Raw genomic sequence first — 114,225 nt, forward strand, 5'->3', positions numbered from 1 at the left:
CCACTGGAATGCCGAAACTACATCGAAAACGCCGGATACAAGTCAACCTAAATGCGAAAGGCTCTAGCCAATCAGGCGCTCACTAGAGGCGCCGCGTGACCTGCATCGGCAGGCCGCCCTGCGGTTGCGTCGTCAGTTTCTGCACCGGCCACGGCTTAGTCTCGGCGGTGGTGTCGAAGCGGAAACGCGACAGCATGATCGCCAGAGCGATGATCGCCTCCTGCATGGCAAAGCTGGCGCCGATGCAGACGCGAGGGCCGGCGCCGAACGGTAAATACTGGAAGCGGTCGATCTTCTCGCGATTTCCCGGATGGAAGCGTTCGGGCATGAACGCGTCGGGCCGCTCCCACAGCTTGCGATGGCGATGAACAACCCACGGCATGACCAGCACCGCGGCGCGCCTCGGTATATAGAGGCCGTTCCAGGTTTCGGGTTCGATCGGCTCGCGGTTGATCGACGGCGCCGGCGGATAGAGCCTGAGCGCCTCGTCGAAGGCGGCGCGGGTGAACGGCATGGCGTCGAGCCACTTTGTCGGATCGGACTCGCGCGCCAGCACCGCGTCGATCTCGCGCTCGATCTTTTCGCGCTCCCAAGGCGCTTCGGCCAAGCAATAGAGCGTCCATCCAAGTGCACGCGCCGTGGTCTCATGGCCGGCACCGATGAAGGTGATGATGTTGTCCTCGACCTCGGCGCGCGTCAGCCCGTCCGGTCCCTCCGCCTTGAGCAAAAGCGTGAGAAAATCCTGCGGCCCCTTGTCCGGATCGCGCTTGACCCGCTCTTCGCGCATCTTGACGGTGTCGGTGACGATCTTGCGGAAATAGGCCATGGTCTTGCGGCCGCGGATGCGGGTCAGGCGCGGCAGCCAATCGGGCGCCCGCAACAGATCGAGCGGATCAACGCGGCCCATGGTCTCGAACAGCCGGTCGATCTCCTTGGCGAAGCTGCCCGGCTCACCTGATATCTCACCGGAAAACAGCGTCTCGGCCAGGATGTCAAAGGTAAGCAGCGTCATGTCATGGGCGATGTCCGACGTGCCGCCGCCCTCGTAGCGCGTGACGAACTCCCGTGTGCGCCTCAGCATCGGCTCGGCAAAACCGAAGATGTGCCGCGGCGTGAACACCGGCGCCATCGCCTTGCGCGAGCGCCTCCATACCTCGCCCTCAGCGGTCAGCAGGCCGTCGCGCAGGATCGGCCGCAGGATCATCTGACGCACCGTCGCCATCTTGTAGTTTTTCGCATTGTCGACCAGCACGTGGCGAATGAGGCCGGGGTCATTGGCGATGACCAGCGGCCCGCCGATGCCGGTCACCGAAATCCAGGGTTCGTTGTAGGTCGGCTCGCCCCACAGTTCGAGCGGATTGCGATAGACGATGCGGATCATCTCCAGCGTCGAAGGCGGCGAGGTACGCGGCTTCGGTGCCGGCGGGACGAAGGGGGCGGGCTGACTGTCCATGGCGTGCTCCGCTGGTCACCTCAATGTAATGGCTGGCAAGGCAAGCGTCCATGTCGCCGGCCTCTCCGGAATGTCACCGGGGCACTGGAAAGCACCTGATTGCCGGAACAGGGCGGCCTACTCTTGTTGCCGCCGCTCTGTTCCAAAATCGATCCACTTTTTGGGTCCGATGCCATGGCCGGCCGAGCGTGCTCTTCTTCCATTCGGAAATGCTTGCAAACCTTGGAAAAACCGCCTTTTGCACTTATATCTAGGACATCAAAGACGCGCGATTCGGAGCCGATTTCTGCGCTGGATGTGCGGCATCAATCAGACAGGTTTTCATGAGCGATCAGATCGACAACGCCAACGGCGCTGAGGCCGAGTACGGCGCCGATTCCATCAAGGTTTTGAAGGGGTTGGATGCCGTCCGCAAGCGGCCTGGCATGTATATCGGCGATACCGACGACGGGTCGGGCCTGCATCACATGGTCTACGAGGTCGTCGACAACGCCATCGATGAAGCGCTGGCCGGCCATGCCGACCTTGTCACGGTAACGCTCAACCCCGATGGTTCGGTGACGGTGATCGACAATGGCCGCGGCATTCCGACCGATATCCACACCGGCGAAGGCATTTCGGCGGCCGAAGTGATCATGACGCAGCTGCATGCCGGCGGCAAGTTCGACCAGAACTCCTATAAGGTGTCCGGCGGTCTGCACGGCGTCGGCGTCTCGGTAGTCAACGCGCTGTCGGGCTGGCTGAAGCTGAAGATCCGCCGCAACGGCCAGATCTACGAGATGAGCTTCACGCACGGCAATGCCGACGCGCCGCTGAGGGTCACCGGCACCTACGAACAGCGCAAGGTTGCCGGCACTTATGAGGGGCGCAGCGGCAGCGAGATCACCTTTTTCCCGTCAGCCGAGACGTTCACCATGGTCGAGTTCGACTTCGGCACGCTGGAGCACCGGCTGCGCGAACTCGCCTTCCTGAATTCTGGCGTTCGCATCGTTCTGACCGATGCCCGCCATGCCGACGTCGTGCGCCATGAGCTGCACTATGATGGCGGGCTGGAGGAGTTCGTCAAATATCTCGACCGCGTCAAGAAACCGCTGATCGACAAGCCGATTGCGATCAAAGCCGAGCGTGACGGCATCACCGTCGAGGTCGCCATGTGGTGGAACGACAGCTACCACGAGAACGTGCTGGCCTTCACCAACAACATTCCGCAACGCGACGGCGGCACGCATCTTGCCGGCTTTCGGGGCGCGCTGACGCGCCAGATAACCGGCTACGGCGAATCCTCGGGCCTCACCAAGAAGGAGAAGGTGGCGCTGATCGGCGACGATTGCCGCGAAGGGCTGACGGCCGTGCTGTCGGTCAAGGTTCCCGACCCGAAATTCTCCTCGCAGACCAAGGACAAGCTGGTCTCGTCCGAAGTCCGTCCGGTGGTGGAAGGGCTCGTCAACGAAGCTCTCGGCACCTGGCTCGAAGAGCACCCGACCGAGGGCAAGGTGGTCATCGAGAAGGTCATCCAGGCGGCAGCGGCGCGCGAAGCCGCGCGCAAGGCGCGCGACATCACCCGCAAGAGCTCGCTCGGCGTCACCTCGCTGCCCGGCAAGCTGGCCGACTGCCAGGAACGCGATCCGGCGAAGTCCGAAATCTTCATCGTCGAGGGCGACAGCGCCGGCGGCTCGGCCAAGGGCGGCCGTTCGCGTCAGAACCAGGCCATTCTTCCCCTGCGCGGCAAGATCCTCAATGTCGAGCGGGCCCGGTTCGACCGTATGCTCGGCTCCGACATGATCGGCACGCTGATCACCGCGCTCGGCACTTCGATCGGCAAGGACGAGTTCAACGCCGATAAGCTGCGCTACCACAAGATCATCCTGATGACCGACGCCGACGTCGACGGCGCCCACATCCGCACCTTGCTGCTGACCTTCTTCTTCCGGCAGATGCCCGAGCTGATCGAGCGCGGCCATCTCTATATCGCCCAGCCGCCGCTCTATAAGGTGACGCGCGGCAAGAGCTCGCAATACCTCAAGGACGAAAGCGCCTTCGAGGAATTCCTGATCGGCTCGGGGCTGGAGGAGGCGTCGCTTGCGCTCAGCACCGGCGAGGTGCGGGCCGGACAGGACCTGCGCAGCGCCATCGACGATGCGCTGGCGGTGCGCCAACTCATCAACGGGCTGCACACGCGCTACAACAGAGGCGTGGTCGAGCAGGCCGCGATTGCCGGCGCGCTCAACCCGGACGTTTTCGCCGATCTCGGCCGGGCCAACGCCATGGCCGATCGCGTCGCCCGGCGTCTCGACATCATCGCCGAGGACACTGAACGCGGCTGGACGGGCCGCATGTCGACCTCAAACGAAGGGGTCGGCGGCTATGTGTTCGAGCGCACGGTGCGCAGCGTCAAGGAATTCGCGCATCTCGATCTCGCGTTGATCAACTCGGCCGACGCTCGCCAGATCGACCGCTACGCACCGCGCCTCGCAGAAGTCTATGGCGAGCCGCCGGTGCTGCGCCGCAAGGATGTGTCGGAAACCATCTCGGGACCGCTGGCGCTGCTCAACGCCGTGTTTGCCACCGGCCGCAAGGGCTTGACCATGCAGCGCTACAAGGGCCTCGGCGAAATGAACGCCGAGCAGCTCTGGGAAACCACGCTCGACCCGAATGTGCGCTCGCTTTTGCAGGTCAAGGTCAATGACGCGACAGACGCCGACTCGCTGTTTTCGCGGCTGATGGGCGACGAGGTCGAGCCCAGGCGTGAGTTCATCCAGGAAAACGCGCTGTCCGTCGCCAATCTGGATATTTAAAGCCCAGGCCGGACGCTCAATTTCGAGCGCTCGAGACATCGTTAGTGGACCTAGGCCTGCCAATGATGTCTGCTGCATCGCAACAAAGGTTCACTGAGGGCCCGGTCGGAACGGAAAGGCTTCCAAGGCATTGTGATTGATCACAATCGCCGCAGGAGGCATTCATGGGACGTGGCATTTTGCTCTGGCTTCTCGGAGTCCCGATTCCGATCATTATTCTCATCATGCTTTTCGCACGGTAGGGGGCTGACATGCAGTCAACCCTATCGGCTGTCGACGTTTCCGCACCGACGGAATCCTCTTCCACCGCTGTCAGCTGGGGGCCGATCGTGGCCGGCGCCTTTGCTGCCTCGGGGCTAACACTGATCCTGATGTTGCTCGGCTCCGGGCTCGGGCTAACCATGGTTTCGCCGTGGTCCGGCTTGAGCACATCGGTCACAACTTTCGCGGCCTCCACCGCCGCGTGGCTGATCATCGTGCAGTGGCTGTCGTCGGCTGCCGGCGGTTATCTTGCCGGGCGCCTGCGCACCAAATGGGTCGGCGTCCACACCGATGAAGTCTTTTTCCGCGATACCGCCCACGGCTTCCTCGCCTGGGCGCTTGCAACGTTGCTCGTCGCCGGCGTGCTCGGCTCGGCGCTTTCCGCAGCTGTCGGAACCGGCGTCCAGGCCGCTTCGACAGTCGCGTCGGGCGCGGCAATGGGCGCTTCGGCAGGTGCCACTGCAAACGCCGGAGGCGCCGCGACCGACAACGCAACGTCGTACTTCGTCGATGCATTGTTCCGCCCGGCCGATGCGGCCAGGCTTGCTGCCGCCAACCCAGAGAGCGATGCGGCGGCGACGGCGCAGGCTTCGCGCATTTTGATCGCGAGCGCAGCAGCAGGAGAAGTGTCTGCCGACGACAAGACCTATCTGTCGCAGCTGGTGGCTGCCCGAGCCGGGCTGTCGGAACCGGATGCTAGGGCTCGTGTCGATGCCGTGCTTGCCAGGGTCGAAGAGGCGAAGGTTCAGGCTCAGCAGGCTGCCGATACCGCCAGGAAAGCCGGTGCCACCTTCGCGCTGCTTGGCGCACTGTCGCTGGTTGTCGGCGCTTTCATCGCAAGCGCCGCGGCAGCCCTTGGCGGCAGGCAGCGCGACGACGAGGAGGCGGTCTTCCTGACCAACCGCTGATCGGTGCTTGACGGTTTCTTCTATGCAGTGACACTGCCCCTGCATAGACATGCTGTTTCGATGGGGTGATTGCCAGCGCCGGTTCACCGAAACGAGCGCCGGCTCTTACTTTCCGGCAAAAACCGTGGACACCGCCTGGCTTGGCTCCAGTTTGCGGCCGAGATCGACGGCGTCGCGCAGCACCTCGATATGCGAGCGCGGCGGCGTTCCGGCCGCTGCGGCGACCTCGACGCCGGTCGCCTTCAGCGACCAATAGAGCCTGTGGGTGAAGATGCGGCCAAGCGAACTGCGCAGCTCGACCTGAATGTTCTCCACGCCGGGGCCGAAATTTTCCGCCGTCGGTCCGGAGATCGGGTCGCCCGTCAGCCAGCCATTGCCCCTGTCGAAGATGTTGGTCCAGCGCGTCGCGGCAAATACAGCGCCATGATGCACCGCCCGCTGCGGCCTGCCCGAACGGCTGCGCCCTTCCTGATAGAGGACGGTTCCACCGGCCGCCGTATCGGCGATTGGCGGACACGCCGAGAACAGCCGCTCAGCGATGCCGCGCCTGAATTCGGCGAGATTGTAGGTCACCAGAAATTCGCTGTGGGTCAGCGGGCTGCCGAGCGTGACGAAATCGCTGATCTTCCACGGCAATGGATGAACGTCGTCCCTGGCGCGGAGCTGGCGATAGAGTTCCCATTGATCTCGCCGGAATCCGGAGAGGTCATCCAAGCTGTCGGGCCACGCAGAACCATCGGCGTTGAGCGTAGCGCTGTCGACGGCGCGGATCGCTTTCAGTCTCGCCTTGTCGCGGACCGCTTCCAGCTTTCGCGGCCTGAAATCAGCCCACAATATCTGCAGCAGATCATAGGCGATGATTGATCCCAGGCTGTGTGAGACCAGCACGATGCGGTCGTAGGTATCGTCCATCATGAGACGCCTCAGCAGCGTCAGGCCACGGTCGCGGACAAGCGCGCGCTTCTCGACCGTTGCCGCTTCAGCACGGACATAGGCGGCCACATCACCGAAATAAGGAAGACCGAACCGGTCCACCGACCAGACGACGAACGAGGCCAGGATCGTGACGAGCATGCCCGTGGTCCAGGAAATATACCCTTGCAAGGCCGAGGTCGCGAGCACGAGCGCCGCGCCCAAGACTGTTATGACGGCCAGAAGCGTAACGACATAGAGCCCGCGGGCGTCGCGCGGAATGTCGGCGGGCTTGCGCCAGAGCAGATTTGTCACCCAGGCCGCAAGCCGGCCCCGCGTCGTGCCTTGCGTGATGTCGGCCCAGTAAAGCTCGTAGAAATCAGTGCGGCGGCCATCGACATCGTGAGGGGTGGTGATCCGGCGAAGCTCGTGCGAGTTCGTGCGGCTGTCAGGCGTGATCCAGCTCTGATTGATCTTCGAGCCGGCGGGACCGCCCGAATCGGCGACACGGGCGTAAAACGGCACGCGAGCAGGGTCGTGACTCCAAACAGCCTGAACAAATTCCCTCAGCGTGCCCATGGGTCGCTGTTCGCCCATCCCATGCACGATCACCACAGCCTGGCTGAGCTTGCGCGGCGCCTTTCCGGAGGCCGGCGGGCTGGTCTTGGTCGGCGGCGCAACAGGATGAGGGTCGGACACCAGTGCCTCCGTTTGGTGACAAAGCCCGGGACAGAATTTGTTCATCGTAGCGCTGAAACCGGCATGGGAGCAAAGGCGCTGCAGGCCGGATGTGCAAGTCAAGAAAAACCCGGCGCGGAGCCGGGCTTTTTTCCGAGCAATTAGCGGTGCACTGGACCGCGAATCCGGATCAATGATCCATGGCCTTGACGATCTCCTCGGTCATCTTCTTGGCATCGCCGAGCAGCATCATGGTGCCGTCCTTGTAGAACAGCGTGTTGTCGATGCCGGCATAGCCGGAGCCGAGCGAGCGCTTGACGAACAGGCAGGTGCGGGCCTTGTCGACGTCGAGGATCGGCATGCCGAATATAGGGGAGCTCTTGTCATCCCGCGCGGACGGGTTGGTGACGTCGTTGGCGCCGATGACATAGGCGACATCGGCCTGCGCGAATTCAGAGTTGATATCCTCGAGTTCGAACACTTCGTCGTACGGCACATTGGCTTCGGCAAGGAGGACGTTCATGTGGCCGGGCATGCGGCCGGCGACCGGATGAATGGCGTACTTCACGTCGACACCATTGGCCTTGAGCTTGTCGGCCATCTCGCGCAGCGCATGCTGCGCCTGGGCGACCGCCATGCCGTAGCCCGGCACGATAATCACCTTCTGCGCGTTCATCATCAGATAGGCGGCATCATCGGCCGAGCCCTGCTTGACCGTGCGCTCGATGCCGTCGTCGGCAGCGGTGGAAGTCTCGCCGCCGAAGCCGCCGAGGATGACCGAGATGAATGACCGGTTCATGCCCTTGCACATGATGTAGGAGAGGATCGCGCCGGACGAGCCGACCAGCGCGCCGGTGATGATCAGCGCCAGATTGCCGAGCGTGAAGCCGAGGGCTGCAGCCGCCCAGCCCGAATAGGAATTCAGCATCGAGACGACAACCGGCATATCGGCACCGCCGATCGGGATGATGAGCAGGACACCAAGGACAAGCGATGCCGCCACGATCAGCCAGAACACCAGCTTGGACTCGCTGGTGACCAGCAGCACGATCAGCACGATCAGCGCGATGCCGAGGGCGGCGTTGATGAAATGGCGGCCGCCGATCATGATCGGCTTGCCCGACATGCGACCGTCGAGTTTGAGGAAGGCAATGACCGAGCCGGTGAAGGTGATGGCGCCGATAGCGACGCCGAGGCTCATCTCGATCAGCGCCTGGGCGTGGATGTCGGCAACCGTGCCGATGCCGAAGCTTTCCGGCGCATAGATGGCGGCGGCCGCCACCATGACGGCGGCAAGACCGACGAGCGAATGGAAGGCGGCGACCAGCTGCGGCATCGAGGTCATGGCGATGCGCCGCGCGGTGATCGCGCCGACCGAGCCGCCGATCAAAAGGCCGAGCACGATGAGGCCGAAGCCCCCCGCCGAAGGGGTCGCCAGCGCCAGCGTGGTCGCAATGGCGATGCCCATGCCGATCATGCCGTACATGTTGCCCTGACGGCTCGTGGTCGGGTGCGACAGGCCGCGCAATGCCAGGATGAACAGGATGCCGGAAACCAGATAGAGGAAGGAGGCGAAGTTGGCGTTCATGTCGCTCTACTTGTCCTTCTTCTTGTACATCGCCAGCATGCGCTGGGTGACGAGAAAGCCGCCGAAGATGTTGACCGAGACCAGCATCAGCGCGACGAAACCGAAGCCGGTGGCGATGCCGGACGCCGAGATGCCGACGGCAAGCAGCGCGCCGACGACGATGACCGAGGAAATGGCGTTGGTGACGGCCATCAGCGGCGTGTGCAGCGCCGGTGTGACCGACCAGACCACGTAATAGCCGACGAAGATTGCCAGGACAAAAATGGCAAAGCGGAAGACGAACGGATCGATCGCCCCGCCGGACAGCGCGTGCGCGGCGTCGCCCGCCGCATCGGTGCCGCCTGGAGCTGTGGCCAGATCCTGCACAGCGAGACGGACGGCGGCGGTCGCCTGATCGAGCTGGTCAAGGGCTTTCTGCAAGGTCTGGTCCATCACGCGATCCCTTTCGGCTTGTTAGCGAGCGACTTGGGTGCGGCAAGTTTCCTGGATGTGGCAGCTTTCTTTGGCGCGGTCGGTTTTTCTCCAGCAGCGGGCTTCGCAGGCTCGGCCGAGGCGATCATCACCGCCGGCTTGCCGATGAAAGCCGGATGCACGACCTTACCGCCATCGGTCAGCATCGTCGCCTTGACCAAGTCGTCGTCGCGGTTGATGGCAAGCGTCTTCGTGGTCTTGTCGACCAGTGTCTCGAGGAACGCAAAAAGGTTCCTGGCGTAGAGCAGCGAGGCGGAGGCCGCGACGCGGCCCGGTACGTTGAGATGGCCGATGATTTTCACCCCGTTGGCCGTGGTCACCACCTGCCCGGGCACGGCGCCTTCGACATTGCCGCCACGTTCGACCGCGAGATCGACGATCACCGAGCCCGGCTTCATCGAGGCGACCATCGCGGCTGAAACCAGCTTCGGCGCCGGACGGCCGGGGATCAGCGCGGTGGTGATGACGATGTCCTGCTTGGCGATGTGCTCGGCGGTCAGCGCCGCTTGCTTGGCCTGGTATTCCTTAGACATTTCCTTGGCGTAGCCGCCAGCCGTCTCGGCCGCCTTGAACTCCTCATCCTCGACCGCCAGAAACTTTGCGCCAAGCGAGGCGACCTGTTCCTTGGCTGCGGGGCGCACGTCAGTGGCGGTGACGACGGCGCCAAGCCGCCTTGCAGTTGCAATGGCCTGCAGGCCGGCGACGCCGACGCCCATGATGAAGGCTTTCGCCGCCGGCACCGTGCCGGCCGCCGTCATCATCATCGGCAGCGCCCGGTCATATTCGGCAGCCGCGTCGATCACCGCCTGGTAGCCGGCGAGGTTCGCTTGGCTGGACAGGACGTCCATCGATTGGGCGCGCGTGATGCGCGGCATGAACTCCATCGAGAAGGCGGTGGCGCCGGCCCTTGCCAGAGCATCGACGGCAGCATCGTTGCCATAGGGATCCATGATGGCGATGACGGCAGTGCCCGGGCGATAGGCCTTCAGCTCCGCCTCATCAGGCCGGCGCACCTTCAGCACCACATCGGCCTTGGCGACATCGGCGGCCTTACCGATCACAGCGCCGGCCTTACCGAACTCCTCGTCAGGAATGCGCGATGCCGTGCCGGCGCCGCTTTCGACGATCACGTTGAATCCCAGCCCCGCCAGCCGCTTCACCGTGTCGGGCGAGGCAGCAACGCGCGGCTCGTTCGCATCGAGCTCACGAGGGATGAAAATCGTCTGTCCCACCGCATGATCCTTTCGGCTGGAACCTGTCTGCGCAGGACGCCGGCCGGACTTCCGGCGATGTCACGGGCAAGGGGTTTTGAAGAATTTACCGGAGAATGAAAGCGCCGAGGGCGAGGATCAGAACGAACAGGACAAATGCCGAGAAGAAGCCGCCCGCAAAGAAGCCGAAAGCCATTGCCAGAAGCACGGCGGCGCAAAACAGCGACCCGTATTTGGCGAGCATGACAAAGCCGGCATAGGTGCGGTCGTGCTCGGCATAGTCCATCTTCGCGCCTAGTTCGACAGGACCGGTCGGCGAGTGATCAGCCATAGGAATACCCCTTCGAAGACATCTTTCAGGCACATAGCGAAAAGCCAGGCCGAGGGCAATGGCGCTATTGCCGCATCGCTGGAGACAACAGCCTCAAAGGAAAGTTGAAGCTGCCCGCTGCAGAGAGATTGTTCCTGAGGTGACCGTGGCTGCCGCCTTGCACTTCCTTGCGGTTGAAGCTTGTCACATCAGCCGGCAAGATGCGGAAACAGCCCGAGCAGGCCGACGACGATCAGATAGAGCGCGACGATGTAGTTGAGGAGTCGCGGCATCACCAGGATCAGCACGCCGGCAATCAGCGAGATAAGCGGAGCGAGTGCGAGCGTGGAAATGGTCATGTCGTTTCCTTTCGATAGGATTGCCGCCAACGCTATGCGGGTCGACGTCGTTCATGCGCCACCGGCGCGCTTGCCAGAACGCCGAAGCGGCCGGAAAGCTCCATGGCTAGGCTGCAAAGTTGCCGAATGACTTGCCTTGTTTAGGTGCATGTTGTTGTCCCAAAACCACTGCGCGCTTTTGGGCGACGTGCATCAGGCGGCTTTGCGAAAATACTTGGCTGTGGGCAGGATGGTCAGCGGCGCGAGTTCACCGACGTGGGGCATGTCGAACAGCATACGCTGCTCCATCGGAGTCGAACGGAAGAACGGGAACCGGGAGAGGGACCGCTCGCGGATCGCATTGACGTCGGCACGGTAGAGCACGACCTTGTTGTAGACGCCGGGATAGGCGCGGGCCTCGCTGATCTTCTCGGAATAGTAGATCCGCTTGTAGAAGCCGGCGTGGTCCTCGCGAATGGTCGACAGGCAGTAAGGCGCGTTGAAATGGAAACACGCCATGCCGGCGAGCCGCAATGTTAGGTAGGGAATTTGCGGATAGACGCGTGACCAGTCGGGGTCGGAGGCGAACCGGCTGGGACAGATGAAGCTCAGTCCCTCGGCCAGCATCGGCATGACGATATCGCCGAAAGCCTTGGTGGAAGGCGACATCGGCGTCGCCAGCGTGACGTGATGGATGCGCAGCGTGCTGACGAGTTCCTGGTCGATGTAGACGCCGAAACGAAAGACATTCGGCGCGTCGTCGAGCTCGTCGTGAATGGTATGGTTCTCGTTGTCGGGCACCATATCGTTGGAGCGATACGACTTGTAGCGCAGCCGGTAAATGTCCTCGAGGTCTTCGCCCTTGTCGCAGCGACGGTATTCCGTCCGCTCGAGCATCGCCGAAACATTCCTGGCAAAGCTGGACATAGTGTCGGACGCATCACTCCCGTCCGCACCCGCCGCCTGGCGAGGCGAAATCAACTCAACAACCATAAACTCAATCCCCGGAACTGCCGCCGCATCAACACTACGACAGGGTCGTAAGATGTAAAGATGAAAACAAGATAGAGATCGTTTACCAGCTATTAAGGTTAATGATTGTAAAAATTATACCAAAGTACGAGATTTCTTCCATGAAAATCAGCGGTGCGTGGCCTTCCTGGCCGTCTTGATGTCCTTGGCGAAGGGCCAGACCGTGCTCGACATGGTCTCGATACCGGACGCGCTCAGCGCCGAGCCGAACAGGAACCCCTGAACCAGGTCCGGCTTGACCTGCAAGGCCAGGATCTTGAGCTGCTCGAAAGTCTCGACGCCCTCGACAGTCACCGAAAGCCCCAGTGGCCGTGACAGATTGACGATGCCCTTGAGCAGTTCGAGCGAACGGCTGTTCTGGGTAACGTCCATCAGGAACGAACGGTCGATCTTGATCTTGTCGAGCGGAAGTTTGTGGAGATAGCTCAGGCTCGAATAGCCGGTGCCGAAATCATCGAGCGCGATGCGCACGCCAAGCCGCTTCAATTCCTCGATATACTGACGCGTCAGCGACTTGTCGTCGAGCAGTGCCGTCTCGGTGACCTCGATCTCCAGTCGGCCGGCGGCGAGACCGGAACTGGCGAGCGCATGGCGAACCTTCTCGATAACGTCGCGGTTGCGGAAGTCCTTGGCCGAGAGATTGACCGAGACACTGGTCTGTGCGGGCCATTTGGCGCATTCGGTGCACGCTGCATGCAGGACGAAGGTGCTGATCTCGGAAATGATGCCCATTTCTTCCGCCAGCGGAATGAAGATGCTGGGCGAAATTGGTCCGAGATCGGGGTGGTCCCAACGGCACAGCGCCTCGCAGCTGGCTATGCGCATCGTGCTCATCGCCACGATTGGCTGGTAGACCACCCGCAACCCCTTGCTTTCTACCGCGGTGCGCAGATCCGCCTTCATCAGCTGACGGTTGCGGAAAGCGACCTCCATCGACGCCTCGAACAACCGCCAAGTATTCTTGCCGAGTTCCTTGGCCTTGTAGAGCGCGAGGTCCGCCTTGACGATCATGGCGTCGACATCGGTATCCCTGACCCTCGACAGCACCGCGCCACCGCTGGCCTGGATGCGCAACCCATGGCCGGCGACGTCGACCTCGCCCTGCAGCTCAATGAAAATCTCGTCGATTTGGCTGGACAGATGGCTCTCGTCCTCGACGCGGTCGAAGAAGATCATGAACTCGTCGCCCCCGAAACGGCTGACGGTGACGCCTGGTCCGGCGACCGCCGCCAGCCGTTCAGCGACGGCGTAGATCAATCCGTCGCCGACCGGGTGGCCAAGCGTGTCGTTGACGCTCTTGAAGTCGTCGAGGTCGAGCACAGCGAGCCCGCAGAGACGCTCGAGGTCACCGGATGCCATGGCCTCTCCGATCAGCTCGTGGAAATAGGCGCGGTTGGGCAGGCCGGTGAGGTTGTCATAGCGCGCCATGAAGCGGATCTTGTCTTCCGCCTCAACGCGGGCCGTCACATCCTCGAAGGTGATGACCCCCAGTTCCTGGCTGCCTTCACGCGCCGAGAACTCATAGTGCTGACCGTTCGCGAGCGAGACGAGAACCTTGCGGTCGCGGCCCTCGCGCAGGGCGCGCGTAAGCTGGGCTTCGATGTAGCGGCAGTCCTTCGGCGCCAGCATGCCGCCGGCAACGCCGCGCATCAGCAGACCGCGAATCGATCGCCCGAGCAGCGCGTCGGGCGATTTGAGCGACATCAGATGCGCGGCTTCGGCATTGGCCACCGCCACCCGGCCGTCGGGGCCGAGCATGACAAGGCCGTGCGACATGGTGTTCAGCGCCCGATTGAAGCGCTGGGCAAGGCGGTTCGCCTTCTTCTCCTCCGACACCGCCGCAAAAAGCACATCGCGCACCGTATTGGCGAATTTGCGGATCGCGAACAGGAACGGCGCTGACAGCAGGCCAAGGAGGACATGATAGATATCGCCGCGCAGCAGGAAGCCCAGCGAGATGGGCCAGGTCAGTGCAAGGGTCAGGATGGTCACCATGCGCGGCGAGCCGTAGTTGCGGCCGGCAATGGAGGTCGCGGTCGCCAGCGTCAGGCAGACGGAGGCGATCTCGGCGAAATCGTCGCGCGCAAAGTAGATGCCGAGCAGGCAAAAAGCCCCGAGCGTAAGCCCATGCATGGAGCCGTAGAGTATATAGTCGTTTTCGCGCTTGTGCGCTTCCTCCCAGGTCGTCGGTGATGGCAAGTTGTTGTATTTTTGGAAGTTTCTCATGCGGAATATGCCGACGAGAACCATCGCAATCGCAACAACCAGGTAACGCGGATCGCCGTTCTTCCACCAGACAAGGCCGATCAGGAAGGTTTGCGCGAGAATGCCGATCGAAAGCGTCACCCCGTCGCGAAACAGAGTTTCCACGAACGGGATATAGACGTCGACAGGAATCTCGTTTTTTCTTTTCAGATTCACGCCTGAATCCCAACCCTGGGGAGCCAAGCTGTGTCACATTCGCCTTAAGAAAGATTTAGAGAGGCTGTTCCGGGCTTTGCCGTCAGTCGGTTGGCGCCGGGAAGCTACCCTTCAAACAAACAAGGCATATCGATTACTCGGCGGCCTGGAGTTCCGACCGAACCGGCATTTTTGCCAGGCGATCGAGCAGCCTTAGGCGTTCGCCAGCGGCCTTTTCGGCACTGGCCTGCCTGACGTGACCATAGCCGCGAATGAGCGCCGGCACCGAGGCAAGCGCGGCCGCGGCCTCGACCTTGCCCGGCGCCAGCGCGCCAGCGACAAGCTCCAGATCGGCCTCGTACTGCGCAAGAAGCTGCCGTTCCATACGCCTTTCGGAGCTGTAGCCGAACACATCGAAGACCGTGCCGCGCAAGCCTTTCATCGCTGCCAGCAGGCGGAACCCCTCCATCATCCAGGGACCGAAACTCGACTTCCTTGGCTTGCCGTCCTTGCCGCGCCTGCCCATGATCGGCGGCGCGAGATGGAATTCGAGCTTGTCGTAGCTCTGGAACTGCTTGCCCAGCTCGGCGGCGAAGGAGCCGTCGGTGTAGAGCCTCGCCACCTCGTATTCGTCCTTGATCGCCATCAGCTTGAACAGGTTCCTCGCAGCGGCCTCGGTCACAGCAGTCGAACCGGGCATCGCCCTGGCTTCGGCCTTGCGCAGCGCGGCCAGTCTGTCGGCGTAGCGCGTGGCATAGGCAGCGTTCTGATAAGCGGTGAGGAAGGCGACCCGGCGGGCGATGATGTCGTCCAGCGTTTCGACGACAGCGGCGTTCTGTGCAGCCGTGCCCGGCCGGGCAACGAGGCCGCGCACGAAATCCGGCTGGTGGGCGGCGCGGCGGCCCCAGCGGAAGGCTGAGACGTTCATCGCCACGGCCTGGGCATTGAGTTCGATCGCCTTTTCGACTGCCTCGGCCGACAGGGGCAAGCCGCCATGCTGGAAGGCGAAGCCGAGCATGAACATGTTGGCGCCGAGCGAACTGCCGAACAGCGCGGTGGCGGTGCGGGTGGCGTCGAAGAAATGCGCCTTGTCGTCGCCGGCGGCGGTGCGGATCGCCTTTTTCAGCCGCTCGACAGGCAGCGAGAAATCCGCCGACCGGGTAAACTCACCGGGCATGATCTCGGCGGTGTTGGCGAGGAAGATCGTGTGGCCCTCACGCACCGCGGCGAGCACCTTTTGAGCGCCCGACACGACGAGGTCGCAGCCGAGCACAAGGTCTGCCTTGCCGGCCGAAACGCGGATGGCATGGATATCGCCCGGGCTGCGCGCGATGCGGACATGGGTGAACACCGAGCCGCCCTTCTGGGCAAGGCCGGCCATGTCGATCATGCCGCAGCCCTTGTCTTCGAGATGCGCCGCCATGCCGAGCACCGCGCCGATGGTGACGACGCCGGTGCCGCCGACGCCGTCGATGATCGCTGCCCAGCCCTGTTCGCCGAGCGGAAATTCAGCGGGCGCGGGCACGCCGTCGAGCGGATCGGTCGTGCCGGCCATACCCTCGGCCTTCCTGATCTTGGCGCCATGCACGGTGACGAAGGACGGGCAGAAGCCGTTGACGCAGGAGAAATCCTTGTTGCAGCTCGACTGGTCGATCCTGCGCTTGCGGCCGAATTCGGTCTCGACCGGCTGGATCGACACGCAATTCGACTGCACCCCGCAATCGCCGCAGCCTTCGCAGACCAGTTCGTTGATGAAGACGCGCTTGTCGGGATCGGGGAATGTGCCGCGCTTGCGGCGGCGGCGCTTTTCGGCGGCGCAGGTCTGGTCGTAGATCAGCACGGATGTGCCCTTGACCGCGCGCAATTCGCGCTGGACGAGGTCGAGATCGTCGCGGTGATGGATGGTGGCGCCGGCGGGGAATTCGACCTTGCCGGTATATTTGTCCGGCTCGTCGGTGACGATAGCGATACGCTCGACGCCCTCGGCCCGCACCTGCCTGGCGATCATGTCCACGGTCAGGCCACCCTCGTGTGGCTGGCCTCCGGTCATGGCGACGGCGTCGTTGTAGAGGATCTTGTAGGTGATGTTGGCGTCGGTCGACAATGCAAAGCGGATCGCCAGCGCACCAGAGTGGTTGTAGGTGCCGTCGCCGAGATTCTGGAAGATGTGGTCGCGCTTCGAGAACGGCGCCTGGCCGACCCATTGCGCGCCCTCGCCGCCCATGGCGGTGAAACCAACGGTGTTGCGGTCCATCCAAAGCGCCATGAAATGGCAGCCGATGCCGGCGGCGGCGAGCGAGCCGTCGGGCACCTTGGTCGAGGAATTGTGCGGGCAGCCGGAGCAGAAGAAGGGCGTGCGCGAGGCGATGTCTGACGTGTCGGCGAGCATCGCCTGGAACTGGCGAAGTTTCGCCACCCGCGCGGCGATTTCGTCCGACGGGCCGATTGTCCGCAAGATTCTCTCGCCAAGCGCTATGGCGATGTCGTTGGGATCGAGCGCGCCCTTGGCCGGGAACAGCCCGTCGCCGCGCTCGTCCTTCTTGCCGACGACGACCGGCTGCATGGCGGTGCCGTAAAGGTTCTCGCGCAGTTGCACCTCGATCAGCGAGCGTTTCTCCTCGACGACGACGATGGCGTCGAGGCCGCGAGCGAAATCGGCGATGTGCTGCAGGTCGAGCGGCCACGGGCAACCGACCTTGAACAGCCTGATACCAATGCGGTTGGCGGCAGCCTCGTCGACGCCGATGTCTTCCAGCGCCTGGCGGACGTCGAGATAGCTCTTGCCGATGGTGACGATGCCAAGCTTCGGGGCACGTCCACCGGAATAAACGATCCGGTTCAGCCCGTTGGCGTGGATAAAAGCCGAAGCGGCGGCGCGCTTGTATTCATGCAGCCGCTCCTCCTGGCCGAGCATGTCGATCTCGTTGCGAATGTTGAGGCCGCCGGGCGGCATCTCGAATTCCGGGGTGACGATATCAAGCCGTTCGAGCGCGGCATCGACCGAAGCCGTCGATTCGATGTTGTCCTTGACGCATTTGATCGCCGCCCAGGTGCCGGCGAAACGCGACATGGCAAAGCCGTAGAGCCCGTAGTCGATGATCTCCTGGACCCCGGCCGGATTTAGGATCGGCACCATAGTGTCGACGAACAGGAATTCGGTGGCGTGCGCGTTGGTTGAGGATTCGGCCATGTGGTCGTCGCCCATCAGGGCAAGCACGCCGCCATATCTAGACGAGCCGGCCAGGTTGGCATGGCGGAACACGTCGCCGGATCGGTCGACGCCCGGTCCCTTGCCGTACCAGACCGAAAAGACGCCGTCATGCGTGCCCTCGCCCAGCAACTCGGCCTGCTGCGATCCCCAGCAGGCCGTGGCCGCGAGTTCCTCGTTGAGGCCGGGCTGAAAGACGATGTCCGACTGGGCGAGCTGCTTCCTGGCCTTCCAAAGCTGCATGTCGAGGCCGCCGAGCGGCGAGCCGCGATAGCCGGAGACGAAGCCGGCGGTGTTCAGGCCAGCCCGGCGGTCGCGCGCGCGCTGCATCAGCAGCATGCGGATGACAGCCTGCGCGCCGGAAAGGAAGATGCGCTCCTTCCTCAGGTCGAACTTGTCGTCGAGCGCGACATCATACAGCGTCATCAGGCATTTCCCTCTGCGGAGGCCACACTTCGAGCACAGCCAACGTCGGAGTCGGATGCTGCAGTGTTTCTTCCCTTGCCGGGCAGGTCAAACAAAATCGAAGATGCCAGACGAGGCGCAACAAATGATCCGTGCGCGGCCGTGTGGCGCCACGAAACGCCTGTCGGGGAGGATGGCCGAGCACGAAAATTCCGGCGGCGGTCAGTGCCGCTGGTGACGCATCATGCAGCCTTTGGGCAACTGGGCTTCGGTTCGCCGGGCAGCTTGCCGTCGACATGGCCGGCCAGGTCCTTGTTGAGCTCGTAGACTGGCCCGACCACGAGAGGCCGGTCGGGCAGGACCGACTGGTCGAGCGAGGACGTCAGTGTCGTCTCGAAACTCTGCAGCAATTTGCCGCTGCGATCCTCGATGCGGATCGACACGGTATAGGGCTTGTCCTTTACGACGCAGGTGAGCGGCGGGCTGGTCAGCGTCACATGCGGCAGCTTCGGCCATATTTTCTGGGTGACGATGATCGGATCACCACCGGCCGGGTTCTGGAAGGAGACCACGGCGACCTGTCCCTCACCCACCGGCCGCAACGGATTGAGGGTGATGACATAGGTGGCGATGCCCAGCCGGTAGTTGAACTCGAACAGCTTCCCGGAAATGGCGAACAGCTGGTCCTTGCCGGAGTCACGGCAGGCGCCGAGCGCGGCCACCGCGAACAACGCCGCGACGACAATCATCGCGCGCGAGTATCTTTTAGACATTGGTGATCTCCCTCGCCGCGGTCCGGCGGCGATAGTATCGGTTTGCCTTCTGTCGGTTGCCGCACACCGCCATGTCGCACCAGAGGCGGCTGGAATTGCGGCTTTTGTCGACAAACAGCCAGCTGCAGTTCGGACATATCCTCAGCCTGGCGATTGTGTCGCCGCGCAGCAGCGACAGCGCCGAGACCGCAAGCGCCGCCTCGAAGGCAATCGGCGTCCCCGGATTGCCGAACGGTTTTCCGGGCCTCCCGATTTCGGTGCGGCTTTGGGCGAGTCCGTCGGCGCAGGCTTCAAGGAATTCAGGCATGTCTCCGGTAGTGATCGCACCTTTCGAAACCGCGCGGCGAAACAGCCGATCGGTCGTCTCCCTGATCGACAGCACCACCGGCGCGATCTTTTCAGGCGCCGGCGCTACGAGCGGCCTGCCGCCGAGCTCGGCGGCGCGAAACCCGCTCGCCGCTTCGGCAAAGCGGGCGATCTCCGCCGGATCTTTGAGCCGGTCGAAGGTTTTCTCCGGATCGTTCCGCAAGACGACGGTGTTCGCCGTGTCGAGCGCAAGCATGCCACCGGTGAAGCGGTGCGGAGTCCAGAATACTACCATATGGCGAATCTAACCGATAAATCGCGTTTGACAAGTTAGATTCCGGGTGCAACGCTCGTCACGGAGGCGATCGCCATCGCCTTGTCTTGAGAACGTCGTTCGTCCCAAACCGCTGCGCCCCGATTGCGGGGCATGCATCGAGGACATTGCATGCTCTATTTCTTCCAGCAGGTTCTGAACGGGCTGCATTCGGGCGCGCTCTACGCATTGCTTGCCTTCGGCTACGTGCTGACCAACGGCATCCTGCACCGCACCAATCTTGCCTATGGGGCGCTGTTCGCCTTTTGCGGGCATACGATGATCCTCACCGCGGCGTTCGGCTATCAGGTGCTGTGGCTGACGCTGTTTGCATCCGTCGCGCTCGGCGTAGCTGCGGCGTTCCTTTATGCGGCGCTGCTCAGCCGTGTCTTGTCGCGAAGCATCTTCGAACCGTTGGCCGACCGCTCGCCCAACGCCATCGTGGTGACGACGCTCGGCATATTGCTGGCCCTGTCGGAAGCCAGCCGTATCGCCGCCGACACCCATGATCTGTGGCTGCCGCCAATGCTGGCCCAGCCCATCATTTTTGCGCGAGGGGCCAATTTCAATGCCACGCTGACGCTCATCCAGTTGCTCGACTGCGCTGTCGTCGCGGCAACTATCGGGCTCGCCGCCTGGGCGTTTGCCCAATCAAGCTTCGGCCGGCGCTGGCGCGCCGTGTCCGACGATCCCAGGGCGGCAGCGATGTGCGGCGTCGATGTTCGCGCGGTGCTTCGGCGTGCGGTGCTTTTCGGCGGCCTTTGCGCGGCACTGGCCGGCGTGCTCGCCGCCTTCTACTACGGCAACATCAGCTTCGGCACAGGGTTGGTCTACGGGCTGAAAATCCTGTTTGTGACGGCGGTGGGCGGCTATCTCTCGCCGTTGCGGGCAGCACTTGGCGCTGCCGCTTTCGGCATGGCCGAATCGCTGTGGGCCGGCTATTTTCCGCTCGAATGGCGCGATGGCTGGATGTATCTGTTCCTCGTCGCCATGCTGGTGCTGATCGGCACCGGCCGCGATCAGGGCAAGATCGCCTGACTGTACCAAGCCTGGGTAGACTTTGGTTGCATGACGTCTACAGCGCGCGCGTCCTCTCGGACGCGCAAAGGACGCTGTAGCATTTTGATTTTGCGCATGATCCCAGCGAAAATCGATTCCCATTTTCGGGGTCATGCGCCGGGTCAGGCGGCTGCTTCGCCCCCCTTCCTCATCTCAAAAGCCCCTTCCTCACTTCACAAGATTGTTTTAGTCGGTCTGTCCCTGTGTTGACCCGCCGGGCCACGCACGGCATACCGTTGGGCCACATCGAGGCGGCGGAAAAACAAGCGGGATGGCGCGCCGCTGATACTTTGAAGCACGCAACGTGCTTTCCGAAAATCGACACCGATTTCGGGCCGGTGCGTAAAGGGAGGAATGCATGGCAGGGCTTCTCGCTCTATCCAGAACCATTGATCGTGTGAACGAATTCATCGGCAAATGGGTGTCGTGGCTGATCCTGCTGGCAATCCTGGTCAGCGCCGCCAATGCGGTCATCCGCAAGACGTTCGACATGTCATCGAACGCCTGGCTGGAACTGCAGTGGTATTTGTTCGGCGCGGCCTTCATGCTGGCCGCTGCCTACACGCTGAAGCAGAACGACCATATCCGCATCGACATCGTCTACGGCATGTTCTCGCGCCGCGTGCAGCACTGGATCGACCTTCTCGGTCACCTCTTTTTCCTGATGCCATTCGTGACGCTGATGGTGATCTATTTCGTTCCCTATGTGTCGCTGTCGTTTCGCAGCGGCGAAATGTCGAACAATTCCGGCGGGCTGATCATCTGGCCGGCAAAGGCGATCCTGCTGGTCGGCTTTTTCCTGCTGGCGCTCCAGGGCATCTCGGAGATCATCAAGAAGATAGCCATCATGCGCGGTGAGATGGACGATCCCACTCCATTCATATCGGTCCATGAGCAGGCCGAACTCGAAGCGAAGGCGCTCGCCGAAGAGGTGCGCTCGTGATCGAGTTCATCGCCCAGAACATGGCGCCGATCATGTTCGCCTCGCTGGTCATCTTCCTGCTGATCGGCTACCCGGTCGCGTTTTCGCTCGCCGCCAACGGCCTGCTGTTCTTCCTTATCGGTGTCCTTCTGTCGCCCTATTCGGGCGGCTCGATCAATCTGGCTTGGCCGCTGCTGCACGCACTGCCGGACAATTTCTACGGCAGCCGGGTGATGTCGAACGACACGCTGCTGGCCATCCCGTTCTTCACGTTCATGGGCATCGTGCTCGAACGATCGGGCATGGCCGAGGACCTTCTCGATACGATCGGCCAATTGTTTGGACCGATCCGCGGCGGGCTCGCCTATGCCGTGATTTTCGTCGGCGCGCTGCTTGCCGCAACCACGGGTGTGGTGGCTGCCTCCGTCATCGCGATGGGCCTGATCTCACTGCCGATCATGCTGCGCTACGGCTATGACCGCCGTGTGGCGTCCGGCGTCATTGCCGCATCGGGCACGCTCGCCCAGATCATTCCGCCCTCGCTGGTGCTGATCGTTCTGGCCGACCAGCTCGGCCGCTCGGTTGGCGACATGTATGCGGGCGCGCTGATCCCGGGGCTGATTCTGACCAGCCTTTACACGATGTACATCGTGATCATGTCGATCGTCCGGCCGAAGTCGATGCCGGCCCTGCCGCTGGAGGCCCGCACACTCGGCCACGGTGTCCTGTCGCTGCTGGTCGCGGTGTTGGCGGCAGTCGTGGTTTCCTACGCGGCCTATCGCTATCTTGCGCCCTCGCAGGGCCAAAACGCCGACATCCTCGGCGCCACCATCGGCGTGATCTTCATCTATGTTGCGGCGATCGCCGACCAGCGCCTGAAAATCAACATGATGTCGCGGCTGGCGCAGCAGGTGATCATCGTGCTGATCCCGCCGCTGGCGCTGATCTTCCTGGTGTTAGGCACCATCTTCCTTGGCATCGCCACACCGACCGAGGGCGGCGCCATGGGGGCTGTCGGCGCGCTGATCATGGCGGCGATGAAGGGGCGGCTATCGCTGGATGTGATCAAGCAGGCGCTGGCCTCAACGACGCGACTGTCGTCCTTCGTGCTGTTCATCCTGATCGGGGCGCGTGTATTCTCGCTCACCTTCTACGGCGTCAACGGCCATATCTGGGTCGAACACCTTCTGACATCGCTGCCGGGTGGTGAAGTCGGCTTCCTGATCGGGGTGAACATCCTCGTCTTCCTGCTCGCCTTCTTCCTCGACTTCTTCGAACTCGCCTTCATTATCGTGCCGCTTTTGGCGCCGGCTGCCGACAAACTCGGCATCGACCTGATCTGGTTCGGCGTGCTGCTCGGCGTCAACATGCAGACCAGCTTCATGCATCCACCCTTCGGCTTCGCGCTGTTCTACCTGCGTTCGGTCGCCGCCAGGGTGCCCTATCTGGATCGCCTCACCGGCAAGCAGATCGCACCGGTGACCACCGGCCAGATCTATTGGGGTGCGGTCCCCTTCGTTTGCATCCAGGTCATCATGATCGGCCTGACCATCGCTTTCCCGCAGATGGTGATGCACTACAAGGGCACGCCAGTGGACCCGGGCACGATCGATTACCAGGTACCGGAAACGCCGGGCCTGTCGCCGCTTGGCACACCGCCGGCGGATGGCGCGGCGCCGACTGTGCCTGCACCGGACCTGTCGCAGCCGCCGAATTTCGGTGAAACGCCGCCTGCCAAGCCAGCAGCGCCAGCACCCGATCTGTCCCAACCACCGAGTTTCAATTGATGCCGGAGGTTCAACAGACATGAAAGCGGTGCGGCTGGAGGGCGTAGGCAATATCGCCCTGCGGGAGGTCGGCAAACCGGCCGCCGGGCCGGACGATCTCCTGGTGCGGATCGAGGCATGCGGCGTCTGCGGAACCGACCGGCATCTTTTCCATGGCGAATTTCCCTGTACGCCGCCGGTGACGCTCGGACATGAACTCTCCGGGATCGTCGAGGCGATTGGAACCGGAGTGTCCGGCTTTTCGGTCGGCGACCGCGTCACCGGCGATCCCAACATCGCCTGCGGGAGCTGTCCGCACTGCCATGCCGGTCGCATCAATCTCTGCCATAATCTGATTGCCATCGGCATCCGCCGCGACGGCGGCTTCGCCGAATATGTACTGCTGCCTCAGAAGCAGGCCTTCCTCCTTCCGAAAGACCTTAAGCCGACACATGGAGCATTCTGCGAGCCACTTGGCTGCTGCCTGCATGGCATGGACCTGGCGCAGATCAGACCCGGCTCCTCGGTCGCCGTGCTTGGCGGCGGTGTGATCGGCCTGCTCACCGTGCAACTGGCGAGGCTTGCCGGCGCGACGACAATCATCCTGTCGACGCGGCAGGCCTCGCGGCGTGCCCTCGCCGAAGAATTGGGCGCAACGGCGACGGTCGACCCAAGCGCTTGCGATATCATCGACACGGTCGTCGGTGCGTCGGGCCTGATGCCAGGCGGTGTCGATGTGGTGTTCGAATGTGCTGGCGTAAGAGAGACAGTCGAGCAATCGATGCGGCTGGCCAAAGCCGGCGGTACGGTTGTCGTCGTCGGCGTGATGCCTCAAGGCATGAAGGCCGAGTTCGAACCTTTCGACCTGTTGTTCCGGGAATTGAGGGTCCTGGGCTCGTTTCTCAATCCGTTTACGCATCGCCGGGGCGCCGATCTCATCGCCTCGGGTGCGATCGAGATCGACAAACTCATCTCACGGCATGTGACGCTTGAGGAGGCGGCTGCGGTGATCGCCAATCCGCCTGCGCCAGGCGAAGTCAAGGTGCTGGTTGTGCCGCGCTGATCCGGCAAATCGAAGTGTGACGGCGCCACGCGTCCGAAGAGCGCGTGGCGCCGTAACTGTTGTCAGAGCTTGCCGGTGCGCTGCTGGACCATCATGAAGGTGTCGTAATTGTACTCGGCCACCTGCGCCCAGAGATAGTGCTCCTTGCGGAACGCCTTGATCGAGTCCCAGATCTTCTTGAACGGCGCGTTCGAGGCTTCCATCTCGGCATAGACCTCGTTTGCCTTTTCGAAGCAGGCTGCCAAAATTTCCGGGCTGAACGGGCGCAATTTGGCGCCCCCGGACACCAGCCGCCTCACGGCCGCCGGATTCAGAAAGTCGTATTTCTGCAGCATGTTGGCGTCGGCGGCCTGCGCGGCGGTGTGCACCAGCGCCTTATAGGCCGGTGAAAGCTCTTCGTATTTCGCCTTGTTGAACATCAGATGGACGGTCGGCCCGCCTTCCCACCAGCCGGGATAATAATAATTCGGCGCGACCTTGTAGAATCCGAGCTTCTCATCGTCATAAGGGCCGACCCACTCGGCGGCGTCTATGGTGCCTTTTTCCAGCGCCGGATAGATGTCGCCGCCGGCGATCTGCTGCGGCACCACGCCGAGCCTTTCCACCACTTTGCCGGCAAAGCCACCGATGCGCATCTTGAGGCCCGAAAGGTCGGCAACGGTGTTGATCTCCTTGCGGAACCAGCCGCCCATCTGCACGCCGGTATTGCCGCCCGGCAAGCCAAAAAGGCCCTGCGTGGCGAGAAACTCGTTGAACAGGTCGATGCCGCCGCCGTGGTAATGCCAGGCATTGATGCCGCGCGCGTTGAGCGAGAACGGAACCGCAGCGCCCAGCGCCCATGTCGGGTCCTTGCCCCAATAATAATATGCCACCGTATGGCAGGCCTCGACGGTGCCGGCGGTGGTGGCGTCCGCGGCCTGCAGGCCGGGCACGAGTTCACCTGCGGCGAAGACCTGGACCTGGAAGTTGCCGTCGGTTGCCTCCGAAAGCATCTTGGAAAAGACCTCGGCGCCGCCGTAGATCGTGTCGAGAGATTTCGGGAAGGACGACGCCAGGCGCCATGTCACTTTCGGATTGGATTGGGCGATAGCCGGCGCGGCAAGCGCTGCTGTAGCCGCCGCGGCGCCCACACCGGTCGCGCCGGCCTTGCGGATGAATGATCGACGATCCATGAAGTCCTCCCTATTGGATCAATAGACCGACGTTCGGGAAATGCTCTGTGCCCCGGATCGGCTTCGCGGCAGACAATACACGGGCAAGAAGTCGAGTCCAGCCATGGCAGCCGGTTTTGCCGGCGGCGTCTCCGCGAAATTCGCGGCGCGAACGCACCTCTTGCAACTTAAGTCTAACGCCGTTTCCGTGGACCATGCGACATGCCGAACTTGTCATGGCAAAGCGCCTTCGGATCGCCTATTTTAAAGGCAGAATATGTCCCTGCACTGAATGGAACCCGGATCAAAAATGCAGCAGCCGCTCGTCGCCATATCGACCGACGTCCGCCAGTTCGACAACTACACCTGGCATGGCGTTCCGCAGCAATATCTGGAGGCGGCGCTTTCGGGCGCCGCCGTATTCCCGGTGCTGGTGCCGTCCTTCGGCGACCGGCTCGATTTCGACGAACTCCTGTCATTGGTCGACGGCGTCATGGTCACCGGTTCGAAGTCCAATGTGCATCCCTCGCTCTATGGCGGCGATGCCAGCGAGGCCAATGGTCCCTACGATCCTGCCCGCGACGCGACGACGCTGCCGTTGATCCGCAAGGCAGTGGAGCGCGGCGTGCCGCTGCTCGCCATCTGCCGCGGCATCCAGGAAATGAATGTGGCGCTGGGCGGCACGCTGGCCACAGAAATACAGGAGCGCGAGGGATCGCTGGACCATCGCGCACCGGCGAGCGACAATCAGGACGAACGCTTCGCCATCCGCCAGGCCATTTCGATCAAGCCTGGAACCTGCCTCGCCGGCGTCTTCGGCGCGGGCGACATCATGGTCAATTCGGTGCACCGCCAGGCCATCGACCGGCTCGGCCCGAAGCTGCAGATAGAGGCGGTCGCCAGTGACGGCACGGTCGAGGCGGTTTCGGTGCGGGACGCCCGTGCTTTCGCCGTCGGCGTCCAGTGGCATCCCGAATACTGGGTCAAGTCGGACAGCATCTCAGCAAGGATATTCCGCGCCTTCGGCGACGCGGTGCGCCTGCACGCCGCAGCGAAATCCGGCACGCGGGCTGCCGCGGAATAGTTCAGCGGTCAGACGTCAACATCAATCGCTGCCGGCCGCCAGCGACAGCAGCGGCAGGGCTGGCGCGTAGGATTCATAACCGTCGCCGTCGGCGACGCCGAAAGTGACGATCGGGTCGATGCCATTCGCGCTGAAGGTGACCGTGCCGTCATCCTGCTCACGCCAGAATTTCGCGCGCTCGATGCCGGGCAAGACCCGGCGGCAATTCGCAGTGACCGTCAACAGCGACAGGCCATGCGAAATCTCAGTGCCGCGCTTGACCGCGCAGGAGGCTTCGTCGCCATTGGCCACCAGCCTGTAGTCGTCGGGCGACAGCGTTGGCTCATCGGCGGCTGTGCGGCCTTCGCCGCTGCCGCCGTGAAACAGCTGAACGCTGCCGAACAGCGCGGCCACCGCCATCAATGCAGCAAGTGCTTTCATCTGCGTTCTCCGGGTGTTTGGCGAAAGATATAAAATGATTTCAAAGCGTTAAGCCGCAGTTAACAAATAAGAAAGCATGCCACTCAGCTGCGCGCCTTGACCTTTTCCGTTTCCGGCACCGGCGTCAGCGCCCTCCCTTCCGAAAACCAGGAAATCAGATTGTCGACGCACAGATCGGCCATGGCGCGGCGGGTATGTTCCGAAGCCGAGCCGACATGCGGCAAAAGCGAGGTGTTGGGAGCAGCGAGCAGCGCCGGCGGCACGTTCGGCTCATCGGCGAAGACGTCGAGCCCGGCAGCTGCGATGGTGCCATTGGCCAGGGCTGCGGCAAGAGCTGCCTCGTCCACCGTGCTGCCGCGACCGATGTTGACGAAGACGCCGTTCGGGCCAAGCACCGACAGGATCTCGGCGTTGACCGCCTTTTCCGTCGAGGCGCCGCCGGGCGCCACCGAGATCAGCGTATCGACCGCCTCGGCAAGGCCTTTCAGCGTGCCGTGGTATTCGTAGGCCAAGCCTTCGACGCGGCGCCGATTGTGATAGGCGATCGGCAGCCCAAAGGCCTCTAGCCGGCGCGCAATGGCGAGACCAATGCGGCCCATGCCGAAAATGCCAGCGCTGCGACCGCGCAAAGTCAGCCGGCTTAGCGGATAGTTGCCGTTGCGTGCCCAACTGCCGTCGCGCAGCCAGGTCTCGGCGCGCGGCAGATCGCGGATGGTGTTGATCAAAAGCCCGATCGCCGTGTCGGCGACCTCCTCGGTCAGCACGTCAGGCGTGTTGGTGACCATGACACCGCGCTGTGCTGCGTGATGGGCATCGACCGAATCATAGCCGACGCCGAAATTGGCGATGATCTCGAGGTTCGGCAGCGCGTCGATGAGGGTTGCGTTGATCCCGCCAAAGGCGGCAATGCCGCGCACCGTCCGGCGCAGCTCGTCGGTGACCAGCGACGCATCGGCCCGTTCGATCCAGACGCGGCTGAACGTCCGGTCGATGCGACCGACCGCATGATCATTGAATTGGCCCGGCACCAGAATGGCGACTGCTTGGTGCTGTTCGGCTTTTGTCATTCACGCTCCACCGGTTTGCCGGTCGACTGGCGCACATGCAGTTCCGGCTTGATCAGTTCCTGCGACGGCCGCACCATCTGCCCATTGAGCTTGTCGAGCAGCGCGCTGGCTGCGCGGCGACCGACTTCACGCTGGCCGTTCCACACGGTGGTCAGCGCCGGCGTCGCGATCGCCGCCTCCTCGAGATCGTCATAGCCGGTGACGGAGATGTCAATGCCCGGCACCAGCCCGGCGCGTGCAATACCGTTCATCAGGCCGATGGCGACGAGGTCGTTCCAGCAGCAGGCCGCGGTCGGCTTGTCCTTCAGCGCAAGGAACTGCCCGGCGGCCTCGAAGCCGGCCTGCTTGGTGCGCGGACCGGCGATGCGCCAGGACGGCCTGACCTCCAGCCCGGCCGCCTCCATAGCGTTGACATAGCCCTGGTAGCGATCGCGGCCGGTCGAGGTCTGGTCGGTGCCGCCGACCATGGCGATGCGCTTGTGGCCGAGCGAGATCAGATGGTTGGTGGCAAGCCCAGTGCCGTAGGCATCGTCGCCGCGAAACACCGGCACGTCGGCGCCTTCGACGGTGCGCGCGATCAGCACAGCGGGCAGGCCGTTTTCCTCGGCCATGAATATGTCTTCGGGCGGCGTGCCGATGGCCGGCGACATGATGACGCCGTCGGCGCCGAGCTGCAAAAGCGTGTCGATGAAGGTGCGCTGCTTTTCGAGCTGGTCGTAATGGTTCGACAGGATGAAGGTCTGCCGGCTGCGATCGAGCTCGCTTTCGATCGAGCGCAGTATCTCGGCGAAGAACGGGTTCATGATGTCGTGAACGACGACGCCGACGATGCCCGAACGCGAGGTGCGCAGGCTGGCGGCACGGCGATTGTAGATATAGCCGATGGCGCGGGCATGTTCCTTGATGCGGTCGCGGGTGTTTCCGGCAACCAGCGGACTGTCGCGCAGAGCCAGCGAGACCGTGGCCGTGGACACACCGAGCGCATCCGCGATCGTCGAAAGCTTGATCTTCTGTGCCAGCGCCTTGCGCTCCCCCGACGATCTAGAGCTGATCCATGATCTCCAGCGAAAACCGGATGCCACTTTCGGGATCATGATCTAAACAGTTTAAACGCGGCCTTATGCCACCCTTCCGGAACAAATCAAAGTTTTTTTGCCAGCGCTTCCACCTCGACGTCGAGGGCGGCGCGGTTGCGCACGCGAAGCCGGTGCTCGCAATGGACGATATAAAGGCCGCTGGCGACGATGACGATCGCCCCGACGAGCGTCCAGCGGTCGGGAAACTGGTTGAAGACAATCCAGCCGACAATGATCATCCAGATCATCTGTGAATAGGGATAGGGAGCCAATGCCGTGGTGGTGGCAAGACGATAGGCCTGAACCAGGAGCCAGTGGCCGATTGCGCCAAAGACGCCAAGCATCAGCAGGATGAACCAGTGCCAGCTATCCTGCGGCAGCGAAAGCGAAAACGGCAGCATCGGCAGGAGAAGTACGGCCGGCGCCAGCGCCGAAAAGAGAATGAGGCTCTCCGAGGTTTCCGTGGCCGACATGCGCCGCGTCATGATGACGTAAAAACAGTTCGACAGCATCGAGCGCGAAGAGATGGCCGACGCCAAAGACGCCAACGCCTGGCCGGGTGATGATGAGGACGCCGACGAAGCCGCTCAGGATTGCCAGCCAGCGCCGCCAGCCAGCCCATTCACCGAGCAAAGGACCGGCGATTGCTGTGATCACCATCGGCGCGAAGAAATAGATCGATGTGGTTTCGGCCAGCTGCAAGGTTCGCAGCGCCATGACGTTGCAAATGGTCGATCCAAACAGGAAGGCGCCGCGCAGGATATGCGCCGGCAGATTGTTGGCGCGAAAGCGCGCCGGCTCGCGCCATCCGCGCAGAAAGACACCGACAAGCACGACATGGACGGCGAAGCGAGCCCAGGCGACGATCAGCGCCGAGACGCCGGCCATGACAAGATATTTGCTGCTGGTGTCGAGGACGGTGAAAAATACATAGACGGAAAGCATGCAGAGGATCGCCGCCGGAGGCGTCGCGCTTTCGTCTTGTCTTGGGAGAGCACTCAATTTCAGGCCGGATGGAAGCAGGGCAGAGCCCTACCTTTGAGGCAATTGTCACCTGCCGGCAAGCCAGAGGAGGCTGACAACAGCTGACTACGTGCACTAGGGATGCATACGGGCGCCCCTGGTGATCTTGTCGACAAGCTTCTTTTCGGTACGCACCGCGATGCCGACGACCTTGGCGTCGTCGGGTGCGAATTCGGCAAAGACGGCGCGGTTCGCCGCGTCGTGGCCGGTCGAAAACATTTCGTCGACGTAGAGCGAGGTCGTCACACCGCGGTCCAGCGCCCGCCGGTGGATCGCACTGAGCGTCGGGCGATCGGCCGAAAGCACGATGACCGGCTGGATCGAGAGCGGATTGTAGATATTGCCGGCGCGGTCGCGATAGGGTTCGCCGATGATCTCGCTATACTGCGCAACGATACCGCTGGTCAGGAAGGCGGTGACATTGAGCTTTTGCCAGACGGGAAGGTCGTCCTGCAGCACGATTGCAAATTTCGTGTCGAACATGAGACATTTGCCATTCGAGGTTTGTGAGTGAAGCGATGTCACACAGTCTAGATGGCGAGGCCTTCCAAGGTCTTGGACGTTTGTGCGTTGACGCGGCTGAGAACTGCGTCATCTCGGCACCCGATTCCGCCGGCATGGAGCGTATCGAGGCCCGGTTCCACGGCAGCGCGTTCGATCTCCATCGTCACGATACCTACGCCATCGGCGTGACGCTGCATGGCGTCCAGAGTTTCCGTTATCGCGGCGCGTCGCATCATAGCCTGCCCGGCCAGATTATCGTGCTCCATCCCGACGAATTGCACGACGGCGGTGCCGGCACCGAAGAGGGCCTGCGTTACAGGATGCTTTATCTGGAGCCGTCCGTCGTGCTGGACTGCCTTGATACGATCGACGCATCGCTGCCTTTCGTCAGGGATGCCGTGGTGACGGATCCTGTCTTCCGCACGAGGCTGCTTTCGGCGCTGGGGCCGTTGGACCAGAAGCTGGACGATCTCTTTGTCGCCGACTTCATTGCGCAGCTGATGCGAAGCCTGGCACGGCATGCAGGCCTGCCGGCGAAACCGATCCCAAGGACAGCATGGCGCGCGGCCAGCCTGGCGCGCGACTATCTGGAAGAGAATGTTTTCCGTATCGTCCGCTCCGACGAGTTGGAGGCGATCACCGGGCTGGATCGCTACGCCCTATCGCGGCATTTCCGTGCTGCCTTCTCCACCAGCCCGCATCGCTTTCTCTTGATGCGCCGGCTTCAACGAGCACGCCGCATGATCGAGGCGAGCGAGCCACTGGCGCAGATCGCGATAGCGGCCGGGTTCAGCGACCAAAGTCATTTCAACAGACACTTCAAGAAAGCGTTCGGTGTCACGCCGGGCCGCTGGTCGGCATTGGTCCATGGATCGTCAGCAGCCGCTGCCTGATGGCGTCAGCCGCTGATCATTCGTCGGCGTCGATCTCATCGTCGACGAGAACCATCTCGCCGTTCGAGAGGTTCGCCTCAACGCGGGCGAGCAGCTTGAACAGCGCCTTCTGGTCCTTTTTATCGAGACCCTTCAGCGCCTGCTTCTCGGTCTTCTTCACCGATTTCTCGATGGCATGAATGATTTCGCGGCCCGTGTCGGTCAGAAAGATATGGGCCTGGCGGGCATCGGCGGAAGAGGCGCGCTTTTCCAGGAAGCCCTGCGCCTGCAGCCGGTTGATGGTCTTGGTGATGGTCGGCGGGCGCACACCGAGGCGACCGGCAAGATTGCCGGGCGTCTGCCCGTCCTCACGGTCGAGCGCGAGCATGATCTGGTCCTGACCGGCATAGAAGCCGTGCCCTAGAAGCCGCGCCGCCAGCGCAGTACGTGCCAGCCGCGCCGCCGAATGCAGCCGGCTCATTGTCGCAGTCTTGTCCGCCTTGGCCATGGTCATCCCTCTTCGGCCGAACCGGTGCGGACAGCATAGAGGCAGCCGCCCGGTTGGCAATCGACGATCAAAGATCCGGCTTTGCAAAACAGCTTTGCCGGCAAGCAATGCGGTGTCCGCCGTGGCTAATGCCAGATGTTTATTTCAGTTAGATGACAAACGACTTTTCGGTAGAGGTGGACGCTTGCAGCAGGAGCACTCCACACACGACGAGACTCAACCAGCCTTCATCGCGACGATCATCAGCGCTTGGTAGGCCTCCGCCACCTCGCGCAGCGCCGCCTGCGACAGCGGCCCAGCGCGCCGCGCGATACCGTCCCTGGCATTCGACGTATCGCGCTTGCCGGACCGGTCGGTGTAAGGCGCGACAGTGGTGAATATCTGCTCGCTCAGACTATCGGGGAAAAACAGCTGGCCGGTCATCACCGAATTATCGTTGGGGAAGACCTTGAAGTGGATGTGGGTGGTGCGGCCGCGATACCAGCCGGGATAGATGGTGGCGAACGAGACGATACCGCTCTCGTCGGTCTTTTGCCAACCGCGCAGAAAACTCTGGCCTGACGTATCGACGTCCTGGCCGTCGCCTTGTCCCGGATAGCCTGAATAATGCCCTTGCGCGTCGCAATGCCAGATGTCGACACGCGCGTCGGCAAGCGGTCGGCAGGCCGCGTCGACCACCTGCAGCCGCACATTGAGAGCAATGCCCGCTTTGCCTTCGGTGATATCGGCGCGCTGGAGCCTCGGGTCGAAATAGAACGGCCCCTCAGTCGCTTCCGGCGTGATCGCGCAAACGCCGGCACCGCTATCGAACAGGGCAAGCCCGGCATAGGGCGAGGCCTGCTGAGCCAGCGCGATGCCCGGAAGGAAGACGCCGCCGCCGGCGCTGACGGCAATGAAGCCGAGCGCCTGACGCCGGCTCAACGGGGACGGTTTGTCGGACATTCGGCGCCTCTTTTGGTTTCTTTCGAGCAAGCTGCCTTGTTCTTATCTAGGCAGTGAAATCCGCCAGCGCCAATGAAAGTTCAGCGATGTTGGGAAAGCCCGGCAATGTTGGCGACGTGTTTGGCCCATTGGTTTGCCGCGTGCAAAAGCACGGCGCACATCCTATATGGAGCCAACAATCCTTTTCGAGGCCCAACATGAGCGATGCACAGACGACGCAGATCCCCGTAACCGTTCTCACCGGCTATCTCGGCGCCGGCAAGACGACGCTGCTCAACCGCATCCTTTCGGAAAACCACGGCAAGCGCTACGCCGTCATCGTAAATGAGTTCGGCGAGATCGGCATCGACAACGAGCTGATCGTGGAATCCGACGAGGAAATCTACGAGATGAACAATGGCTGCGTCTGCTGCACGGTGCGCGGCGACCTGATCCGCGTTGTCGAGGGCCTGATGCGCCGGCCGGGCCGTTTCGACGCCATCGTGGTGGAGACGACCGGCCTCGCCGATCCGGTGCCTGTGGCGCAGACCTTCTTCATGGACGACGATGTGCGCTCCAAGACCAGGCTCGACGCCGTGGTGGCGCTGGTCGACGCCAAGCACCTGCCGTTGCGGCTGAAGGATTCCCGCGAAGCCGAGGACCAGATCGCCTTTGCCGATGTCGTCGTGCTCAACAAGACCGATCTCGTCACGCCGGAGGAACTGAGCAAGGTCGAGGCGACGATCCGCGCGATAAACCCGGCGGCCAGGATTCATCGCACCACCCGCGCCGGCCTGGCGCTGTCCGAGGTGCTCGACCGTGGCGCCTTCGATCTTTCCCGAGCGCTGGAGAACGATCCGCACTTCCTCGAGGCGCATGACGACCATGATCACCATGACCATGACCATGACCATCACGATCATGATGGGCATCATCACCATGACGGGCATGACCACCATCATCACACGCACCCTTCCGATATCCATGACGTGACGGTGCAATCGGTGTCGCTGCGCGGCGGCGAGATGGACCCGAAGAAGTTCTTCCCGTGGATCGAGAAGATCACCCAGATGGAAGGCCCGAACATCCTGCGGCTGAAGGGCATCATCGCGCTCAAGGGCGATGACGAGCGCTACGTTATCCAGGGCGTCCACATGATCGTCGAGGGCGACCACCAGCGCGCCTGGAAGGACGGCGAGAAGCACGAGAGCCGGCTGGTGTTCATCGGCCGCGAGCTCGACGCCGAGCGGCTGAAGAAGAGTTTTGACGCCTGCCAGGCCGCTTGATTTCCAGGCCTTATAACGCTAGCGCTGCCGCTTCTTTCCTTCTCCCCTTGCGGGAGAAGGTGGCCGAGCGAAGCTCGGTCGGATGAGGGGTGTTCCAGCTTGGCAACGACGGCACTCCGTCCAGCACCCCTCAACCGTCTTGGCGCTGCGCGCCAATCCACCTTCTCCCACAAGCGGAGAAGGAGAGCTGCACCTACCCGCGCTGGCGGCTCCCGCGCGGGGGTAGACGACCCGCCGAAATCTCGAATGGAATAGTCTCACATGCCCACAGTCGCCCCACTTGATCTCCAGGGTCATTGCATCGCCGCCGTCTTCCTTGGCGACGTACCGCATTTCGCACTGGCCGACGGCACAATCCATCGGCTGGACCATGGCCACAAGACGGCGCAGGCCAATGACGGGCTGCTCGCCGCGTTCCACGATGCGGCCAACGACCGGCTGATCACCGGCGGCGAAGACGGCAAGATTTTTTCGGTTACCGCCGGCGGCAATGCGGCAGAATTGGCAAGCGCCGGGAAAAAATGGATCACCAGCGTCGCCGCCGGACCACAAGGCGCCGTCGCCTATGCCTCGGGCAAAATCGCCTTTGTGCGCTTTGCCGACGGCAAGACTAAAGAATTCATGCATCCGCGTTCGGTCGAAGGGCTGGCGTTCTCGCCCAAGGGCATGCGCTTCGGCGTCGCCCGCTACAATGGCGCGACGCTGCATTTTCCGGCGGCGGACGGCAAGCCAGTCGAGCTGGAATGGGCCGGCGCCCATACCGGCATCACCTTCTCGCCGGATGGCGCCTTCCTCGTCACCACCATGCAGGAGAACGCCCTACATGGCTGGAAGCTGGCCGACGGCAAGCACATGCGCATGAGCGGCTATCCCGGCAAAGTCAAAAGCCTGTCGTGGAGCGCCAAGGGAAAATGGCTGGCCAGTTCCGGCGCACCGGCGGCGATCGTCTGGCCGTTTTCGGGCAAGGACGGGCCGATGGGCAAGGCGCCGCTGGAACTCGGCACGCGCGGCAACGCCATGGTGACCTCGGTCGCCTGCCATCCAAGCCAGGATGTCGTCGCCGTCGGCTATGACGACGGCATGGTGATGGCGGTGCGTTTCGCTGACGCCAAAGAGGTGCTTCTGCGCCGACCGGGCAAGGGCGCCATCACCTCGATGATGTGGGATAGGGAGGAACGCCGCGTCGCCTTCGGCAGTGCCGCCGGCGATTGCGGCGTCATCGATATTTCCGCATAACCGGGAGTTCTCTACTCGGCCCCGCAGGAGACTTTGCCGGTCAACGCGGCAGGCATGTCATCGCCACCCGTGTCAGCCGTGCCCTCATAGATGGCGAGCGAATAGCGCCCCGTCATAGGTGCCTTCTTCACTGGACTTGGTCACGATCGTCAGTTCGACAGAGCTGTAGGTGTTTGCGACCTCGTGCTCGCGATAGACGAGCAGCCGCAATTCCTTGCCGTCGAGCCAGTATTGCGTGAGGTTGGAATCCTCGAACACTGTCTTGCGCAAATCGTCCCCGACGGGTCTGCCGAGAATTTCGAGATCGCCGCGAAAATTGAACGTTGGACCGCCCATGCCTCTGGTGACGCCGGCTTCGACCTGGAATTTCACCGCTGCATCCTCGGCCGAGCACCAGATGCCGCCGGTGGCGAAGGCCGAGCCGGCCGATAACAGCATCGTTGTTGCACAGAAGATCGCCCGCATCTTTCTTTCCCCAGCCACAAACCCTATCCGCATTGATGCTGGAGGATGCCCTCAGGTCAAGCGCCCGTCCTCTTCACCGTGGCCGCTGAACCAATGCAGGACAGCTGTGCGGCCAGTTGCGGTTCCGGACGCCGATTGGCAGAGTGACGTATGAGAGGGACCTTCATGCATACAATCGACCATTTAAAGACTTCCATCGGCGGCATCAGCACTGCCCGCATAGCCGATTTGCGCGAGACCGAGGCCGAAGCCTTCCGCAAGGCAAGGCCGAAATCGGCAGCCAAGGTCGGCAACGGCCTGCCGGGCTTCTTCGGCGGCGTGCCGATGCACTGGATGAACGACTGGCCGACGCCGTTTCCGATCCTGGTCGACAGCGCCAGAGGCGCCACCATCACCGATATCGACGGCAACCGGCTCGACGATTTCTGCCTCGGCGACACCGGCTCGATGTTCGGCCATTCGCCGCCGCCGGTCGCGCGCGGCATCCGCCGGCAGGCCGGACACGGCCTCACCTACATGCTGCCTTCAGAAGATGCGGTGGCGATCGGCCCGTTGCTGCAACAGCGCTTCGGCCTGCCGTTCTGGCAGATCGCGACGACGGCGACCGATGCTAATCGCTTTGCGCTGCGCGTCGCCCGCACCATCACCGGCCGGGAAAAGATCCTGGTCTTCAACGGCTGCTATCACGGCTCGGTTGACGAGACGATGGTGCGGCTGGTCGGCGGCAGACCGGCCAACCGGCCGGGACTGGCCGGCGAATTCCGCGACCTGACCCGGACGACCGATGTCATCGAGTTCAACGATGTGCCGGCACTCGAGGCCGTGCTCCGGAATAAGGGTATCGCCTGCGTCATCACCGAGCCGGTGCTGACCAATTCCTGCATGGTGCTGCCCGAACCCGGCTTCCACGACGCGCTACGCCGTCTCACCCGCGCAACCGGCACCCTGCTGCTGATCGACGAGACGCACACGATCTCGACCGGTCCGGGCGGCTACACCAGGAAACACGGCTTGGAGCCGGACCTGTTCGTGCTCGGCAAGCCAATCGCCGGTGGCGTGCCGGCCAGCGTGTGGGGGATGAGCGAAGACGTCGCCAGCCGCTATACCGACTATATCAGCGCCAAGGAACCAGGCTATTCCGGCATGGGTACGACGCTGTCGGCCAATCCGCTGCAGTTCGCGGCAATGCGCGCCACGCTCGAAGAGGTGATGACCGAGGAGAACTACGACCATATGGACCATCTGGCGCGGCGGCTCGACGCAGGGCTGACCGCCGTCATCGACCGTTGCCGCCTGCCCTGGCATGTTGCCCGAGTCGGCGCGCGCGTCGAGTTCATCTGCGCACCTGGCCCGCTGAGGAATGGCGGCGAGGCGGAAACAGCGCACGCGCCGGAGCTCGAAGCGGCTATCCACGTCGCACTGGTCAATCGCGGCGTGCTGATTGCGCCGTTCCACAACATGATGCTGATCTCGCCGGCGACCAGCGCCACCCAGGTCAACCGCCTGATCACCGCCTTCGGCGCGGTTGCGGCAAGGCTCGCGGCATGAGACAAGCTTGCACATGAGAGAAGCGCACAAGCAAATTTTGAACGCCATTATGACATCACCTTCGGGCTCGACGCCTGCCGAGGCGCAGACCTTTCTCGACTCCCATCCCGAAATCGAAGCGTTCGACATCGTGCTGACCGACGCCAATGGCGTCGGGCGTGGCAAGATCGTGCGCCGGCACGAATTGAAGAGCATCTTCGAGGGCGGCCGGCACATGCCGATCTCGATCCTCGGTCTCGACATCACCGGCGAGGACGTTCACGAGACTGGGCTGATCTGGACGACCGGCGACGGCGACCTGCGGGCATGGCCGATCCCCGGCACGCTGGTGCCGCTGTTCGGCACACAGCCGCCGCGCGGCCAGGTGCTGATGGCGATGTACCATCTCGACGGTCAGCCCATGTCCTCCGACCCGCGGCTGGCGCTGGCCCGTCAGGTGGAGATACTGGCGGCCAAGGGCCTGCATCCGGCCGGCGCCTTCGAACTCGAATTCTTCCTGCTCGCCAACGAGCGCGACGCCGACGGCAAGGTGCAGCCGGCGCACGCGGTGCTCGACGGCCGACGCTCGGCCAAGACCGAGGTCTATTCCGTCGACCATCTGCACGGTATGGAGCCGCTGTTTTCCGACATCTATGCCGCGGCCAAGGTGCAAGGCATCCCGGCCGAGACGGTCATTTCCGAATATGCGCCCGGCCAGTACGAATTGACACTGAACTACCGCAACGATGTGATCCGGGCGGCCGACGACCTCGTCATGCTGAAGCGGCTGGTGCGGGCACAGGCGCGCCGCCACGGCGTCACCGCTTGCTTCATGGCCAAGCCGATCGAGAAATATGCCGGCTCTGGCATGCATTTCCATGTCTCGCTGCGGGACAACGCCGGCAAGAACGTCTTCACTGAGGCTATCGGCGAGACTTGGTCCTTGCCGCTGCTGCGCGGCCTTGGCGGCCTCATCCAGACCATGGCCGAATCGATGCTGGTGTTTGCGCCGCACGCCAATTCATGGCGGCGTTTCGTTTCGCAATCCTATGCGCCGGTGGCGCCGACCTGGGGCGTCAACAACCGCTCGGTGGCGCTGCGCGTGCCGGCGGGTGATGCGAAAAACCGGCGTATCGAGCACCGGCCGTCGGGCGTCGACGCCAACCCCTATCTGGTAGCGGCAACTGTTCTGGCCGGCATCACTAAGGGTCTCGACGAAGGCCTCGATCCCGGCCCCGAAACCACCGGCAATGGCTACGAATCGGCAATCACGCGCACTACCATGCCGGTGGACTGGCGCGCCGCGATCGAGGCCGCGCGCGCGTCGACGTTCCTCAAAGGCGCACTGGGCGAAGACCTGCACCGTACATTTGTGGCGATCAAGCAATCCGAATATCTGCGCGTGGCGCGCACGGTCAGCGAACTGGATTATCATCTCTATCTGCACGAGGTGTAGGCATCGCGTTGTCGGCCATCCGCCGGTGAAGGCGCAGGCGTGTGTAATTTCAACGGAACCTTCCGCGGGCTTTGCTCATTGCGTGTCTGATCGCAGCAGCGGACAAGGCCGCATCAGCCATGATTGCCAGGATGCAGACAAATCCCACGCCACACCGCGCTAAGGTGCAGGCAAGACGCTGGCCGAAGCCTGAATTGCCTGAGACGACGGAAGGCGACGACGCAAGATCTATTCCCGAACTCAGCGAAGTGGCGAAAGCCTGCCGCCGCTGCCCGCTTTGGCGCAATGCAACACAGACCGTGTTCGGCGAAGGGCCTGACAAGGCCAAGGTGATCTTCGTCGGTGAACAGCCTGGCGACCAGGAGGATTTGGCCGGCAAACCCTTCGTCGGGCCGGCGGGCAAGGTCTTCGACGCCATCCTTGAGGATGCCGGCGTCGACCGGTTGAAAGTCTATGTCACCAACGCGGTCAAGCATTTCAAATTTGAGCCGCGCGGCAAGCGGCGCATCCACTCCAAGCCAAATGCCGGCGAGGTGCAGGCCTGCCGCTGGTGGCTCGACAAGGAGCTCGAAATGATCAAGCCCAATCTGGCGGTGGCGCTCGGCGCAACAGCGGCGCAGTCGCTGCTCGGCAAGGTCGTGCCGATCATGAAGATGCGCGGCGAGGTCGTGGAGCGCGACGATGGCTTGCGTGTGTTCGTCACCATCCACCCGTCCTTCATCCTCCGTATTCGCGAGCCGGCGGACAAACAGGCCGAGCGCGAGCGGTTCCTGCAGGACATGAAGGCGGTAAAAAAGCTGATGGCGGCCTGAACCTATCTGATCAGGATCGCCCTTAGGTCATTGACATTCGTCCCGGTCGGGCCGGGCATAAAAAGATCGCCGACGACGTTGAATGCCGTCCAGGCATTGTTGCCAGCGAGCATAGCCTTAGCATCGACGCCCGTCGCCCGCATCCGCGACACCGTCGAGCCATCGGCGAAGGCGCCGGCATTGTCCTCAGAGCCGTCGATGCCGTCGGTGTCAGCGGCCAGCGCGTGGATGCCATCCATGCCGCTGATGCCGATAGCGAAGGCGAGCAGGAACTCGCTGTTACGGCCGCCCTTGCCTTTTGCCCGCAAAGTCACCGTCGTCTCTCCACCAGACAAGACCAACACGGGCTTTCGGAAGGGCCGGTTGCGCGTCGCGACTTCGCGGGCGATCGCAGCGTGGACACCGCCGACCTCGCGTGCCTCGCCCTCGATGGAATCGGAGAGGATGACCGCCTCGATGCCATGGCGCCTGGCTTCGGCTGCAGCCGCTTCCAGCGATACGCCGGCCGAGGCGATCAGATGCACTTCGTTGCGCGAAAAACGCGAATCGTCGGCGCGCGGCGCATCTGCGGCCGGCGAATTGATATGCGCCATCACCGCAGCCGGCAGTTTCATGCCATAGGCGGCAATCGATGCCAGCGCCTCTTGGCGGCTGCCCGAATCGGGAACGGTCGGACCGGAGGCGACCAGCGCCGGATTGTCGCCCGGAATGTCGGAGACGACCAGCGACATGACCTTGGCCGGATAGGCGGCCGCGGCCAATCTACCGCCCTTGATAATGGAAACATGCTTGCGGATAGTGTTCATGGCGGCGATCGGCGCGCCGGAGGCGAGCAGCGCCTCGTTGACGGCGATCTCGTCGGCCAGCGTCAGACCTTCCGCGGGCGCCGGCAGCAGCGCCGAGCCCCCGCCGGAAATGAGCGCCACGACCAGATCATCCGCGGTCAGCCCCTGAACTTTTTCGAGCAGCCGGCGCGACGCTTCGAGCCCTGCGACGTCCGGCACCGGATGCGCCGCCTCGATGATCTCGATGCGCTGGCATGCCGCAGCGTAGCCGTAGCGGGTGACGACCAGCCCTTCGATCGGCCCGTCCCAGACCTTCTCGAAAGCCGCCGCCATCTGCGCCGAACCCTTGCCGGCACCGACGACGATGGTGCGCCCTTTCGGCCTTGCCGGCAGGTGATCCCTGATGGTCCTCTGCGGATCGGCAGCGGCGACGGCGGCATTGAAGATGGCGGTGAGGAAGGTCTTGGGATCGATCTCGGTCATTTTGCTTCCGGCGGCAGTGCCAGCTCGCACCCGTCGACGCCGAGATGGCTGCACAGCGCATCGACGACGACGCCGTGATCCTCGCGCTCCGGCAGGCCCGAGACCGCGATCACACCGATCACACCGGCGCCCTTGACCGTGACTGGAAAACCGCCGCCGGCCAGCACGTAGTCTGATATGTCGAGCCCCTCGCCCGGCTTGAAGCTGCGGTCGGGACGCTGCTGCTCCAGCACCATGCGGTAGGTGCTTTTCAGGAACCGCCGCACTACGTTGATCTTGCGCCGCGCCCAATCCGGATTGGAGGCGTTCGAGCCCGGCATTGCCGCGTAGAACAGCGGCCGGTCGAAGGTTCTGATATCGACGATGATCGGCAGATTCTCGGCTAGTGCCCGGTCGCGGATCGCCGAGCCGATCTTGAAGGCGACAGCCTCATCAAAGGCCGGGAAGACAAGCTCGGCTTCCTGTTTCTGGATCAGAGCGATATCGTCCGCAACGGCCATGTCGTTCCCCTGTCAACCCCACGCTTTGACCGATGGTTGCCGCCGGGTCAAGCCTCGGATGCTTCACGCGGATCCGTCTCCAGGGCCAGATCGACCGCGGCCTCGGCATGAAGAACCGTTACGTCGAAGGCTGGCACAGGATAGTCGTCCGTGTCGAGCAGAAGCGGCAGTTCGGTGCAGCCGACGATGATCGCTTCCGCGCCCCGGGCCTGGAGATCACGCGCCATTTGCATGAGCGCCGCCTTGGAGGCGTTCTTGACGGCGCCCAAGGTCAGCTCGTCAACGATGATCCGGTGCAGAGCGGTGCGCTGCTCCTGTGGCGGCGTGATCACGTCGAGGCCATGACGGTCCCTGAGCCGTTGCCTGAAGAAATCCATTTCCATCGTGTATCGGGTTCCCAAAAGTCCGACGCGCGAGAAACCCCCGTTGCGGATCGCAACTGCAGTCGGATCGGCCAGATGGAGCAACGGGATACCAATCGCCGCCTCAACCTGATCTGCAACCGAGTGCGGGGTTACCGCCGTGATGATCACGAAGTCTGCCCCGGCCCTTTCCAGGCACCGCGCGACCTCGGCAACTCTTTCACTGACGCTATCCCATCGACCCATGGAAGCCATGGTGTTAAGTTCGTCGAAATCGAGCGTGAACAGCACGGAGCGCGCATTGTGATGGCCGCCAAGCCGGCGATGTGCGGCCGCGTTCAGCAGCCGGTAGTAGAGGGCGCTCGACTCCCAGCTCATTCCTCCGACCATTCCGATCAGCTTGGACTGGCGCACTGTCATGCTTGAACCCACCGATTACTTCATAGCCCGACGTTAAGTCCCAGATCGCTTTTCATCGCACGTCCGGCGACATAGACCTCGCGCACGGCGCGGTCGTCGCCCTGCGTCTGCAGCAGAAACAGTTCCTCCGCCAGCGTGTCCGCCGTCTCCATCCGCAGCCGCATGGCCGGCGTGGCGCGGGCATCGAGGACGATGATGTCGGCATCGCTGCCTTGGTCCAGCGTGCCGATCCTTTCCACGACCGACAGCGCCTCGGCATTGCCGCGGGTGAGCTGCCAGAACGACTGGAACGGGTTGAGCTTCTCGCCGTTCAGCGCGATCACCTTGTAGCCCTCATCCATGGTGCGCAGCATCGAGTAATTGGTGCCGCCGCCGACATCGGTGGCGGCCGCGATTCGGAGGGCTTTGTCACGCGTGCGAAAGCGCTGGTAATCGAACAGGCCCGAACCGAGGAACAGGTTCGAGGTCGGGCAGAACACGGCCACCGAGCCCGTGTCCGAAAGCGCATCCGCCTCGCGTTCCGACAGATGGATGCAGTGGCCGAACAGGCTTTTGCGCCCGAGCAGCCCATAATGCTCGTACACATCGGTATAGTCGTGTGCCTGCGGATAGAGTTGCAGCGTAAAGGCGATCTCGGCGTGGTTTTCCGACAGATGCGTCTGCATGTGCAGATCGGGATATTCGCGGCAGAGGGCGCCCGCCATCTCCAGTTGCTCGGGTGAGGAGGTGATGGCGAAGCGCGGTGTGATGGCATAGTGCTGGCGCCCCTTGCCGTGCCACTCGGCGATCAGCGCCTTGCTGTGGTCATAGGCCGATTGCGGCGTGTCGAGCACGCCCTCCGGCGCGTTGCGATCCATCATCACTTTGCCGGCGATGTTCAGCATGTTGCGGTCATGCGACTCGGCGAAGAACGCTTCGGCCGATTCCCTGTGGACCGAACAATAGGCGGCGACTGTCGTCGTGCCGTGGCGCACCATCTCGTCGAGGAACAGCCTGGCGATGCGGCGGCCATGCTGGGCGTTCTGGAATTTTGTCTCCTCGGGAAAAGTGTAAGTGTTCAGCCAGTCGAGCAGCTCGGCGCCGTAGGAAGCGATAACCTGCATCTGCGGAAAATGCGCATGCGCGTCAATGAAGCCAGGCAGCAGCAGGTGCGGGCGGTGGTCGATCTTTTTTACGCCTTCATCAGCTTTTTTCTCGACGTCGGCGTAGGCGCCCGCGGCAACGATCCTGCCGTCGCGGAGCAGCAGGCCGCCGTCGTCCTCGTAGCGCCAGGCGGAATGGTCGTCGACGGTCTCAGGCCAGCGCAGGAAAGACAGCGTGCGGCCGCGCAGGAGTGTGCTGGTCATGCTTATTCCCCTGCCTGCTCGAACCATGCCACCAGCAGCGCCCGCTCCTTGTCGGTGATATGGGTGACGTTGGCGGGCGGCATCGCGTGGCTGCGGCCGGCCTGCAGGTAGATCTCGCGGGCTTGCTCGGCGATACCGGCGTCGGTGTCGAGCATCACACCTTTCGGCGCGTGATAGATGCCCTCGTAGGATGGCTCCCGCGCATGACACATCGAGCAGCGGCCAAGCACCGTGTCGCGCACTGCGGGAAAGTGCGCCGAGGCGACATAGACCTGTGCCGCAGAGGTCGCCTTGACTTCGCCGGTCAGCACTTTCGGCACCGTTGACAGCCAGATAATGATTACGAACAGGACGGCGGCAGCCAGCCAGGTCCAGGTCAGGTTACCCTTGCGCGCATGCATCGTGTTGAAATAGTGCCGGATCAGCACGCCGATGGTGAAAACCAGCGAGGCGATCACCCAGTTGAACTCGGTGCCGAACGCCAGCGGGTAGTGGTTCGACAGCATCAGGAACAAAACGGGCAGCGTCAGGTAATTGTTGTGCAGCGAGCGCTGCTTGGCAATCTTGCCGTATTTCGGGGCGGGCTTGCGGCCGGCGATCAGGTCGGCGACGACGATCTTCTGGTTCGGGATGATGACCATGAAGACATTGGCCGACATGATCGTTGCGGTGATAGCGCCAAGATGCAGGAAGGCGGCGCGGCCGGTGAACAGGTGGGTAAGACCCCAGGCGATGAACACCAGCACGCCATAGAGCACCAGCATCAGGCCGGTGTCGCTGTTGCCAAGCGGCGAACGGCATAAGAGATCGTAGACCACCCAGCCGACACCGATCGTCGCCAGTGACAGCAAGATGCCTGTAGGCACCGACATGGCAAGCACATTGGGATCGATCAGGAAGAGGTCCGCCCCGGCATAGTAGACGACGCACAGCATGGCAAAGCCCGACAGCCAGGTGGCGTAGGATTCCCATTTGAACCAGGTCAGGTGCTCGGGCATTTCGGCCGGCGCCACCAGATATTTCTGGATGTGATAGAAGCCGCCGCCATGCACCTGCCATTCCTCGCCGAAGGCGCCGACAGGCATGCCCGGTCGCTGGCGCAAGCCAAGATCGAGCGCGACGAAATAAAAGGACGAACCGATCCACGCTATGCTGGTAACGACATGCAGCCAGCGCACGGCGAAACTCAGCCAGTCCCAGAAAATCGCGAAATCCAACATTGAAAAGTCGTCCCTGCCGATCGGCTGACTTTACGGACTGGAGCGCAAACGGAAAGGGCCGAGCTGCACGATGACTTTCAAAAAAAAATGGAAAATATTAGGGTTATCCCTACGCAGCCGTATGAGAGCCCTAAGCCGCATGGCCTACCTCGACAACATCGCCGTTTTCGTCCGCGTCGTCGAGCTTGGCAATCTATCGGCGGCGGGCCGCGACATGCGCATTTCGCCGGCGGTCGCCTCCAACCGCATCAAGGAGCTCGAAAAGCACCTTGGTGTCAGGCTGTTCAACCGCACGACGCGGCAATTAATGCCGACTGAGCACGGCACGGTATTCTACTCCGGCGCCAAGCAGGTGCTTGAGGCGGTCACCGAGGCGGAGGCCGCGGTCAGCGCGTTGTCCGGCCAGCCGCGCGGCACCATCAAGGTGACAGCGCCGCTCGGCCTCGGCCGGCGGCTGGTGGCCTCGGGCATCCCAGATTTCCACGACAAATACCCTGATATCGAGGTGCGGCTGAGGCTTTCAGACCACAATGTCGACATCATGAAGGAAGGCATCGACGTTGCCTTCCGGCTCGGTATCATCGAGGATTCCAGCCTCAGGATGCGCGGCATCATGGAGTGCGAGCGGGTGCTGGTGGCGGCGCCGAAATATCTTGAGGCGCGCGGCGAGCCGACCGAACCGCAGGAATTGATCGGCAAGAAGCACGACTGCCTGATGCTTCGCTATTCCGGCGCGCGCGAATACGTCTGGACGCTGCAGACGGCTGACGGACCGCGGAAATTCGAAGTGCATGGGCCTTATGACACCGACGATGGCGACGTGCTGACCGGCTGGGCGCTGTCCGGCCGCGGCATCATCAACAAGCCGCGCTTCGAGGTTGAGCCGTTCATCCGCGACCGGCGGCTGAAGATGATCCTGCCCGACACGCCGCCGACACCGGTGCAGTTCGCCGCCGTCTACCCGCACAAGAAGCTGCAGGACCCGAAGGTGCGGCTGCTGCTCGATTTCATGGCCGAGCGCTGCCAACGGCTGATCAAGGATATTCTGGCAGGCAAATGATCGCCGGCTGGCCGGTTGCGTCCCGTCAAGCCGGCGAAGATAGTCCCTGCGGAATTCACTCACCAGGGAAGACCGATGGCCAGCGGTGCCAAAATGCATCTCGCCGTTTCACTGTTTCCGGAAAGCGCTCTTTCCCCTCCAACCGACGCCGGTCCGGATTTCACTCTTCTGGCCCGATTTGTGCAAAGGGCCGAGACGGCCGGGCTGGATATGGTGCTGCTTGCCGATTCCGCGCCGGCTGCAGGCGGCGACGCAACGAACCGGCAAGTGCCCTTCGAAGCGACGACCCTGCTGGCAGCGCTTGCGACGGTTACCGGCAGGATCGGCCTCGTCGCCGCGGTGTCGACGGTCGCCCACCAGCCCTACAACCTCGCGCGCCGTTTCGCATCGCTCGACGTCATCAGCCATGGGCGTGCCGGGTGGCACGCGAGCATGGTCCCCGATCCGCGCGAGGCGACCAATTTCAGCCGTCCGGAAGGGTTTTCCCGCGACGATTTCCGCCGACGCGCGGAAGAATTCATCGGGATCGTGCGGGGCTTGTGGAGAGGTTGGGATGCGGATGCCCTGCTGTTCGACCAGCGCGGCGGGCGCTTCTTCGATCCCGAAAAGATGCACCTGCTCGACCACAAGGGCGAGTTTTTCTCTGTGCGCGGGCCACTGAACGTTGCACGCTCGCCGCAGGATATGCCGGTGCTCGTCATGTCAGGCCTGTCAGAGCCCGACATGGAGATCGCCGCCCGCTTCGCCGATGTCATCCTGCTGGACGAGCCATCGATCGCGGCCGCGAAGCCCGACGATCTGAAGCGCCACGCGCTTGCGTTCGGGCGCAGTCCTGGCGCGACAAAGGTGCTGATGACCGTCGCGCCGGGTGCTGACATGGCCGCCAGGCCGGACCTGATCGCGGACAGGCTCGAAGAGCCCTTCCGATCGAAAAGCTGCGATGGTTTCAACATACTCATGCCACCGGCGCTATCTGTGCTCGACGATTTCGTCGACCTCGTGCTGCCGGAGCTTCGCCGTCGCGGCCTTCTCCGGTCGGATTATCCCGGCGCGACGCTGCGCTCCCATCTCGGACTTGCCGGGAGAGATGAACGATGACCGCCCATCGACGTCAGATGAAGCTCGGGGCGTTCCTGTGGGCAACAGGCCACCACATTGCCGCCTGGCGCCACCCAAAAGCGCATGTGACGGCAGGCGTCGACATCGAGCACTACATCGAGCTGGCGCGAACGGCGGAGGCGGCGAAATTCGACATGATCTTCTGCGAGGACGCCGCCGGCGTGCGCGAGGCCGATATCAACATTGCCAGCCAGACGTCACGCTCGATCGGCTTCGAACCGATCAGCCTGCTTTCGGCTCTTGCGGTCCAGACCAGCCGCATCGGCCTCGTCTCCACGGCGTCGACGAGCTACAACGAGCCATACGGGCTGGCGCGGACCTTCTTGTCGCTCGACCATCTGAGCAGCGGCCGCGCCGGCTGGAACCTCGTCACCTCGGCTAGCCACATCGAGGCCGCCAATTTCGACTCGACCGGCCTGCGCCCGCATGCCGACCGCTACGAGCGCGCGCGTGAATTCGCTGCCGTGGTTACCGCACTCTGGAGAGGCAAGCTCGGCGTGGTTTCCGGGCCGAGCCACGACGGCAGAAGCTTTTCCGTGCGGTACGCGCTCGACCTGCCGCGCTCGCCGCAAGGCGCACCAGTCATGGTTCAGGCGGGAGCATCGGACGAGGGCAGGGATCTTGCCGCCCGGACCGCCGACGTCGTGTTCACGGCGGCGCAGACATATGAGGAAGCGAAGGCCTTCTACGATGATCTCAAGGGGCGTCTCGCGACCTATGGGCGCGAGCCGGACGACATCAAGATCATGCCGGGCGTCGCGCCGGTCGTGGCGGCAACCGAGGCTGAAGCCCAGGAAAAATACGAGGAATTGCAGGAGCTGATCCCTGACGATGTCGGCGTCGCGCTGCTGTCCAGCTATCTCAGTATCTCCGATCTGTGGCGCTATCCCGTCGATGGGCCGTTGCCGGAGCTGCCGCCCAGCGAAGGCATGCAGAGCCGGCAGGCGCTCGTCATTGAGCAGTCGCGCCGGGACAACCTCTCCATTCGGCAGCTTGCGCGCCATTTCGCCCGCGCTCGCGGCCACTGGCGCGTCGTCGGAACGCCGGCCCAGATCGCCGACGAGCTCGAGGCACGCTTCGAGGGCGGCGCGGCAGACGGCTTCAACGTCATGCCCTCCTGGTTTCCTGGCGAGCTCGACGCCTTTGCCGCGCTAGTCGTACCGGAGCTGCAGCGGCGCGGCCTGTTCCGCACCGACTATGAAGGCAGCACGCTGCGCGACCATCTGGGTTTGAAACGGCCGATGTGAGCAGCAGGCTGTGGGCGCTTGGCTGTCAGCCGGCCATTGCCTTGCCACGAGATGCGTGGTGCGGAGCGGCTGACGCCGTGGCATGCGCGGCCAGCGCCGTCATGATCTCGGCGGCGGCCAGTGCCGCGATCACCTGCGGGCGCTTGTCCTTGACCGTTTCGCCGCCGATCGGCGAGACCAGGCGGGCAAATTCCGCCTCGCTGCCGTCCGCCGACTTCAGGAACCAACTCCTGAACGTCGCCTTTTTGGTCTTCGAGCCGATCATGCCGACATAGGCGGCATCCCGGCGTTTCAGCGCCTCGGTGGCGATCAGGAAATCCAGCGCGTGGTCGTGGGTGAGGACGACGAAGGCGCCCCCGGGCGGAGCCTCGCGCACCACAGCCTCGGGCATTGGCGTCAGGCTGGTTTCGACCGTGTCCGGCATGCCCTCCAGCGCCTCGACCCGCGTCTCGACAACGACGACACGGACCGGCAGCAAGGCCACCGCCGAGGCCAACGCCTGGCCGACATGACCACCGCCGAAGATATAGACATGCGGCAGTTGAGCCTCCTCGGCTTCCGCGGCCGCAATCAGCTCTTGCGCCAACGCAGCGTCGACCAGCCGGATCGACACCTCGACCCTGCCGCCGCAGCACTGGCCGATTTCGGGTCCGAGCGGGATATCGAGCGTGGCGCTGACATCCCTCCCCCTTGAGGGGAGGGCGGCGGCGAAGCCGTCGGGTCGGGTCGCCGCGGCAGTGCTCGACGCTCTGGCGATGCCTTCTGAGACGACGCCCTCTGGCCGCTTCGCGGCCTGCCCTTCGCTATGGCTCCGGGCGTTCGTCGCGCAAAAAGCCAAATCGTTGGCTTTTTCTCGGCCATTGGCCGACCTCTCCTCACCCCCCTCAAGGGGGGAGAAAAGCATCTGCCGCGCCTTGTCGATTGCCATGTATTCGAGTTGGCCGCCGCCGATCGTGCCAAAACTTGCCGCGCCCGAGACGAGCATGAAGGCGCCCTTCTCGCGCGGCGTCGAACCTTTTGTCCCGGCCACCTCGACCAGGGCGACCCGGCCGGCGTCGGCAAGAAAGGCTTTCAAGCTTTGCACTTTCGAGGTCATCATTCGCATTCCCTATCGGGAAATATAGAGTTTTCGGCCTGAATTGCACGCTTTCTGGGATTCCAAAGACTGGTCACGTGCTGGTCTTGGCTTCCCTCTTCAGCCGTTCGATCGCCATCAGCACACGCTCCGGCGTCGCCGGTGGATCGAGGCGCGGGCAGATCCGGTGGTCGGCAACGCTCGCCACCGCATCCGACAGAGCATGCAGCACCGACATGCCGAGCGGGAGCGGCGGCTCGCCGACCGCCTTGGAGCGGTGCACCGTCGGCTCGTGCGCCTCAGGCCAGTCGGCCAGCGTCACGTTAAAGATCTTCGGTCGGTCCGAGGCCAAGGGGATTTTGTAGGTCGACGGCGCATGGGTGCGCAGCCGGCCCTTGTCGTCCCACCAAAGTTCCTCCGTCGTCAGCCATCCCATGCCTTGGATGAAGCCGCCCTCGACCTGGCCGAGGTCGATGGCGCGGTTCAGCGAGCGGCCGGTCTCGTGCAGGATGTCGGTGCGCTCGACCATGTATTCGCCGGTCAGCGTGTCGACCGACACTTCCGAGCACGCGGCGCCGTAGGCGAAATAATAGAAGGGGCGACCCTCGCCCTTGTCGCGATCCCAGTGGATTTTCGGCGTCTTGTAGAAGCCCGCCGCCGAAAGCTGGATGCGGGCCATGTAGGCCTGCCTGACGAGATCGGCGAAGGCGATCTCCTGGTTGCCGATGCGCACCCGGTTGGGCAGGAACAGCACCTGGTCGCGCGGCACCTGGTATTTTTCGGCGGCGAAATTGGTCAGCCGCTCTTTGATCTGCCGGGCTGCGTTCTGCGCCGCCATGCCGTTGAGGTCGGAACCTGACGACGCGGCGGTCGCCGAGGTATTCGGCACCTTGCCGGTCGTCGTTGCGGTGATCTTGACCTGGTCGAGGTCGATCTGGAACTCTTCCGCCACAACCTGCGCCACCTTGACGTAGAGGCCCTGCCCCATTTCGGTGCCGCCATGGTTCAGATGCACCGAACCGTCGGTGTAGACATGCACCAGCGCGCCGGCCTGGTTGTAATGCGTAGCGGTGAACGAGATGCCGAATTTGACCGGCGTTAGCGCCAATCCGCGCTTGATGAAGCGGCTGTTGGCGTTGAAGGCTTCAATGGTGCGGCGACGCCGCGCATAGTCGCAACTCGCCTCCAGTTCGGCGACGATGCGGTGGATGATGTTGTCTTCGACCGTCTGGTGATAGGGCGTGACGTTGCGGTCTGAGGTGCCATAAAAGTTCTTCTTGCGGATCTCGAGCGGGTCCTTGCTAACGGCAAAGGCGACCTCGTCGATGACGCGCTCGGCCCCGACCATGCCTTGCGGCCCGCCGAAGCCGCGGAAGGCGGTGTTCGACACGGTGTTGGTGTAGAGCGGTGCCGATTGCGCATGAACCGCCGGCCAGAAATAGGTATTGTCGCAGTGGAACAGCGCGCGATCGGTGACCGGGCCTGAAAGGTCCGCCGAGAAGCCGCAGCGCGCCGCGAACATGAAATCGACGCCGAGAATATTGCCCTCGTCGTCGAAGCCAACCTCGTAATCGACCAGAAAGTCGTGGCGCTTGCCGGTGGCGATCATGTCGTCGTCGCGGTCGGGCCGGATTTTCACCGCGCGGTGGTGTTTTTTCGCAGCAATCGCCGCGAGCGCGGCAAACTGGTTGCCTTGCGTTTCCTTGCCGCCAAAGCCGCCGCCCATACGGCGGATCTCGACCGTGACGGCATGGCTTGGCACGCCGAGCGCATGGCTGACCATGTGCTGGACTTCGCTCGGATGCTGGGTGGAGGAATAAATCGTGACGTCCTGATCCTCGCCGGGAATGGCCATGGCGATCTGGCCTTCGAGATAAAAATGGTCCTGACCGCCGATGCGCATTTTTCCCTTCAGCCGGCGCGGCGCCGCTTTGATCGCAGCCGCTGCATCGCCACGCCTCAGGGTCAGCGGCGGCGTGACCAGCTTGTCCTTGCTGGGATCGAGCACGCCGGCGTCGGTGACGAAAGGCAATTCCTTGTATTCGACCTTGGCCAGCCTTGTGGCGCGGCGCGCCTGCTCGCGCGTTTCGGCGACGACGCAGAAGATCGGCTGGCCAAAGAATTGTACCTTGCCGTCGGCCAGCACCGGCTCGTCGTGACGGCCGGTCGGCGAAATGTCGTTTTCACCCGGCACGTCGCTCGCCGTCAGCACGTCGACGACACCGGGTGCTGCGCGCACCGCCGACAGGTCCATGCTGGTGATGGTGGCGTGCGTGGCCGTCGAAAGCCCGAGGCAGCCATGCAGCGTGCCTGATGATTCCGGCATGTCGTCGATATAGACGGCCGTGCCGCTGACATGCTTGTGCGCAGAATCATGGCGCTGGTCGGCGGCAACGCCACCGGAAATTTTTTGCGCCTTGAGGTTGGGAGCGTGCTTGGTCATCACGCCGCCTCGTGCCGCGAAACCTGGATCGGCGCCTTGGTGCCGCTGGTCTCCGCAAAGAAGCGCAACAGCAGGTTCCGTGCCGCTAGCGCCCGGTATTCGGCGCTCGCCCGCATGTCGGTCAGCGGGGTGAAATCCCTGGCATATTCGGCCATCGCCGCGTCCACTGTCGCCTCGGTCCAGGGCCTGCCGAGCAACGCCTTTTCCACGCTGAAAGCCCGCTTGGGCGTTGCCGCCATGCCGCCATAGGCGATGCGCACCTCCGCCACCGTGCCGTCCTTGGCCAGGGTCAGCAGGAATGCGCCAAGTGCTGCGGTGATGTCCTCGTCACGGCGCTTGGTGATCTTGTAGACCGCAAACTTCGTGCCTTTCGCGGGTACCGGGACATGCACAGCCTCGACGAACTCGCCCGGCTGCCGGTCCTGCTTGCCATAGGCGATGAAGAAATCTTCGAGCGAGATCGTCCGCCGCTTGTTGCCCCGGCGCAGCGTCAGCCGCGCACCGAGTGCAATCAGCGGCGGTGGCGTGTCGCCGATCGGCGAGCCATTGGCGATGTTGCCGCCGATCGTACCCATATTGCGCACCTGATCGCCGCCGATGCGATCGAACAACGTCCCGAGCGCCGGGATGCGTTTCGCCAGCGTCGAAAACGCCTCCGTATAGGTGACACCGGCGCCGATCGAGATGACGTCCTTGTCCTCGGAAATCGCGCAGAGCCCGTCGAGATTGCCGATGAAGATCGCCGGCGAAATCTCGCGCATATGCTTGGTCACCCACAGGCCGACATCGGTCGAACCGGCAACGATGGTGGCGCCCGGCTCCTTGTCCAGCACGGCGGCGAGGTCGTCGGCATCGGCCGGCACGACCAGCCGCTGCTTGCCGGCGCCGATCTCGATGCGCTCGCCGTCTTTCATGGCCGCAAGCTTCTCGGCGATCGCCTTGCGCTCCGCAGCCAGCGGGTCCTTTGCCGCCTTGCCGTAGCTGGAGATGGCACGCGCGGCGCGGACGATCGCCTCGTAGCCGGTGCAGCGGCAGAGATTACCCTGCAGCGCCTTTTCGATGGCCGCATCCGACGGCTCCGGCGACCGCATCCACAGAACGTAAAGCGACATGACGAAGCCCGGCGTGCAGAAGCCGCATTGCGAGCCGTGAAAGTCGACCATGGCCTGCTGCGCCGGATGCAGCCTATCGCCGTCGCCACGCAGATGCTCGATGGTCACGACATGCGTGCCATCGAGCGAACCGAGGAAGCGGATGCAGGCATTGACGCTTTCATAGACCAGCCGGCCGGCTGAGAGCCTTCCAATCAGCACGGTGCAAGCGCCGCAATCGCCTTCGGCGCAGCCTTCCTTGGTGCCTCGCAGCGTGCGCTCGAGCCGCAGCCAGTCTAGCAAGGTCTCCTCAGGCGCGACCCTGGTCAGCGCAACATGCTCGCCATTGAGGATGAAGCGTATCTCATTGCGTGTCTTGAGCCCGGCCATGTGTCAGCTCCCTCGATAAGTCGAATAGCCGTAGGGCGATATAAGCAGCGGCACATGATAGTGCACCAGCTCGGCCATGCCGAAGCGGATCGGCACGCTGTCGAGGAAGGCCGGTTCCGGCAGCCTCAATCCCTGCCGGCGCAGATAGTCGCCGGCCGCGAAGACCAGCTCGTATTCGCCGGTGCGGAATTCCGCGTCGGCAAGCAGCGGCGCGTCACAGCGGCCGTCGGCATTGGTGACCGTCGTCTTCAGATGCGTCCGCATATCGTCGTTGATGCGGTAAAGCTCGATCGACAGACCTGCCGCCGGCCGGCCGGTCGCGGTGTCGAGGACATGGGTCGTCAGACGTCCGCCTTCGGCTTTCGACGTTTCCGCCACTGGCTGCTCCCATTCCCGGTACAGTCGAACATGCCCGGTACAGCCGAACATGTTTGACGAATTGTGCGCCAATTAAAGGCGATGCATAAGTCCCGGTCGAGCGGAGTGCTGCAAAAACACTTTCAAAATTTTCGGGGGAATGCGCAAGCGGCGCTTTCGACTATCCTGATCACACAATCCGGCAGGAGCAACGATGCGGTACGAACGAGACATGCGCGGCTACGGCGCCAATCCGCCGGATCCGAAGTGGCCTGGCGGGGCGCATGTCGCAGTGCAGTTCGTCGTCAATTACGAGGAAGGCGGCGAGAACTGCGTCCTGCATGGCGACAAGGCTTCGGAAGCCTTCCTGTCCGAGATCGTCGGCGCCGCGCCATGGCCCGGGCAGCGCCACCGGAACATGGAATCGATCTACGAATATGGCGCCCGCGCCGGCTTCTGGCGATTGCTGCGCCTGTTCACCGAGGCTGAAGTACCGGTCACCTGCTACGGCGTCGCCACAGCGCTGGCGCGCTCGCCCGACCAGGTCGCAGCGATGCAGGAGGCCGGCTGGGAAATCGCCTCGCACGGGCTGAGATGGATCGACTACCGCGACCATGCGCCGGAGGACGAGCGCCGCGACATGGAAGCGGCGATCCAGCTGCACTACGAGGTCACTGGGGCGCGGCCCGCAGGCTGGTACACCGGCCGCACGTCGATCAACACCGTGCGGCTGGCGGCGGAAGAAGGCGGCTTCGAATATGTGTCGGACACTTATGACGACGAGTTGCCCTACTGGTTCGAGCATGACGGGCCGGACGGGTCGACAAAGCCGCAGCTCATCATCCCGTATACGCTCGATGCCAACGACATGCGCTTCGCCACGCCGCAGGGCTTCAACTCGGGCGACCAGTTCTTCGCCTATCTCAGGGATAGTTTCGACACGCTCTACGCCGAGGGCAAGGCAGGCAGGCCGCGCATGATGAATATCGGCCTGCACTGCCGCCTCGTCGGCCGGCCGGGCCGGGCCGCGGCGCTGAAGCGCTTCGTCGACTACGTCAGATCGCATGACAGGGTCTGGTTGGCGCGGCGCATCGATATCGCCAGGCACTGGCAAGAGACCCATCCCTTCCGGCCGCCGGCGCTGCGCCCGTCGAAAATGGAGTTCGAGGCCTTCGTCCATGCATTCGGTGGCGTGTTCGAGCATTCGCCGTGGATCGCCGAGCGCGCCTTCGAACTGGAACTCGGCCCGGCGCATGACAGTGCCGGCGGCCTCCACAATGCGCTGTGCCGCGTCTTTCGCGGCGCCAGCGAGGCCGAGCGGCTCTCCGTGCTCAACGCTCATCCCGACCTCGCCGGCAAACTGGCGCAGGCCAAGCGGCTGTCGGCGGAATCGACGAGGGAACAGGCTTCCGCCGGGCTCGACGCGCTGACCGACAAGGAGCGCGAGTTGTTCTCCAAACTCAATGCCGCCTACGTCACTTCCTTTGGCTTTCCCTTCATTGTCGCGGTGAAAGGCAAGACCAAGGCGGAAATCCTGGCGGAGTTCGAGGCGCGCAGCGGCAACAGCCACGACGTTGAATTCGACACCGCCTGCAAACAGGTCGAGCGCATCGCACTGCTCCGCCTCAGGGACATGCTTCCACAATAGCCTTGGCTTCCGCGATAGGCTTTGGCTCCGCAATAGGCTTTGAACTCATGGACACGATCAAGATGGCCGACCGATTCTACTACGCGCCGCAGGGCGGCCACCCCGGCCAGAGTGAGCTGCTGACCGGCCGGGCTGTCTTCACCGAGGCCTATGCGGTCATTCCAAGGGGCGTGATGCAGGACATCGTCACCAGCGCCCTGCCATTCTGGGAAAAGACCCGCGTCTGGGTGCTGTCGCGCCCGCTGTCGGGGTTCGCCGAGACGTTTTCGCAATATATCGTCGAGGTCGCGCCCGGCGGCGGCAGCGACCGGCCTGAACCGGATGCCAGCGCCGAAGGCGCCTTGTTCGTGGTTGAGGGCGAGCTGACCGTTTTGCTGGCTGGCGAGAAACATGTCCTGCAGCCGGGTAGCTTTGCTTTCCTGCCGCCGGCCAGCGGATGGACCGTTCGCAACGAGAGCGGTGCTGCTGTCCGCTTCCACTGGATCCGCAAGGCTTACGACGCCGTCGAGGGCATCGATGTCCCGCAAGCCTTCTTCGCCAAGGAACGAGACATCGCGCCCACGCCGATGCCGGGCACCGAAGGCAGATGGGCGACGACGCGCTTCGTCGATCCGGCCGACATGCGCCACGACATGCATGTCACCATCGTCACGCTTGAGCCGGGCGCGGTCATCCCGTTCGCCGAGACTCATGTGATGGAGCACGGGCTCTACGTGCTGGAAGGCAAGGCGGTCTACCGCCTCAACCAGGACTGGGTCGAGGTCGAGGCCGGCGACTATATGTGGCTGCGCGCCTTCTGCCCGCAGGCCTGCTATGCCGGCGGTCCCGGAAAATTCCGCTACCTGCTTTACAAGGACGTCAACCGGCATGCCAAGCTTGGCGGCGCCGGCGTCGCGAGGCGCGCGCCATGACCCGAATCGTCGCCCGGCCGCTGACCCGCGAGACCTTCGCCGAATTCGGCGACGTCATCGATATGGGCGGCGACAATCACTATCCGATCAATGGCGGCAAGGCCGAGCGCTATCACGACCTCGCCACCGCCGAGGCGTTGGGGCCGAATGCGCGCGTGCTGATCTCCATGGTGCGCGGCACGCCTTACGATTTTCCGCTGAAGCTCACCATGGTCGAGCGTCACCCGTTCGGCAGCCAGGCTTTCATCCCGCTGTCGCCACGGCCGTTCCTGGTCGTCGTCTGCCATGATGGCGACGACGGCCCTGGTGAGCCGCACGCCTTCATCACCGCGCCCGGGCAAGGCGTCAACTATCCGCGCAATCGGTGGCACGGCGTGCTGACGCCGATCGGCGAGGCCCAGGACTTTCTCGTCGTCGACCGCGGTGGCGACGGCTCCAATCTCGAAGAGTGCCATTTCTCGCACTCCTACGAGATCGAACTCCCCGACGGGACCGCCTGATGGCCGACGTCTCGCTGATCGATCGCCTGCTCGACGTGATCGAGCACGACATCATACCGAAGACCACCGAAGGCGTCGCCCACGGCAATAAGCTGTTCGGCGCGGCGATCCTGAGAAAGGATGATCGCTCGCTGGTGCTCGCCGAAACCAACAACGAGACGGAAAGTCCGCTCTGGCATGGCGAGGTGCATTGCCTAAAGCGGTTCTATGAAATGCCGAAGGCCGAGCGCGTCGATACCAAGGACGCGATCTTCCTCGCCACGCACGAACCCTGCTCGCTGTGCCTGTCGGCGATCACCTGGACCGGCTTCGATAATTTCTACTATTTGTTCAGCCACGAGGATTCGCGCGACAGCTTTGCCATCCCTCACGACCTGAAGATCCTGAAGGAGGTCTTCACCCTCGACCCCGGTGGCTACAATGCCGAGAACGTCTATTGGAAGAGCTTTTCGATCCGCAAACTGGTGCGGTCGTTGTCCGAGGCCGAGCGCCAGCGGCTGGAAGCGAGAATCGGCAAGATCGCCGAGCGCTACGACGAATTGTCCGGCGCCTATCAGGCGAGCAAGGCCGAAAACGACATTCCGTTGAATTGACGCGGATTGACCAGCCGAATTCGTTGGCTGGCCCACGACGCGGCAGGCTCGGGCTCCATCATGCGGCCAGCCAGGAGCGCCGCATGAAAACCGTCACAGAATTTCCCCGCAAGGTCGTCGAATTTCCTGACATGGGCATCGTCATGCCGGATGGCTGCCGGCTGTCGGCGCGGGTATGGATGCCGGCCGATGCTGCCGACGGTCCGGTGCCGGCGATCCTCGAGCACCTGCCCTACCGCAAGCGCGACGGCACGATCTTTCGCGATCAGCTGACGCATCCCTATTTCGCGGGCCACGGCTACGCATCGATCCGCGTCGACATGCGTGGCAATGGCGATTCCGAAGGGCTGATGGATGACGAATATTCCGAGCAGGAATTGCAGGACGCTTGCGACGTGATTGCCTGGGCGGCGGCCCAGCCCTGGTGCAACGGCAGTGTCGGCATGATGGGCATCTCCTGGGGCGGCTTCAACTGCCTGCAGACGGCTGCCAAGCAGCCGCCGGCGCTAAAGGCAGTCATCAGCCTGTGCTCGACCGTCGACCGCTATGCCGACGACATCCACTACAAGGGCGGCTGCTTGCTGATCGAGAATTTCGGCTGGGCCTCGACCATGCTGTCCTATTCCTCGCGGCCGCCGGATCCGCTGCTGGCCGGCGACGTCAGGTGGCGCGACCTGTGGCTGACCCGGCTGGAGAATCAGCCCTTCCTGGCGCCGCTGTGGCTGAAGCATCAGCACCGCGACGCCTATTGGAGGCGCGGCTCGATCTGCGAGGATTATTCGGCCATCCAAGCTGCGGTGCTGTCGATCGGCGGCTGGCATGACGGCTATCGAAATACCATTTCCCATCTCGCCGCCAATATCGAGGCGCCGGTCAAAGGGATCGTTGGTCCCTGGATCCACAAATACCCTCACTATGCCGCACCCGAACCGCGCATCGGCTTCCTGCAGGAGGCCTTGCGCTGGTGGGACCGCTGGCTGAAGGACATCGACACCGGCGTCGAGGACGACCCGGCCTACCGCGCCTATGTCATGGACAGCGTCCGCCCCGCACGCTGGCATCCGGAGCGGCCGGGCCGCTGGGTCGCGGAACCGGTGTGGCCGTCGTCTGATATCAAGACGCAGGAAGTCGAGCTGATCGCAGAGGGCAGCAAGCCGAGCATAGTGGCTTCACCGCAAAGCTGCGGCCTTGCCGGCGGCGAATATTTTCCCTTCACGTTCGGCCCGGAATTGCCCGGCGAGCAGCGCCCCGACGATGCACTATCGGTGTGTTTCGACCAGCCGGCGCTGACTGAGGCGATCGACATTGTCGGCGCACCGGAAGTGCTGGTCAGGGTTTCGTCCGACCGGCCTCAAGCGAACATCGCCATCCGGCTGTGCGATGTGCATCCCGACGGCGCATCGGAGCTGATCTCCTACGGCGTGCTCAACCTGACGCACCACAACTCGCACGAATTCCCGCAACCGCTGGTGCCGGGCGAAACCGTCAGCGCCCGGGTGGTGCTCGACCAATGCGCCTATCGCGTGCCATCAGGCCATCGCCTGCGTATTGCCGTTTCGAACGCCTACTGGCCGATGATCTGGCCATCTCCGGAACCGGTCCGGCTCGACCTGTCGGCGGCGACGCTGAAATTGCCGCTGCGCCCGCTGGCGCAAGGCGATGAAGTCACGTTCCCCACGCCCGAGGCAGCATCGCCTTGGGCGACCGAAACGATCCGCGCTGCCAATTCCGAACGTCATGTCGATCGCGACGAAAAGACCGGAATTGTCACGCTTTCCATCGTCGACGATTTCGGCGAGGTGCGCGATCTGGAGCATGGCCTCGCCAATGGCAGCATCGCGCGAGAGACATGGGCGATCCATCCCGACAATCCGCTGTCAGCGTCGGGCAAGACGCATTGGACGCAGACGCTGTCGCGAAATGGATGGTCGGTGCGCACCGAAACCTTCGCCGAGATGCGGTCCGACGCGCAAAACTTCATGGTTAACGCCAGAATCGAAGCCTATGAAGGCGAGAAACTGGTTTTCGAGCGCAATTTCGAAGAGAAAATCCCGCGCGCTCTGCTTTGAGCGCTTATGCGGATTGATCCAATTGCGACGTGCGATTTACGCCACGGCATGTCGCATTCGGTCTTGCTTACGGCGTTCCGTTGCGGTCATTATTCTCCTCACAAGAAACGATAAAAAACGACCACAAGGTCGAACCAACAGAGTGAGGAACTCAACATGTCGAACGAACTGGAATTTCTTAGCCGGCGCGTCGCATCCGGCAAACTGAGCCGTCGTGATTTTCTCGGCCGGGCGGCAGCACTCGGCGTCACCGCGACGTTCGCCAACTCGCTGCTTTCAAGCGCGGCGCGCGCCGCGGGTCCGGTCAAGGGCGGCACGCTGAAGGCCGGCCTGGTCGGCGGCGAGTCCACCAACAGCCTCGATCCGGCCCTGTTCATGACCCAGGTGCCGTTCGCCTTCGGCAAGATGTGGGGCGAACTAATCGTCGAGCTCTCCCCGGAAGGCAGTCTCGAGAACCGCATTGCCGAGGAGATCGGCTCGTCGGACGACGCCAAGGTCTGGACGCTGAAGATCCGCGACGGCGTCGAATTCCACAATGGCAAGACGGTGACCGCCGAGGACGTGGCGGCGACGCTCGAACGCCATTCGGACGAGAAGTCGAAGTCGGGCGCGCTCGGCTACATGAAGGGCATCGAGAGCATCAAGGCCAGCGGCAAGGAAGTCGTGCTGACGCTGAAGGAAGCCAATGCCGACCTGCCCTATCTGCTCAGCGACTACCATTTGATCGTCCAGCCCAATGGCGGCAAGGACAAGGCCGATGCCGGCATCTCGGCCGGACCCTACAAGATCACCATCAACGAGCCCGGCGTGCGCCATGGCGGCGAGCGCTTTGCCAATTACTGGCAGGGCGACAAGATGGGCCATGCCGACCAGATCGAGATCATCGTCATCAACGATGCCACTGCGCGCACCTCGGCCCTGCAGGGCGGCCAGGTCAACATGATCAACCGCGTCGAGCCGAAGATCGTCGACCTGATCAAGCGCCTGCCCGGCGTCACCATCCGCAACCATGCGGGGCCGGGTCACTATGTCTTCATCATGCACTGCGACACAGCGCCGTTCGACAATAACGACCTGCGCATGGCGCTGAAGCTGGCGATCGACCGCGAGGAGATGCTCGACAAGGTTCTCAGAGGCTATGGTTCGCTCGGCAACGACTTCCCGATCAATGCGTCCTATCCGCTGTTCACTGAGATCGAACAGCGCAAGTATGATCCCGACAAGGCCAAGTTCCATTTCAAGAAGTCGGGTCACGACGGCGCGGTGCTGCTCAGGACCTCGGACGTCGCCTTCCCCGGCGCCGTCGACGCTTCCCAGCTCTTCCAGCAGAGCGCCGCCAAGGCCGGTATCCAGATCGAGCTCAAGCGTGAACCGGGCGACGGCTACTGGAACGAAGTCTGGAACAAGCAGCCCTTCTGCGCCTCCTACTGGGGCGGCCGCTCGACCCAGGACCAAATGTATTCGACCGCCTATCTGTCGACGGCCGACTGGAACGATACGCGTTTCAAGCGCCCGGATTTCGACAAGATGGTGCTGGCGGCCCGCGCCGAACTCGACGAGACCAAGCGCAAGGCGATGTACCACGACATGGCTGTCCTTGTGCGCGACGAGGGCGGCCTGATCCTGCCGATGTTCAATCAGTTCATCGACGCGACGGGCGCCAAGGTCGCCGGCTGGGTCGACGATCCGCATCAGGAGCTGATGAACGGCTACGCACTGGCAAAGTGCTGGCTCGAAGCCTGAGCCCGGCCTTGCGGATATGTCCTCACCCATCGTGAAACTGGTGGCCCAGCGCATTGCGCTGGGCATCCTCTTGCTGTTGGCCGTATCGGTCCTGATCTTCGCCGGAACCCAGATCCTGCCCGGCGATGTCGCGCAAGCCATCCTCGGGCAGTCGGCGACACCGGAGTCGCTCGCCAATCTGCGCGAGCAGCTCGGCCTCAACGATCCGGCCTTTATCCGCTATTTCCGCTGGCTCGGCGGCGTCGTGACCGGCGATCTCGGCACCGCCATGTCGAGCGGGCAGGATATTGCGGCGTCGATCAAGGGGCGGTTGTGGAACACGCTGTTCCTCGCCTTCTGGGCGGCGGTCGTGGCCGTGCCGCTGGCGATCGTCCTCGGCCTGATCGCAGTGCGTTACCGCAATGGCTGGGTCGACAAGCTGATCTCCGGACTGGCGCTTGCCTCGACCTCGTTTCCCGAATTCTTCATCGGCTACGTGCTCGTCTATTTCTTCGCCGTGAAATACCAGATCTTCCCCGGCATCTCGACAGTCTATGACGGAATGCCTTTCGGCGAGCGCATGCAGGCGATCATGCTGCCGGCGGCGGCACTGACGCTGGTGGTGCTCGCCCACATGATGCGCATGACGCGCGCCGCTATCCTCAATGTCATGCAATCGGCGTATGTGGAAACCGCCGAGCTCAAGGGGCTTTCGGCATTCGCCGTCATCCGCAGGCATGCCTTTCCCAATGCGATTGCGCCGATCATCAACGTCGTCATGCTCAACCTCGCCTATCTGATCGTCGGCGTCGTCGTGGTCGAAGTGATCTTCGTCTATCCGGGCATGGGCCAATATCTCGTCGACCACGTCACCAAGCGCGACGTGCCGGTGGTGCAGGCGGTCGGCCTGATCTTCGCCGCTGTCTACATCAGCTTGAACATCATTGCGGACATAGCGGCGATCGTCGCCAATCCGCGTCTCAGACATCCGAAATAGGGGAGCGGGCATGCTCGACATAAAACGCATCCCCATCCCCGCGCTGATCGGCCTGGTGCTGACGGCGCTGTTCGTGCTGGCAGCGATCTTCGCGCCCTGGATCGCGCCGTACGGCAATGGGGAGATCGTCGGCGATGTCTGGGGACCGATGTCGGCGACACATTGGCTGGGCACCGACAATCTCGGCCGCGACCTTCTTTCGCGCATGATCTATGGCGCCCGCGTCACGCTGTTCATCGCGGTGCTGGCCACCGCGCTGTCCTTCTCGCTCGGCGCAATCCTTGGCTTCTCGGCGGCGGTTTTCGGCGGCTGGTTCGATACGCTTATGTCGCGCCTTGTCGATCTCCTGATGTCGATCCCGACGCTGATCATGGGCCTCGTCGTGCTGTCGGTGCTGCCAACCAATCTGGTGACGCTGATCCTGGTCATGGGCATTCTCGACTCGACCCGCGTCTATCGCCTGTCGCGGGCGGTCGCCGTCGACATAAACGTCATGGATTTCGTCGAGGCGGCCAAGCTGCGCGGCGAAGGCAGCATGTGGATCATCTTCCGCGAGATCCTGCCCAATGCGTTGTCGCCGCTGGTTTCGGAACTCGGCCTGCGCTTCATCTATGCGGTGCTGTTCCTGTCGACGTTGTCCTTCCTCGGACTTGGCGTGCAGCCGCCTAGCGCCGATTGGGGCGGCATGGTCAAGGAAAACAAGGACGGCATCGTCTTCGGCATAGCGGCGGCACTCATCCCTGCGGCGGCGATCGCGATGCTGGCGATTTCCGTCAACCTCGTCGCCGACTGGGTGCTCAACCGCACGACAAGCCTGAAGGGAGGGCGCGGATAATGGCTGACCAGCGAGCAAAGTCCGTGCTGCTCGACATCCGCAATCTGCGCATCGAGGCCACGGTGTTCCCGCCGGGCGAGCCGCCGAAGAACATCGTGCTGGTCCATGATGTGTCGCTGACGCTCGAGAAGGGCAAGGTGCTCGGCCTGATCGGCGAGTCCGGCGCCGGCAAGTCGACCATCGGCCTGGCGTCGATGGGCTATGGCCGCGGCGGCGTGCGCATCACCGGCGGCGAGGTCATTCTGAACGGCCGCGACATCCTCAAGGGCGGCAAGGAGGGCTTTCGCAAGCTGCGCGGCCGCGAGGTGTGCTATGTCGCGCAATCGGCTGCCGCCGCCTTCAACCCGGCGCACAGACTGATGGACCAAGTGGTCGAGGCGACGCTGCTGCATGGCACGGCGACACGGGCCGCGGCCGAAAAACGCGCCGTCGCGCTGTTCAAGAAGCTCAGCCTGCCGAACCCCGAAAGCATCGGCGAGCGCTTTCCGCACCAGGTGTCCGGCGGCCAGCTGCAGCGCGTGATGACGGCGATGGCGCTGTGCTCCGAGCCCGACCTGATTGTCTTCGACGAACCAACCACGGCGCTCGACGTGACGACGCAGATCGACGTGCTGGCGGCGATCAAGGACGCCATCCGCGACACCCATGTCGCGGCGCTCTACATCACTCACGACCTTGCCGTCGTCGCGCAGGTCTCGGACGAGATCATGGTGCTGCGCCATGGCCGGCTGGTCGAATGGGGCGGCACCCGCCAGATCATCAAGGAGCCGCGCCAGGAATACACCAATGCGCTGGTCTCGGTGCATGAGATCGAGCACCAGGAGCAGAAGCCCGGCACGACGCCGTTCCTGTCGGTCAAGAACATCACCGCTGCCTATGGTCGCAGCCATATCAAGGTGCTGAAGAACGTCTCGGTCGACATCTATCCGGGCCAGACGCTGGCCGTGGTCGGCGAGTCCGGGTCGGGCAAGTCGACACTGGCGCGCGCCATCACCGGCCTCCTGCCACCCGAAGAGGGCACCGTCACCTTCGATGGACGTCCGCTCGCCAACCGGCTCGCCGACCGGCCCAAGGAGGATCTGCGCCAGTTGCAGATGATCTATCAGATGGCCGACGTGGCGATGAACCCGCGCCAGACCGTCGGCACCATCATTGGCCGGCCGCTCGAATTCTATTTCGGTCTGCGTGGAAGGCAACGTGACGCCCGCGTCGCCGAGCTGCTCGACAAGATCGAAATGGGCAAGGGTTTCATCGACCGCTACCCGGCCGAGCTTTCCGGCGGCCAGAAGCAGCGCGTCTGCATCGCCCGCTCGCTTGCGGCCAAGCCGAAGCTGATCATCTGCGACGAGGTGACCTCGGCGCTCGACCCGCTGGTGGCCAATGGCATTCTGAAGCTGCTGCTCGAGCTGCAGAAAGAGGAAAACGTCGCCTATCTGTTCATCACCCACGACCTCGCTACGGTGAAGTCGATCGCCGATTCGATCGCGGTGATGTATCGCGGCGAGGTGGTGCGCTACGGCGCGAAAAGCCAGGTGCTGGCGCCGCCGTTCGATGCCTACACCGACCTTCTCTTGTCCTCAGTCCCCGAAATGGAAATCGGCTGGCTGGAAAAGGCGATCAAGGGACGGCGCATGGCCAGCGCGGGCAATTAGACACCCCCGTGGCGCTGACGACAAAACTTCTGCTGATCATCCTCGACGGCGTGCCTTACCGCAACTGGCGCCGGCTGATGGGCAATCTCGAAGGCTGGGTGCAATCGGGCGAAGCGCGCATCTGGAAGATGCGTTCCGTGCTGCCGTCGACCTCGGCCTGCTGCTATGCCTCGATCCACACCGGCGTGGCGCCGCAGGTGCATGGTATCCTGACCAACGAGAACCGGTTTCGCGTCGAGCAACCGGATATCTTCTCCGAGGTCAGCAAGGCCGGTGGCAAGACCGGCGCGGTCACCCATTCCTACTGGTCCGAATTCTTCCGGGCCTATCCTTTCGATCTGGTCGAGGATATGGAATTCGACGAGCCGGGCGGGCCGATCACGTATGGCCGTTTCCACACGATGACCGGCTACAACGCCCGCAACCAGATGACGCCGAGCGACATCGACCTGTTCGCGACGCTGACCATGCTGACCAGGCGCCACGGCATCGACTACGGCATCCTGCATACCTGCACACTGGACTCGATGGGCCACCGCTTCGGCCACGACTGCCACGAGATGGACCATGCCGTTTATGCGATGGACGGCATGCTGGCCACCTTCCTGCCGCGCTGGCGGGACGCCGGCTACGAGGTGATCGTCACCGCCGATCACGGCCAGACCGATCGCGGCCATCATGGCGGCCATGACGACGATATGCAGGATTTTGCTCTGTATTATTTCGGACAGGGCAAGGGTCCGGAGGCCGATACGCTGCTCGACCAGCTGCAGCTTGCGCCGACGGTGCTTGCGCGCCTTGGCGTGCCGGTGCCCGCGACAATGAAGGCCAAGCCGTTCCTCGACTGATGCGCGTCTCCACTTCTCCCCCTTGTGCGAGAAGGAATTTGCGCGCCTTTGGCAACGTTGCCGCTCTTCGGCTAGGCTCCGGAAAAATCCTGGGCGGAAGTGGTGAACCGTTTTGCCCTGATCAGCGCAGACAGAAGCGCCACGGCCGTGAATTTCGGCCCCAAGGGCAGGGACAAAGATTTCGACTACGGCCTGCTGGTCACCAAGGCGGCCGAGGCTGCGATGGTATAGCTCTGGCGCTTTGGGGTTGTGTTGATTCAGGTCAGGTCGAGCCGAAACCAGTGCGCTAGGCCCGGGCTCCGGCGACCGATCCCCGTACCACCAGATCGACCGGCCAGACTTCGCCGCGGGCGCCCTCCTCCAATCCGGAAATCCGCGCCGCCAGCCGCTCGGCGACGCGCGCGCCGGCCAAACGGATCGACGAACGCGTCGTCGACAACGGCACCGAAAAATTTTCCGGCTTCAGCCAGGGGAAGACGTCGTCATGGGCGATCAGCGACAGGTCGCCGGGGATGGTCAGGCCGAGATCGCGCGCCGCCCGCACGACGCCGAGCGCCATGATCAGGCTGGAGCAGGCGATCGCGGTCGGCGCATCGCTGCGCTCGAGCAGCCGTCTGGCGGCGCGGTAGCCGTTCTCCTCGGTCATGGCGAGGGAACAGACATGGCCTTCGCCTAGGGCCAGACCGCTCGCCGCCAGCGCCCGGCGCACGCCACGCTCGCGGTGAATGGCGAAGGTCTCGCGGTCGTCGCCGTTGATCAGCGCCAGCCGCCGGTGACCGAGCTGGACGAGCAGCCGAGCCGCCTCGTGGAAGGCGCCCTCATTGTCGATGTCGGTGTAGGGGTAGTCGAAATCGAGCCCTTCGCTGCGGCCATGGACGATGAAGGGGATGCCGAGCGTGCTGACCAGCGCCACCCGCCGGTCGGCCGGCCTCGGCGATGAGATGTAGACGGCGTCGACCTGCCGGTTGGCGACGATGCGCCGGTAGGTCGTCTCCTCGTCGTCGGCATCGGCCGGGGACAGCACCAGGTCGAGTTCGTGCAAACGGGCGTAGTCGCCGAGACCGGACAGGAATTCGACGAAATGCGGGTCCATGTCGACGGTCGTCCCGGTCGGCAAGACATAACCGATCATCCCGGTCTTGCCGGTCGCCAGCCGGCGCGCGCTCGGGTTGGGGCGGTAGCCGTGGCGCTTGGCGGCGTCGATCACCCGCCGGCGCGTTTCCTCGTTGACTTCCGGGTAGCCGTTGAGCGCACGGCTCACCGTTGTCTGCGAAAGCGCCAGCATCTGGGAAAGCTGTTTGAGGTTCACCGGAGGCCTCCAAGCCTCAAAGCGCTTTTAACTATGGATTGTCGGCCCCGCCACGGCAGCGCTGCTGCATTTAAGATCATAAGCACTGTTTCTGACCGGTTTGAAGCAAAATTTGCTGCTGCTGCGCCAAAAAAGCCTACTGCATCGCATTTAGTTGCTCCTTATGTCGGCAGAATTAAATCGATTAGCCTATCTCCCTCTTGACTCCTGATCCATTCAGTGGCGTGATCGGAAAGACCCAAAGCGCTTTGGAAGACTCTTCGAAAGGTTGCGGTTCCTTTCCGACTGAGTCACAGTCCTGCGGCGTCGGCGGACGGAATGGAGGTTCCGTCCGGTGTTTGTCACCACTGGGAGGGAATACCTATGACGAAAATGCTTCTGCTGAGCGCCGCTTTTGTCACGCTCGCCTTGGGGGCACCGGCGCAAGCCGAACTGAAGTTCAAGCCGGGTGAAGACCCCCGTTTCAACTGGGCAAACTACGAAGAGCTCAAGAAGGTTGACCTCAAGGGCGAGACGCTATCGATCTTCGGGCCATGGCGCGGCGAGGACGAGGGCCTTGTGCGCACCGTTCTCGACTATTTCTCGGAGGCCACCGGCGCTGAGATCAAATACTCGTCGTCGGAAAATTACGAGCAGCAGATCGTCATCGACACGCAGGCCGGCAGCCCGCCCAACATCGCGGTGCTGCCGCAGCCGGGCCTAATCCAGGATCTGGCGTCCAAGGGCCTGCTGACGCCGCTCGGCGACGACACCGCCAACTGGATCAAGGACAATTACGGCGCCGGCCAGTCATGGGTCGACCTCGGCACCTTCAACGACAAGGACGGCAAGCCGGGCTTCTTCGCCTTCCCCTACAAGGCCGACGTGAAATCGCTGGTCTGGTACTCGCCGGACAATTTCGAGGAAGCAGATTACGAGGTGCCGAGGACGCAGGAAGAGCTCGCCGAGCTTGAAAAGAAGATCATCGCCGACGGCGGCACGCCATGGTGCATCGGGCTCGGTTCGGGCGGCGCCACCGGCTGGCCGGCGACCGACTGGGTCGAGGACATCATGCTGCGCACGCAGACGCCCGAGACCTACGACAAGTGGGTGAAGAACGAGATCCCATTCAACGATCCCGCGGTGGTCAACGCCATCGACATTTTCGGCAAGATCGCGACCGATGACAAGATGGTCGACGGCGGCGCCAAGGCGGTGGCGGCGACCGACTTCCGCGACAGCCCGAAAGGCCTGTTCTCGGTGCCGCCGAAATGCTATTTGCACCATCAGGCGTCGTTCATCCCGACCTTCTTCCCGGAAGGCACTGAGATCGGCCAGGACGCCGATTTCTTCTACTTCCCACCTTATGCTTCCAAGCCCGACCTCGGCACCCCGGTGCTCGGCGCCGGCACGCTGGCCATGATCACCAAGGATAGCAAGAGTGCCCGCGCGTTCATCGAATTCCTGAAGATGCCGCTCGCCCATGAGATCTGGATGGCCCAGGGCGGTTTCGTGACGCCGTTCAAGTCGGTCAACAAGGAGGCCTATGCCAGCGACGCGCTGAAGAAGCAGGGCGAAATCCTTGCCGAAGCCTCGACCTTCCGCTTCGACGGGTCCGACCTGATGCCGGGCAAGATCGGCGCCGGCGCCTTCTGGACCGGCATGATCGATCTCGTCGGCGGCAAGTCCGCCCAGGATGTCGCCACTGACATCCAGAAGAGCTGGGACGCGATCAAGTAGGCGGTCCCGGCTGACGTGCGGACTGCCGATCCTGAATGGATCCGGGGCTCAGTGGCCCGGATCCGACCGGCGGCCCGCGCCGCAGCAATCTTTGTTTATGAGCACATTCCGGCATGACGCGCGACCAGCAAGACTAGAACCCCGCCTTGCATCCGGTCGCGTTCCAAACAACTGAATCGGCGCATGATCCGGTCGCCAAAGCCATTCTCGACTGGCGGATCATGCGCAGAGGGAGGGACCCGTGGCGGCTCAGATTTTCTCGGCCATATTCGTCATCATCGTCGGCGTCGGCGGCTGCGTCGCCTATTTCTGGGGCGCCAACAAGCTGGTGGACATCATCTTCCCGTCGCGCGGCGTTGCAGGTGCTGCGGCCATCGACAATCTGCGCCGGCAGGGGATGATCCGGCCGTGGCTGTTCGTCGGCCCGGCCATGATCATCCTCACCATCTACCTGATCTACCCGGTCGTGGAGACGCTCAGGCTGTCGTTCCTCGATCGCGGTGGCGCCAACTTCGTCGGCTTCGCCAATTATGAATGGGCGTTCGGCGACCGCGAGTTCCGCACCTCCATCCTCAACAACATCATGTGGCTTGCGGTCGTGCCTGCCGCCTGCACTTTCCTCGGGCTGATCATCGCCGTCCTCACCGACAAGATCTGGTGGGGCACCATCGCCAAGAGCCTCATCTTCCTGCCGTTGGCCATCTCGTTTGTCGGCGCCAGCGTCATCTGGAAATTCATCTACGAGTATCGTGGTGCTGGCCAGACGCAGATCGGCCTGCTCAACGCCATCATCCAGTATTTCGGCGGCCAGCCGCAGGTCTGGATATCGCTGCCGTTCTGGAACAATTTCTTCCTGATGATCATCCTGATCTGGATCCAGACCGGCTTTGCCATGGTCATCCTGTCCTCGGCCTTGCGAGGTATTCCCGAAGAGACGCTGGAAGCGGCCGTCATCGACGGCGCCAATCCGTTCCAGATCTTCTGGAAGATCATGGTGCCGCAGATCTGGGGCACGATCGCCGTCGTCTGGACCACCATCACCATCCTGGTGCTGAAGGTGTTCGACATCGTGCTGACCATGACCAACGGCCAATGGAACAGCCAGGTGCTGGCCAATCTGATGTTCGACTGGATGTTCCGCGGCGGCGGCGATTTCGGCCGCGGCGCGACCATTGCCATCATCATCATGATCGCGGTCATTCCGATCATGGTCTGGAACATCCGCCAGGCGAACAAAGAGACGGGGGGACATTGAGATGACTGTCTCGACCGGAAAGTCCTTTGCCAGCCGTTTCGGCGTCCATATCGCTGTCTTCATCTTCGTCGCGATCTGGACCGTGCCGACGCTCGGCATTCTCGTCTCGTCGCTGCGCGACAAGGATCAGATCATCGCCTCGGGCTGGTGGAACTCGTTTGCCAGTTCCACCCAGACGGAAGCGGGCCGGCTGCCACCCGCCTCGGCGCAAGTCGAGAAGGACGGCAAGTTCGTCCTCGAGGGCAACATCTTCGGCGACGATCCGGCCCGCGACATCAGCGCCTTCGGCGTCAAGTCGTCGGCACCGACGCAATATCCCGCCGGCACGACAGCCGATCTCGGCGACGGCGAGACCTTGCAGCTCAACGCCGACGGCAGTTTCGTTATGACCTCGACCAAGCCCTTCGAGGGTGAACGCGGCCAGCGCGTCTACTACGCCTCGTCGGCGCCACCGAAATTCACCACCGACAATTACAATACGGTGCTGTTCTCGGAGGGCATCGGCCGCTCCTTCATGAATTCGCTGACCGTCACCATTCCGGCGACGGTCATCCCGATCCTGATCGCGGCGTTCGCCGCCTATGCGCTGGCCTGGATGCGCTTTCCCGGCCGGGCGTTGCTCATCGCGGTGATCATCGGGCTCTTGGTCGTGCCGCTGCAGATGTCGCTGATCCCGCTGCTAAAACTCTACAATGGCGTCGGCAGCTTCTTCGGCGTGCCGTCGAAAACCTATCTCGGCATCTGGCTGGCGCATACCGGCTTCGGCCTGCCCTTCGCCATCTATCTCCTCAGAAGCTACATTGCCGGCCTGCCGCGCGAAATCATGGAGTCGGCGCGCATCGACGGCGCCAGCGATTTCGAGATCTTCGTCAAGATCGTGCTGCCGCTGTCGTTCCCGGTGCTGGCCTCCTTCGCCATCTTCCAGTTCCTGTGGGTGTGGAACGATCTGCTGGTCGCGATGGTTTTCCTCGGCACCGAAGGCGACCAGATCGTGCTGACCGCCAAGCTCAACGCGTTGCTCGGCTCGCGCGGCGGCGACTGGGAGATCCTGACGACATCGGCTTTCATCACCATTGTCGTGCCGCTGATCGTGTTTTTTTCGCTGCAGCGCTATTTCGTCCGCGGGCTGCTCGCCGGCTCGGTCAAAGGGGGTTGAGATCATGCAAGCCGCTGTGAAAGCAACGTTGAGCCCCGACCTCGCTGTCGACCGCGACTGGTGGCGAGGTGCCGTGATCTACCAGATCTATCCGCGCAGCTATCAGGACTCGAACGGCGACGGCATCGGCGACCTCAGGGGTATCATCCGCAGGCTGCCCTATATCGCGGCGCTCGGCGTCGATGCCATCTGGATCTCGCCGTTCTTCAAGTCGCCGATGAAGGATTTCGGCTACGACGTATCAGACTATTGCGACGTCGATCCGATGTTCGGCACGCTGGCCGATTTCGATGCCCTGACCGCCGAGGCGCACAGGCTCGGGCTCAAGGTGATGATCGACGAGGTGCTGTCGCATACCGCCGACATCCATCCGTGGTTTAGGGAAAGCCGCTCGAGCCGCACCAACCCGAAGGCGGACTGGTATGTCTGGGCCGACGCCAAGCCCGACGGCACGCCACCCAACAACTGGCTGTCGATCTTCGGCGGCTCGGCCTGGCAGTGGGACACCAGCCGCCAGCAATATTACCTGCATAATTTCCTGGCCGAGCAGCCCGATCTCAACTTCCACAGCCGCGCGGTCCAGGATGCGCTGCTCGATGTCACCCGCTTCTGGCTGGAGCGCGGCGTCGACGGCTTCCGCCTCGACACAATCAATTTCTACTTCCACAGCCAGGGCCTGGAGGACAATCCGCCGCTGCCGCCCGAAGAGCGCAACGACCAGACCGCTCCTTCCGTCAACCCTTACAACTACCAGGACCATCTCTACGACAAGAGCCGCCCCGAAAATCTCGGCTTCCTCGAACGCTTCCGCGCGCTGCTCGACGAATATCCGGCGACGGCGGCGGTCGGCGAAGTCGGCGATTCGCAGCGCGGGCTCGAGGTGGTGGCGGCCTATACCGCCGGCAGCAAGCGCGTGCACATGTGCTATTCGTTCGACTTCCTGGCGCCCGAAAAGATCAGCGCGGCAAAGGTGCGTTCGGTGCTGGAAGCCTTCGGCAAGGTTGCCAGCGACGGCTGGTCGTGCTGGGCCTTCTCCAACCATGACGTGATGCGCACTGCCTCGCGCTGGGCGGTGGGCGAGGCCGACCAGACCGCTTATCTCAAGGTGATCTCGGCGCTGCTGATGTCACTGCGCGGTTCGGTCTGCATCTATCAGGGCGAGGAACTTGGCCTTGGCGAAGCGGAATTGCAATTCGAGGACCTGCAGGACCCCTACGGCATCCGCTTCTGGCCGGAGTTCAAGGGCCGCGACGGCTGCCGCACGCCGATGGTCTGGAATGGCGCGGACGGCAATGGCGGCTTCTCCAAGGCGAGGCCGTGGCTGCCCGTGCCCGCCAAGCACCTTTCGCAAGCGGTCGATGTGCAGCAGGGCGACGACAGCTCGCTGCTCGAACACTACCGGCGCTTTCTCGCTTTCCGCCGTTTGCGTCCGGCGCTGGCCAAGGGCGAAATAGACTTCATCGAAAGCCAGGGCGATACGGTCGCCTTCACGCGCTGCGAGGGCAACGAGCAGATCGTCTGCGCCTTCAATCTCGGCAGCCGACCGGCCGAAATCGATGTCGGCGGACGCTCGCTGCAGCCCTTGCCGGGGCACGGGTTTTCGGGACAGACTGGCGTCGGCTCTATCCGCCTCGGTGGCTACGGCGCCTGGTTCGGGCGTGTCAACTGAATTTGCAATTCACTGGAGGGAATCATGGCCGATGTCACGCTAAGGCAAGTGAAGAAATCATACGGCAATCTTAACATTCTCCACGGCATCGACCTCGACATAAAGTCGGGCGAGTTCATCGTCTTCGTCGGCCCTTCCGGCTGTGGCAAGTCGACCTTGCTGCGGTCCATCGCCGGGCTTGAGGAAATCACCTCCGGGGAGCTCAGGATCGACGGCGAGGTGGTCAACGACGTGCCGCCGTCGAAGCGGGGCATCGCCATGGTGTTCCAGTCCTATGCGCTCTATCCGCACATGACCGTCTACGACAACATGGCGTTCTCCATGAAGATCGGCAAGGAGAGCAAGGCAGAGATCGACAAGCGAGTGCGCCAGGCCGCGGAAATCCTGCAGCTGACAAAATATCTCGACCGCCTGCCCAAGGCGATGTCGGGCGGCCAGCGCCAGCGCGTCGCCATCGGCCGCGCCATCGTGCGCAACCCGAAGGTTTTCCTGTTCGACGAGCCGCTGTCGAACCTCGACGCGGCACTGCGCGTCGCCACCCGCATCGAGATCGCCAAGCTCAAGGAGTCGATGCCGGCTACAACGATGATCTACGTCACCCACGACCAGGTCGAGGCGATGACGCTGGCGGACCGCATCGTGGTCCTCAAGGAGGGCCATATCGAGCAGGTCGGCACGCCGATGGATCTCTACAAGAAACCCGGCAATCTGTTCGTTGCCCAGTTCATCGGCTCGCCGGCAATGAACATCCTGCCGGCGACGATCGACAAATCAGGCGACCCGACCGTCGTCAGTCATGTCGGCGGGCGCAAGGCGACGGTGCCGATCGCCACGCCAGCGTCAGTGAAGGGCGCTTCGGTGAGCTTCGGCGTGCGGCCTGAGGATCTGATGATCGCCACCGGGACGGATTATCTTTTCGAGGGAACGGTGGACTATGTCGAGCAACTCGGCGAGGTTCAGCTCGTCTATGTCGACATCGGCCGCTCCGAACTGCCGCTGGTGACCAAGCTGCCCGGCAATGTCGAGGTCAAGCGGGGTGCTGCGCTGCGGTTGAATGCCGATGCCGGCGACCTGCATATTTTCGATGCCGACGGACATTCCTTCACACTCCACAAAGCGGAAGCAAAGGCAGCCTGAGGCCGGCGGCCTAACTGCTGGATACAGGCAGTTTGGCGAAGGCAAAAAACAAGAGCGGCGGGCAAAGCCCGCCGCTCTTGTGCGTTCAGGTCGCTGTTAGCGGCCGAACAGGTTGCGGTCGCTGCCGTGGACAGGCTTCTCGTCAGCCGGAACCGGATTTTGCGCCGGGGCCGAATTCTGGATCGAAGCCGTGTACGAGCTGTCGACCGCTACGGCCGGTTGGTTGGCGCCGTTCGATCCATAATTGTCGCTACCGGCAAATGCGCTGCCGGCGACGGCCAGAACGGCGGCGGTCGCAAGAAGGATCTTCGTCATTTCAGTACTCCTGGATTTTTCGTGTTCCACCAGCGCGGCGGGCAAATGCCGCCGCTGCTGTTGGGATCGACACTAGTTGTTGCCGAAGAGGTTACGGTCGCTGCCGTGGACGGGCTTCTCGTCAGCCGGAAGCGGCTTCTGCGCCGAAGCCGAATTCTGAATCGAAGCCGTGTACGAGCTGTTGTCGACCGCAGCGGCCGGCTGGTTGGCGCCGTTCGATCCAAAATTGTCGCTGCCGGCAAAAGCGCTGCCGGAGACGGCCAGAATGGCGGCGGCGGCAAGAATGATCTTCTTCATTTCTAGTACTCCTGAATTGTCGTATCCCCTCAGCGCGGCGGCCGCGGTCTTTATGAAAGACAACGCCGCTCTGCTGTTTGGGATCAGCTGTTAATTGTTGCCGAAAAGGTTGCGGTCGGCGCCCTGGACAACGGGCTTTTCAGCGTGAGCCGGCTTCTGAATGGAAGCCGTATACGAGCTGTTGTCGACCGCAGCGGCCGGCTGGTTGGCGCCGTTGGACCCATAATGGTCGCTGCCAGCAAAGGCGCTGCCGGTGATGGCCAGAACGGCGACGGCAGTAAGAGCAATCTTTTTCATTTTTGGTACTCCAGTATCTTAATTTTCCGTCCGTCTAGCGGCGTGTCTTGGGAGGAATTCGCGTCGGACAGCCCCGATGTGGGAAGGTTGTTCGGCGGATTCCAATCACTAAGTTGTTCCGTGTGGACCAAGAATCTACACCTTGAAATTGTACCAGATGCTTCCAGTAGGGTTATTTTATTTTTTGTTTCAGAGGTTTATGCCAAAGGCGCCATTCGACCATTTGACGAATTGCCCGACCTGCGTTCACAGCGTCATGCACGCATTGTCAACAGAAACGAACCGTTCGGTTCGATTTTAGATGCGGCTTAAAAGCCGGTGCTGAGTTGTTGTCGAATCGTTAACCATTTAGGCGCCCTGCAATGGTTAAATCCGGCGTGCCTTCAGAACCGGCAGCGCTCGCAGCCGGGTGCAAATTCATCCCCCTCAAATCCCGGCCCACAGGGTTTCGCCGCCGTGTCGCGCCGCATGGATACGATGTCGCTTTCATGCCGACAGTCAGCCATCCGTCATGATTAGATCACGCCAACTCAGGTGCCGCTTGGTGACGACGAAGCGGAGAATTGGGAAGCCGGTCAGAACCCGGCGCTGCCCCCGCAACGGTGGTGGAGTTCAAGTCGCAACGGGAGACCACTGGGCCACAAGCCTGGGAAGGTGTCGCGATGAGTCCGCAAGGACACTCCAGAGCCCGGAAACCAGCCCGAGATTTCTAGACACGACTGATCGCGGTGGGCGGTCAAGAGGTGGATGATGCATGTCTGGCCTGTCCGCCGGCCTGCGAGCGATCCTTCCTCCATCACCACCAGTTCAGTCTTTGGAGCGACGTGCGTCCATTTGGACGCACAAAACACGCTCGAAGACTTTGAATTGCGCATCGTGCTTTCCGAAATCGATTCCGATTTCGGGCCGATGCGACGGTTATAAGGAACAGGACATGGATGCGCGCAACGACATGCTGAGGCTCTTGCACGGCCGCAGGGCAGGCTATTCGCTCGAGCAGCCCTTCTATACTGATGCCGATTTCTTCAAGCTCGACATGGAGCTGATCTGGTATCGCGACTGGCTGTTCATCGGCCACGATTGCGAGTTGCCGAAGCCGGGCAGCTACATCACTGCCCAGGTCGGCGACTATCCGGTCGTGCTGGTCCGCGACCAGCAAGGCAGGATCAATGCCTTCCACAATTCCTGCCGGCATCGCGGGAGCCGCGTCTGCAACGCCGACAGAGGCACGGCGGCGAAGCTTGTCTGCCCCTATCACCAGTGGACCTACGAGCTGGATGGCCGGCTTTTGTTCGCAAGGCAGATGGCGGACGGCTTCGACAAGAGCCAGTTCAGCCTGAAGCCGGTGGCTTGCGAAAGCGTTGGCGGCTACATCTTCATCTGCCTGGCCAAGAAGCCCGCCGATTTCGCGCCGATGCGCGCCATGATCGAGCCTTACCTCCTGCCGCACCGGCTGCGCGACGCAAAAATCGCCTTCGAATCGACCATCGTCGAGAAGGGCAACTGGAAGCTCGTCTGGGAAAACAACCGCGAGTGCTACCATTGCGCCGGCAACCATCCGGAACTGTGCAAGACATTCCCGGAAGCGCCGACCGTGACTGGCGTGCAGGGCGCCGATAGCGATCCGGAGATGCTCATGCACTGGGCGAAATGCGAGGCGGCGGGCTTGCCGAGCAGGTTCCGCATCGATCCGGCCGGGCAGTATCGTGCCACCCGCGCGCCGCTGCTGCGCGATGCCGTCAGCTACACGATGACGGGAAGACGCGCGGTGAAGAAGAACCTTTCCGACAGCGTTTCGACCGAGCGCATCGGCTCGCTGCTGCTCTATCACTATCCGACGACCTGGAACCACATCCTCGGCGACCATGCCGTCACCTTCCGCGTGCTGCCGATCAGCGCCACGGAAACGGCCGTCACCACCAAATGGCTCGTCCACAAGGACGCGGTCGAAGGCGTCGATTACGATCTCGCCGAACTCACCCGTGTCTGGACCGAGACCAACGATCAGGACCGCCGCATCGTCGAGGAAAACGCCTTCGGCATCCTGTCGCCGGCCTATGAGCCCGGCCCCTATTCTGAACTGCATGAGGGCGGCGTCATCCAGTTCGTCGAATGGTACGCCTCCTTCATCGGGCCGCGCCTTGCCGAGGACGGCCGGCCGGCGTTGCGCAGCGTCGCCTGAGAAAGGTCAAGGGTATGAACTCGATGACGGATCTCGGGCTCTACCGCCATCTCGACGAGATGGCGCCTTGGAACGACAGGCTTCAGGTGCTGGAAGTGATCGGCGTCAGCGACGAGGCGCCTGACGTGAAGACCTTCACCTTCCGCTCCGACAACCAGACCTGGTTCCGCTACAGACCGGGGCAGTTCGTGACGCTGGAACTGCCGACCACTGACGGCCCGCTGATGCGGACCTATACGCTGTCGTCCTCGCCGTCGCGGCCGTTCTCGATCGCGGTGACGGTGAAAGCGCAGGCCGGCAGCCTCGGCACACGCTGGATGTTCGACAATCTAAAACCCGGCGTTCACGTGAAAGCCTATGGGCCGACCGGCGACTTTTCGCTGCACAGCCACCCCGCGGCCAAGTATCTGTTCATTTCGGCCGGCTCCGGCGTGACGCCGATGATGTCAATGCTGCGCTGGCTGAACGACTGCGCGCCATGGACAGATGTCGGCTTCGTCAACTGCGCACGAAAGCCCGAGGAGATCATCTTCCGCAAGGAGCTCGAACTGCTCGGCAGCCGCATGCCGGGCCTAACGCTTGGCTTCATGATCGAGGAGCGCTCCAGCCGCGAGGGCTGGTTCGGCCATATGGGCCGGATCGACGCGATACGGCTGCCGCTGCTGGCGCCCGATTTTCGCGAGCGCGAAATTTTCTGCTGTGGTCCCGACCCGTTCATGCGCGCCGTGCGGCAGATGCTTGAGGCGGCCGGATTCGATATGGCCAACTATCATCAGGAGAGCTTTGCGGCCCCAGTGGTGGAGGAAATACTGGCCCCGTTCACATCACCGGCAAAGGGTGGGCCGGCAAAGGGTGGGCCGGCAGAGGGCGGGGTCGAGACACCTGCCGAGGCCGCAACGCCGATCCGCTTTTCGCTTTCGGATGTCGATGCCGACTGCGTTGCCGGCCAGACCGTGCTGCAGACGGCGCGCGCTTCGGGCGTGCGCATCCCAGCGGCTTGCGAGTTCGGCCTGTGTGGAACCTGCAAGGTGAAAAAGGTCTCGGGCACAGTCGAGATGAGCCACAATGGCGGCATCCTCGATCACGAGATCGACGACGGCTTCATCCTTGCCTGCTGTTCGAAGCCACTGACGGCGCTCGAAATCGACGCCTGACCGGCGAGGCCGCTAAAGCGCGTCGCGTTTGGCCGGCCTTATGCGACGCGCTTACGTTGTCGTTTTCTATGCATGTCATTATCGCAAAACCGCTGCATACTTTTGCGCGACATGCATCAAACCCCGTAGCGCTCGGTGCGGATGAGGCCTGCCGGAACGCCGGCATCGATCAGCGCCTGAGCGGCGGCCGACACGAAGGCATTCGAGCCGCAGACAAAGGCGGACCTTGGCGGCGCGGGCAGCCGCACCATCGATTGCTCTATCATCGCGGCATCGACCCGCCGCGAATAGTCCGCCGGGCGCCGGGCGGCCTCGCGGGTCAGCGTCAGCACCAGATCGAAGCCGTCGCGACGATCGTCGAGGCCGATCAGCTCGTCGCGAAAGATCACCTCGTCCCAGACCCGTGCGGAAAACACCAGTGCCACGGGCACCGCCGATCTGCGCGCCGCGCGATGGCGGATCATCGCCATCAGCGGAACCACGCCGGACCCGCCGCCGACCAGCAGAAGCGGACCGCCGTCGCCGTCGTACCAGACGAAGTGGCCGCCGAGCGGTCCGCGCAATTCGACCTCGTCGCCAACAGCCGCGATATCGTGGAAGAACGGCGAGACCTCGCCATCATCGAGCCTTTCGATCGCCAGTTCGATCATCTCGCCGGCTTCCGGCCCCGAGGCGATCGAGTAGGAGCGACGCGCCTGATAGCCATCCGGCGCCGTCAGCCTGACATCGACATGCTGCCCGGCACGATAGGCGAAGGGCCGCGACGGCTCGAGGAAAAAGCTGGTGACGCGCGGCGTGCGCTTTTCGATGCGTCGGATGGTGACGGTCTGCCAGGGCGACTGCGCCGCCGGCCCGTCGCTCATGGATCGCCCGTATAGCGCTGCTCGCGCCACGGGTCGCCATAGATGTGATAGCCGCGCAACTCCCAGAACCCGGGCTCGTCGCGCTCGGTGAACTGCAGCCCGTTCAGCCATTTGGCCGATTTCCAGAAATAGAGATGCGGAACCAGCAGCCGCGCCGGGCCGCCATGGTCCGGCGTGATCGGCTTGCCTTCGTAAAGCAGCGCCACCATCGCCTTGCCGGCGGTGAGATCCTTCGTCGGCACGTTGGTGGTGTAGCCGTCGAAGGACAGCGCCAGAGTGAAGGGGCTCAGTGGCTCAATGCCGGCATCCGCCAGAATATCGTCGACCAGCACGCCCTGCCACGCTGTGTCGAACTTGGTCCATGCGGTCACGCAATGGATGTCGCGGGTCATCTTGGTCAACGGCAGCGCGTTGAACTCTGTCCAACTCCACTTCTTGACCGGCCGCGGCCCGTGCTTGAGCGTGAACGACCAGTCCTCGGTGCGCACGCGCGGCGTCGGCCCGGCCGACAGCACCGGGAACCCTTGCTCGAGATACTGCCCCGGCGGAATGCGCGCATCCGCATCCGTCGGGGGCTTTCGTCCTGAAGAGAAGCCGCGGGTGACCATGGAAACATCCGTGTGCATCAGGCCATCTGTCGGCCTTCACCAGTCTTCTCGAAGATGCTCTGGCGGGCAACCAGAATCTTGGCCGCGACCTCGCGGCAATGCGCCGCCTCAGCCATTAGCGAAGGGCACGGCGACGAACATCTGCGCGTCGCCGCGTTCGACGAGCAGGAGCACGGACTTTTTGCCAGCCTTTCCGGCCTGCGCGATCGCCTGGTCTGCCTGCCTGGCGTCCCGCACCGGCGCCTGATTGACGGCGACGATGATGTCGCCCGGCTGGATACCGGAAGCCGAGGCCGCCTTGTCGGGATTGACGCTCTCGACCAGCGCGCCGCGCTGGTTGGGCGCCAGGTTCATCGCCTGTCGGACATCCGGGGTGACGTCCATCAGACCGAGGCCGATCGCAGGAGCACGAAGGCCCGGCTGTGCGGACGGTGCCTCTGGTCCGCCGCCCACCGATGCCGGCTGCACATCGTCTCCGTTGCGCCCGACATCGACGGAAATTTCGACATTCTTCCCTTTGCGCCAGACATCGAGCGTTTCCGTGGCCCCCGGCGAGACGTCGGCAACGGCACGCGACAGGTCCTTGGGATCCTTTATCTGCTGACCGGCGAAGCTGGTGACGACGTCGCCGGTCTCGATGCCGGCTTTTGCTGCCGGCGAGCCGTCAGTGACCGCGGAAACCAGCGCACCGCTGGGCTGATCGAGGCCGACGGCGCTCGCCACATCAGGCGTCACCGGCTGGATCTGGACGCCGAGATAGCCGTATTGAATGGAGCCACCCTTCATCAGCTTGGCGACCACTTTTTGCGCCTGGTCCGACGGGATGGCGAAGCCGACGCCGACGCTGCCGCCATTCGGCGAAAAGATCGCCGTGTTGATGCCGACGACGTTGCCGCTCACATCCATCAGCGGACCGCCTGAATTGCCGTGGTTGATCGGTGCGTCGATCTGAATGAAATCGTCAAACGGCCCGCTGTGCAGATCGCGGCCGCGCGCCGAGACGATGCCGGATGTAACCGTGGTGCCGAGGCCGAACGGGTTGCCGAAAGCGAGCACCTGGTCGCCCGGCATGAGCTTGTCGGAGTCGCCCCATTTGACGGTCGGCAAAGTCTTGTCGGATTTGATCTTGAGGACGGCGAGGTCGTTCTTGGCGTCGCGACCAACCAGCTCGGCGGGAAGTTCGGTGCCGTCGTCGAGAGTGACCTTGATCGACGTAGCGCCGTCGATGACGTGATTGTTGGTGACGATGGTGCCATCGGCGGCGACGATGAAGCCGGAACCCAGCGCCTCTGAGCGGGGCTCCTGCTGCGGCGGCGGTGTCCTGGGGCCGGGCAGTCCCTGGTCGCCGAAGAACTGGCGGAAATAGTCGTCGAAGGGTGAGTTGTCGCCGAACGGAGCAGCGTCGCTCATGGTCTCCGACTGTGCCTTCATGACAGTGGTGATCGTCACCACTGCCGGTTTGTCGGCCGCCACGATCGGGGCAAACGATCCATTCGGCACCGTCATCCCGGTGACGGGAGGGGTCACTGTTTCTGCCAGAGCGCCATTCAGTCTGGGGGCGAGGGGCACGATGAAAGGGCTGACAATCAGTGCGGCGCCCAGCAAGGCGGCGACGCGATGTCTGCGAAGAATGTGGATGGGTGACATGGCCGTTGTCCGGGCGAGAAATTGGTCGGGCACCGTGGCGTTCCGGTTGGGGAATCGCCCATTCGGCGTGTCGAGGGTCGTCTTGCCTGTCTCGCCTGGCAGGCAGCCGACCGGATCGACAGCCCCCGCATCTAGGGCGGCGATTGCGGTTACCAGATGATATTACGAAGATTTAATTTATCGGGTCGGTGTCGCCCGCTCGCCAGATGCATGGCTGGAGTCGAACCCTTGATGAAGAGGAATAGCGCCGACCTGAAACAACAAACCCGCCTTGCAGCGGGTTGTTGGCGCGATCAGCACCATGCGGAAATGGATAACATAGTTGCCGGCACAAAGCAAGAACAAATTGCCGACAGGGATCACGAGCTCGCATGTCTTCCCGGCTCTGTCCTGCCGGCCATCGAAGCCTCTTATGCGCCGATCCCGTCTGTCCGCCTGAGATAGCCGTTGGCGATCTCGCGCATCCGTTTGGCGTCGAAGCTCGGGCCGTGGCCGCCATGACCGATGCGGATCGGCAGATCGAGCAGCCGCTGCATTGTCCGGCGATAGGCTGATCGGTCGGAGTCCGGCAGGTCGTCGATCAGCATCGCGTCGTAGATGGCGTCGCCGGCGAAGAACAGGCCGTCGGCCTCGTCGAACAACGCGATCGAATCGGGCGAATGGCCGGGCAGATGCAGCACGCGGAACAGCCGGTCACCGAGATCGACCGTGTCGCCCTCGTCAAGTGTTCGCATCAGCGGCGCCGGCGGAATCTTGTAATCGGCGGCCTTCCAGCCGGGCGCCGGCAGCTTCGAGACGGCGCCGTCGAGATCGTGGAACATGTGCGCGTAGGTGACGGCGTCATCCATGCTGTTGAAATACGCGGCGCTGTGTCTCGGCCCGGCCCGCAGCGGGAATTCGTGCAGCGAGCCGACATGGTCGAGATGGATATGGGTGGCGACGACGAGCAGCGGCTTGCCCGCCGGCGTGTCGATCTCCGGCGCCAGCGGGCGGATGCCCATGCCGGTGTCGACAAGCAGGTCGACGTCGCGGCCGCGAAGATGCCAGATGTTGGCGCGCACGAAATCATGCACGAACGGCTCGGTCAGCATGGTTGTAACGGCGTCGACCTTCGTTTTGCTGAACCAGTCAAGCATCACAAGATTTCCGGCATCAGAAGAGGGCCGGCATCAGACGAACGGTTTTCCAACCTTGTATTTTTCTGGAACCAGTCGCTTCAGATAGGCCATGCCTGCATCGGAGAGTTGGTTGACCTCCGGCAGCATGAAATCGTCGGGCATGTGGCGGGTCTTGCCGGCAACGTTTTTCAGCGGCACCTTCTTCAGCACGGTTTTCTCGCCGTCATATTGCAGCGCCACCGAGCCGCCGCCCTGTTCGGCGACAGCGACGGCAAAAACGCCGGCATCGAAAGCTTCCTGCGCATCGACGGCGTTGATGGCGCCGACATAGCCGCGCGGCATGTAGCCGAGCGCATCGACACGCGCCCGCTTGCCCGGCAATCCTTCGGCTAGCGCGCGCTCGAGGGCGGCCGGCAGGTCGCTGCCCGACAGCTTGACGTTGCCATGCGCATCGCGCTCCAGTTTCTCCGGCGGGACAAGGCTTTCGACCAGTGCCTTGCCGTCGGCGGTGCTGACGCCTTCGGACACGGCAACGATGCAGCGCTTGTGGCGGTCGAGCGTGGCGCGCACGTCGTCGATGAAGGCCGCAGCCGAGAACGGCCGCTCCGGCACATAGACGAGATGCGGGCCGCTGTCGGGGTCAAGCTGCCATGCGGCAGCGGCGGCGGTGAGGAAGCCGGCATGCCGCCCCATGACGATGCCGACATAGATACCCGGCAGAGCACGGAAGTCGAGGTCGACCGAGAGGAAGGCGCCGGCGACGAACTCGGCTGCCGAAATGAAGCCGGGCGTGTGGTCGTTCTCCTCGAGATCGTTGTCGATGGTTTTCGGCGCATGGACGAAAGCCATCTTGCCGCCGGCTGCATCGGTCAGGATCTGCTGCGTGCCCGACGTGTCGTTGCCGCCGATATAGATGAACGCGTCGGCGCCGGCCTTCTTCAGACCGTTGAGGATGATCTCGCAATAGGCGTCATCCGGCTTGTCGCGCGTCGAGCCAAGCGCGGCGCTCGGCGTTGCCGCAATCAGCCGCAGCCGATCCTCTGGAATCGCTGAGAGATCGATATAGTTGCCGTCACGAATGCCGCGCACGCCATGGATCGAGCCCAGGACCTTAGCGCCGGGATGCCGCTTGCGGATTTCGAGCGCAGCGCCCACCATCGTCTGGTTGATGACGGCGGTCGGACCGCCGCCTTGCGCGATCACAAAAGTTCCGGACATGCTTCACGTCTCCCGAGCAGTGGCTTTGCAGGCACATTCGCCTGTCTTGCGAGATCACGCAACGGGAGAGTCGAGCGGCCGCGCCGGCCACGCTATCGGATCACACGACGACCGGGAGGGTCAGACGACGACGACCGGGTTCTTCCTGGAGACGCGGCTGTAGAGGTCGATGATGTCCTGGTTGATCAGGCGAACGCAGCCCGACGACATCGCCTGGCCGATGCTCCACCATTCGGGCGAACCATGGATGCGGTAGCCGGTGTCGTGGCCGTTCTGGTAGATGTACAGCGCGCGCGCGCCGAGCGGGTTGTCGAGGCCGCCGGGTTGCCCGGCCTGCCATTTCACCAGTTCCGGCTTGCGGGCGATCATCTCGGCCGGCGGCGTCCAGGTCGGCCATTCCTTGCCGTACTGAATGTTGGCGCGGCCGGACCAGCGGAAGCCTTCCTTGCCGATGCCGACGCCGTAGCGGATCGCGTCACCGCCGGGCTGCACCAGGTAGAGCAGCCGCTCCTGCGAATGGACGACGATGGTGCCGGGCTGCTCGCCGGTCGGGTCGACGACGATCTGGCGACGGAACTCCGGCTTGACTTTGAGGTAGGGCACTTCCGGCAGCGTGAAGCCGCCGTCGGTGACAGAGGCATACATCACATCGGGACTGGTGATGTTCTTGTCGACGCTGATGCTCGGGCGGATGGGGGTGATCGCGCCGGTGGTGACGCCGTCGAGTTGCAGCGCCGACAAATCGAGCGTCTGGCTGCAGCCGGCGACGCCGAGCAGCGCCAGCGCACCGGCGCCGGACAACACTGCGCGGCGGGAAAGCTGGAGTTCGGAAATTTCGATTTCGATTTCGTCGCCATTGTACGGCGGCGTCAGACCTTGCGGCAACTCACGCATCTTCCCAAACCCTACGCTGTCGCCGGGAAACACGGTCCGGCCGGATAGAGTGTATTTTCACCAATCATGGTTGAAAAAGCGTGAAGACGTCTTACCCTGCCTTAACCTCCCGGCCGAGCCGTCGCGCCGCACATTTTCGATGCTGCCCCTTTACATCTTTGCCAGCCCAAGGATTTATCCTTTTCTTTGAGCTCAAGGAGACGAACATGTCTTTCGAAAACTGGGCCGCCTTTGCCGCCGCCTCGACGATCCTTCTTGTCATTCCCGGCCCGACCATCCTTCTGGTCGTGTCCTATGCCCTCGGCCAGGGCTGGCGCACCGCGCTGCCGATGGCGGTCGGCGTGGCGCTCGGCGACTTCACGGCGATGACGCTGTCGATGCTGGGCATCGGCGCGCTGCTGGCGGCGTCGGCCACCGTATTCACGCTGCTGAAGGTGATCGGCGCCGGTTATCTGATCTATCTCGGCGTAAAGCTGTTTCGCGCCGGTGGCACGCTCAAGGCCGAGCCGCGCCTAGACGCGGTGTCGTCGGCCAAGATGATGGCGCATGCCTGGCTGGTCACCGCGCTCAACCCGAAAAGCATCACCTTCTTCGTCGCCTTCCTGCCGCAGTTCCTCGACCGGCATGCCGACTTCTGGACGCAGATGCTGATCTTCGAAACGACCTTCCTGGCGCTCGCCTTCGCCAATGCCTTCGGCTACGCGTTAATCGCGGCAAGGGCGCGCAACGTCGTGCGTAATCCCCTGGCGATCCGCATCTTCAACCGCACCGGCGGCACGCTGCTGGTCGGCGCCGGCATCGCCACGGTGGCGATGCGCTCGGGCAATTGAATGACATGGCAGTCAGGGATGCATTCGGCCTGACATTTTCGGGTGCGACCGAGGCCGGGTTCTCGTCCTACAGCCAGGCTGTCCGCGAACTGCAATGCTTCATCGGCGATCCGGTCGGCTCGGTCGATCGCGCCATCGCCGAGGATCCCGGCTTCGTCATGGCGCATGTGTTCAAGGGCTATCTCTTCGGCCTCGCCACCGAGCGTGAGGCGACAGCCGTGGCCAGGACTTGCTATGAGGCGTCGCTGCCGCTTGCGGCGACGCCGCGTGAGCAGGCGCATGTCGCTGCGCTCGGCCGTCTTGCCGCAGGAGGCTGGCATGAAGCCGCCCGTCTGCTCGAGGATATCGCCATCGAGTTTCCGCTCGATGCGCTGGCGCTGCAGACCGGGCACCAGATCGATTTCTTCACCGGCAATGCCCGCATGCTGCGCGACCGCATCGGCCGCGCGCTGCCGTCGTGGCAAAGCGGCATGCCGGGATACCACGCCATACTTGGGATGCAGGCGTTCGGGCTGGAGGAAATGGGCGACTATGCGCGCGCCGAAAAGCTTGGCCGCATGGCAGTCGACATCGAGCCGCGCGACGGCTGGGCACAGCACGCCGTCGCCCACGTCATGGAAATGCAGAGCCGGCAAAAGGACGGCATCGCTTGGATGCGAGCCAACCCCGAAGCTTGGACGAAGGAAAGCTTCCTGCAAGTGCACAATTGGTGGCATCTGGCGCTGTTTCACTACGATCTCGGCGAGACCGAACAGGTGCTGGCGCTCTATGACGGGCCGATCTACGGCGAGCGCTCGACGCTGGCGCTCAACATGGTCGACGCTTCGGCGATCCTGTGGCGGCTGCATCTCGGCGGCGTCGATGTCGGCCCCCGCTGGGCGGCGCTCGCCGCCAACTGGACCAAGGCCAGCGCCGGCAACTATGCCTTCAACGATGCCCACGCGATGATGGCCTTCGTCGGCGCCGGCCAAGAAGCGCCGGTTCGCGCCTTGCTCGAGGCGCAGAGCGAGGCCATGCGCGGCAACGACGACAACGCCGCCTTCACCCGCGATGTCGGCCATCCCTTGACGCTCGCCATCAAGGCATTCGGCGACGGCAATTATGCCGAGACGCTACGCCTGATCCGGCCAATCCGGGCGATCGCCCACCGGTTCGGGGGCAGCCACGCGCAACGCGACGTCATCGACCTGACGCTGATCGAAGCGGCGTTGCGTTCCGGCGATCATGCGCTGGCAACGGCGCTTGCCGCGGAACGCGCGCTGGCACGGCCGGACAGTCCGCTGTCGACGCTGTTCTCGCGGCGCGCGGCCGATTTGTCGGAGAATTGACCGGAGGCGGATCTTGTCTTAAAAACTGCCAAGTCAGATTTTTTCGCGGTCCGAAAAAATTAATGACATTGGGAGGATACCATGTATCTCGGCCTCGATCTGGGCACGTCGGGCGTCAAGGCGCTTTTGATCGATGCCGGGCAGACTGTCATCGGCTCCGGCCATGCTTCACTCGACGTGTCGCGGCCGCATCCCGGCTGGTCGGAGCAGAACCCCGCCGACTGGATCCGCGCCTGCGAGGAAGCAATTGCCGAGCTCAACGCCTCGTATCCAGGACAACTCGCCGCCGTGAAGGGCATCGGCCTTTCCGGCCAGATGCACGGCGCCACCTTGCTCGACGCCGGCGACCAGGTGCTGCGCCCCTGCATCCTGTGGAACGATACGCGCAGCCATGCCGAGGCGGCCAAGCTCGACGCCGACCCGCGCTTTCGCAATCTGACCGGCAACATTGTCTTCCCCGGTTTCACCGCGCCAAAGCTGGTCTGGGTGAAAAACAACGAGCCGGATGTTTTCGCCAAAGTGGCAAAGGTCTTGCTACCGAAGGATTTCCTGCGGCTCTGGCTCACCGGCGAACATATTTCGGAGATGTCGGACTCGGCAGGCACGTCCTGGCTCGATGTCGGCAAGCGAGGCTGGTCATCCGACCTGCTTTCCGCCACGTCGCTCGACGAGAAGCAGATGCCGTCACTGGTCGAAGGCACTGAGAAGGCCGGCGCCCTGCGCAGCGAACTGGCCTCGAAATGGGGAATGCAGGCCGGCATCCCGATCGCCGGCGGCGCCGGCGACAATGCGGCGTCGGCCTGCGGCATGGGCACGGTCGCAGCCGGCCAGGCCTTCGTCTCGCTTGGCACGTCAGGCGTGCTGTTTGCCGCCAACGCTGCCTATCTGCCAAACCCGGAAAGCGCGGTGCATACGTTCTGCCACGCGCTGCCCGACACCTGGCACCAGATGGGCGTCATCCTGTCGGCAACCGATTCGCTCAACTGGCTGTCGGAGATATCAGGGAAAGGCGCCGGCGAGCTGACCGCCGAACTCGGCGATACGCTGAGGGCGCCGACCGGCGTGTCCTTCCTGCCCTATCTCTCCGGCGAGCGTACGCCGCACAATGACTCGGCCATCCGCGGCGCGTTCACCGGGCTTGCGCATGAATCGAGCCGCGCTGTGCTGACCCAGGCGGTAGTCGAAGGTGTGGCTTTCGCCTTCCGCGACAGTCTCGAGGCCTTGGCCACGGCCGGCACGACGCTGACGCGGGTGACGGCGATCGGCGGCGGCTCGCGCTCGCGCTATTGGCTGAAGGCAATCGCCACCGCGCTCGGCCTGCCCGTCGACATCCCGGCCGATGGCGATTTCGGCGCTGCCTTCGGTGCGGCGCGACTCGGCATGATCGCCGCGACGGGCGCCGATCCGCTCAGAGTGTGCACGGCGCCGGCCACCGATGCCACCATCGAGCCGGTCGCCGCACTAAGCAATGCCTATGCGGATGCCTATCAGCGCTACCGCTTGCTTTACCCAGCCATCAAGGCCGCCACGGCGTGAGTGGTTTCCCACCCCCGCCGAGGCCTGAGATGACCTCACTGTGCCGGAACCTTGTCGAGAAAGCCGGTGACGCTCTTCAGGCGGCCATTCTCGATGACGCCGATGTCGGTGCCTTCGATGATGGAATCCGTGCCTTCCGGCCCGAGATCCCACGAGAAGCGGATCGTGTCGCCAAATCCGTCCGGCTTGCCCTTCAGCGAAAACCGGAAGCCGGCAAAACGCTGCTGGACGCCTTCGATCAGTGCGGCGACGCCGTCATGGCCGTCGCCCTGCATGATCGGATCGCGGTAGCTGACGTCCTCGGTGAAGGCCGCCTTGAGCAAGGCTTGCCGGCGCACGGCGTCGCTCTCGTTCCAGGCAGTGATGTAGTTTTCGGCGATCGTGTTGAGGTCGGTCATGGTCTGTCTCCTTTGTTGAGGGGCTTTGACATGACCGTTTTCATCCAACGCCAACGCGAAACCAATTACGCCTGAGGTAATCAGGACAGAACCATGCGAGAGGACAGACAATCATGACCAGCGGCTTTTTCGGCGACATCCAGAAGATCAAATATGAGGGGCCGGATTCGACCAATCCGCTGGCCTACCGGTTCTACAATCCCGACGAAATTGTCGCCGGCAAGCGGCTGGAAGACCATCTGCGCTTTGCCGTCGCCTACTGGCATTCGTTCGCCTGGCCGGGCGGCGATCCGTTCGGCGGCCAGACCTTTGAGCGGCCATGGTTCGCCAAGGCCGGCGGCACCGACACGATGGAGCTGGCCAAGCTCAAGGCCGATGTCGCCTTCGACATGTTTGCGCTGCTCGGTGCCCCCTACTTCTGCTTCCACGATGCCGATGTGCGGCCGGAAGGAAAAGATTTTTCCGAAAGTGCCGCGCGCCTCGATGAGATCGCCGATTACTTTGCGTCGAAGATGAAGCAGACTGGGGTCAAGCTGCTTTGGGGCACGGCCAACCTGTTCTCCAACCGCCGCTTCATGTCGGGTGCCGCCACCAATCCCGATCCGGATGTCTTTGCCTATGCGGCAGCGACGGTGAAACACTGCATCGATGTCACCAAGCGGCTGAAGGGCGAGAACTATGTGCTGTGGGGCGGCCGCGAGGGCTATGAGACGCTGCTCAACACCGACCTTGCCCGCGAACAGGAACAGGCCGGCCGCTTCCTCAACCTGGTCGTCGATTACAAGCACCGCATCGGCTTCAAGGGCACCATTCTGATCGAGCCGAAGCCGCAGGAGCCGACAAAACACCAGTACGACTATGACGTTGCCACGGTCTACGGCTTCCTGAAACGCTTCGGGCTGGAGAAGGAGGTCAAGCTCAACATCGAGCAGGGCCATGCCATCCTGGCCGGCCATTCCTTCGAGCATGAACTGGCGTTGGCCAGTGCGCTCGGCATCTTCGGCTCGATCGACATGAACCGCAACGACTACCAGTCGGGCTGGGACACCGACCAGTTCCCCAACAATGTGCCGGAGATGGCGCTGGCCTATTACCAGGTCCTGCAGGCTGGCGGCTTCAAGTCCGGCGGCACCAATTTCGACGCCAAGTTGCGGCGCCAGTCGCTCGACCCGCAGGATCTGCTGATTGGCCATATCGGCGGCATGGATTGCTGTGCACGCGGCCTCAAGGCTGCGGCGCGCATGGTCGAGGACAAGGCGCTGTCGGGATCGCTGGCCGAGCGCTATGCCGGCTGGAACTCGGCTGAGGCCAAGGCGATGCTTGCCGGCAAGAGGACGCTGGAGGAGATCACCGAACGCGTCGTCAAGAACAAGATCGAGCCGCAGCCGAGATCCGGCCGCCAGGAACTGCTCGAGAATATCGTCAACCGGTATGTCTGAGGTGTCGCACCGGCGGGTCTCTTGACCGACCCGCCGTCCGGAACAGCTTTGCGCGGGGACGGAACTGACGACAAGGTTTTGCCTCGCACCGCCCCTCAATCGCCTCGCTCTTGCCTTCAAACAGCCGTCACGAATCTCGTATATGTGGTCCGTGGCGGGAACAGAAAGAAGGAGGCGAAACGATATGCAGCACGAACGCGAAATCGACGCCCTGCTCTCATCTGGCGAGGCCGGATCGATCATCGACCGGCTGATGGCGCTGCCGCATCCGAAGCACGGTGCGCGCAGTGCAAACGAATGGGATCGCGCGGTCGCCAGCCGCTTTGAGACCCATCTTGCGAGACAGATGCGCTCGCACATCGACGGCAAAAGCGACCGCCAGAACGCTGCCTAATCCCGACTACCCCTTACGCAGCCTGACCGGCGCTTCGCCGAAAGCCCTTGAAAACGCCCTGGAAAATGCCGCGGCGGACGAGAATCCTGTTCGCCCGGCAATATCGGCCATGGGCACCCGCGTGTCGATCACCAGCCGGCGCGCGGCACCCAGCCGCAGCCTGAGATAATAGGCGCCCGGCGTCTCGCCGATCGACTTGCGAAAGATGCTCTCCAGCGTTCGCGCCGTCACCCCGGCGCGCTTTGCCACCGCGGCAATGGTCAAGGGCTGGTCGACATGGGCTTCCATCAGCCGGATGGCTTGCGCCAGCCTGGGATCGTAGCCGTCGAGTCGGCCGAGCGAGACAAGCGGCTGCGCGTCGGTCGCGGCGCGCGCCTGATCGTAGATGAAGACACTTGCCACATCGAGCGCGACAGCCATGCCGAGCCGCGTGCGGATCAGATGCAGCATCAGGTCGAAGGTCGGCGAAGCGCCGCCCGAGGTGAAGACCGGCCCGTCGATGACATAGCGGTCGGGGCGCACATCGACGCCTGGAAAGGCCGACGAAAAATCTTCCATGTCCTCCCAATGCGTGGTGGCGCTGCGTCCTTCCAGCAGGCCGGCGCGCGCCACCAGCCAGGTGCCGGCTTCGACACCGCCGCAGGCGCGTGCGGCGCGCCCCGCCCGGCGCAGGCCGGCAAGCAGAGCCGATGTGGCATAGTTCTGCGTACCGAAACCGGCGATGACGACAAGCATATCGGTTATATCCGCCGCATCGAAGCGGCCACTGACCGCAACCGGCAGGCCGCATGTGGTGACCGGCGCTTCGCCGGTCACCGAAACCAGCCTGAAATCGAACAGCGTCTCGCCGGCAATACGGTTGGCGGCGCGCAGCGGATCGACCGCCGATGCCACGCACATGATCGACGACCCGGAAAATATCAGAAGCGTTACCTTGAGCTTCGAGCGTTCGGCGCGAAAGATCGAAGGCTTTTCGTTTTTCATCATGCGATCTTCGTAAAACGCAAAACAGTTTCCGGCAAGTCAGGCATTGTTGCCGTCTGTTCGATCAGGCCCATGTTTGATTGGGCCGTCTGTGCTGGTTGGGAGGAAAGTCCATGCCGCTAACGATGAACCGTGAGGTTTTCATTACCTGTGCCGTGACCGGGTCCGGCAGCTCGCAGGACCGTAGCCGGCATGTGCCCCGTTCGCCCAAGCAGATTGCCGATTCGGCCATCGATGCGGCAAAAGCGGGTGCGGCGATCGTCCACTGCCATGTGCGCGACCCCGAAACCGGCAAGCCACGGCGCGACGTGCAGCTCTATCGCGAAGTAACCGAGCGCATCCGTGCTGCAGATGTCGACGTGGTGCTGAACCTGACCGCCGGCATGGGCGGCGACATGGTGTTCGGTTCGCCGGAGAATCCGCTACCGCTCAACGAGAAAGGCACCGATATGGGCGGCGCGACCAACCGCGTGGAGCATGTGCGCCAATGCCTGCCGGAAATCTGCACGCTCGACTGCGGGACGATGAATTTCGCCGAAGCCGACTATGTCATGACCAATACACCCGGCATGCTGCGCGCCATGGGCGGCATGATGACGGCGCTCGGCGTCAAGCCGGAGATCGAGGCCTTCGACACCGGGCATCTCTGGTTTGCCAAGCAGCTCGTCGAGGAAAAGGTGCTGGATCCGGATGCTCTCGTGCAATTGTGCATGGGCGTGCCATGGGGCGCTCCCGATGATCTCAACACCTTCATGGCGATGGTCAACAATGTGCCGTCGAGCTGGAATTGGTCGGCCTTCTCCATTGGCCGCAACCAGATGGCCTATGCCGCCGCCGCGGTGCTGGCCGGCGGCAATGTCCGCGTCGGGCTCGAGGACAATCTCTGGCTCGACAAAGGCGTGCTGGCGACCAACGCGCAGCTGGTCGAGCGGGCGGTCAGCATCGTGTCGAACATGGGCGCAAGGGTCATCGGCCCGGACGAGGTGCGCAAGAAGCTCAATCTGACGAAGCGCGCGCCGCTTTGAACAGGGAATTGGCAGGGAGGAGCCGCGGATGAAGACCGTGAAATTCACCGCCATGAAGGACGGCGACCGCGACGATTACGCCTTCCTCACCGAGCACGAGATCGACTATGCAGCGAAGACCGGCGAACGGCTGCTTGACGCGCTTGTCCAACTCGACGAGGGCCTGTCCGGCTACAAGATCACCCGGCTCGGCCATTCGCTGCAGGCGGCGACGCGCGCATGGCGCGACGGCGCCGACACCGACTGGATCGCCTGCGCGCTGCTGCACGACATCGGCGATATCTTCGCACCCTACAATCACGACGAATATGCAGCTTCGATCCTAAAACCCTTCGTGCGCGAGCAGTGCACCTGGGTGGTGGAAAAGCACGGTGACTTCCAGCGCCTCTATTACGCCCACCATCTCGGCGGCAATCCCCATGCCCGCGACCGTTTCGCCGGCCATCCTTATTTCGACGATTGCGACCAGTTCTGCGAGCGCTGGGACCAGTCGAGCTTCGATCCGGATTACGAGACGCTGCCGATCGATTTCTTCCGGCCCATCGTGCTCGAAGTGTTTGCCCGCAGGGCCTATGACCCCACCGTGATCCGCGCCGGCGAGCGCGTGCCCCTGATCGATTCCAAAGTAGCCAGGACAAGAACCGGAGCCTCCGCATGAGCATCATCACCAAGGCAGCTGCAATCGGCGGCGGCGTCATCGGCGCCGGCTGGGTAGCGCGGCTGCTCTTGAATGGCATCGACGTGTCGATTTTCGATCCCGACCCGGAAGCTTCGCGCAAGGTCGGCGAAGTGATGAAAGGCGCGCGCCGCGCCTACAAACAGATGCTGCCCGACGGCCTCCCAAAAGAGGGCAAACTGACCTTTGCCAAGACCATCGCCGATGCCGTCGCCGATGCCGATTTCATCCAGGAAAGCGTACCGGAACGGCTCGAACTGAAACACCGCGTCCTGGCCGAGATCGACCTTTATGCGCCGGCCAACGCCATCGTCGGCTCCTCGACCTCCGGCATCAAGCCGACCGACATGCAGGTGGCGATGAAGAAGCATCCGGAGCGGCTGGTCGTCGGCCATCCGTTCAACCCGGTCTACCTCCTGCCGCTGGTCGAGATCGTCGGCGGCGAACAGACCTTTCCCGAGGCGATCGAAGTCGCCAAGGAGATGTACGCCTCGATCGGCATGAAGCCGGTGGTGATCCGCAAGGAGATCGAGGCTTTCGTCGGCGACCGCCTGCTGGAGGCGGCATGGCGCGAGGCGCTGTGGCTGATCAAGGACGGCATCTGCACGGTCGAGGAACTCGACGACATCATGCGCTATGGCTTCGGCCTGCGCTGGGCGCAGATGGGCATGTTCCAGGTCTATCGCGTCGCCGGCGGCGAGGCCGGCATGCGCCATTTCATGGCGCAGTTCGGGCCGTGCCTGAAATGGCCATGGACCAAGCTGATGGATGTGCCGGAGTTCAACGACGAACTGGTCGACCTGATCGCCACCCAGTCGGACGACCAGGCGCATGGCCTGTCGATCCGTGAGCTGGAAAAGATCCGCGACGACAATCTGGTGGCCATCATGGAGGCGCTGTCGAAGCAGAACAAAGGCAAGGGCTGGGGCGCCGGCGCCTTGCACAAGGACTATACCAAGCAGCTCGCCAAGCTTGCGGCGAAGAAGCCCACCGCTTCCAAGGCGGCCGAAAAAGCCAAGGCTGAAAAGCCGAAGAAAAAGAAGAAAGGCTAATACTATGGAATTTGGCCTCTCCGAAGAACAGAAACTGATCGTCGAGACGACGCGCGCCTTCGTCGAGAATGAGCTCTACCCGCATGAGCGCGAAGTCGAGCGCACCGGCGTTCTGCGCCGTGAGCTGATCGAGGAGATCAAGGCCAAGGCAATCGAAGCCGGGCTCTATGCCGCCAACATGCCGACGGAAGTCGGCGGCGCCGGGCTCGACACGGTGACCTGGCTGCTTTACGAAAAAGAGCTCGGCCGTGCCAATTACGCGCTGCATTGGACCTGCGTGGCGCGGCCTTCCAACATCCTGTTGGCCGGCACGCCGGAGCAGCGCGAGAAATACCTTTATCCCTGCATTCGCGGCGAGAAATGGGACTGCCTGGCGATGACCGAGCCGGGTGCCGGCTCCGACGTGCGCGGCATGAAGGCGACCGCCGTGCAGGACGGCGACGACTGGGTGCTGAACGGCACCAAGCATTTCATCAGCCATGCCGACCTTGCCGATTTTGCCATCGTCTTCATGGCCTCGGGCGAAGAGGAGACGCCGCGCGGCAAACGCAAGAAGATCACCGCCTTTTTCGTCGACAAGGGCACCAAGGGTTTCACGGTGCGCGACGGCTATCGCAACGTCTCGCATCGCGGCTACACTAACGCCATCCTCGAATTCGACGATTGCCGCTTGCCCGGAGCCCAAGTGCTCGGCGAGGTCCACAAGGGCTTCGACGTCGCCAATTCATGGCTTGGCGCAACCCGCCTGCAGGTCGGCGCCACCTGTCTCGGCCGGGCCGAGCGGGCGCTTGGCCATGCCGTCGAATACGCCGCGCAGCGCCAGCAATTCGGCCAGCAGATCGGCAAGTTCCAGGGCGTGTCGTTCAAGCTCGCCGACATGGCGACCGAACTGAAGGCGGCCGACCTGATGGTGTTCGAAGCCGGCTGGAAGTACGATCAGGGCACCGTCACTGATCAGGACATGGCCATGGCCAAGTTGAAGGCCACCGAAATGCTCGCCTTCGTCGCCGATGAAGCAATCCAGATCCATGGCGGCATGGGGCTGATGGACGACCTGCCGCTGGAGCGCATCTGGCGCGACGCCCGCGTCGAGCGCATCTGGGAAGGCACCTCGGAAATCCAGCGCCACATTATCTCGCGGGCGCTGCTGCGCCCGTTCGGGGGCTGATCGATGCACAAACTTGAGCGCCTTTTGCGCCCGCGAACGATTGCCGTCTTCGGCGGCGCGCAGGCTGCCGCGGTCGTCGCGCAGTCGATCAAGATGGGCTTTGCCGGCGAGATCTGGCCGGTGCACCCGACCAAGGAGGAGGTCGCCGGCCGCAAGGCCTATCGCTCGGCGGCCGACCTGCCTGCAGCGCCGGACGCTGCCTTTGTCGGCGTCAACCGGCATTTGACCATCGAAGTGGTCAAGGCGTTGGCCGAGCGCGGTGCCGGCGGCGCCGTCTGCTTTGCCGCCGGCTTTCTCGAAACCGAGGCCTATGACGAGGACGGCGAGCGGCTGCAGGCCGAACTAGTCGCAGCGGCCGGCCAGATGCCGATCATCGGGCCGAACTGCTACGGCCTGATCAATTATGCCGACGGCGCGCTTTTATGGCCCGACCAGCATGGCGGCATCAGGCTGGCCGAGGGTGGCCGCGGGGTCGCCATCATCACCCAATCGTCGAACATCGCCATCAACATGACTATGCAGAAGCGCGGCCTGCCGATCGCCTTTCTGATGACCGCCGGCAACCAGGCACAGACCGGCCTTTCCGAAATGGCGCTCGGCCTGATCGAGGACGATCGCGTCACTTCGCTCGGTCTGCATATCGAGGCCTTCGATTCAGTAGCCGGCTTCGAAAGGCTGGCCGCGCGGGCGCGAGAGCTGAAGAAACCGATCATCGCCATGAAGGTCGGCCGCTCCGAGCAGGCGCGGCAAGCGACCGTCTCGCATACCGCGTCGCTGGCCGGCTCGGACGCTGCCTCGGGCGCCTTCCTGAAGCGGCTCGGCATCGCCCGCGTCGATTCCATCCCTGCCTTCATCGAGGCGCTCAAGCTGCTGCACGTCACCGGTCCCCTGCCCGGCTACCGGCTGTCGTCGATGAGCTGTTCGGGCGGCGAAGCGTCTGTCATGGCCGACAGCGCAGAAGGCCGCTGGGTGAATTTCCCGGCGCTGACCGACACGCATCGCGCCCACGTCAAATCGACGCTCGGGCCGCTGGTTGCGGTGGCCAACCCGCTCGACTACCACACCTTCATCTGGAACAACGAGCCGGCGATGACCGCCACCTTCACCGCCATGGTGTCGGGCGGCTTCGACCTCAACATGCTGGTGCTCGATTTCCCGCGCCCCGACCGCTGCTCCGATACCGACTGGTGGACGACGCTGCGCGCCTTCGAATCGGCGCTGACGTCCAACAAGGCGCAGGGCGCGATCGTCTCCTCGCTGCCGGAGAACCTGCCCGAGGAATACACCGCCGGGCTGATGGCACGCGGCATGGTGCCGTTGTTCGGCATTTCCGAGGCAATGGACGCCGCCCAGGCGGCCGCCTTCATCGGCTGGGCCTGGCGCGAGCCGCAGGCGCAGCCGATCGACACCTCCGCGTCAGGTGCGCCGGCCAGCGACCATGTCACGCCTGACGAGGCCGAGGCGAAAGCGCGGCTGATCGAGGCCGGGCTTCCCGTGCCGAGGGGCGAACGCGCCGGCAATGCGGTCGAGGCGGTGATCTCATCGATGGCGCTCGGTTTTCCGGTTGCGCTGAAGGCTTTGGGCGTCACTCACAAATCCGAGCTCGGCGCGGTGCGGCTTAACCTCAGGGATGCCGAATCCGTCAGCACCGCCGCCCATGATCTCTATGCGCTCGGCACCGGCCTCTATGTCGAGCGCATGGTGCGCGACGGCGTCGCCGAACTGCTCGTCGGCTTCACCCGCGACCCGATGTTCGGCGCGGTTATGACGCTCGGCACCGGTGGTGTGCTGGTCGAACTGCTGCGCGACAGCGTCACGCTGATGCTGCCGGCGACACGCGACGACATCGAGGCGGCATTGCGCGGGCTCAAATTGTTCCCGCTGCTCGAAGGCTATCGCGGCCGCCCCAAGGCCGATGTCGCGGCCGCCATCGATGCGATATCAGGCATCGCCGCCTTCGTGCAGGAAAATGCCGGCGAGATCGAGGAACTCGACATCAATCCGCTGATCGTCTGCGCCGAGGGCAAGGGCGCCTGGATCGCCGACGCGCTGCTGGTGCTTGGAAAGAAAAAGAATGTCTGACGTTATCACCACCCGCCGCGAGGGCACCATCCTCGAAGTCACGCTCGACCGGCCCAAGGCCAATGCCATCGACCTGAAGACCTCGCGGCTGATGGGCGAAACGTTCAAGGCGTTCCGCGACGATCCGGGTCTGCGGGTCGCCATTGTCAAGACCGCCGGCGACAAGTTCTTCTGCGCCGGCTGGGACCTCAAGGCCGCGGCCGGCGGCGATGCGGTCGACGGCGACTATGGCGTTGGCGGGTTCGGCGGGCTGCAGGAATTGCGCGACCTCAACAAGCCGGTCATCGCCTGCGTCAAGGGCATGGCGGTCGGCGGCGGTTTCGAGCTGGCGCTATCCTGCGACCTCATCTACGCGTCGGATCATTCCTCCTTTGCGCTGCCCGAAATCCGTGCCGGCACTTTGGCTGACGCAGCGACGATCAAGCTGCCGAAGCGCATTCCCTATCACGTCGCCATGGATCTTTTGCTGACCGGCCGCTGGATGGATGTCGCCGAGGCGCATCGCTGGGGCCTGGTCAACGAGGTGCTGCCCAAGGACAGACTCGAAGACCGCGTCTGGGAGATCGCCCGGCTGCTGGCCGACGGTCCGCCGCTGGTCTTTGCCGCGATCAAGGAGACGGCGCGGATCGCCGAATCGCTCACCTTCCAGGACGCGATGAACCGGGTGACGCGCCGCCAATTGCCGACGGTTGACGCACTGTACGGCTCGGAGGACAATCTCGAGGGTTTTCGCGCCTTTGCCGAAAAGCGAGACCCGGTGTGGAAGGGAAAATGATCCTGCGGAGATGATGGCTTTTCTTCCCACCCCCCTCTGGCCTGCCGGGCATCTCCCCCTCAAGGGGGGAGATTGGCAGCTTCGGCCCATTCACCCTTCCTACCGCGCTGGAGATTGGCGAAAGCCGATGCGACATCCGATCTCCCCCCTTGAGGGGGAGATGGCCGGCAGGACAGAGGGGGGGTGCCCAGGCGGATTCGTTACGATCCGTTCAGTTCCCATGACCGACTACAAAAAGCTGATCGACGCCGAGACCTGGGCCTTCATCGAGCGGACCAATTCCTATTATCCACCGGATACGATCGACTACACGATCGACCAGCAGCGCGAAATCTACGGCCGCATGTGCCGCGAGTTCTCTGCCGGCTATCCGCAAGGGGTTACTGCGGAAACCACCGCCATTGTCACGCCCTCGCATCCGATCCCGATCCGCATCTATCGCACCCCAGCGCCGGAAGCGGCGGCGATGGTGCTTTATTTCCACGGCGGCGGTTTTATTCTCGGCGGGCTCGACAGCCATGACGACGTCTGCGCCGAGCTTTGCGCCCGCACCGGCTATGAAGTGGTTTCGGTCGACTACCGGCTGGCGCCGGAACATCTTCATCCGGCCGCCTTCGACGATGCCATCAGCGCCTTCGAATGGGCGGCGACGATTTACAAGCGTCCGATCCTGCTTTGCGGCGACAGCGCCGGCGGCAATCTCGCCGCCGCGCTCAGCCACGCAACACGCGGCCATGCGCGAAGGCCGATCGGCCAGGTACTGATCTATCCCGGCCTTGGCGGCGACCGCTCGCAAGGTTCTTACGTGACCCATGCCGAGGCGCCGATGCTGACAGTGCGCGACCTCGATTTCTACACGAATATCAGGATCGGCGGCGAAGACCGCACCGGCGATCTCACGCTGTCGCCGCTGGCCGACGCCGATTTTGCCAATCTGCCGCCGACCGTGGTGATCACAGCTCAATGCGACCCGTTGTCGTCAGACGGCGAGGCCTATCGCGACCGCATCGTCGCGGCCGACGGCCACGCCTTCTGGTTCGAAGAGCCGGGGCTGGTACATGGTTATCTCAGAGCCCGGCATACGGTCGGCCGCGCGCGCTCGAGCTTTACCCGGATCGTCGACGCGGTAGCGGTTCTGGGACGTGGCGAGTGGATCTGGTAAGGGGTCTAGCCCACCCCGCGTGACGCCGCGCGGCCGGCGCTGCGGCCCGGAAAAGATGCAGCCGCCGAGAAACGTGCCTTCCAGTGCCGCGTAACCGTGCATGCCACCGCCGCCGAAACCGGCGGCTTCGCCGACCGCGTACAATCCCTCGACCGGCTGGCCATTGGCGTCCAGCACGCGGCTGTCGAGATCGGTCTGTAAGCCGCCCAGCGTCTTGCGCGTCAGGATGTTGAGCCTGACCGCGATCAGCGGCCCATTGGCAGGATCGAGCATCTTGTGCGGCTTAGCCGTGCGGATTAGCTTGTCGCCGAGATAGGCCCGCGCCCCACGCAGCGCGGTGATCTGCATGTCCTTGGAGAACGGATTGTCGAGCTGCCGGTCACGGGCGCGGATTTCGCGCTCGATCTGCCCTAGGTCAAGCAGCGGCTCGCCGCCGGCAAGTGCGTTCATCCGGGCGACCAGCGCCGGCAAATCAGGCTCGACGATGAAATCCTCGCCCTTCTCCATGAACGCCTTCACCGGACCGGGAACGCCTGATGTGGCGCGGCCGAGCACCTGGCGCCAGCTTTTTCCGGTGAGGTCGGGGTTCTGTTCGGAGCCCGACAGCGCGAACTCCTTCTGGATGATCTTTTTGGTCAGGATGAACCATGAATAGTCGAAGCCGGTGCTCATGATGTGGCTGAGCGTGGCCAGCGTGTCGAAGCCGGGATAGAGCGGCACCGGCAGCCGCTTGCCGCGCGCATCGAGCCACAGCGACGACGGGCCGGGCAGGATGCGGATGGCATGATCGGTCCACAGCGGCGCCCAGTTCCTAATGCCTTCGACATAGTGCCACATGCGGTCGCGGTTGATGACCCTGCCGCCGGCCTGTTCGGTGATCGCCAGCATGCGGCCGTCGACATGGTCGGGAACGCCGGAGATCATGCGCCTGGGCGGCGTGCCCAGCCGCTGCGGCCAGTTCTTCCGGACAAGCTCGGGATTGCCGCCGATGCCGCCGGAAGCGACGATGACCGCTTGCGCCTTGAGCTCGAAATCGCCTGATATGTCGCGTGAGCTCTTGCGGCCGCGCTCGACATCGCTCGGCTCAAGCATGTCGCCACGCATGCCGTTTACGACCGTGCCCGTCCGGGTCAGTTCGTTGACCCGGTGGCGGAATTTGAAGCGGATCAGCCCGCTTTTCTCGGCCTCGCGCACGCGCTGGACGAACGGGGCGAGCACGCCGGGCCCGGTGCCCCAGGTGACGTGGAAGCGCGGCACCGAATTGCCGTGGCCGACGGCATTGCCGCCACCGCGCTCGGCCCAGCCGACCACCGGAAAGAATTTCATGCCGCGCTGCATGAGCCATGAGCGCTTCTCGCCGGCGGCGAAGCCGACATAGGCTTCGGCCCAGCGGCGCGGCCAGAGATCTTCCGGGCGGTCGAAGGCGGCGGTGCCCAGCCAGTCCTCGAGCGCCAGATCATGCGAATCGCGGATGCGCATGCGCCGCTGTTCGGGCGAATCGACGAGGAAGATGCCGCCAAGCGACCAGAACGCCTGGCCGCCGAGCGACTGGCCCGGCTCCTGGTCGCGACGACGATCTTCTTGCCGGCCTCGGCCAGTTCCGCCGCGGCGACGAGGCCGGCAAAGCCGGGCGCCGACAATGATCACATCGGCATCGTCAGCCATTCTCTCCTCCCCCGGCTCTCCTCCCGGCTTTGACGGATCGTCAGACCGTCTCCCAGCCTTCCTTCTCGCCGGCGCGGAAGATGGCGTCCATGACCTTCTGGTTGAGCACCGACTCTTCCAGCGTAAAGACGCGGTCGGTGCCGCCCTGTGCCGCCCGCGCGAAGGCCTCGACCTCCAGCCGGTATTGCTGCATGCCGGGGAAGCGGAACACTTGCGCCTCGCTGTGGTTCTGGTTGTGCAGCTCGATGCGATGATGGTCGTAGATGCCGGCGTTGAACGGCGAAAGCACCTCGATGAAGCCCTTCTCGCCGTGGAATACCATCACCTGCCGCGCCGCCATCTGCGTCGACAGGTAGAACGACAGTTCGAAGTCGCCGAAATCGGCGCGGATCGAGGAGTAGATGTCGGTGCCGAACGTCTTGTCGCGCTCGATCGTCGCCTGGACGCGCAGCGGCTCCTTGCCCGTCGAAAAACGAGTCGATACCGTCGGGTAAACGCCGATGTCGGGCAGCGCGCCGCCGCCGAGATCGAGCTGGTTGCGCATGTTCTTGGGATCGACATTGTAGTAGGAGAACGCGCCCTGCACATGGCGCAGCCGGCCGATGGCGCCGTTGGCGATCAGCTCGCGCACCTTGATCCATTGCAGGTGGTAAACGACCATGAAGGCTTCGCAGACGAGCACGTTCTTGGCGTCGCGCAGCTTGATCAGCGGCGGAATCTCCTTGGCATCGAGCGCCAGCGGCTTTTCGACCAGAACATGCTTGCCGGCCTCGATCGCCTTGGCGGTCCATTCGACATGCTGCGCGGTCGGCAGCGGGATGTAGACGCCGTCGACGTCCTTGGATGCGAGCAGCTCGTCATAGGAACCGAAGGCATGGGGCGCGCCGAAACGATCGGCCAGGGCACGGGCCCTCGAAATGTCGCGGCTGGCGATCGCGGACAGCACGCCGTTCTCCGCCTCGACTATTGCGGGCAAAAGATGCTCGCGGCCGATCTTGGCCGTCGACAAAACACCCCATCGGAACATCAGGCTTCTCCATCCTTAAATTGCAGACGTCGAGGTTTGCCTGAAATCGGCGGAAAAGCCAATGCGAAGCATGGCAGGAGCAAGGCGATCGTGTGCGGCTTGTTCGGGTGCCGGCGCTGCCCTCCGCAGAGCTTGGGTTCCTCGTGCCACGAAGTGGGGAGAGGAACTCAGGTCCTGCAAAGGCTATCCCCTTCTACCTGTAAGCGTCATGTCGAAGTCGACGACGTTCGAATAGATCGGCGTGCCGACATCCATGCCGTAGCGCGACCGCAGCACCTTGCCGGTGACATGGAATTTTATCGTGCCTGCCTTGAGGCCGGCGAGCTCGGCGGTGAACTTTTCCGGAAAAGTCTTGCCGCGCGCCGTCAGCCGGCCGGTGACAAGGGCTGACGTGTCGCCGGTGCGTTTCACGCTGGTCGAGCGGAACTGGATTTCCGGATTGTTGGCTGCGTCGAACACCGCGTCGGAGCGAAGGAAGGCGTCGACGCGGCGCTGGCCGGTGCCGACGCTTTCGGGAAAGATCGTGATATTGACCTGGGAGCGCCCGATATTGCTGTTGTCGATGCGGATGCTGCCCTTGAAGCGGGCGAAGGCGCCGGCGAGCCCGCCGCCGCCGGCCTTGCCGACGGAGAAACGGATGCTCGAACCGGCCGGGCTGATCGTGTAGCTGCCGGCAGCGTCGCTGAGCGCCACCGCCGCGAAAACAGGCACGGCAAGGCAAGCGGCGACCGCCGCAAATCCGAAGATGCGCGCAACCATGGGCGTGATCCTTTTTGGAGGCAACGCTTTTTAGCGCCCTCGCCCCACCAACGAATGAGCCTCCCACTCTATTCCACGTTGTGATTTGACGAAGGCGTGATCATGCGCGTCAGCACCGTGTCCTTCAGCCAAAAATGATGGCGCAACGCCGCGGCGAAATGCAGGGCGACAAGTCCGATGCCGGCATAGGCGAGATACCAATGCGCCGACGTCCAGAAGCTTTCCGCCGGGTCCGATTCCGCGAGTGGCAGGTCCGGCATGACGAACAGGTTGAACGGCACGCTCGGGATCTCCAGCATCGACACCGACACCAGCGCCCAGCCGGACAGGGGCAGCGCGAGCTGAAACGCGTAGAGCGCGAAATGGACGAGCGGCGCTGTCCGGCGCTCGAAGCGTCCGACCGAGCGTGGCAGCGCCGGCACCGCATTGCCGAGCCGCCAGGCAATGCGCAGGATCACCAGGCCGAGCAGCAGGAAACCGAAAGATTTGTGCAGTTGGATCAGCTCGAAGGCGGTGCGCTGGCTGGATACCCGCATCATGACTAAGCCGAGCGCGAACTGGCCGATGAAGATCGCGGCGATCAGCCAATGGAGGACGATCGCCGAGCAGCCATAGCGGGTCGTAGTGTTTGTGATCCATGCCGGCATTGTCGGTGAACGAATGCCGGGGCCGCGTTCTTCCACCTCCCCCTGGTGGGGAGGGTCGCGCAGCAAATGCCGCCAGGCGGCTTTTGCGAAGCGGGGTGGGGGTTCTCGTAGGGCGCTACCCCCACCCCGTCTCGCAGCCTCCGCTTTGCTCCGACTGCGAGCCGACCCTCCCCACAAGGGGGAGGGTGGCCTACCCGCTCATCTTGAAGAAATCGACAAAGGCCCTGAGCGACGGCCGCATCTGGCGGCGGCTCGGATAGTAGACGAAGAAACCGTCGAAGGGCGGGCACCAGTCCTCCAGCACGCGAATGAGCTTGCCGTCGGCAATGCCATCGCGAACATAATCCTCGAACACGAAGGCAAGGCCGGCGCCGTCGATCGCCGCATTGGCGATCAGATGGTCCTCGTCGAGGATCAGCGGCCCTTGCACCGCCAGCTCGATCTCCTCGCCGTCCTTCTCGAATTCCCAGCGGTAGAGGATGCCGCTGGAAAAGCGGAAGCGGATGCAACGGTGACCGGCAAGATCGTGCGGATGGTGTGGTCTGGGCATGGTCGCGAAATAGGATGGCGCGCCGACGACGGCGCCGCGAAGGTTTGGCCCGATGCGCACCGCGATCATGTCGCGCTGCAGGCTCTCGCCGAGCCGGACGCCGGCGTCGAAGCCGCCTTCGACCACGTCGGTGAAGCGATCTTCAATGACGATCTCCAGCACGATGTCGGGATAGGCCGATGCAAAGGCGCCGAGCCGCGGCGTCAGCGCCAGGTGGGCTGCGGTGCGCGGCACGGTCAGCCTGAGATTGCCGGCCGGCCGGTCGCGCGCCTCGACCGCCGATTCCAGGGCGAGGTCGATTTCGGACAACGCCGGCCTCAGCCGCTCGAGCAGCTGTGCGCCTTCCTCGGTCGGGGCGACGCTGCGCGTGCTGCGCGCCAGGAGCCGCACGCCAAGACGCGCTTCCAGGCTGGAAACCGCATGGCTGACTGCGGAGGGCGCAATGGCCAGTTCCCTGGCCGCGCCACGAAAGCTGCCGCACTGGGCGACGGTTGCCAACACTGCAAGCTGTGAGAGGTGAGTTCGGTTCATTGATCTGTTTTTTAGAACAGCCCGTGCGAATGAGAGCCGATTATCGAACGCGGTGCAAGACGCTATTTCCGTCGCATCACAACAAGGAGACGCATAATGCAAACCCGCAAGCTTGGAAATGAACTTGACGTCTATCCGGTCGGCCTCGGCTGCATGGGGATGAGCTTCGTCTATGGCGGCCAGGCGGAGGCCGACGCGATCGCCACGCTGCGCCGCGCCGTCGATATTGGGGTCAATTTCTTCGACACAGCCGAGGTGTATGGCCCCTACGAGAACGAGATCCTGCTCGGCAAGGCGTTAAAGCCGGTGCGCGATCAGGTGACGATCGCGACAAAATTCGGCTTCAAGATCCTGGAAGAAGGCAATGGCGTCGAGCGCATGGCAGGCGTTGACAGCCGTCCCGAACACGTCAAGGCGGTCGCCGAAGCCTCATTGAAGCGGCTAGGCACCGAGGTGATCGATCTGTACTACCAGCATCGCGTCGATCCCACTGTCCCGATCGAGGATACGGTCGGCGCCATGGCCGAGCTGGTGCGCGAAGGCAAGGTGCGCGCGCTCGGCCTGTCGGAAGCGAGTGCCGCGACCATTCGCCGGGCGCATGCCGTGCATCCGATATCAGCCGTGCAGAGCGAATATTCGCTGTGGAGCCGCGATCCGGAACAAGAGGTGTTTGCCGTCTGCCGCGAGCTCGACATCGGCTTTGTCCCCTACAGCCCGCTCGGCCGCGGCCTGCTGACCGGCACGATCGCCAAGCCAGAGGTTCTCGGCGCCGACGATTGGCGCCGTGGATTGCCGCGCTTCCAAGCCGACGCCATGGCGGCCAATGCGGCGGTCATTGCAACGCTGGAAACAATGGCGGCGGAGAAGGGCGTGGCGCCGGCGCAACTGGCGCTGGCCTGGGTGCTGCATCAGGGCAATTTCATCGTGCCGATCCCCGGCGCCCGCAAGATCCGCCATCTCGAGCAGAACGCGGCAGCGGCACAGATCGCGCTGAGCGAGGCGGAAGTGGCGGCGATCGGCGACGCGCTGTCGCCGGAAAAAGTCGTCGGAAAGCGCTATACCGAAGAAATGCTGGCGCTGGTCAACGGCTAGACACCGGCCGAATGAAAATTAGAAGGGGCGCTCCAGCGCCCCTTCTTTGTTTCCAAATCCGATTTTATGCCCGCAGCACTCCGCCGGTCTGCTTGTTCACATTCTCGACGATGCGCTTTGCCAGCGTCTCGAAATCCTCGTCGGTCAGCGTCTTATCGACCGGCTGGATCGACACTTCGATGGCGATCGATTTCTTGGCCGCGCCGAGCGATGCCCCTTCGAACACGTCGAAGACCGAGACATTGGTGATCAGCTTCCTGTCGGCGGCAAGGGCGGCGCGGGTCAGCGTGCCGGCTTCGACCGCTTTGTCGACGACGAAGGCGAAATCACGCTTGACCGCCTGGAAGGCAGACAGTTCCAGCTTCGGTTTCGTCCGCGTCGGCTTGGCCTTCGGCTCGGGTACGGCGTCGACGAAGACCTCGAAGCCGCAGAGCGGCCCGGAGACGTCCAGTTCCTCCAGCGTCTTAGGATGGAATTCGCCGAACGTTCCCAAGATGACTTTAGGTCCGAGCTTGATCGTGCCGGAACGGCCGGGATGATACCAGGCCGGGCCGCCGGCCTCGATCTGCAGCCGCTCGACCGGCGCGCCGCAGGCTTCGAGTGCTGCGATCGCGTCGGCCTTGGCGTCGAAAACGCCGACCGGACCGGCATTGCCGGCCCAATGACGGCCGGAGCCTTCGAGCTTGGCCGTGCCGCGCCGAACGCCGGCGGCGACGCGTCGCTGCTGGTCGGCCGCATCGCCCTCATAGGTGCCCGATACTTCGAACAGCGCGACATCGCCGATGCCCTTGTCGGCATTGCGCTGGGCAGCGGCGATCAGGCCCGGCAGCAGCGACGGCCGCATGTCGGACATGTCGGCGGCGATCGGATTGGCGAGCTTGAGTGCTGTCTCGCCGCCGCCGAACAGTTCGGCATGTTTTGCCGGAATGAACGACCAGGTGACCGCCTCCATCATGCCGCGCACCGCCAGCGCCCGCTTGGCGGCGCGGGTGCGGATCTGCAGCGTGGTCAGGATCTTGGCATTGACGGCATCATGCGCGCCGAGCGGCTGCGGCGCGATATTGTCGATGCCGTGGATGCGCATGACTTCCTCGACGAGGTCGGCCTTGCCGTCGACATCCGGCCGCCAGGATGGCACGGCGACATTGATGACATCACCCACGCCTTCCGGTTTGAAGCCGAGGCGCGAAAGGATGGCGAGACTCCCGTCCCTGGGCACCTCGATGCCGGTCAGCCGCTTCACTTCCGACAACGGGAAGGAAACGATCTTCTCGACATGGCCGGCATAGCCGACGACTTCGGTTTCGGTCGGCGTCCCGCCGCAGAAATCCAGCACCAGCTTGGTGGCCAGTTCCACCCCGGGCACCATGAATTCAGGGTCGACGCCGCGCTCGAACCGGTAACGCGCATCGCTGATGATACCGAGCGTGCGGCCGGTGCGCGCCGTGGTGATCGGATCCCAAAGTGCGGATTCGATCAGCACGTCGGTGGTGTTCGCGTCGCAGCCGGAATGCTCGCCCCCCATGATGCCGGCGATCGATTCGACGCCGTCCTCGTCTGCTATGACGCACATGTCAGGCGTCAGCGTGTATTCGCGCCCGTCGAGGGCGAGTACCTTTTCGCCATCGCTGGCCCGCCGCACGGTGAGGTTGCCGGCGACCTTGTTGGCGTCGAACACATGCAGAGGCCGGCCGCGGTCGAAGGTGACGTAGTTGGTGATGTCGACCAGCGCGCTGATCGGTCTCAGCCCAATGGCGATCAGCCGCTGCTGCAGCCATTTCGGCGACGGGCCGTTTTTCACGCCGCGCACCAGCCTGAGCGCGAAACCCGGGCAGAGCTCCGGTGCTTCGATCTTCACCTTGACCGGGCACATGCCGTCGCCGGCATGCGGCATGATCGCGCCGCCGACGAGGCGGCCGAGTCCGCTCGCCGCCAGATCGCGGGCGATGCCATAGACGCTGGTCGCGTCCGGACGGTTCGGCGTCAAATTGATCTCTATGACCGGATCGTCGAGATGGGCGTAGGCGGCGTAGCTGGTGCCAACAGGCGCGTCGGCGGGCAGGTCGATGATGCCGTCATGCTCTTCGGAAAGCTCCAGCTCGCGCTCGGAGCACATCATGCCATGACTTTCGACACCCCTGATCTTGCCGACCGCCAGCGTCACGTCGATCCCGGGAATATAGGTGCCGGGTGCTGCAAAGGCGCCGATCAGGCCAGCGCGGGCGTTGGGCGCACCGCAGACGACCTGCACCGGGGCCTTGCCGTCGCCGGTATCGACCGTCAGCACGCGCAGCCGGTCGGCGTCGGGATGCTGCACCGCCGTCAGCACCTTGGCGATGACGAACGGCTTCAGGCTCGACCTGTCGTCGACATGCTCGACTTCGAGGCCGATCGAGGTCAACCGCTCGACGATCTCGGCCAGCGAGGCGTCGGTCTCGAGATGATCCTTGAGCCAGGAGAGGGTGAGTTTCATGACTGTGTTCCGTCTGATGGTCTGGGCACGCTGGTCTTCAAATGGCGCGGCAAGTCGTCCGGCATGTGCAGGAAGGGCAGTTGCTCGCGCACATGGGCATGGTGCGTCGGTTTGAAATAGGCCGGCATGTCCATGGCGCCGAGCACGAAATAGATATGGTCGGCCAGCCGCTCGTCGACATAGGCGATCGGCGAGCCGCAGACGCCGCAAAAGGAGCGCGTCACCGACCCGTTCTCGAACATCTTCAGCGCCTTGCCCGTGAAGGCGACCTGCTCGGTCATGAAGCCGACGAAAGCCGACACCGGCGCGCCGCTGGCCCGCCGGCAATCGCCGCAATGGCAATAGCTGACATGGTGCGGTTCGGCCGAAGCCTCGAACCGCACGGCGCCGCAACGGCAGCCGCCGGTGTGGGCCGCTGTCATGCGCTCAAGCCCCCGAATAGCGTCGGCATGTCGAGCGGCCGGAAGCCGTAATGCGACAGCCAGCGCACATCGGCGTCGAAGAAGGCGCGCAGGTCCGGCATGCCGTATTTCAGCATTGCGATGCGGTCGATGCCCATGCCCCAGGCAAAGCCCTGATACTCGTCGGGATCGAGCCCGCCGTAGCGGAGCACGTTGGGGTGGACCATGCCGCAGCCGAGGATCTCCATCCAGTCGGAGCCTTCGCCGAAGCGCACCTCGCCCGGCCGCGAACGGTCGCACTGGATGTCCACCTCCATGCTGGGTTCGGTGAACGGGAAGAAGGACGGCCGGAAGCGCATCTTGACCTGCGGCACCTCGAAGAAGGCCTTGCAGAACTCCTCCAGCACCCATTTCATGTTGGCGACATTGGCCGTCTTGTCGATCACCAGTCCCTCGACCTGATGGAACATCGGCGAATGGGTGGCATCGGAGTCCTGCCGGTAGGTTTTTCCGGGGATGACGATGCGGATCGGCGGCTTCTGCACCTCCATGGTGCGGATCTGCACCGGAGAGGTGTGGGTGCGTAAAAGCTTGCGCTCGCCCTTCTCGTCCGGCTGGAAGAAGAAGGTGTCGTGCATCTCGCGCGCCGGATGGCCTTCGGGGAAATTCAGCGCGGTGAAATTGTAATAGTCGGTCTCGATATCGGGGCCTTCGGCGATGGCAAAGCCGAGGTCGCCGAAGATCGCGGCAATCTCGTCGCTGACCTGGCTAATCGGATGGATGCGGCCGCGCTCGGCCGGCGATTGCCGCACCGGCAATGTGACGTCGACCTTTTCCGCCGCAAGCCGTGCCGCGATCGCCACGCCCTTCAGCTCGGCGCGGCGCGTGGTGAGCGCCTCGGTGATGCGGTTCTTGAGGCCGTTGATAGCCGGGCCTTTTATCTGGCGCTCTTCTGCGCTCATCGAGCCGAGCGTCTTCAGCATTTCTGAGACCGAGCCCTTCTTGCCGAGCGCTGAAACACGCACGGCTTCGATCGCGGCCTCGTCGGCGGCCGACGCGATGTCGTTCATCAGGGAATTTTCGAGGGTTTCCATGTCACTCATGTTTCAGGCCCGATTGGAGGCAAAGAAAAACCCGCGCCAGCCCTGCCAGCGCGGGTTTCCCAAATCAAGTGTCGAAGTGCTTGGGAAGGCGCTGGTTAGGCTACAGCGCTTTCAAAAGCGTTCGGCGTGGTGTTCTTGAGGTATTCGAGGGCGACCTTGGCCTTGGCCACAAGTGCGGCAAATGCCTGCGGCTCGTGGATGGCCATGTCCGACAGGATCTTGCGATCGATCTCGATGCCGGCCTTGTTGAGACCGTCGATGAAGCGGCCATAGGTCAGGCCATGCTCGTGGGTAGCGGCATTGATGCGCTGGATCCAGAGAGCGCGGAACGAACGCTTGCGGTTCTTGCGGTCGCGGTAGGCGTACTGCAGCGACTTTTCCACCGCCTGCTTGGCGATGCGAATCGTGTTCTTGCGGCGGCCATAAAAACCCTTGGCGGCTTTCAGGACCTTCTTGTGCTTGGCGTGCGAAGTGACGCCTCTTTTTACGCGTGCCATGTCATGATCTCCTTACAACGTTGTCCAGACCGAATGCCTTAGAGGCCGTTCGGCAGAAAATTCTTGATGACCTTCTTGCCATCCGGTTCAGCCAGAACCATCGTGCCGCGGGCATTTCGAATGAACTTGTTGGAACGCTTGATCATGCCGTGACGCTTGCCGGCCGCAGCCGACAGGACTTTACCCGTACCTGTGATCTTGAACCGCTTCTTGGCGGCTGACTTGGTCTTCATCTTGGGCATTTTGCTACTCCGTTTATGTGCGCATCATCGCGCTTTTTGTTCGCTTCAGGCCGACCAAAGCCCGAAAAGCAAATGAAACCGCCACGGCATGCCCTGCCGGGCGGTTTTTGGGAACGGCGGTGCTATACGTCAAAGCGGGCCGGCGCGCAACACCCTGTGCCTATGGGAAACGGAACAGCACCGGCAGTATGCCCGATTGCTGGGCGCTGTCGATCGATTCGAAAAACGGCAGAGCAACGAGGAATACCAGTCCGTCCAGCAGCGTCGTCCGCAGCAGGCGCGGCTTGAAGCTGCCGGTGTCGCCTTCCTGATACAGCGAAAGCTTCGGAAAGAAGCGCGGCACCCGCGCCATATACGCCTGGAATGGAGGACCGAAGGCCTCCTTCAGGAACTTCTCTTCGCGCAGGATGACGACATGAAAGGCGGCGGCGCAAATCACCGCGAAGCCGATCGCCGCAGTGATCGAGCCCATCTGCGCGCCGACGCCGGCGGCAGCTATCGAGGAGAAGACATAGAGCGGATTGCGGGTGATCGAATAGGGTCCGCCCGTAACCACCTCGGAGGATTTGCGTCCGCCGATATAGAGCGTTGACCACAAGCGCCCGACAATGCCGAGAAAGATCAGCAGGACGCCGACCATTTCGATCGTTTCGTGCGGCACGCTTTCGGGAGGAAAAGCAGACTGGCCAAACAGCAGCGCTGCGAACATGACGACCACGAGGGCGGCAAGCACCATTCTTCGTGCGTGCTGATACCTGCCCAGCGCACGCTTGGCCTGCGCTTGTTCGGCCCGCGCCGATTGCACTTCATTAAGCATGTCGGGAATCCGATCGTCGAGGAACTTCGCCAGCGATCGCAGCGCCTGGCCAAGAAAACAGGCGCCCCCGCCGATCGCGGGACGCCTTTGCAGGATGATTCAGGCGTATTTAATGCATGTCGCCTCTTTTGCCATCATCCGCAACTAATACAGCCAGAAGAGGACGGGAATTACACCGCTTTCCTGTCCGGACTCGATGAGTTCGAAAAACGGTATGGAAGCCAGCAACATCAAGCCGTCGCGCAGCGTGTGATTGAAGATGCGCGGTGTGAAGGTGACCTCGGCCTGATCGCGAAAAAGCAGCGGATTGGGAAAAAACCGCGGCACCCGTGCGATGTAGTCCTTGTACGGCGCCCCGAGTACGGTCGTCAAATGCCGTTCCTCGCGCAGCGTGACGATGTAGAACGCGGCCGCGCACAAAACCGCCGACGCCACCGAGACGATCACGCTGCCGGTCTGGGCGCCGATGCCGGCGGCCGCTACGGTGGAGAAAAAATACAGCGGGTTGCGCATCACCGAATATGGCCCGGTGGCAACCACTTCGGCCGACTTGCGGCCGCCGATATAGAGGATCGACCAGAGCCGGCCGCCGATCCCGATCAGTATCAGGGCGATCCCGTACTGCCCCTCTATGCGTTCGTGGCCTAGTTCATCGTGCGTGGAGCCGCCGAAGATCAGCAAAGCGCAAAAAGCACCGATCAGCAGCGCCAGCAGGACGCGCCGGCGCCGCTGATAGCGGCCCATTTCGTCAAACGACTGTTCAATCGGAGAACGTGCCGCAGCGGCCATGGGACAATCCTTTCGCCGCGAGGACCGGCAACCCGAATCCTTGTCGATGCAAGTTGCGGAGAAATCATGGCGAAGACAACACAAAACAAAAGGCCGCCGAAGCGGCCTTTGCTTTCGACGGGATCGCCTAGCGGGGCGCCAGCACCATCATCATCTGGCGGCCTTCGAGTTTCGGTTCGGCTTCGACCTTGGCGATGGGCGCCACTTCCTCACGAACTTTATTCAGAAGCTGCATGCCGAGTTCCATATGCGCCATCTCGCGGCCGCGAAAGCGCAATGTCAGCTTGACCTTGTCACCTTCCTCGAAAAACCGCCGGACCGCTTTCATCTTGGTCTCGTAGTCATGACTGTCGATGTTCGGGCGCATCTTGATCTCCTTGATCTCGATGACCTTCTGGTTCTTGCGCGCCTCGGCCGCCTTCTTCTGGTTGGCGTATTTCAATTTGCCGAGATCGAGAATTTTTACGACGGGCGGCACTGCGTTGGGCGATATCTCGACCAGATCGAGCCCAGCCTCTTCGGCGAGCAGCAATGCGTCATTGATGGAGACATCGCCATGGTTGTGGCCTTCGGCGTCGATAAGTTGGACCCGGGGAACCCGGATGTCACGGTTGGAGCGCGGGCCCTCCTTGGTGGGCGCCGTTGCTTTGAAAGGTCTGCGAATGGTCGTGGTCTCCTTGAGCCGTTTCGTTCAGGATTTTCAATTCAGATTGCGAACGCGCCAATGTGGTGAGCGCGCGGCCGGAGTCAATAGCACAGCGTTCACATGAAATCACCTGTTCCCTGACTTCTGCCTGTACCAAACGAAGAAACTTGCCGAGCACTTTTCGTTGAACCGCCAGCTGTGTCAAAAGACTTTCGTGAGGAGTTCGCCGTGACCGCACCGGTTTTTCTCGATGTCGACGGAATCAGCATCGCTGTCAGGCGCGCTGGGGGTGCCGCGCCAGGCATTGTCTGGCTCGGCGGCTACAAGTCGGACATGCTGGGCACCAAAGCCGAGAAGCTGGCGGAATGGGCGAGCGGGCAAGGCCGGGCATTCCTGCGCCACGACTATTCCGGTCATGGCGAATCGGGCGGCGCCTTTGCCGACGGCACCGTCTCGAAATGGCTTTCGCAAAGCCTCGCTGTCTTCCGCCATTTCACGCAAGGCAGGCAAATCCTGGTCGGCTCGTCGATGGGCGCATGGATCGCGCTGCGCATGATCCAGGAATTGCGCCAAGAATTGCACAAGGAAGGCGAGAACCGCATCGCCGGCCTGGTGCTGCTGGCGCCGGCGCCGGATTTCACCGCAGAGCTGGTTGAGCCGGCGCTGACGAAAGCGCAGAAGCGCGATCTTGCCAAGAAGGGCTTTTTCGCGGAGCCGTCGGACTATTCGGCCGAGCCTTACATTTACACCCGAGCGCTGATCGAGGACGGCCGCAACAACCTGACAATGAACGGGCCGATCGACACCCATTGCCCCGTCCACATTTTGCAAGGGTTGGCCGATGCCGACGTGCCGCCGAGCCATGCGCTGAAACTGGTCGGCCTGCTACCGGCCGACGACGTCACGCTGTCGCTGATCCCCGACGGCGACCACCGCCTGTCGCGGCCTCAGGATCTCGACATGCTGGTGCGGGCGGTCGACGCCATGGTGCGGCAGGCAGGCTAGGGACATGCGCATTTCCATTCCGGTATCCGCCTTCGTCGCGGCGATTGTCGGCTTCGGCGGCACGCTGGCCATCGTCATCGCCGCCGCCAAGGCGGTCGGCGCGACGCAGGTCGAAACCGCGAGCTGGGTGACGGCGATCTGCCTCGCCATGGCGATCGAGAGCCTGTGGCTGTCATGGCGCACCAGGATGCCGGTCATCGCCGCTTGGTCGACGCCGGGGGTGGCGCTGATCGCGGCATCGAGCGGCTTTTCGATCGGCGAAGCCGTCGGCGCCTTCATCGTCACCGGGATTTTGCTGATTGCCACCGGCCTGTTCAGGCCTCTGACCAAGCTGATCGCCAGGATACCGGCCTCGGTCGCGTCGGGGATGCTGGCCGGCATCGTCGTCACCTTCGCCATCAATGCGGTGAAGGCTATTCCCGTCGACCCGTGGCTGATCCTGCCGCTGATCGCCGCCTTCTTTGTCATCCGCCTGTTCAATCCGGCGCTCTCGGTGCTGGCGGTGCTGGTCGGCGGCGGCGCTGCCGCCTTCCTCACCGGCCGGGTCGGTGGCCTGCCGACCCCGGAACTTTCGACGTTGACGCTGATTGCGCCGCAGTTCACCCTCACCGCGATCATTGGCCTGGCGCTGCCGCTTTATCTCGTCACCATGGCCTCGCAGAACCTGTCCGGCCTCGCCGTGCTGAGGGCCGCAGGCTATCACCCGGAACCTGGCCCGCTGATCGGCGTCACCGGCCTGCTTTCGCTGCTGTCGGCGCCGTTCGGGGCCTCGACCACCAATCTGGCGGCGATCTCGGCGGCGATCTGCACCGGCCCCGATGTGCATCCCGATCCGGGCGAGCGCTGGAAGACCGGCCCCTTCTACGCGCTTGCCTATCTCGTCTTCGCCATTTTCGGCGCCTCGCTGGTGGCGATCTTCGCCGTGCTGCCGCAGAGCCTGATCGTGCTGGTGGCCGGGCTGGCGCTGATGGCGCCGCTCACCAACGCACTGTCCATTGCCTTGAAGGAGGAGAGCGAACGCATGGCCGCCACCGTCACCTT

The 114,225-nt window shown here is 63.3% G+C and carries 103 protein-coding genes, 2 pseudogenes and 1 riboswitch (1 of these 106 only partly in view); of the genes and pseudogenes, 49 read left to right on the plus strand and 56 right to left on the minus strand.

What is annotated here, in order from left to right; translation table 11 throughout:
- Window positions 1-82: 82 nt before the first annotated feature.
- Window positions 83-1,453: a cytochrome P450 gene (locus ACWUKX_RS17900; protein ID WP_456008199.1), complete on the minus strand. Its 1,371-nt coding sequence runs from the start codon at window positions 1,451-1,453 to the stop codon at window positions 83-85.
- Between the two features lie 323 nt (window positions 1,454-1,776).
- Here ACWUKX_RS17900 and gyrB point away from each other — a divergent pair, with 323 nt between their 5' ends.
- Together gyrB and ACWUKX_RS17910 are read left to right on the plus strand one after the other, a co-directional pair.
- Window positions 1,777-4,248, plus strand: coding sequence for a DNA topoisomerase (ATP-hydrolyzing) subunit B (gene gyrB, locus ACWUKX_RS17905; RefSeq protein WP_456008200.1), 2,472 nt, complete (start codon window positions 1,777-1,779; stop codon window positions 4,246-4,248).
- Between the two features lie 251 nt (window positions 4,249-4,499).
- Window positions 4,500-5,417, plus strand: a complete 918-nt coding sequence (locus ACWUKX_RS17910) for a hypothetical protein (RefSeq protein WP_455839614.1) — start codon at window positions 4,500-4,502, stop codon at window positions 5,415-5,417.
- Window positions 5,418-5,522: 105 nt separating this feature from the next.
- Here the strand turns inward: ACWUKX_RS17910 and ACWUKX_RS17915 are convergent, their stop codons facing one another.
- The 11 genes from ACWUKX_RS17915 to ACWUKX_RS17965 form a co-directional block, all read right to left on the minus strand.
- Window positions 5,523-7,028: a hypothetical protein gene (locus ACWUKX_RS17915; RefSeq protein WP_456008201.1), complete on the minus strand. Its 1,506-nt coding sequence runs from the start codon at window positions 7,026-7,028 to the stop codon at window positions 5,523-5,525.
- Between the two features lie 169 nt (window positions 7,029-7,197).
- The gene (locus ACWUKX_RS17920; protein ID WP_456008202.1) at window positions 7,198-8,595 is read right to left on the minus strand and encodes an NAD(P)(+) transhydrogenase (Re/Si-specific) subunit beta; all 1,398 of its coding nucleotides are present in this window, start codon (window positions 8,593-8,595) and stop codon (window positions 7,198-7,200) included.
- 6 nt (window positions 8,596-8,601) lie between these two features.
- Window positions 8,602-9,027, minus strand: a complete 426-nt coding sequence (locus ACWUKX_RS17925) for an NAD(P) transhydrogenase subunit alpha (RefSeq protein WP_029347614.1) — start codon at window positions 9,025-9,027, stop codon at window positions 8,602-8,604.
- On the minus strand, window positions 9,027-10,298 hold the full coding sequence (locus ACWUKX_RS17930; RefSeq protein WP_456008203.1) for a Re/Si-specific NAD(P)(+) transhydrogenase subunit alpha: 1,272 nt from the start codon (window positions 10,296-10,298) through the stop codon (window positions 9,027-9,029). The genes ACWUKX_RS17925 and ACWUKX_RS17930 overlap by 1 nt, the downstream gene beginning before the upstream one ends.
- 85 nt (window positions 10,299-10,383) lie before the next feature.
- Window positions 10,384-10,608 carry an aa3-type cytochrome c oxidase subunit IV gene (locus tag ACWUKX_RS17935; protein WP_029347610.1) on the minus strand — a complete coding sequence of 75 codons (225 nt, stop codon included), beginning with the start codon at window positions 10,606-10,608 and terminating at the stop codon, window positions 10,384-10,386.
- Window positions 10,609-10,796: 188 nt separating this feature from the next.
- Window positions 10,797-10,946, minus strand: coding sequence for a DUF3096 domain-containing protein (locus ACWUKX_RS17940; protein ID WP_455848523.1), 150 nt, complete (start codon window positions 10,944-10,946; stop codon window positions 10,797-10,799).
- 192 nt (window positions 10,947-11,138) lie between these two features.
- A complete protein-coding gene (locus ACWUKX_RS17945; RefSeq protein ID WP_456008204.1) occupies window positions 11,139-11,918 on the minus strand; it encodes an N-acyl amino acid synthase FeeM domain-containing protein in 780 nt (259 codons plus the stop codon).
- Between the two features lie 147 nt (window positions 11,919-12,065).
- Window positions 12,066-14,378 carry a putative bifunctional diguanylate cyclase/phosphodiesterase gene (locus tag ACWUKX_RS17950; RefSeq protein ID WP_456008205.1) on the minus strand — a complete coding sequence of 771 codons (2,313 nt, stop codon included), beginning with the start codon at window positions 14,376-14,378 and terminating at the stop codon, window positions 12,066-12,068.
- Window positions 14,379-14,511: 133 nt separating this feature from the next.
- Window positions 14,512-17,991: an indolepyruvate ferredoxin oxidoreductase family protein gene (locus ACWUKX_RS17955; RefSeq protein ID WP_456008206.1), complete on the minus strand. Its 3,480-nt coding sequence runs from the start codon at window positions 17,989-17,991 to the stop codon at window positions 14,512-14,514.
- Between the two features lie 221 nt (window positions 17,992-18,212).
- The gene (locus tag ACWUKX_RS17960; RefSeq protein WP_065006075.1) at window positions 18,213-18,743 is read right to left on the minus strand and encodes a hypothetical protein; all 531 of its coding nucleotides are present in this window, start codon (window positions 18,741-18,743) and stop codon (window positions 18,213-18,215) included.
- Window positions 18,736-19,344, minus strand: coding sequence for a CGNR zinc finger domain-containing protein (locus tag ACWUKX_RS17965; protein WP_456008207.1), 609 nt, complete (start codon window positions 19,342-19,344; stop codon window positions 18,736-18,738). The genes ACWUKX_RS17960 and ACWUKX_RS17965 overlap by 8 nt, the downstream gene beginning before the upstream one ends.
- 150 nt (window positions 19,345-19,494) lie before the next feature.
- Here ACWUKX_RS17965 and ACWUKX_RS17970 point away from each other — a divergent pair, with 150 nt between their 5' ends.
- The 4 genes from ACWUKX_RS17970 to ACWUKX_RS17985 all read left to right on the plus strand — a co-directional run bounded on the left by ACWUKX_RS17970 (window position 19,495) and on the right by ACWUKX_RS17985 (window position 24,172).
- The gene (locus ACWUKX_RS17970) at window positions 19,495-20,400 is read left to right on the plus strand and encodes a branched-chain amino acid ABC transporter permease (protein WP_065006077.1); all 906 of its coding nucleotides are present in this window, start codon (window positions 19,495-19,497) and stop codon (window positions 20,398-20,400) included.
- A gap of 379 nt (window positions 20,401-20,779) precedes the next feature.
- Window positions 20,780-21,364 (plus strand): TRAP transporter small permease subunit, encoded by a 585-nt coding sequence (locus tag ACWUKX_RS17975; protein WP_455848530.1) that lies wholly within the window; start codon window positions 20,780-20,782, stop codon window positions 21,362-21,364.
- Window positions 21,361-23,130 (plus strand): TRAP transporter large permease, encoded by a 1,770-nt coding sequence (locus ACWUKX_RS17980; RefSeq protein WP_456008208.1) that lies wholly within the window; start codon window positions 21,361-21,363, stop codon window positions 23,128-23,130. Before ACWUKX_RS17975 ends, ACWUKX_RS17980 begins: the two co-directional genes overlap by 4 nt.
- A 19-nt stretch (window positions 23,131-23,149) precedes the next feature.
- Window positions 23,150-24,172, plus strand: a complete 1,023-nt coding sequence (locus ACWUKX_RS17985) for a zinc-dependent alcohol dehydrogenase family protein (RefSeq protein WP_456008209.1) — start codon at window positions 23,150-23,152, stop codon at window positions 24,170-24,172.
- A 62-nt stretch (window positions 24,173-24,234) separates the two neighbouring features.
- Here the strand turns inward: ACWUKX_RS17985 and ACWUKX_RS17990 are convergent, their stop codons facing one another.
- A complete protein-coding gene (locus ACWUKX_RS17990; protein ID WP_456008210.1) occupies window positions 24,235-25,344 on the minus strand; it encodes a TRAP transporter substrate-binding protein in 1,110 nt (369 codons plus the stop codon).
- Window positions 25,345-25,633: 289 nt separating this feature from the next.
- Between ACWUKX_RS17990 and ACWUKX_RS17995 the strand changes: the two genes are divergently transcribed.
- Window positions 25,634-26,407 (plus strand): gamma-glutamyl-gamma-aminobutyrate hydrolase family protein, encoded by a 774-nt coding sequence (locus ACWUKX_RS17995; RefSeq protein WP_456008211.1) that lies wholly within the window; start codon window positions 25,634-25,636, stop codon window positions 26,405-26,407.
- Between the two features lie 21 nt (window positions 26,408-26,428).
- Here ACWUKX_RS17995 and ACWUKX_RS18000 read toward each other — a convergent pair whose 3' ends face one another.
- From ACWUKX_RS18000 to ACWUKX_RS18020, 5 genes and pseudogenes are all read right to left on the minus strand, one after another.
- A complete protein-coding gene (locus ACWUKX_RS18000; protein ID WP_456008212.1) occupies window positions 26,429-26,827 on the minus strand; it encodes a hypothetical protein in 399 nt (132 codons plus the stop codon).
- 83 nt (window positions 26,828-26,910) lie between these two features.
- Window positions 26,911-27,894: a 2-hydroxyacid dehydrogenase gene (locus ACWUKX_RS18005; protein ID WP_456008214.1), complete on the minus strand. Its 984-nt coding sequence runs from the start codon at window positions 27,892-27,894 to the stop codon at window positions 26,911-26,913.
- A complete protein-coding gene (locus ACWUKX_RS18010) occupies window positions 27,891-28,913 on the minus strand; it encodes a LacI family DNA-binding transcriptional regulator (RefSeq protein ID WP_082982104.1) in 1,023 nt (340 codons plus the stop codon). The genes ACWUKX_RS18005 and ACWUKX_RS18010 overlap by 4 nt, the downstream gene beginning before the upstream one ends.
- Window positions 28,914-29,035: 122 nt before the next feature.
- A pseudogene (locus tag ACWUKX_RS18015) lies at window positions 29,036-29,915 on the minus strand (DMT family transporter).
- A 153-nt stretch (window positions 29,916-30,068) separates the two neighbouring features.
- Complete coding sequence (locus ACWUKX_RS18020; protein ID WP_456008215.1) at window positions 30,069-30,476, minus strand: DUF2000 family protein; 408 nt, start codon at window positions 30,474-30,476, stop codon at window positions 30,069-30,071.
- A 35-nt stretch (window positions 30,477-30,511) separates the two neighbouring features.
- Between ACWUKX_RS18020 and ACWUKX_RS18025 the strand changes: the two genes are divergently transcribed.
- Window positions 30,512-31,390 carry an AraC family transcriptional regulator gene (locus tag ACWUKX_RS18025; protein ID WP_287093945.1) on the plus strand — a complete coding sequence of 293 codons (879 nt, stop codon included), beginning with the start codon at window positions 30,512-30,514 and terminating at the stop codon, window positions 31,388-31,390.
- A 16-nt stretch (window positions 31,391-31,406) separates the two neighbouring features.
- On the opposite strand, the gene ACWUKX_RS18030 is transcribed toward ACWUKX_RS18025, so the two are convergent.
- Window positions 31,407-31,877 (minus strand): MarR family winged helix-turn-helix transcriptional regulator, encoded by a 471-nt coding sequence (locus ACWUKX_RS18030; RefSeq protein ID WP_036267548.1) that lies wholly within the window; start codon window positions 31,875-31,877, stop codon window positions 31,407-31,409.
- Between the two features lie 216 nt (window positions 31,878-32,093).
- The gene (locus ACWUKX_RS18035) at window positions 32,094-32,819 is read right to left on the minus strand and encodes an intradiol ring-cleavage dioxygenase (protein ID WP_456008217.1); all 726 of its coding nucleotides are present in this window, start codon (window positions 32,817-32,819) and stop codon (window positions 32,094-32,096) included.
- Between the two features lie 197 nt (window positions 32,820-33,016).
- Here ACWUKX_RS18035 and ACWUKX_RS18040 point away from each other — a divergent pair, with 197 nt between their 5' ends.
- Entirely contained in the window at window positions 33,017-34,084 is a 1,068-nt protein-coding gene (locus ACWUKX_RS18040) for a CobW family GTP-binding protein (RefSeq protein WP_456008219.1), read from the plus strand.
- A 261-nt stretch (window positions 34,085-34,345) separates the two neighbouring features.
- Entirely contained in the window at window positions 34,346-35,320 is a 975-nt protein-coding gene (locus ACWUKX_RS18045; RefSeq protein ID WP_456008220.1) for a WD40 repeat domain-containing protein, read from the plus strand.
- 84 nt (window positions 35,321-35,404) lie between these two features.
- On the opposite strand, the gene ACWUKX_RS18050 is transcribed toward ACWUKX_RS18045, so the two are convergent.
- The gene (locus ACWUKX_RS18050; RefSeq protein WP_456008221.1) at window positions 35,405-35,803 is read right to left on the minus strand and encodes a hypothetical protein; all 399 of its coding nucleotides are present in this window, start codon (window positions 35,801-35,803) and stop codon (window positions 35,405-35,407) included.
- A 147-nt stretch (window positions 35,804-35,950) separates the two neighbouring features.
- On the opposite strand from ACWUKX_RS18050, the gene ACWUKX_RS18055 reads away from it, so the two are divergent.
- The 3 genes from ACWUKX_RS18055 to ACWUKX_RS18065 all read left to right on the plus strand — a co-directional run bounded on the left by ACWUKX_RS18055 (window position 35,951) and on the right by ACWUKX_RS18065 (window position 39,580).
- Window positions 35,951-37,333, plus strand: a complete 1,383-nt coding sequence (locus tag ACWUKX_RS18055) for an aspartate aminotransferase family protein (RefSeq protein WP_456008222.1) — start codon at window positions 35,951-35,953, stop codon at window positions 37,331-37,333.
- 49 nt (window positions 37,334-37,382) lie between these two features.
- The gene (locus tag ACWUKX_RS18060; RefSeq protein ID WP_456008223.1) at window positions 37,383-38,768 is read left to right on the plus strand and encodes a glutamine synthetase family protein; all 1,386 of its coding nucleotides are present in this window, start codon (window positions 37,383-37,385) and stop codon (window positions 38,766-38,768) included.
- 71 nt (window positions 38,769-38,839) lie between these two features.
- The gene (locus ACWUKX_RS18065) at window positions 38,840-39,580 is read left to right on the plus strand and encodes a UdgX family uracil-DNA binding protein (RefSeq protein ID WP_456008224.1); all 741 of its coding nucleotides are present in this window, start codon (window positions 38,840-38,842) and stop codon (window positions 39,578-39,580) included.
- Between the two features lie 2 nt (window positions 39,581-39,582).
- Here ACWUKX_RS18065 and ACWUKX_RS18070 read toward each other — a convergent pair whose 3' ends face one another.
- The 5 genes from ACWUKX_RS18070 to ACWUKX_RS18090 are packed head-to-tail and all read right to left on the minus strand — an operon-like array spanning window position 39,583 to window position 44,696.
- Window positions 39,583-40,848 (minus strand): glycerate kinase type-2 family protein, encoded by a 1,266-nt coding sequence (locus tag ACWUKX_RS18070; protein WP_065006094.1) that lies wholly within the window; start codon window positions 40,846-40,848, stop codon window positions 39,583-39,585.
- Window positions 40,845-41,348 carry a heme-degrading domain-containing protein gene (locus ACWUKX_RS18075; protein ID WP_029347573.1) on the minus strand — a complete coding sequence of 168 codons (504 nt, stop codon included), beginning with the start codon at window positions 41,346-41,348 and terminating at the stop codon, window positions 40,845-40,847. Before ACWUKX_RS18075 ends, ACWUKX_RS18070 begins: the two co-directional genes overlap by 4 nt.
- Window positions 41,349-41,395: 47 nt before the next feature.
- A complete protein-coding gene (locus ACWUKX_RS18080; RefSeq protein WP_456008225.1) occupies window positions 41,396-42,130 on the minus strand; it encodes an aspartate/glutamate racemase family protein in 735 nt (244 codons plus the stop codon).
- Window positions 42,131-42,150: 20 nt separating this feature from the next.
- The gene (gene guaD / locus ACWUKX_RS18085) at window positions 42,151-43,476 is read right to left on the minus strand and encodes a guanine deaminase (RefSeq protein WP_456008226.1); all 1,326 of its coding nucleotides are present in this window, start codon (window positions 43,474-43,476) and stop codon (window positions 42,151-42,153) included.
- Window positions 43,477-43,478: 2 nt separating this feature from the next.
- Window positions 43,479-44,696: a urate hydroxylase PuuD gene (locus tag ACWUKX_RS18090; protein ID WP_456008227.1), complete on the minus strand. Its 1,218-nt coding sequence runs from the start codon at window positions 44,694-44,696 to the stop codon at window positions 43,479-43,481.
- A 139-nt stretch (window positions 44,697-44,835) separates the two neighbouring features.
- On the opposite strand from ACWUKX_RS18090, the gene ACWUKX_RS18095 reads away from it, so the two are divergent.
- The 3 genes from ACWUKX_RS18095 (at window position 44,836) to ACWUKX_RS18105 (ending at window position 48,122) form a co-directional block, all read left to right on the plus strand.
- Entirely contained in the window at window positions 44,836-45,756 is a 921-nt protein-coding gene (locus tag ACWUKX_RS18095) for a LysR family transcriptional regulator (RefSeq protein ID WP_456008228.1), read from the plus strand.
- A 75-nt stretch (window positions 45,757-45,831) separates the two neighbouring features.
- Complete coding sequence (locus ACWUKX_RS18100) at window positions 45,832-46,854, plus strand: LLM class flavin-dependent oxidoreductase (protein ID WP_456008230.1); 1,023 nt, start codon at window positions 45,832-45,834, stop codon at window positions 46,852-46,854.
- On the plus strand, window positions 46,851-48,122 hold the full coding sequence (locus ACWUKX_RS18105; protein WP_456008231.1) for an LLM class flavin-dependent oxidoreductase: 1,272 nt from the start codon (window positions 46,851-46,853) through the stop codon (window positions 48,120-48,122). The genes ACWUKX_RS18100 and ACWUKX_RS18105 overlap by 4 nt, the downstream gene beginning before the upstream one ends.
- Window positions 48,123-48,147: 25 nt before the next feature.
- On the opposite strand, the gene xdhC is transcribed toward ACWUKX_RS18105, so the two are convergent.
- The 4 genes from xdhC to uraH all read right to left on the minus strand — a co-directional run bounded on the left by xdhC (window position 48,148) and on the right by uraH (window position 53,499).
- On the minus strand, window positions 48,148-49,218 hold the full coding sequence (xdhC, locus tag ACWUKX_RS18110) for a xanthine dehydrogenase accessory protein XdhC (RefSeq protein ID WP_456008315.1): 1,071 nt from the start codon (window positions 49,216-49,218) through the stop codon (window positions 48,148-48,150).
- A 73-nt stretch (window positions 49,219-49,291) separates the two neighbouring features.
- Window positions 49,292-51,640 (minus strand): xanthine dehydrogenase molybdopterin binding subunit, encoded by a 2,349-nt coding sequence (xdhB, locus tag ACWUKX_RS18115; RefSeq protein ID WP_456008232.1) that lies wholly within the window; start codon window positions 51,638-51,640, stop codon window positions 49,292-49,294.
- The gene (gene xdhA, locus ACWUKX_RS18120; RefSeq protein WP_456008233.1) at window positions 51,640-53,121 is read right to left on the minus strand and encodes a xanthine dehydrogenase small subunit; all 1,482 of its coding nucleotides are present in this window, start codon (window positions 53,119-53,121) and stop codon (window positions 51,640-51,642) included. Before xdhA ends, xdhB begins: the two co-directional genes overlap by 1 nt.
- Before the next feature lie 3 nt (window positions 53,122-53,124).
- Entirely contained in the window at window positions 53,125-53,499 is a 375-nt protein-coding gene (gene uraH / locus ACWUKX_RS18125) for a hydroxyisourate hydrolase (RefSeq protein ID WP_029347558.1), read from the minus strand.
- 193 nt (window positions 53,500-53,692) lie between these two features.
- Here uraH and puuE point away from each other — a divergent pair, with 193 nt between their 5' ends.
- The 11 genes from puuE (at window position 53,693) to ACWUKX_RS18180 (ending at window position 65,484) form a co-directional block, all read left to right on the plus strand.
- Window positions 53,693-55,126 (plus strand): allantoinase PuuE, encoded by a 1,434-nt coding sequence (gene puuE / locus ACWUKX_RS18130; RefSeq protein WP_456008234.1) that lies wholly within the window; start codon window positions 53,693-53,695, stop codon window positions 55,124-55,126.
- A 47-nt stretch (window positions 55,127-55,173) separates the two neighbouring features.
- Window positions 55,174-56,037, plus strand: coding sequence for a bifunctional allantoicase/(S)-ureidoglycine aminohydrolase (locus ACWUKX_RS18135; RefSeq protein ID WP_456008235.1), 864 nt, complete (start codon window positions 55,174-55,176; stop codon window positions 56,035-56,037).
- Window positions 56,034-56,537 carry an ureidoglycolate lyase gene (locus ACWUKX_RS18140; protein WP_456008236.1) on the plus strand — a complete coding sequence of 168 codons (504 nt, stop codon included), beginning with the start codon at window positions 56,034-56,036 and terminating at the stop codon, window positions 56,535-56,537. The genes ACWUKX_RS18135 and ACWUKX_RS18140 overlap by 4 nt, the downstream gene beginning before the upstream one ends.
- Window positions 56,537-57,130, plus strand: a complete 594-nt coding sequence (locus ACWUKX_RS18145; RefSeq protein ID WP_456008237.1) for a nucleoside deaminase — start codon at window positions 56,537-56,539, stop codon at window positions 57,128-57,130. Before ACWUKX_RS18140 ends, ACWUKX_RS18145 begins: the two co-directional genes overlap by 1 nt.
- Before the next feature lie 83 nt (window positions 57,131-57,213).
- Window positions 57,214-59,199 carry a CocE/NonD family hydrolase gene (locus ACWUKX_RS18150; RefSeq protein WP_456008238.1) on the plus strand — a complete coding sequence of 662 codons (1,986 nt, stop codon included), beginning with the start codon at window positions 57,214-57,216 and terminating at the stop codon, window positions 59,197-59,199.
- A 156-nt stretch (window positions 59,200-59,355) separates the two neighbouring features.
- Window positions 59,356-60,942 carry an ABC transporter substrate-binding protein gene (locus ACWUKX_RS18155; RefSeq protein WP_095517400.1) on the plus strand — a complete coding sequence of 529 codons (1,587 nt, stop codon included), beginning with the start codon at window positions 59,356-59,358 and terminating at the stop codon, window positions 60,940-60,942.
- Between the two features lie 16 nt (window positions 60,943-60,958).
- Window positions 60,959-61,918, plus strand: coding sequence for an ABC transporter permease (locus tag ACWUKX_RS18160; protein ID WP_456008239.1), 960 nt, complete (start codon window positions 60,959-60,961; stop codon window positions 61,916-61,918).
- Window positions 61,919-61,928: 10 nt separating this feature from the next.
- Window positions 61,929-62,753, plus strand: a complete 825-nt coding sequence (locus ACWUKX_RS18165) for an ABC transporter permease (protein ID WP_287333039.1) — start codon at window positions 61,929-61,931, stop codon at window positions 62,751-62,753.
- A complete protein-coding gene (locus ACWUKX_RS18170) occupies window positions 62,753-64,405 on the plus strand; it encodes an ABC transporter ATP-binding protein (protein WP_029347544.1) in 1,653 nt (550 codons plus the stop codon). The genes ACWUKX_RS18165 and ACWUKX_RS18170 overlap by 1 nt, the downstream gene beginning before the upstream one ends.
- Window positions 64,406-64,413: 8 nt before the next feature.
- Window positions 64,414-65,253: an alkaline phosphatase family protein gene (locus tag ACWUKX_RS18175; protein WP_456008240.1), complete on the plus strand. Its 840-nt coding sequence runs from the start codon at window positions 64,414-64,416 to the stop codon at window positions 65,251-65,253.
- 102 nt (window positions 65,254-65,355) lie between these two features.
- On the plus strand, window positions 65,356-65,484 hold the full coding sequence (locus ACWUKX_RS18180) for a hypothetical protein (RefSeq protein ID WP_456008241.1): 129 nt from the start codon (window positions 65,356-65,358) through the stop codon (window positions 65,482-65,484).
- Window positions 65,485-65,539: 55 nt separating this feature from the next.
- Here ACWUKX_RS18180 and ACWUKX_RS18185 read toward each other — a convergent pair whose 3' ends face one another.
- Window positions 65,540-66,562 carry a substrate-binding domain-containing protein gene (locus ACWUKX_RS18185; protein WP_456008242.1) on the minus strand — a complete coding sequence of 341 codons (1,023 nt, stop codon included), beginning with the start codon at window positions 66,560-66,562 and terminating at the stop codon, window positions 65,540-65,542.
- A gap of 363 nt (window positions 66,563-66,925) precedes the next feature.
- Here ACWUKX_RS18185 and ACWUKX_RS18190 point away from each other — a divergent pair, with 363 nt between their 5' ends.
- The 5 genes from ACWUKX_RS18190 to ACWUKX_RS18210 all read left to right on the plus strand — a co-directional run bounded on the left by ACWUKX_RS18190 (window position 66,926) and on the right by ACWUKX_RS18210 (window position 73,498).
- Complete coding sequence (locus ACWUKX_RS18190) at window positions 66,926-68,281, plus strand: ABC transporter substrate-binding protein (protein ID WP_029347540.1); 1,356 nt, start codon at window positions 66,926-66,928, stop codon at window positions 68,279-68,281.
- A 241-nt stretch (window positions 68,282-68,522) separates the two neighbouring features.
- A complete protein-coding gene (locus ACWUKX_RS18195) occupies window positions 68,523-69,536 on the plus strand; it encodes a carbohydrate ABC transporter permease (RefSeq protein WP_065006607.1) in 1,014 nt (337 codons plus the stop codon).
- A gap of 1 nt (window position 69,537) precedes the next feature.
- Window positions 69,538-70,692 carry a carbohydrate ABC transporter permease gene (locus ACWUKX_RS18200; RefSeq protein WP_456008243.1) on the plus strand — a complete coding sequence of 385 codons (1,155 nt, stop codon included), beginning with the start codon at window positions 69,538-69,540 and terminating at the stop codon, window positions 70,690-70,692.
- Window positions 70,693-70,696: 4 nt separating this feature from the next.
- A complete protein-coding gene (gene bglA / locus ACWUKX_RS18205; protein ID WP_456008245.1) occupies window positions 70,697-72,361 on the plus strand; it encodes a beta-galactosidase BglA in 1,665 nt (554 codons plus the stop codon).
- A 24-nt stretch (window positions 72,362-72,385) separates the two neighbouring features.
- A complete protein-coding gene (locus ACWUKX_RS18210; protein WP_455848568.1) occupies window positions 72,386-73,498 on the plus strand; it encodes an ABC transporter ATP-binding protein in 1,113 nt (370 codons plus the stop codon).
- A gap of 96 nt (window positions 73,499-73,594) precedes the next feature.
- On the opposite strand, the gene ACWUKX_RS18215 is transcribed toward ACWUKX_RS18210, so the two are convergent.
- The 3 genes from ACWUKX_RS18215 to ACWUKX_RS18225 form a co-directional block, all read right to left on the minus strand.
- Window positions 73,595-73,813, minus strand: coding sequence for a DUF680 domain-containing protein (locus ACWUKX_RS18215; RefSeq protein WP_456008246.1), 219 nt, complete (start codon window positions 73,811-73,813; stop codon window positions 73,595-73,597).
- Between the two features lie 72 nt (window positions 73,814-73,885).
- Window positions 73,886-74,110, minus strand: coding sequence for a DUF680 domain-containing protein (locus ACWUKX_RS18220; RefSeq protein ID WP_456008247.1), 225 nt, complete (start codon window positions 74,108-74,110; stop codon window positions 73,886-73,888).
- Between the two features lie 90 nt (window positions 74,111-74,200).
- Window positions 74,201-74,407 carry a DUF680 domain-containing protein gene (locus ACWUKX_RS18225; protein ID WP_029347529.1) on the minus strand — a complete coding sequence of 69 codons (207 nt, stop codon included), beginning with the start codon at window positions 74,405-74,407 and terminating at the stop codon, window positions 74,201-74,203.
- 515 nt (window positions 74,408-74,922) lie between these two features.
- A riboswitch (cobalamin riboswitch) is annotated at window positions 74,923-75,125 on the plus strand.
- Between the two features lie 216 nt (window positions 75,126-75,341).
- Between ACWUKX_RS18225 and ACWUKX_RS18230 the strand changes: the two genes are divergently transcribed.
- Complete coding sequence (locus ACWUKX_RS18230) at window positions 75,342-76,589, plus strand: aromatic ring-hydroxylating oxygenase subunit alpha (RefSeq protein WP_456008248.1); 1,248 nt, start codon at window positions 75,342-75,344, stop codon at window positions 76,587-76,589.
- Window positions 76,590-76,612: 23 nt separating this feature from the next.
- Complete coding sequence (locus tag ACWUKX_RS18235) at window positions 76,613-77,743, plus strand: hybrid-cluster NAD(P)-dependent oxidoreductase (RefSeq protein WP_029347525.1); 1,131 nt, start codon at window positions 76,613-76,615, stop codon at window positions 77,741-77,743.
- Window positions 77,744-77,859: 116 nt separating this feature from the next.
- Here ACWUKX_RS18235 and ACWUKX_RS18240 read toward each other — a convergent pair whose 3' ends face one another.
- From ACWUKX_RS18240 to ACWUKX_RS18265, 6 genes are all read right to left on the minus strand, one after another.
- Window positions 77,860-78,606, minus strand: coding sequence for an FAD-binding oxidoreductase (locus ACWUKX_RS18240; RefSeq protein ID WP_456008249.1), 747 nt, complete (start codon window positions 78,604-78,606; stop codon window positions 77,860-77,862).
- A complete protein-coding gene (locus ACWUKX_RS18245) occupies window positions 78,603-79,214 on the minus strand; it encodes a molybdopterin-dependent oxidoreductase (RefSeq protein WP_456008250.1) in 612 nt (203 codons plus the stop codon). The genes ACWUKX_RS18240 and ACWUKX_RS18245 overlap by 4 nt, the downstream gene beginning before the upstream one ends.
- Window positions 79,215-79,322: 108 nt before the next feature.
- A complete protein-coding gene (locus tag ACWUKX_RS18250) occupies window positions 79,323-80,861 on the minus strand; it encodes a DegQ family serine endoprotease (protein WP_456008251.1) in 1,539 nt (512 codons plus the stop codon).
- Between the two features lie 410 nt (window positions 80,862-81,271).
- On the minus strand, window positions 81,272-81,997 hold the full coding sequence (locus tag ACWUKX_RS18255) for an MBL fold metallo-hydrolase (protein ID WP_456008252.1): 726 nt from the start codon (window positions 81,995-81,997) through the stop codon (window positions 81,272-81,274).
- A gap of 33 nt (window positions 81,998-82,030) precedes the next feature.
- Window positions 82,031-83,197, minus strand: coding sequence for a diphosphate--fructose-6-phosphate 1-phosphotransferase (locus ACWUKX_RS18260; protein ID WP_456008253.1), 1,167 nt, complete (start codon window positions 83,195-83,197; stop codon window positions 82,031-82,033).
- A gap of 120 nt (window positions 83,198-83,317) precedes the next feature.
- The gene (locus ACWUKX_RS18265) at window positions 83,318-84,091 is read right to left on the minus strand and encodes a L,D-transpeptidase (protein ID WP_456008254.1); all 774 of its coding nucleotides are present in this window, start codon (window positions 84,089-84,091) and stop codon (window positions 83,318-83,320) included.
- A 206-nt stretch (window positions 84,092-84,297) separates the two neighbouring features.
- On the opposite strand from ACWUKX_RS18265, the gene ACWUKX_RS18270 reads away from it, so the two are divergent.
- The 3 genes from ACWUKX_RS18270 to xylB all read left to right on the plus strand — a co-directional run bounded on the left by ACWUKX_RS18270 (window position 84,298) and on the right by xylB (window position 87,785).
- Window positions 84,298-84,921, plus strand: a complete 624-nt coding sequence (locus ACWUKX_RS18270) for a LysE family translocator (protein ID WP_287086326.1) — start codon at window positions 84,298-84,300, stop codon at window positions 84,919-84,921.
- A gap of 5 nt (window positions 84,922-84,926) precedes the next feature.
- Window positions 84,927-86,249, plus strand: coding sequence for a tetratricopeptide repeat protein (locus tag ACWUKX_RS18275; RefSeq protein WP_456008255.1), 1,323 nt, complete (start codon window positions 84,927-84,929; stop codon window positions 86,247-86,249).
- An 81-nt stretch (window positions 86,250-86,330) separates the two neighbouring features.
- Window positions 86,331-87,785, plus strand: a complete 1,455-nt coding sequence (xylB, locus tag ACWUKX_RS18280; RefSeq protein ID WP_456008256.1) for a xylulokinase — start codon at window positions 86,331-86,333, stop codon at window positions 87,783-87,785.
- A gap of 35 nt (window positions 87,786-87,820) precedes the next feature.
- Here xylB and ACWUKX_RS18285 read toward each other — a convergent pair whose 3' ends face one another.
- Window positions 87,821-88,183, minus strand: a complete 363-nt coding sequence (locus ACWUKX_RS18285; RefSeq protein WP_456008257.1) for a nuclear transport factor 2 family protein — start codon at window positions 88,181-88,183, stop codon at window positions 87,821-87,823.
- Window positions 88,184-88,296: 113 nt separating this feature from the next.
- Between ACWUKX_RS18285 and xylA the strand changes: the two genes are divergently transcribed.
- Window positions 88,297-89,622 carry a xylose isomerase gene (gene xylA, locus ACWUKX_RS18290; RefSeq protein WP_456008259.1) on the plus strand — a complete coding sequence of 442 codons (1,326 nt, stop codon included), beginning with the start codon at window positions 88,297-88,299 and terminating at the stop codon, window positions 89,620-89,622.
- Between the two features lie 184 nt (window positions 89,623-89,806).
- On the plus strand, window positions 89,807-90,016 hold the full coding sequence (locus tag ACWUKX_RS18295; protein ID WP_456008261.1) for a hypothetical protein: 210 nt from the start codon (window positions 89,807-89,809) through the stop codon (window positions 90,014-90,016).
- Between the two features lie 6 nt (window positions 90,017-90,022).
- Here the strand turns inward: ACWUKX_RS18295 and ACWUKX_RS18300 are convergent, their stop codons facing one another.
- Window positions 90,023-91,003 (minus strand): GlxA family transcriptional regulator, encoded by a 981-nt coding sequence (locus tag ACWUKX_RS18300; protein ID WP_456008262.1) that lies wholly within the window; start codon window positions 91,001-91,003, stop codon window positions 90,023-90,025.
- Window positions 91,004-91,113: 110 nt separating this feature from the next.
- Between ACWUKX_RS18300 and ACWUKX_RS18305 the strand changes: the two genes are divergently transcribed.
- The 7 genes from ACWUKX_RS18305 to ACWUKX_RS18335 all read left to right on the plus strand — a co-directional run bounded on the left by ACWUKX_RS18305 (window position 91,114) and on the right by ACWUKX_RS18335 (window position 98,940).
- Window positions 91,114-92,025 carry a 3-keto-5-aminohexanoate cleavage protein gene (locus ACWUKX_RS18305; protein ID WP_456008264.1) on the plus strand — a complete coding sequence of 304 codons (912 nt, stop codon included), beginning with the start codon at window positions 91,114-91,116 and terminating at the stop codon, window positions 92,023-92,025.
- 28 nt (window positions 92,026-92,053) lie between these two features.
- A complete protein-coding gene (locus ACWUKX_RS18310) occupies window positions 92,054-92,683 on the plus strand; it encodes an HD domain-containing protein (RefSeq protein WP_456008266.1) in 630 nt (209 codons plus the stop codon).
- Window positions 92,680-93,753 (plus strand): 3-hydroxyacyl-CoA dehydrogenase NAD-binding domain-containing protein, encoded by a 1,074-nt coding sequence (locus ACWUKX_RS18315; RefSeq protein WP_095517420.1) that lies wholly within the window; start codon window positions 92,680-92,682, stop codon window positions 93,751-93,753. Before ACWUKX_RS18310 ends, ACWUKX_RS18315 begins: the two co-directional genes overlap by 4 nt.
- 4 nt (window positions 93,754-93,757) lie before the next feature.
- Window positions 93,758-94,921, plus strand: coding sequence for an acyl-CoA dehydrogenase family protein (locus tag ACWUKX_RS18320; protein WP_456008267.1), 1,164 nt, complete (start codon window positions 93,758-93,760; stop codon window positions 94,919-94,921).
- A gap of 3 nt (window positions 94,922-94,924) precedes the next feature.
- Complete coding sequence (locus ACWUKX_RS18325; RefSeq protein ID WP_456008269.1) at window positions 94,925-97,003, plus strand: acetate--CoA ligase family protein; 2,079 nt, start codon at window positions 94,925-94,927, stop codon at window positions 97,001-97,003.
- Entirely contained in the window at window positions 96,996-97,778 is a 783-nt protein-coding gene (locus tag ACWUKX_RS18330; protein WP_456008271.1) for a carnitinyl-CoA dehydratase, read from the plus strand. Before ACWUKX_RS18325 ends, ACWUKX_RS18330 begins: the two co-directional genes overlap by 8 nt.
- A gap of 220 nt (window positions 97,779-97,998) precedes the next feature.
- Complete coding sequence (locus ACWUKX_RS18335; protein ID WP_456008273.1) at window positions 97,999-98,940, plus strand: alpha/beta hydrolase; 942 nt, start codon at window positions 97,999-98,001, stop codon at window positions 98,938-98,940.
- Between the two features lie 102 nt (window positions 98,941-99,042).
- On the opposite strand, the pseudogene ACWUKX_RS18340 reads toward ACWUKX_RS18335, so the two are convergent.
- From ACWUKX_RS18340 to ACWUKX_RS18360, 5 genes and pseudogenes are all read right to left on the minus strand, one after another.
- Window positions 99,043-100,605: pseudogene (locus tag ACWUKX_RS18340) on the minus strand (FAD-binding dehydrogenase); the annotation flags it as partial.
- 40 nt (window positions 100,606-100,645) lie between these two features.
- The gene (locus tag ACWUKX_RS18345; protein ID WP_456008275.1) at window positions 100,646-101,632 is read right to left on the minus strand and encodes a Gfo/Idh/MocA family protein; all 987 of its coding nucleotides are present in this window, start codon (window positions 101,630-101,632) and stop codon (window positions 100,646-100,648) included.
- A gap of 183 nt (window positions 101,633-101,815) precedes the next feature.
- Window positions 101,816-102,391: a YceI family protein gene (locus tag ACWUKX_RS18350; protein ID WP_455848585.1), complete on the minus strand. Its 576-nt coding sequence runs from the start codon at window positions 102,389-102,391 to the stop codon at window positions 101,816-101,818.
- Window positions 102,392-102,459: 68 nt separating this feature from the next.
- On the minus strand, window positions 102,460-103,038 hold the full coding sequence (locus ACWUKX_RS18355; protein WP_456008277.1) for a cytochrome b: 579 nt from the start codon (window positions 103,036-103,038) through the stop codon (window positions 102,460-102,462).
- Between the two features lie 190 nt (window positions 103,039-103,228).
- Window positions 103,229-104,119: a LysR family transcriptional regulator gene (locus ACWUKX_RS18360; RefSeq protein ID WP_456008279.1), complete on the minus strand. Its 891-nt coding sequence runs from the start codon at window positions 104,117-104,119 to the stop codon at window positions 103,229-103,231.
- Between the two features lie 96 nt (window positions 104,120-104,215).
- Between ACWUKX_RS18360 and ACWUKX_RS18365 the strand changes: the two genes are divergently transcribed.
- Window positions 104,216-105,211: an aldo/keto reductase gene (locus ACWUKX_RS18365; RefSeq protein ID WP_456008281.1), complete on the plus strand. Its 996-nt coding sequence runs from the start codon at window positions 104,216-104,218 to the stop codon at window positions 105,209-105,211.
- Window positions 105,212-105,275: 64 nt separating this feature from the next.
- Here ACWUKX_RS18365 and pheT read toward each other — a convergent pair whose 3' ends face one another.
- The 9 genes from pheT to ACWUKX_RS18410 form a co-directional block, all read right to left on the minus strand.
- Window positions 105,276-107,684, minus strand: coding sequence for a phenylalanine--tRNA ligase subunit beta (gene pheT / locus ACWUKX_RS18370; protein WP_456008282.1), 2,409 nt, complete (start codon window positions 107,682-107,684; stop codon window positions 105,276-105,278).
- A complete protein-coding gene (locus ACWUKX_RS18375; protein ID WP_287086340.1) occupies window positions 107,681-108,106 on the minus strand; it encodes a GFA family protein in 426 nt (141 codons plus the stop codon). The genes pheT and ACWUKX_RS18375 overlap by 4 nt, the downstream gene beginning before the upstream one ends.
- Window positions 108,103-109,188, minus strand: coding sequence for a phenylalanine--tRNA ligase subunit alpha (gene pheS / locus ACWUKX_RS18380; RefSeq protein WP_456008284.1), 1,086 nt, complete (start codon window positions 109,186-109,188; stop codon window positions 108,103-108,105). The genes ACWUKX_RS18375 and pheS overlap by 4 nt, the downstream gene beginning before the upstream one ends.
- A gap of 95 nt (window positions 109,189-109,283) precedes the next feature.
- The gene (gene rplT, locus ACWUKX_RS18385) at window positions 109,284-109,685 is read right to left on the minus strand and encodes a 50S ribosomal protein L20 (RefSeq protein ID WP_006201247.1); all 402 of its coding nucleotides are present in this window, start codon (window positions 109,683-109,685) and stop codon (window positions 109,284-109,286) included.
- A 38-nt stretch (window positions 109,686-109,723) separates the two neighbouring features.
- The gene (gene rpmI / locus ACWUKX_RS18390) at window positions 109,724-109,927 is read right to left on the minus strand and encodes a 50S ribosomal protein L35 (RefSeq protein ID WP_006201248.1); all 204 of its coding nucleotides are present in this window, start codon (window positions 109,925-109,927) and stop codon (window positions 109,724-109,726) included.
- A gap of 160 nt (window positions 109,928-110,087) precedes the next feature.
- The gene (locus ACWUKX_RS18395; RefSeq protein ID WP_456008286.1) at window positions 110,088-110,744 is read right to left on the minus strand and encodes a methyltransferase family protein; all 657 of its coding nucleotides are present in this window, start codon (window positions 110,742-110,744) and stop codon (window positions 110,088-110,090) included.
- A gap of 144 nt (window positions 110,745-110,888) precedes the next feature.
- A complete protein-coding gene (locus ACWUKX_RS18400; RefSeq protein WP_095517430.1) occupies window positions 110,889-111,533 on the minus strand; it encodes a methyltransferase family protein in 645 nt (214 codons plus the stop codon).
- 127 nt (window positions 111,534-111,660) lie between these two features.
- Complete coding sequence (gene infC / locus ACWUKX_RS18405; RefSeq protein ID WP_077374810.1) at window positions 111,661-112,197, minus strand: translation initiation factor IF-3; 537 nt, start codon at window positions 112,195-112,197, stop codon at window positions 111,661-111,663.
- Window positions 112,139-112,384, minus strand: coding sequence for a hypothetical protein (locus ACWUKX_RS18410; RefSeq protein ID WP_456008288.1), 246 nt, complete (start codon window positions 112,382-112,384; stop codon window positions 112,139-112,141). The genes infC and ACWUKX_RS18410 overlap by 59 nt, the downstream gene beginning before the upstream one ends.
- A 23-nt stretch (window positions 112,385-112,407) precedes the next feature.
- On the opposite strand from ACWUKX_RS18410, the gene ACWUKX_RS18415 reads away from it, so the two are divergent.
- Entirely contained in the window at window positions 112,408-113,184 is a 777-nt protein-coding gene (locus ACWUKX_RS18415; RefSeq protein ID WP_287335538.1) for an alpha/beta hydrolase, read from the plus strand.
- A 4-nt stretch (window positions 113,185-113,188) separates the two neighbouring features.
- Window positions 113,189-114,225, plus strand: the 5' portion of a protein-coding gene (locus tag ACWUKX_RS18420) for a benzoate/H(+) symporter BenE family transporter (protein ID WP_287335537.1). It continues 106 nt past the right edge of the window; the window shows 1,037 of its 1,143 coding nt (coding positions 1-1,037); it begins with the start codon at window positions 113,189-113,191; its stop codon lies off the right edge, out of view.

The sequence above is a fragment of the Mesorhizobium sp. f-mel genome (assembly GCF_053850215.1).

Coding starts and splice junctions, on each gene's coding strand:
- ACWUKX_RS18255 (WP_456008252.1), bottom strand. CDS start 81,997: ATGCTTGACTGGTTCAGCAAAACGAAGGTCGACGCCGTTACAACCATG.
- ACWUKX_RS18160 (WP_456008239.1), top strand. CDS start 60,959: ATGTCCTCACCCATCGTGAAACTGGTGGCCCAGCGCATTGCGCTGGGC.
- ACWUKX_RS18075 (WP_029347573.1), bottom strand. CDS start 41,348: ATGGCCGTTGCGGACGATATCGCTCTGATCCAGAAACAGGAAGCCGAG.
- ACWUKX_RS18170 (WP_029347544.1), top strand. CDS start 62,753: ATGGCTGACCAGCGAGCAAAGTCCGTGCTGCTCGACATCCGCAATCTG.
- xdhB (WP_456008232.1), bottom strand. CDS start 51,640: ATGACCAAGCACGCTCCCAACCTCAAGGCGCAAAAAATTTCCGGTGGC.
- ACWUKX_RS18225 (WP_029347529.1), bottom strand. CDS start 74,407: ATGAAAAAGATTGCTCTTACTGCCGTCGCCGTTCTGGCCATCACCGGC.
- ACWUKX_RS18100 (WP_456008230.1), top strand. CDS start 45,832: ATGGCCAGCGGTGCCAAAATGCATCTCGCCGTTTCACTGTTTCCGGAA.
- ACWUKX_RS18235 (WP_029347525.1), top strand. CDS start 76,613: ATGACGGATCTCGGGCTCTACCGCCATCTCGACGAGATGGCGCCTTGG.
- ACWUKX_RS17975 (WP_455848530.1), top strand. CDS start 20,780: ATGGCAGGGCTTCTCGCTCTATCCAGAACCATTGATCGTGTGAACGAA.
- ACWUKX_RS17955 (WP_456008206.1), bottom strand. CDS start 17,991: ATGACGCTGTATGATGTCGCGCTCGACGACAAGTTCGACCTGAGGAAG.
- xylA (WP_456008259.1), top strand. CDS start 88,297: ATGACCAGCGGCTTTTTCGGCGACATCCAGAAGATCAAATATGAGGGG.
- ACWUKX_RS18360 (WP_456008279.1), bottom strand. CDS start 104,119: ATGAACCGAACTCACCTCTCACAGCTTGCAGTGTTGGCAACCGTCGCC.
- guaD (WP_456008226.1), bottom strand. CDS start 43,476: ATGACCAGCACACTCCTGCGCGGCCGCACGCTGTCTTTCCTGCGCTGG.
- ACWUKX_RS18275 (WP_456008255.1), top strand. CDS start 84,927: ATGGCAGTCAGGGATGCATTCGGCCTGACATTTTCGGGTGCGACCGAG.
- ACWUKX_RS17900 (WP_456008199.1), bottom strand. CDS start 1,453: ATGGACAGTCAGCCCGCCCCCTTCGTCCCGCCGGCACCGAAGCCGCGT.
- ACWUKX_RS17970 (WP_065006077.1), top strand. CDS start 19,495: ATGCTCTATTTCTTCCAGCAGGTTCTGAACGGGCTGCATTCGGGCGCG.
- ACWUKX_RS18105 (WP_456008231.1), top strand. CDS start 46,851: ATGACCGCCCATCGACGTCAGATGAAGCTCGGGGCGTTCCTGTGGGCA.
- ACWUKX_RS18325 (WP_456008269.1), top strand. CDS start 94,925: ATGCACAAACTTGAGCGCCTTTTGCGCCCGCGAACGATTGCCGTCTTC.
- ACWUKX_RS18095 (WP_456008228.1), top strand. CDS start 44,836: ATGGCCTACCTCGACAACATCGCCGTTTTCGTCCGCGTCGTCGAGCTT.
- ACWUKX_RS17985 (WP_456008209.1), top strand. CDS start 23,150: ATGAAAGCGGTGCGGCTGGAGGGCGTAGGCAATATCGCCCTGCGGGAG.
- ACWUKX_RS17920 (WP_456008202.1), bottom strand. CDS start 8,595: ATGAACGCCAACTTCGCCTCCTTCCTCTATCTGGTTTCCGGCATCCTG.
- ACWUKX_RS18355 (WP_456008277.1), bottom strand. CDS start 103,038: ATGCCGGCATGGATCACAAACACTACGACCCGCTATGGCTGCTCGGCG.
- xdhA (WP_456008233.1), bottom strand. CDS start 53,121: ATGGCCGGGCTCAAGACACGCAATGAGATACGCTTCATCCTCAATGGC.
- ACWUKX_RS18070 (WP_065006094.1), bottom strand. CDS start 40,848: ATGACCGAGATCGATCCCAAGACCTTCCTCACCGCCATCTTCAATGCC.
- ACWUKX_RS18230 (WP_456008248.1), top strand. CDS start 75,342: ATGGATGCGCGCAACGACATGCTGAGGCTCTTGCACGGCCGCAGGGCA.
- ACWUKX_RS18375 (WP_287086340.1), bottom strand. CDS start 108,106: ATGACAGCGGCCCACACCGGCGGCTGCCGTTGCGGCGCCGTGCGGTTC.
- ACWUKX_RS18265 (WP_456008254.1), bottom strand. CDS start 84,091: ATGCGTGAGTTGCCGCAAGGTCTGACGCCGCCGTACAATGGCGACGAA.
- ACWUKX_RS18285 (WP_456008257.1), bottom strand. CDS start 88,183: ATGACCGACCTCAACACGATCGCCGAAAACTACATCACTGCCTGGAAC.
- ACWUKX_RS18055 (WP_456008222.1), top strand. CDS start 35,951: ATGCATACAATCGACCATTTAAAGACTTCCATCGGCGGCATCAGCACT.
- ACWUKX_RS18135 (WP_456008235.1), top strand. CDS start 55,174: ATGGACACGATCAAGATGGCCGACCGATTCTACTACGCGCCGCAGGGC.
- ACWUKX_RS18395 (WP_456008286.1), bottom strand. CDS start 110,744: ATGCTTAATGAAGTGCAATCGGCGCGGGCCGAACAAGCGCAGGCCAAG.
- ACWUKX_RS18020 (WP_456008215.1), bottom strand. CDS start 30,476: ATGTTCGACACGAAATTTGCAATCGTGCTGCAGGACGACCTTCCCGTC.
- ACWUKX_RS18350 (WP_455848585.1), bottom strand. CDS start 102,391: ATGGTTGCGCGCATCTTCGGATTTGCGGCGGTCGCCGCTTGCCTTGCC.
- ACWUKX_RS18145 (WP_456008237.1), top strand. CDS start 56,537: ATGGCCGACGTCTCGCTGATCGATCGCCTGCTCGACGTGATCGAGCAC.
- ACWUKX_RS18035 (WP_456008217.1), bottom strand. CDS start 32,819: ATGTCCGACAAACCGTCCCCGTTGAGCCGGCGTCAGGCGCTCGGCTTC.
- rplT (WP_006201247.1), bottom strand. CDS start 109,685: ATGGCACGCGTAAAAAGAGGCGTCACTTCGCACGCCAAGCACAAGAAG.
- ACWUKX_RS18025 (WP_287093945.1), top strand. CDS start 30,512: ATGTCACACAGTCTAGATGGCGAGGCCTTCCAAGGTCTTGGACGTTTG.
- ACWUKX_RS18155 (WP_095517400.1), top strand. CDS start 59,356: ATGTCGAACGAACTGGAATTTCTTAGCCGGCGCGTCGCATCCGGCAAA.
- ACWUKX_RS17935 (WP_029347610.1), bottom strand. CDS start 10,608: ATGGCTGATCACTCGCCGACCGGTCCTGTCGAACTAGGCGCGAAGATG.
- ACWUKX_RS18005 (WP_456008214.1), bottom strand. CDS start 27,894: ATGACAAAAGCCGAACAGCACCAAGCAGTCGCCATTCTGGTGCCGGGC.
- ACWUKX_RS18330 (WP_456008271.1), top strand. CDS start 96,996: ATGTCTGACGTTATCACCACCCGCCGCGAGGGCACCATCCTCGAAGTC.
- ACWUKX_RS17945 (WP_456008204.1), bottom strand. CDS start 11,918: ATGGTTGTTGAGTTGATTTCGCCTCGCCAGGCGGCGGGTGCGGACGGG.
- ACWUKX_RS18335 (WP_456008273.1), top strand. CDS start 97,999: ATGACCGACTACAAAAAGCTGATCGACGCCGAGACCTGGGCCTTCATC.
- xdhC (WP_456008315.1), bottom strand. CDS start 49,218: ATGACCTCGAAAGTGCAAAGCTTGAAAGCCTTTCTTGCCGACGCCGGC.
- ACWUKX_RS18220 (WP_456008247.1), bottom strand. CDS start 74,110: ATGAAGAAGATCATTCTTGCCGCCGCCGCCATTCTGGCCGTCTCCGGC.
- ACWUKX_RS17990 (WP_456008210.1), bottom strand. CDS start 25,344: ATGGATCGTCGATCATTCATCCGCAAGGCCGGCGCGACCGGTGTGGGC.
- ACWUKX_RS18215 (WP_456008246.1), bottom strand. CDS start 73,813: ATGACGAAGATCCTTCTTGCGACCGCCGCCGTTCTGGCCGTCGCCGGC.
- ACWUKX_RS17910 (WP_455839614.1), top strand. CDS start 4,500: ATGCAGTCAACCCTATCGGCTGTCGACGTTTCCGCACCGACGGAATCC.
- pheT (WP_456008282.1), bottom strand. CDS start 107,684: ATGAAACTCACCCTCTCCTGGCTCAAGGATCATCTCGAGACCGACGCC.
- ACWUKX_RS18245 (WP_456008250.1), bottom strand. CDS start 79,214: ATGGTCACCCGCGGCTTCTCTTCAGGACGAAAGCCCCCGACGGATGCG.
- ACWUKX_RS18000 (WP_456008212.1), bottom strand. CDS start 26,827: ATGAAAGCACTTGCTGCATTGATGGCGGTGGCCGCGCTGTTCGGCAGC.
- ACWUKX_RS18310 (WP_456008266.1), top strand. CDS start 92,054: ATGAAGACCGTGAAATTCACCGCCATGAAGGACGGCGACCGCGACGAT.
- puuE (WP_456008234.1), top strand. CDS start 53,693: ATGCGGTACGAACGAGACATGCGCGGCTACGGCGCCAATCCGCCGGAT.
- gyrB (WP_456008200.1), top strand. CDS start 1,777: ATGAGCGATCAGATCGACAACGCCAACGGCGCTGAGGCCGAGTACGGC.
- bglA (WP_456008245.1), top strand. CDS start 70,697: ATGCAAGCCGCTGTGAAAGCAACGTTGAGCCCCGACCTCGCTGTCGAC.
- ACWUKX_RS18150 (WP_456008238.1), top strand. CDS start 57,214: ATGAAAACCGTCACAGAATTTCCCCGCAAGGTCGTCGAATTTCCTGAC.
- ACWUKX_RS17995 (WP_456008211.1), top strand. CDS start 25,634: ATGCAGCAGCCGCTCGTCGCCATATCGACCGACGTCCGCCAGTTCGAC.
- ACWUKX_RS18295 (WP_456008261.1), top strand. CDS start 89,807: ATGCAGCACGAACGCGAAATCGACGCCCTGCTCTCATCTGGCGAGGCC.
- ACWUKX_RS18080 (WP_456008225.1), bottom strand. CDS start 42,130: ATGACAGTGCGCCAGTCCAAGCTGATCGGAATGGTCGGAGGAATGAGC.
- ACWUKX_RS17960 (WP_065006075.1), bottom strand. CDS start 18,743: ATGTCTAAAAGATACTCGCGCGCGATGATTGTCGTCGCGGCGTTGTTC.
- ACWUKX_RS18345 (WP_456008275.1), bottom strand. CDS start 101,632: ATGTTCCGATGGGGTGTTTTGTCGACGGCCAAGATCGGCCGCGAGCAT.
- xylB (WP_456008256.1), top strand. CDS start 86,331: ATGTATCTCGGCCTCGATCTGGGCACGTCGGGCGTCAAGGCGCTTTTG.
- ACWUKX_RS18200 (WP_456008243.1), top strand. CDS start 69,538: ATGACTGTCTCGACCGGAAAGTCCTTTGCCAGCCGTTTCGGCGTCCAT.
- ACWUKX_RS18210 (WP_455848568.1), top strand. CDS start 72,386: ATGGCCGATGTCACGCTAAGGCAAGTGAAGAAATCATACGGCAATCTT.
- ACWUKX_RS17940 (WP_455848523.1), bottom strand. CDS start 10,946: ATGACCATTTCCACGCTCGCACTCGCTCCGCTTATCTCGCTGATTGCC.
- ACWUKX_RS18365 (WP_456008281.1), top strand. CDS start 104,216: ATGCAAACCCGCAAGCTTGGAAATGAACTTGACGTCTATCCGGTCGGC.
- ACWUKX_RS18045 (WP_456008220.1), top strand. CDS start 34,346: ATGCCCACAGTCGCCCCACTTGATCTCCAGGGTCATTGCATCGCCGCC.
- ACWUKX_RS17925 (WP_029347614.1), bottom strand. CDS start 9,027: ATGGACCAGACCTTGCAGAAAGCCCTTGACCAGCTCGATCAGGCGACC.
- ACWUKX_RS18320 (WP_456008267.1), top strand. CDS start 93,758: ATGGAATTTGGCCTCTCCGAAGAACAGAAACTGATCGTCGAGACGACG.
- ACWUKX_RS18260 (WP_456008253.1), bottom strand. CDS start 83,197: ATGTCCGGAACTTTTGTGATCGCGCAAGGCGGCGGTCCGACCGCCGTC.
- ACWUKX_RS18305 (WP_456008264.1), top strand. CDS start 91,114: ATGCCGCTAACGATGAACCGTGAGGTTTTCATTACCTGTGCCGTGACC.
- ACWUKX_RS18250 (WP_456008251.1), bottom strand. CDS start 80,861: ATGTCACCCATCCACATTCTTCGCAGACATCGCGTCGCCGCCTTGCTG.
- ACWUKX_RS18040 (WP_456008219.1), top strand. CDS start 33,017: ATGAGCGATGCACAGACGACGCAGATCCCCGTAACCGTTCTCACCGGC.
- ACWUKX_RS18240 (WP_456008249.1), bottom strand. CDS start 78,606: ATGAGCGACGGGCCGGCGGCGCAGTCGCCCTGGCAGACCGTCACCATC.
- ACWUKX_RS18060 (WP_456008223.1), top strand. CDS start 37,383: ATGACATCACCTTCGGGCTCGACGCCTGCCGAGGCGCAGACCTTTCTC.
- ACWUKX_RS18190 (WP_029347540.1), top strand. CDS start 66,926: ATGACGAAAATGCTTCTGCTGAGCGCCGCTTTTGTCACGCTCGCCTTG.
- pheS (WP_456008284.1), bottom strand. CDS start 109,188: ATGAGTGACATGGAAACCCTCGAAAATTCCCTGATGAACGACATCGCG.
- ACWUKX_RS17965 (WP_456008207.1), bottom strand. CDS start 19,344: ATGGTAGTATTCTGGACTCCGCACCGCTTCACCGGTGGCATGCTTGCG.
- ACWUKX_RS18090 (WP_456008227.1), bottom strand. CDS start 44,696: ATGTTGGATTTCGCGATTTTCTGGGACTGGCTGAGTTTCGCCGTGCGC.
- ACWUKX_RS18400 (WP_095517430.1), bottom strand. CDS start 111,533: ATGGCCGCTGCGGCACGTTCTCCGATTGAACAGTCGTTTGACGAAATG.
- ACWUKX_RS18030 (WP_036267548.1), bottom strand. CDS start 31,877: ATGGCCAAGGCGGACAAGACTGCGACAATGAGCCGGCTGCATTCGGCG.
- ACWUKX_RS18270 (WP_287086326.1), top strand. CDS start 84,298: ATGTCTTTCGAAAACTGGGCCGCCTTTGCCGCCGCCTCGACGATCCTT.
- ACWUKX_RS18140 (WP_456008236.1), top strand. CDS start 56,034: ATGACCCGAATCGTCGCCCGGCCGCTGACCCGCGAGACCTTCGCCGAA.
- rpmI (WP_006201248.1), bottom strand. CDS start 109,927: ATGCCCAAGATGAAGACCAAGTCAGCCGCCAAGAAGCGGTTCAAGATC.
- ACWUKX_RS18315 (WP_095517420.1), top strand. CDS start 92,680: ATGAGCATCATCACCAAGGCAGCTGCAATCGGCGGCGGCGTCATCGGC.
- ACWUKX_RS18165 (WP_287333039.1), top strand. CDS start 61,929: ATGCTCGACATAAAACGCATCCCCATCCCCGCGCTGATCGGCCTGGTG.
- ACWUKX_RS18300 (WP_456008262.1), bottom strand. CDS start 91,003: ATGATGAAAAACGAAAAGCCTTCGATCTTTCGCGCCGAACGCTCGAAG.